Source organism: Streptococcus sp. HMSC066F10 (genome assembly GCF_001813805.1).
GTDB lineage: Bacteria > Bacillota > Bacilli > Lactobacillales > Streptococcaceae > Streptococcus > Streptococcus vaginalis.
Genome location: NZ_KV813983.1, coordinates 1 through 115,343, shown reverse-complemented (window position 1 = coordinate 115,343; position 115,343 = coordinate 1). Strand labels below are relative to the sequence as shown.

General features: G+C 40.8%; 116 protein-coding genes, 6 pseudogenes and 2 other annotated features (1 of these 124 running past the window's edge). Of the genes and pseudogenes, 30 read left to right on the top strand and 92 right to left on the bottom strand.

Features of this window, described 5'->3' with window-relative positions; translation table 11 throughout:
* Positions 1–310, bottom strand: partial view of a hypothetical protein gene (locus tag HMPREF2933_RS05875; protein WP_024051783.1) — the 5' portion only. 131 nt of this gene lie to the left of the window's left edge; the window shows 310 of its 441 coding nt (coding positions 1–310); the start codon lies at positions 308–310; its stop codon lies beyond the left edge, outside the window.
* 172 nt (positions 311–482) lie between these two features.
* On the opposite strand from HMPREF2933_RS05875, the gene HMPREF2933_RS05870 reads away from it, so the two are divergent.
* On the top strand, positions 483–740 hold the full coding sequence (locus HMPREF2933_RS05870; protein WP_024051784.1) for a metal-sensitive transcriptional regulator: 258 nt from the start codon (positions 483–485) through the stop codon (positions 738–740).
* 533 nt (positions 741–1,273) lie between these two features.
* Positions 1,274–1,762 carry a prolyl-tRNA synthetase associated domain-containing protein gene (locus HMPREF2933_RS05865; protein WP_024051785.1) on the top strand — a complete coding sequence of 163 codons (489 nt, stop codon included), beginning with the start codon at positions 1,274–1,276 and terminating at the stop codon, positions 1,760–1,762.
* Between the two features lie 135 nt (positions 1,763–1,897).
* Here HMPREF2933_RS05865 and HMPREF2933_RS05860 read toward each other — a convergent pair.
* From HMPREF2933_RS05860 to HMPREF2933_RS05805, 12 genes and pseudogenes are all read right to left on the bottom strand, one after another.
* Positions 1,898–2,194, bottom strand: a pseudogene (locus tag HMPREF2933_RS05860) (rhodanese-like domain-containing protein).
* A pseudogene (locus HMPREF2933_RS05855) lies at positions 2,184–3,838 on the bottom strand (FAD-dependent oxidoreductase). The pseudogenes HMPREF2933_RS05860 and HMPREF2933_RS05855 overlap by 11 nt, the downstream one beginning before the upstream one ends.
* Positions 3,839–3,860: 22 nt before the next feature.
* Positions 3,861–4,166, bottom strand: a complete 306-nt coding sequence (locus tag HMPREF2933_RS05850) for a rhodanese-like domain-containing protein (protein WP_070241635.1) — start codon at positions 4,164–4,166, stop codon at positions 3,861–3,863.
* 192 nt (positions 4,167–4,358) lie between these two features.
* A complete protein-coding gene (locus HMPREF2933_RS09750; protein WP_083308034.1) occupies positions 4,359–8,081 on the bottom strand; it encodes a mucin-binding protein in 3,723 nt (1,240 codons plus the stop codon).
* Between the two features lie 388 nt (positions 8,082–8,469).
* Positions 8,470–8,763, bottom strand: a complete 294-nt coding sequence (gene rpmA, locus HMPREF2933_RS05840) for a 50S ribosomal protein L27 (RefSeq protein ID WP_003032879.1) — start codon at positions 8,761–8,763, stop codon at positions 8,470–8,472.
* A 17-nt stretch (positions 8,764–8,780) separates the two neighbouring features.
* Positions 8,781–9,125, bottom strand: coding sequence for a ribosomal-processing cysteine protease Prp (locus HMPREF2933_RS05835; RefSeq protein WP_003032850.1), 345 nt, complete (start codon positions 9,123–9,125; stop codon positions 8,781–8,783).
* A 16-nt stretch (positions 9,126–9,141) separates the two neighbouring features.
* Positions 9,142–9,456, bottom strand: coding sequence for a 50S ribosomal protein L21 (rplU, locus tag HMPREF2933_RS05830; RefSeq protein WP_024051792.1), 315 nt, complete (start codon positions 9,454–9,456; stop codon positions 9,142–9,144).
* Between the two features lie 34 nt (positions 9,457–9,490).
* Positions 9,491–9,562 (bottom strand) — a sequence feature (ribosomal protein L21 leader region).
* A gap of 135 nt (positions 9,563–9,697) precedes the next feature.
* Entirely contained in the window at positions 9,698–10,912 is a 1,215-nt protein-coding gene (gene thiI / locus HMPREF2933_RS05825; protein WP_024051793.1) for a tRNA uracil 4-sulfurtransferase ThiI, read from the bottom strand.
* 3 nt (positions 10,913–10,915) lie between these two features.
* Positions 10,916–12,058 carry a cysteine desulfurase family protein gene (locus HMPREF2933_RS05820; RefSeq protein WP_042753980.1) on the bottom strand — a complete coding sequence of 381 codons (1,143 nt, stop codon included), beginning with the start codon at positions 12,056–12,058 and terminating at the stop codon, positions 10,916–10,918.
* A 112-nt stretch (positions 12,059–12,170) separates the two neighbouring features.
* Complete coding sequence (locus tag HMPREF2933_RS05815) at positions 12,171–14,090, bottom strand: fructose-bisphosphatase class III (RefSeq protein WP_024051795.1); 1,920 nt, start codon at positions 14,088–14,090, stop codon at positions 12,171–12,173.
* A gap of 42 nt (positions 14,091–14,132) precedes the next feature.
* The gene (locus tag HMPREF2933_RS05810; RefSeq protein ID WP_003032860.1) at positions 14,133–14,951 is read right to left on the bottom strand and encodes a pyruvate, water dikinase regulatory protein; all 819 of its coding nucleotides are present in this window, start codon (positions 14,949–14,951) and stop codon (positions 14,133–14,135) included.
* A 13-nt stretch (positions 14,952–14,964) separates the two neighbouring features.
* Positions 14,965–15,594 (bottom strand): CBS domain-containing protein, encoded by a 630-nt coding sequence (locus HMPREF2933_RS05805; protein WP_024051796.1) that lies wholly within the window; start codon positions 15,592–15,594, stop codon positions 14,965–14,967.
* 181 nt (positions 15,595–15,775) lie between these two features.
* Here HMPREF2933_RS05805 and ppdK point away from each other — a divergent pair, with 181 nt between their 5' ends.
* Positions 15,776–18,385, top strand: a complete 2,610-nt coding sequence (gene ppdK, locus HMPREF2933_RS05800; RefSeq protein ID WP_024051797.1) for a pyruvate, phosphate dikinase — start codon at positions 15,776–15,778, stop codon at positions 18,383–18,385.
* A gap of 198 nt (positions 18,386–18,583) precedes the next feature.
* The gene (locus tag HMPREF2933_RS05795; RefSeq protein WP_003034958.1) at positions 18,584–19,012 is read left to right on the top strand and encodes a DUF6556 family protein; all 429 of its coding nucleotides are present in this window, start codon (positions 18,584–18,586) and stop codon (positions 19,010–19,012) included.
* A 243-nt stretch (positions 19,013–19,255) separates the two neighbouring features.
* Here HMPREF2933_RS05795 and HMPREF2933_RS05790 read toward each other — a convergent pair whose 3' ends face one another.
* From HMPREF2933_RS05790 to lepA, 7 genes and pseudogenes are all read right to left on the bottom strand, one after another.
* Positions 19,256–20,326 carry an ABC transporter substrate-binding protein gene (locus HMPREF2933_RS05790; RefSeq protein ID WP_024051798.1) on the bottom strand — a complete coding sequence of 357 codons (1,071 nt, stop codon included), beginning with the start codon at positions 20,324–20,326 and terminating at the stop codon, positions 19,256–19,258.
* The gene (locus HMPREF2933_RS05785) at positions 20,323–21,096 is read right to left on the bottom strand and encodes an ABC transporter permease (RefSeq protein ID WP_022525953.1); all 774 of its coding nucleotides are present in this window, start codon (positions 21,094–21,096) and stop codon (positions 20,323–20,325) included. The genes HMPREF2933_RS05790 and HMPREF2933_RS05785 overlap by 4 nt, the downstream gene beginning before the upstream one ends.
* Positions 21,093–21,899, bottom strand: a complete 807-nt coding sequence (locus HMPREF2933_RS05780) for an ABC transporter permease (RefSeq protein WP_024051800.1) — start codon at positions 21,897–21,899, stop codon at positions 21,093–21,095. Before HMPREF2933_RS05780 ends, HMPREF2933_RS05785 begins: the two co-directional genes overlap by 4 nt.
* Positions 21,880–23,037, bottom strand: a complete 1,158-nt coding sequence (locus HMPREF2933_RS05775) for an ABC transporter ATP-binding protein (RefSeq protein ID WP_024051801.1) — start codon at positions 23,035–23,037, stop codon at positions 21,880–21,882. The genes HMPREF2933_RS05780 and HMPREF2933_RS05775 overlap by 20 nt, the downstream gene beginning before the upstream one ends.
* A gap of 97 nt (positions 23,038–23,134) precedes the next feature.
* On the bottom strand, positions 23,135–24,037 hold the full coding sequence (gene murB, locus HMPREF2933_RS05770) for a UDP-N-acetylmuramate dehydrogenase (RefSeq protein WP_024051802.1): 903 nt from the start codon (positions 24,035–24,037) through the stop codon (positions 23,135–23,137).
* A gap of 247 nt (positions 24,038–24,284) precedes the next feature.
* A pseudogene (locus HMPREF2933_RS05765) lies at positions 24,285–24,914 on the bottom strand (hypothetical protein).
* 109 nt (positions 24,915–25,023) lie between these two features.
* Positions 25,024–26,847 (bottom strand): translation elongation factor 4, encoded by a 1,824-nt coding sequence (gene lepA / locus HMPREF2933_RS05760; protein ID WP_024051804.1) that lies wholly within the window; start codon positions 26,845–26,847, stop codon positions 25,024–25,026.
* A 136-nt stretch (positions 26,848–26,983) separates the two neighbouring features.
* Here lepA and HMPREF2933_RS05755 point away from each other — a divergent pair, with 136 nt between their 5' ends.
* Positions 26,984–27,799 (top strand): Cof-type HAD-IIB family hydrolase, encoded by an 816-nt coding sequence (locus tag HMPREF2933_RS05755; RefSeq protein WP_024051805.1) that lies wholly within the window; start codon positions 26,984–26,986, stop codon positions 27,797–27,799.
* A 132-nt stretch (positions 27,800–27,931) separates the two neighbouring features.
* Positions 27,932–29,155, top strand: a complete 1,224-nt coding sequence (gene pepT, locus HMPREF2933_RS05750; protein WP_024051806.1) for a peptidase T — start codon at positions 27,932–27,934, stop codon at positions 29,153–29,155.
* 59 nt (positions 29,156–29,214) lie between these two features.
* Here pepT and HMPREF2933_RS05745 read toward each other — a convergent pair.
* Positions 29,215–29,894 (bottom strand): annotated as a pseudogene (locus tag HMPREF2933_RS05745) (YoaK family protein).
* 39 nt (positions 29,895–29,933) lie between these two features.
* Positions 29,934–30,569, bottom strand: a complete 636-nt coding sequence (udk, locus tag HMPREF2933_RS05740; RefSeq protein WP_003032866.1) for a uridine kinase — start codon at positions 30,567–30,569, stop codon at positions 29,934–29,936.
* Positions 30,570–30,673: 104 nt separating this feature from the next.
* Here udk and HMPREF2933_RS05735 point away from each other — a divergent pair, with 104 nt between their 5' ends.
* Positions 30,674–31,663: a Gfo/Idh/MocA family protein gene (locus tag HMPREF2933_RS05735; protein WP_024051809.1), complete on the top strand. Its 990-nt coding sequence runs from the start codon at positions 30,674–30,676 to the stop codon at positions 31,661–31,663.
* Positions 31,650–32,735, top strand: coding sequence for a DEAD/DEAH box helicase (locus HMPREF2933_RS05730; RefSeq protein ID WP_024051810.1), 1,086 nt, complete (start codon positions 31,650–31,652; stop codon positions 32,733–32,735). Before HMPREF2933_RS05735 ends, HMPREF2933_RS05730 begins: the two co-directional genes overlap by 14 nt.
* 52 nt (positions 32,736–32,787) lie before the next feature.
* On the opposite strand, the gene HMPREF2933_RS05725 is transcribed toward HMPREF2933_RS05730, so the two are convergent.
* The 7 genes from HMPREF2933_RS05725 to HMPREF2933_RS05695 form a co-directional block, all read right to left on the bottom strand.
* Positions 32,788–34,152, bottom strand: a complete 1,365-nt coding sequence (locus HMPREF2933_RS05725) for a polysaccharide deacetylase family protein (RefSeq protein WP_042753984.1) — start codon at positions 34,150–34,152, stop codon at positions 32,788–32,790.
* A 101-nt stretch (positions 34,153–34,253) separates the two neighbouring features.
* Entirely contained in the window at positions 34,254–34,640 is a 387-nt protein-coding gene (locus HMPREF2933_RS05720; protein ID WP_024051812.1) for a lactoylglutathione lyase, read from the bottom strand.
* Positions 34,641–34,903: 263 nt separating this feature from the next.
* Positions 34,904–35,263: a 50S ribosomal protein L20 gene (gene rplT, locus HMPREF2933_RS05715; RefSeq protein ID WP_000124834.1), complete on the bottom strand. Its 360-nt coding sequence runs from the start codon at positions 35,261–35,263 to the stop codon at positions 34,904–34,906.
* A 46-nt stretch (positions 35,264–35,309) separates the two neighbouring features.
* Positions 35,310–35,510 carry a 50S ribosomal protein L35 gene (gene rpmI, locus HMPREF2933_RS05710; RefSeq protein WP_003025048.1) on the bottom strand — a complete coding sequence of 67 codons (201 nt, stop codon included), beginning with the start codon at positions 35,508–35,510 and terminating at the stop codon, positions 35,310–35,312.
* A gap of 33 nt (positions 35,511–35,543) precedes the next feature.
* On the bottom strand, positions 35,544–36,074 hold the full coding sequence (infC, locus tag HMPREF2933_RS05705; RefSeq protein WP_003025051.1) for a translation initiation factor IF-3: 531 nt from the start codon (positions 36,072–36,074) through the stop codon (positions 35,544–35,546).
* A 15-nt stretch (positions 36,075–36,089) separates the two neighbouring features.
* Positions 36,090–36,219: a sequence feature (ribosomal protein L20 leader region), on the bottom strand.
* A gap of 26 nt (positions 36,220–36,245) precedes the next feature.
* Entirely contained in the window at positions 36,246–36,923 is a 678-nt protein-coding gene (gene cmk, locus HMPREF2933_RS05700; RefSeq protein WP_024051813.1) for a (d)CMP kinase, read from the bottom strand.
* Between the two features lie 9 nt (positions 36,924–36,932).
* A complete protein-coding gene (locus HMPREF2933_RS05695; RefSeq protein ID WP_070672615.1) occupies positions 36,933–37,382 on the bottom strand; it encodes an SAG1386/EF1546 family surface-associated protein in 450 nt (149 codons plus the stop codon).
* Between the two features lie 45 nt (positions 37,383–37,427).
* On the opposite strand from HMPREF2933_RS05695, the gene HMPREF2933_RS05690 reads away from it, so the two are divergent.
* On the top strand, positions 37,428–37,625 hold the full coding sequence (locus HMPREF2933_RS05690; protein WP_106079221.1) for a ferredoxin: 198 nt from the start codon (positions 37,428–37,430) through the stop codon (positions 37,623–37,625).
* On the opposite strand, the gene HMPREF2933_RS05685 is transcribed toward HMPREF2933_RS05690, so the two are convergent.
* The 6 genes from HMPREF2933_RS05685 to cdaA all read right to left on the bottom strand — a co-directional run bounded on the left by HMPREF2933_RS05685 (position 37,612) and on the right by cdaA (position 43,146).
* A complete protein-coding gene (locus HMPREF2933_RS05685; RefSeq protein WP_024051815.1) occupies positions 37,612–38,106 on the bottom strand; it encodes an EbsA family protein in 495 nt (164 codons plus the stop codon). The two genes, HMPREF2933_RS05690 and HMPREF2933_RS05685, sit on opposite strands and share 14 nt — an antisense overlap.
* A 215-nt stretch (positions 38,107–38,321) precedes the next feature.
* Positions 38,322–39,434, bottom strand: coding sequence for a glycerate kinase (locus HMPREF2933_RS05680; protein ID WP_024051816.1), 1,113 nt, complete (start codon positions 39,432–39,434; stop codon positions 38,322–38,324).
* 3 nt (positions 39,435–39,437) lie between these two features.
* Positions 39,438–40,088, bottom strand: a complete 651-nt coding sequence (serB, locus tag HMPREF2933_RS05675; protein WP_024051817.1) for a phosphoserine phosphatase SerB — start codon at positions 40,086–40,088, stop codon at positions 39,438–39,440.
* Positions 40,089–40,196: 108 nt separating this feature from the next.
* A complete protein-coding gene (glmM, locus tag HMPREF2933_RS05670; protein WP_022527069.1) occupies positions 40,197–41,549 on the bottom strand; it encodes a phosphoglucosamine mutase in 1,353 nt (450 codons plus the stop codon).
* 24 nt (positions 41,550–41,573) lie between these two features.
* Entirely contained in the window at positions 41,574–42,302 is a 729-nt protein-coding gene (locus HMPREF2933_RS05665) for a CdaR family protein (RefSeq protein WP_024051818.1), read from the bottom strand.
* A complete protein-coding gene (gene cdaA / locus HMPREF2933_RS05660; protein WP_024051819.1) occupies positions 42,289–43,146 on the bottom strand; it encodes a diadenylate cyclase CdaA in 858 nt (285 codons plus the stop codon). Before cdaA ends, HMPREF2933_RS05665 begins: the two co-directional genes overlap by 14 nt.
* Positions 43,147–43,252: 106 nt before the next feature.
* Between cdaA and murT the strand changes: the two genes are divergently transcribed.
* Genes murT through HMPREF2933_RS05645 form a run of 3 tightly spaced genes read left to right on the top strand, consistent with a single transcriptional unit; the run spans position 43,253 to position 45,658 of the window.
* Positions 43,253–44,596, top strand: coding sequence for a lipid II isoglutaminyl synthase subunit MurT (murT, locus tag HMPREF2933_RS05655; RefSeq protein WP_042753988.1), 1,344 nt, complete (start codon positions 43,253–43,255; stop codon positions 44,594–44,596).
* Positions 44,596–45,381: a lipid II isoglutaminyl synthase subunit GatD gene (gatD, locus tag HMPREF2933_RS05650; protein WP_024051821.1), complete on the top strand. Its 786-nt coding sequence runs from the start codon at positions 44,596–44,598 to the stop codon at positions 45,379–45,381. The genes murT and gatD overlap by 1 nt, the downstream gene beginning before the upstream one ends.
* Positions 45,382–45,409: 28 nt before the next feature.
* Entirely contained in the window at positions 45,410–45,658 is a 249-nt protein-coding gene (locus HMPREF2933_RS05645) for a LapA family protein (RefSeq protein WP_024051822.1), read from the top strand.
* Positions 45,659–46,022: 364 nt separating this feature from the next.
* Here the strand turns inward: HMPREF2933_RS05645 and HMPREF2933_RS05640 are convergent, their stop codons facing one another.
* The 7 genes and pseudogenes from HMPREF2933_RS05640 to HMPREF2933_RS05610 form a co-directional block, all read right to left on the bottom strand.
* On the bottom strand, positions 46,023–47,921 hold the full coding sequence (locus tag HMPREF2933_RS05640) for an ABC-F family ATP-binding cassette domain-containing protein (RefSeq protein WP_024051823.1): 1,899 nt from the start codon (positions 47,919–47,921) through the stop codon (positions 46,023–46,025).
* Between the two features lie 74 nt (positions 47,922–47,995).
* Positions 47,996–48,361, bottom strand: a pseudogene (locus HMPREF2933_RS05635) (hypothetical protein).
* 1 nt (position 48,362) lies between these two features.
* Positions 48,363–49,066: pseudogene (locus tag HMPREF2933_RS05630) on the bottom strand (matrixin family metalloprotease).
* Between the two features lie 144 nt (positions 49,067–49,210).
* A complete protein-coding gene (locus HMPREF2933_RS05625) occupies positions 49,211–50,002 on the bottom strand; it encodes an alpha/beta hydrolase (RefSeq protein ID WP_024051828.1) in 792 nt (263 codons plus the stop codon).
* Between the two features lie 96 nt (positions 50,003–50,098).
* Positions 50,099–51,760, bottom strand: a complete 1,662-nt coding sequence (locus HMPREF2933_RS05620) for a ribonuclease J (RefSeq protein WP_024051829.1) — start codon at positions 51,758–51,760, stop codon at positions 50,099–50,101.
* Positions 51,761–52,458: 698 nt separating this feature from the next.
* Positions 52,459–53,745 carry a peptidase U32 family protein gene (locus HMPREF2933_RS05615; protein WP_024051830.1) on the bottom strand — a complete coding sequence of 429 codons (1,287 nt, stop codon included), beginning with the start codon at positions 53,743–53,745 and terminating at the stop codon, positions 52,459–52,461.
* 130 nt (positions 53,746–53,875) lie between these two features.
* A complete protein-coding gene (locus HMPREF2933_RS05610) occupies positions 53,876–54,805 on the bottom strand; it encodes a peptidase U32 family protein (protein ID WP_024051831.1) in 930 nt (309 codons plus the stop codon).
* A 138-nt stretch (positions 54,806–54,943) separates the two neighbouring features.
* Here HMPREF2933_RS05610 and HMPREF2933_RS05605 point away from each other — a divergent pair, with 138 nt between their 5' ends.
* Positions 54,944–55,237, top strand: a complete 294-nt coding sequence (locus HMPREF2933_RS05605) for a DUF3270 domain-containing protein (RefSeq protein ID WP_003032701.1) — start codon at positions 54,944–54,946, stop codon at positions 55,235–55,237.
* Between the two features lie 104 nt (positions 55,238–55,341).
* Here HMPREF2933_RS05605 and HMPREF2933_RS05600 read toward each other — a convergent pair whose 3' ends face one another.
* The 8 genes from HMPREF2933_RS05600 to HMPREF2933_RS05565 all read right to left on the bottom strand — a co-directional run bounded on the left by HMPREF2933_RS05600 (position 55,342) and on the right by HMPREF2933_RS05565 (position 61,560).
* Positions 55,342–55,812 carry a YtxH domain-containing protein gene (locus tag HMPREF2933_RS05600; RefSeq protein ID WP_024051832.1) on the bottom strand — a complete coding sequence of 157 codons (471 nt, stop codon included), beginning with the start codon at positions 55,810–55,812 and terminating at the stop codon, positions 55,342–55,344.
* A 15-nt stretch (positions 55,813–55,827) separates the two neighbouring features.
* Positions 55,828–56,211 carry a DUF948 domain-containing protein gene (locus HMPREF2933_RS05595; protein ID WP_024051833.1) on the bottom strand — a complete coding sequence of 128 codons (384 nt, stop codon included), beginning with the start codon at positions 56,209–56,211 and terminating at the stop codon, positions 55,828–55,830.
* Positions 56,212–56,229: 18 nt separating this feature from the next.
* A complete protein-coding gene (gene lgt, locus HMPREF2933_RS05590) occupies positions 56,230–57,003 on the bottom strand; it encodes a prolipoprotein diacylglyceryl transferase (protein ID WP_024051834.1) in 774 nt (257 codons plus the stop codon).
* On the bottom strand, positions 56,996–57,928 hold the full coding sequence (hprK, locus tag HMPREF2933_RS05585; RefSeq protein ID WP_024051835.1) for an HPr(Ser) kinase/phosphatase: 933 nt from the start codon (positions 57,926–57,928) through the stop codon (positions 56,996–56,998). The genes lgt and hprK overlap by 8 nt, the downstream gene beginning before the upstream one ends.
* 117 nt (positions 57,929–58,045) lie before the next feature.
* Positions 58,046–58,567 (bottom strand): NUDIX hydrolase, encoded by a 522-nt coding sequence (locus HMPREF2933_RS05580; protein WP_070241633.1) that lies wholly within the window; start codon positions 58,565–58,567, stop codon positions 58,046–58,048.
* A gap of 50 nt (positions 58,568–58,617) precedes the next feature.
* Positions 58,618–58,890, bottom strand: a complete 273-nt coding sequence (locus tag HMPREF2933_RS05575; protein ID WP_070654286.1) for a PspC domain-containing protein — start codon at positions 58,888–58,890, stop codon at positions 58,618–58,620.
* 104 nt (positions 58,891–58,994) lie between these two features.
* On the bottom strand, positions 58,995–59,444 hold the full coding sequence (locus HMPREF2933_RS05570) for a SprT family protein (protein ID WP_024051838.1): 450 nt from the start codon (positions 59,442–59,444) through the stop codon (positions 58,995–58,997).
* Positions 59,431–61,560, bottom strand: a complete 2,130-nt coding sequence (locus HMPREF2933_RS05565; RefSeq protein ID WP_070654285.1) for a Tex family protein — start codon at positions 61,558–61,560, stop codon at positions 59,431–59,433. The genes HMPREF2933_RS05570 and HMPREF2933_RS05565 overlap by 14 nt, the downstream gene beginning before the upstream one ends.
* Positions 61,561–61,789: 229 nt before the next feature.
* On the opposite strand from HMPREF2933_RS05565, the gene HMPREF2933_RS10115 reads away from it, so the two are divergent.
* From HMPREF2933_RS10115 to zwf, 5 genes are all read left to right on the top strand, one after another.
* Positions 61,790–61,930, top strand: a complete 141-nt coding sequence (locus tag HMPREF2933_RS10115) for an SPJ_0845 family protein (protein WP_006270662.1) — start codon at positions 61,790–61,792, stop codon at positions 61,928–61,930.
* Positions 61,927–62,832: a permease gene (locus HMPREF2933_RS05560; protein ID WP_070584158.1), complete on the top strand. Its 906-nt coding sequence runs from the start codon at positions 61,927–61,929 to the stop codon at positions 62,830–62,832. The genes HMPREF2933_RS10115 and HMPREF2933_RS05560 overlap by 4 nt, the downstream gene beginning before the upstream one ends.
* Entirely contained in the window at positions 62,829–63,644 is an 816-nt protein-coding gene (locus HMPREF2933_RS05555) for a TIGR03943 family putative permease subunit (protein WP_024051841.1), read from the top strand. The genes HMPREF2933_RS05560 and HMPREF2933_RS05555 overlap by 4 nt, the downstream gene beginning before the upstream one ends.
* Before the next feature lie 114 nt (positions 63,645–63,758).
* Positions 63,759–65,123, top strand: a complete 1,365-nt coding sequence (locus HMPREF2933_RS05550; RefSeq protein ID WP_024051842.1) for an MFS transporter — start codon at positions 63,759–63,761, stop codon at positions 65,121–65,123.
* A gap of 47 nt (positions 65,124–65,170) precedes the next feature.
* Complete coding sequence (gene zwf, locus HMPREF2933_RS05545; RefSeq protein WP_024051843.1) at positions 65,171–66,658, top strand: glucose-6-phosphate dehydrogenase; 1,488 nt, start codon at positions 65,171–65,173, stop codon at positions 66,656–66,658.
* 47 nt (positions 66,659–66,705) lie between these two features.
* Here zwf and ftsY read toward each other — a convergent pair whose 3' ends face one another.
* From ftsY to HMPREF2933_RS05360, 39 genes are all read right to left on the bottom strand, one after another.
* The gene (gene ftsY / locus HMPREF2933_RS05540) at positions 66,706–68,193 is read right to left on the bottom strand and encodes a signal recognition particle-docking protein FtsY (RefSeq protein ID WP_024051844.1); all 1,488 of its coding nucleotides are present in this window, start codon (positions 68,191–68,193) and stop codon (positions 66,706–66,708) included.
* Positions 68,194–68,205: 12 nt separating this feature from the next.
* On the bottom strand, positions 68,206–69,018 hold the full coding sequence (locus HMPREF2933_RS05535; protein WP_024051845.1) for a Cof-type HAD-IIB family hydrolase: 813 nt from the start codon (positions 69,016–69,018) through the stop codon (positions 68,206–68,208).
* Positions 69,018–69,809, bottom strand: a complete 792-nt coding sequence (locus HMPREF2933_RS05530; RefSeq protein WP_042753989.1) for a Cof-type HAD-IIB family hydrolase — start codon at positions 69,807–69,809, stop codon at positions 69,018–69,020. The genes HMPREF2933_RS05535 and HMPREF2933_RS05530 overlap by 1 nt, the downstream gene beginning before the upstream one ends.
* A 119-nt stretch (positions 69,810–69,928) precedes the next feature.
* Positions 69,929–71,494 carry a recombinase family protein gene (locus HMPREF2933_RS05525; protein ID WP_017646703.1) on the bottom strand — a complete coding sequence of 522 codons (1,566 nt, stop codon included), beginning with the start codon at positions 71,492–71,494 and terminating at the stop codon, positions 69,929–69,931.
* A 2-nt stretch (positions 71,495–71,496) separates the two neighbouring features.
* Positions 71,497–72,705: a recombinase family protein gene (locus HMPREF2933_RS05520; RefSeq protein WP_017646702.1), complete on the bottom strand. Its 1,209-nt coding sequence runs from the start codon at positions 72,703–72,705 to the stop codon at positions 71,497–71,499.
* Between the two features lie 56 nt (positions 72,706–72,761).
* On the bottom strand, positions 72,762–72,923 hold the full coding sequence (locus HMPREF2933_RS10110) for an SHOCT domain-containing protein (protein WP_017643178.1): 162 nt from the start codon (positions 72,921–72,923) through the stop codon (positions 72,762–72,764).
* The gene (locus tag HMPREF2933_RS05515; protein ID WP_017646701.1) at positions 72,920–73,321 is read right to left on the bottom strand and encodes a DNA-directed RNA polymerase sigma-70 factor; all 402 of its coding nucleotides are present in this window, start codon (positions 73,319–73,321) and stop codon (positions 72,920–72,922) included. The genes HMPREF2933_RS10110 and HMPREF2933_RS05515 overlap by 4 nt, the downstream gene beginning before the upstream one ends.
* Before the next feature lie 109 nt (positions 73,322–73,430).
* Positions 73,431–74,900 carry an N-acetylmuramoyl-L-alanine amidase gene (locus HMPREF2933_RS05510; RefSeq protein ID WP_017646700.1) on the bottom strand — a complete coding sequence of 490 codons (1,470 nt, stop codon included), beginning with the start codon at positions 74,898–74,900 and terminating at the stop codon, positions 73,431–73,433.
* Between the two features lies 1 nt (position 74,901).
* Positions 74,902–75,306 (bottom strand): phage holin family protein, encoded by a 405-nt coding sequence (locus HMPREF2933_RS05505; RefSeq protein ID WP_017646699.1) that lies wholly within the window; start codon positions 75,304–75,306, stop codon positions 74,902–74,904.
* A 17-nt stretch (positions 75,307–75,323) separates the two neighbouring features.
* On the bottom strand, positions 75,324–77,180 hold the full coding sequence (locus HMPREF2933_RS05500; RefSeq protein ID WP_017646698.1) for a DUF859 family phage minor structural protein: 1,857 nt from the start codon (positions 77,178–77,180) through the stop codon (positions 75,324–75,326).
* A 12-nt stretch (positions 77,181–77,192) separates the two neighbouring features.
* A complete protein-coding gene (locus tag HMPREF2933_RS05495) occupies positions 77,193–80,108 on the bottom strand; it encodes a phage tail spike protein (protein ID WP_017646697.1) in 2,916 nt (971 codons plus the stop codon).
* Complete coding sequence (locus HMPREF2933_RS05490; RefSeq protein WP_017646696.1) at positions 80,108–80,833, bottom strand: phage tail protein; 726 nt, start codon at positions 80,831–80,833, stop codon at positions 80,108–80,110. The genes HMPREF2933_RS05495 and HMPREF2933_RS05490 overlap by 1 nt, the downstream gene beginning before the upstream one ends.
* A complete protein-coding gene (locus HMPREF2933_RS05485) occupies positions 80,830–83,949 on the bottom strand; it encodes a phage tail tape measure protein (RefSeq protein WP_017646695.1) in 3,120 nt (1,039 codons plus the stop codon). Before HMPREF2933_RS05485 ends, HMPREF2933_RS05490 begins: the two co-directional genes overlap by 4 nt.
* Positions 83,950–84,131: 182 nt before the next feature.
* Complete coding sequence (locus HMPREF2933_RS05480; protein WP_001249611.1) at positions 84,132–84,551, bottom strand: hypothetical protein; 420 nt, start codon at positions 84,549–84,551, stop codon at positions 84,132–84,134.
* 11 nt (positions 84,552–84,562) lie between these two features.
* Positions 84,563–85,132 carry a major tail protein gene (locus HMPREF2933_RS05475; protein ID WP_017646694.1) on the bottom strand — a complete coding sequence of 190 codons (570 nt, stop codon included), beginning with the start codon at positions 85,130–85,132 and terminating at the stop codon, positions 84,563–84,565.
* Between the two features lie 2 nt (positions 85,133–85,134).
* On the bottom strand, positions 85,135–85,461 hold the full coding sequence (locus HMPREF2933_RS05470) for a hypothetical protein (RefSeq protein WP_017646693.1): 327 nt from the start codon (positions 85,459–85,461) through the stop codon (positions 85,135–85,137).
* A gap of 8 nt (positions 85,462–85,469) precedes the next feature.
* Positions 85,470–85,838 carry an HK97 gp10 family phage protein gene (locus tag HMPREF2933_RS05465; protein WP_017646692.1) on the bottom strand — a complete coding sequence of 123 codons (369 nt, stop codon included), beginning with the start codon at positions 85,836–85,838 and terminating at the stop codon, positions 85,470–85,472.
* Positions 85,831–86,169 carry a head-tail adaptor protein gene (locus HMPREF2933_RS05460; protein WP_017646691.1) on the bottom strand — a complete coding sequence of 113 codons (339 nt, stop codon included), beginning with the start codon at positions 86,167–86,169 and terminating at the stop codon, positions 85,831–85,833. Before HMPREF2933_RS05460 ends, HMPREF2933_RS05465 begins: the two co-directional genes overlap by 8 nt.
* On the bottom strand, positions 86,169–86,426 hold the full coding sequence (locus HMPREF2933_RS05455) for a head-tail connector protein (protein ID WP_017646690.1): 258 nt from the start codon (positions 86,424–86,426) through the stop codon (positions 86,169–86,171). The genes HMPREF2933_RS05460 and HMPREF2933_RS05455 overlap by 1 nt, the downstream gene beginning before the upstream one ends.
* Positions 86,423–87,631 (bottom strand): phage major capsid protein, encoded by a 1,209-nt coding sequence (locus HMPREF2933_RS05450; protein WP_017646689.1) that lies wholly within the window; start codon positions 87,629–87,631, stop codon positions 86,423–86,425. Before HMPREF2933_RS05450 ends, HMPREF2933_RS05455 begins: the two co-directional genes overlap by 4 nt.
* 12 nt (positions 87,632–87,643) lie before the next feature.
* A complete protein-coding gene (locus HMPREF2933_RS05445) occupies positions 87,644–88,342 on the bottom strand; it encodes a head maturation protease, ClpP-related (protein ID WP_017646688.1) in 699 nt (232 codons plus the stop codon).
* Positions 88,335–89,630, bottom strand: a complete 1,296-nt coding sequence (locus HMPREF2933_RS05440) for a phage portal protein (protein WP_017646687.1) — start codon at positions 89,628–89,630, stop codon at positions 88,335–88,337. Before HMPREF2933_RS05440 ends, HMPREF2933_RS05445 begins: the two co-directional genes overlap by 8 nt.
* 68 nt (positions 89,631–89,698) lie before the next feature.
* The gene (locus HMPREF2933_RS05435) at positions 89,699–89,902 is read right to left on the bottom strand and encodes a hypothetical protein (protein WP_017646686.1); all 204 of its coding nucleotides are present in this window, start codon (positions 89,900–89,902) and stop codon (positions 89,699–89,701) included.
* Positions 89,903–89,971: 69 nt separating this feature from the next.
* The gene (locus HMPREF2933_RS05430) at positions 89,972–90,310 is read right to left on the bottom strand and encodes a type II toxin-antitoxin system RelE/ParE family toxin (RefSeq protein ID WP_017646685.1); all 339 of its coding nucleotides are present in this window, start codon (positions 90,308–90,310) and stop codon (positions 89,972–89,974) included.
* Positions 90,303–90,596: a type II toxin-antitoxin system RelB/ParD family antitoxin gene (locus HMPREF2933_RS05425; RefSeq protein ID WP_017646684.1), complete on the bottom strand. Its 294-nt coding sequence runs from the start codon at positions 90,594–90,596 to the stop codon at positions 90,303–90,305. The genes HMPREF2933_RS05430 and HMPREF2933_RS05425 overlap by 8 nt, the downstream gene beginning before the upstream one ends.
* Before the next feature lie 66 nt (positions 90,597–90,662).
* Positions 90,663–92,255, bottom strand: a complete 1,593-nt coding sequence (locus tag HMPREF2933_RS05420; RefSeq protein ID WP_017646683.1) for a terminase large subunit — start codon at positions 92,253–92,255, stop codon at positions 90,663–90,665.
* The gene (locus tag HMPREF2933_RS05415; protein ID WP_017646682.1) at positions 92,252–92,725 is read right to left on the bottom strand and encodes a phage terminase small subunit P27 family; all 474 of its coding nucleotides are present in this window, start codon (positions 92,723–92,725) and stop codon (positions 92,252–92,254) included. The genes HMPREF2933_RS05420 and HMPREF2933_RS05415 overlap by 4 nt, the downstream gene beginning before the upstream one ends.
* Positions 92,726–92,773: 48 nt before the next feature.
* A complete protein-coding gene (locus tag HMPREF2933_RS05410) occupies positions 92,774–93,223 on the bottom strand; it encodes a DUF4314 domain-containing protein (RefSeq protein WP_017646681.1) in 450 nt (149 codons plus the stop codon).
* 1 nt (position 93,224) lies between these two features.
* Positions 93,225–93,476 (bottom strand): Nmad4 family putative nucleotide modification protein, encoded by a 252-nt coding sequence (locus HMPREF2933_RS05405; RefSeq protein ID WP_017646680.1) that lies wholly within the window; start codon positions 93,474–93,476, stop codon positions 93,225–93,227.
* A 61-nt stretch (positions 93,477–93,537) separates the two neighbouring features.
* On the bottom strand, positions 93,538–94,818 hold the full coding sequence (locus HMPREF2933_RS05400) for a DNA cytosine methyltransferase (RefSeq protein WP_017646679.1): 1,281 nt from the start codon (positions 94,816–94,818) through the stop codon (positions 93,538–93,540).
* Positions 94,815–96,071 (bottom strand): site-specific DNA-methyltransferase, encoded by a 1,257-nt coding sequence (locus HMPREF2933_RS05395; RefSeq protein WP_017646678.1) that lies wholly within the window; start codon positions 96,069–96,071, stop codon positions 94,815–94,817. Before HMPREF2933_RS05395 ends, HMPREF2933_RS05400 begins: the two co-directional genes overlap by 4 nt.
* Positions 96,043–96,498, bottom strand: a complete 456-nt coding sequence (locus tag HMPREF2933_RS05390) for an RNA polymerase sigma factor (protein ID WP_017646677.1) — start codon at positions 96,496–96,498, stop codon at positions 96,043–96,045. Before HMPREF2933_RS05390 ends, HMPREF2933_RS05395 begins: the two co-directional genes overlap by 29 nt.
* A gap of 288 nt (positions 96,499–96,786) precedes the next feature.
* Positions 96,787–97,152 (bottom strand): HNH endonuclease, encoded by a 366-nt coding sequence (locus tag HMPREF2933_RS09745; RefSeq protein WP_017646676.1) that lies wholly within the window; start codon positions 97,150–97,152, stop codon positions 96,787–96,789.
* Between the two features lies 1 nt (position 97,153).
* Positions 97,154–98,191, bottom strand: a complete 1,038-nt coding sequence (gene metK, locus HMPREF2933_RS05385; protein WP_024051850.1) for a methionine adenosyltransferase — start codon at positions 98,189–98,191, stop codon at positions 97,154–97,156.
* Between the two features lie 47 nt (positions 98,192–98,238).
* Positions 98,239–98,421 (bottom strand): DUF6900 domain-containing protein, encoded by a 183-nt coding sequence (locus tag HMPREF2933_RS05380; RefSeq protein WP_017646674.1) that lies wholly within the window; start codon positions 98,419–98,421, stop codon positions 98,239–98,241.
* A 194-nt stretch (positions 98,422–98,615) separates the two neighbouring features.
* The gene (locus HMPREF2933_RS05375; protein WP_017646673.1) at positions 98,616–99,092 is read right to left on the bottom strand and encodes a hypothetical protein; all 477 of its coding nucleotides are present in this window, start codon (positions 99,090–99,092) and stop codon (positions 98,616–98,618) included.
* Positions 99,085–100,461 carry a DEAD/DEAH box helicase gene (locus tag HMPREF2933_RS05370; protein ID WP_017646672.1) on the bottom strand — a complete coding sequence of 459 codons (1,377 nt, stop codon included), beginning with the start codon at positions 100,459–100,461 and terminating at the stop codon, positions 99,085–99,087. Before HMPREF2933_RS05370 ends, HMPREF2933_RS05375 begins: the two co-directional genes overlap by 8 nt.
* Positions 100,442–100,723, bottom strand: a complete 282-nt coding sequence (locus HMPREF2933_RS05365; RefSeq protein ID WP_024051851.1) for a VRR-NUC domain-containing protein — start codon at positions 100,721–100,723, stop codon at positions 100,442–100,444. Before HMPREF2933_RS05365 ends, HMPREF2933_RS05370 begins: the two co-directional genes overlap by 20 nt.
* 280 nt (positions 100,724–101,003) lie before the next feature.
* Entirely contained in the window at positions 101,004–103,292 is a 2,289-nt protein-coding gene (locus HMPREF2933_RS05360; RefSeq protein WP_017646670.1) for a phage/plasmid primase, P4 family, read from the bottom strand.
* A gap of 358 nt (positions 103,293–103,650) precedes the next feature.
* Here HMPREF2933_RS05360 and HMPREF2933_RS05355 point away from each other — a divergent pair, with 358 nt between their 5' ends.
* Genes HMPREF2933_RS05355 through HMPREF2933_RS05340 form a run of 5 tightly spaced genes read left to right on the top strand, consistent with a single transcriptional unit; the run spans position 103,651 to position 107,846 of the window.
* The gene (locus HMPREF2933_RS05355) at positions 103,651–103,974 is read left to right on the top strand and encodes a hypothetical protein (protein ID WP_017646668.1); all 324 of its coding nucleotides are present in this window, start codon (positions 103,651–103,653) and stop codon (positions 103,972–103,974) included.
* The gene (locus tag HMPREF2933_RS05350; protein ID WP_017646667.1) at positions 103,967–105,088 is read left to right on the top strand and encodes a DUF2800 domain-containing protein; all 1,122 of its coding nucleotides are present in this window, start codon (positions 103,967–103,969) and stop codon (positions 105,086–105,088) included. Before HMPREF2933_RS05355 ends, HMPREF2933_RS05350 begins: the two co-directional genes overlap by 8 nt.
* Positions 105,089–105,092: 4 nt before the next feature.
* Positions 105,093–105,656: a DUF2815 family protein gene (locus tag HMPREF2933_RS05345; RefSeq protein ID WP_017646666.1), complete on the top strand. Its 564-nt coding sequence runs from the start codon at positions 105,093–105,095 to the stop codon at positions 105,654–105,656.
* A gap of 18 nt (positions 105,657–105,674) precedes the next feature.
* Complete coding sequence (locus tag HMPREF2933_RS10000) at positions 105,675–105,842, top strand: hypothetical protein (RefSeq protein ID WP_017646665.1); 168 nt, start codon at positions 105,675–105,677, stop codon at positions 105,840–105,842.
* Positions 105,843–105,890: 48 nt separating this feature from the next.
* Entirely contained in the window at positions 105,891–107,846 is a 1,956-nt protein-coding gene (locus HMPREF2933_RS05340; protein WP_017646664.1) for a DNA polymerase, read from the top strand.
* Positions 107,847–107,907: 61 nt separating this feature from the next.
* Here HMPREF2933_RS05340 and HMPREF2933_RS05335 read toward each other — a convergent pair whose 3' ends face one another.
* On the bottom strand, positions 107,908–108,450 hold the full coding sequence (locus HMPREF2933_RS05335; protein ID WP_017646663.1) for a hypothetical protein: 543 nt from the start codon (positions 108,448–108,450) through the stop codon (positions 107,908–107,910).
* 161 nt (positions 108,451–108,611) lie between these two features.
* Entirely contained in the window at positions 108,612–109,208 is a 597-nt protein-coding gene (locus HMPREF2933_RS05330; protein WP_070672612.1) for a hypothetical protein, read from the bottom strand.
* A 432-nt stretch (positions 109,209–109,640) separates the two neighbouring features.
* Between HMPREF2933_RS05330 and HMPREF2933_RS05325 the strand changes: the two genes are divergently transcribed.
* The 7 genes from HMPREF2933_RS05325 to tnpC all read left to right on the top strand — a co-directional run bounded on the left by HMPREF2933_RS05325 (position 109,641) and on the right by tnpC (position 114,928).
* Positions 109,641–110,765: an ABC-three component system protein gene (locus tag HMPREF2933_RS05325; protein WP_003047226.1), complete on the top strand. Its 1,125-nt coding sequence runs from the start codon at positions 109,641–109,643 to the stop codon at positions 110,763–110,765.
* Positions 110,765–110,989, top strand: coding sequence for an ABC-three component system middle component 7 (locus HMPREF2933_RS05320; RefSeq protein WP_001176802.1), 225 nt, complete (start codon positions 110,765–110,767; stop codon positions 110,987–110,989). The genes HMPREF2933_RS05325 and HMPREF2933_RS05320 overlap by 1 nt, the downstream gene beginning before the upstream one ends.
* Positions 110,980–112,638: a DUF2326 domain-containing protein gene (locus HMPREF2933_RS10105; protein WP_000904398.1), complete on the top strand. Its 1,659-nt coding sequence runs from the start codon at positions 110,980–110,982 to the stop codon at positions 112,636–112,638. The genes HMPREF2933_RS05320 and HMPREF2933_RS10105 overlap by 10 nt, the downstream gene beginning before the upstream one ends.
* Entirely contained in the window at positions 112,628–112,837 is a 210-nt protein-coding gene (locus tag HMPREF2933_RS05310; RefSeq protein WP_000673009.1) for a helix-turn-helix domain-containing protein, read from the top strand. Before HMPREF2933_RS10105 ends, HMPREF2933_RS05310 begins: the two co-directional genes overlap by 11 nt.
* Before the next feature lie 258 nt (positions 112,838–113,095).
* The gene (gene tnpB, locus HMPREF2933_RS05305) at positions 113,096–113,446 is read left to right on the top strand and encodes an IS66 family insertion sequence element accessory protein TnpB (protein ID WP_000154547.1); all 351 of its coding nucleotides are present in this window, start codon (positions 113,096–113,098) and stop codon (positions 113,444–113,446) included.
* Positions 113,447–113,499: 53 nt separating this feature from the next.
* Entirely contained in the window at positions 113,500–113,685 is a 186-nt protein-coding gene (locus tag HMPREF2933_RS05300; protein ID WP_000391861.1) for an IS66 family transposase, read from the top strand.
* The gene (gene tnpC / locus HMPREF2933_RS05295) at positions 113,657–114,928 is read left to right on the top strand and encodes an IS66 family transposase (RefSeq protein ID WP_071659975.1); all 1,272 of its coding nucleotides are present in this window, start codon (positions 113,657–113,659) and stop codon (positions 114,926–114,928) included. Before HMPREF2933_RS05300 ends, tnpC begins: the two co-directional genes overlap by 29 nt.
* A 280-nt stretch (positions 114,929–115,208) precedes the next feature.
* On the opposite strand, the gene HMPREF2933_RS09990 is transcribed toward tnpC, so the two are convergent.
* Positions 115,209–115,343: LPXTG cell wall anchor domain-containing protein (locus HMPREF2933_RS09990; RefSeq protein WP_142350152.1), on the bottom strand; the 135-nt coding region annotated here is incomplete at its 5' end.

Sequence of the window (115,343 nt, the reverse complement as noted above, 5' to 3'; positions counted from 1 at the left end):
TTTTTAAAAATATTTGTAAATCTTCTTTTGCCGCAAAAATTTTATAAGACAGCCTTCCCTTGCTATTTTCTATTTCATAAATACCGCATGGCTTTTTCATCGTATAATCAGCGGTTCGCAAGTATAGCTTTGAGATTTCTAAGGATTTAAACGGAAAATGCCACCTTTGCAATCCTCTCTTTGGGTCTTTTTCAATGCAGATACACCGCCCACATGTTCCGCAAATATACTGCCTGTGGTGTTGCAAACAATCCAAAGGATTCAGTAAAGGCGTTCTTCTACTTTCCCTAGAATAACATTCTTGACACATGTTTCCCTCCTGTTACTGACCGACATAGACGGCTTCTATCATGGTGAACATCCAAGTTTGACACAAACCATTCACATCATACCTCCCCATTATATCATAAAGAAAGAGCGAGAACTTTGACAAAGAGGTCTATTCAAGATATAATGTAAAAAAATAAACAGAGGACAAGGACATGGCAAATTCAAAGCTTATTACGCGGCTGAAACGCTCTGAAGGACAACTGCGCGGCATTCAAAAAATGATAGGAGAAGAGCGTGACTGTTCGGACATTATCACCCAATTAACCGCTGTGCGCTCTAGTGTCGAGCGGGTCATTGAGTTGATGATTACCGAAAATCTCACCGAATGTCTCGACCACCCTTTAGACGATCCCGAAGCTCAAAAAGAGCGACTAGAAAAAGCCGTCCAATACCTTATCAAACGAAAATAACCTCAGCAGGCGACGAAAACTGCTGAGGTTTGTTTATTTACGGTACACAATATAATAGATGATTCCAACTATTACTTTTTTAGAAAAATAGAACTGCACAATGGGCAAAAGCAGCTCTTAAAGGAGTGGTCGCCCAGCGGACAAAGTGAACCTGTTTCTAGGCAAGTCGTCAGCCCGGCGGACAGAGCAAACTTGTTTCTAAGCAAACCATCCGCTCGGCGGACGGAGTGAACTTATTTCTAGGCAAGTCGTCAGCCCGACGGACAGAGCAAACTTGTTTCTAGGCAAGCTGTCAGCCCGGCGGACGGAGTGAACTTATTTCTAGGACAGATTATCGACCCGGTCGACGAGGTGAACTGCTTTTAGGACAGACTAGCGACCCGGTCGACGGAGTGGACTGCTTTTGGGACAGACTAGCGACCCAGTCGACGGAATGAACTGCTTTTGGGGGCAGGTTGCCAACCATTGAAAGAAAAGTCCTCCTCAATATGGTATAATAAGAGTAATAAAACAAATCAAAGGAGGCAAGTAAAATGGACTTATACGCAAAAGTAGAAGAAACCTTAAACAAGTTAAACATTCCATTTGAAATCGTGGAACACGAACCGGCACTTACGACCGAGCAGGCAGACAGCTTTATCGAAGGCATTGAAGGCGTCCGCACCAAAACGATGTTTCTCACTAACAAGAAGAAAACCGCCTACTACTTGCTCATTATGGACGACAAAAAACGCTTGGACATGGACTTGTTTAAAGAACTGGTAAAAGCCAATAGAATCCGCATGGCATCCGCTGACAGTCTGTTTGAAAAAATGATGTTGCCAGCAGGTGTTGTTTCTCCATTTGGATTGTTAAACAATGCCGACAAAGACATTCAAGTTTATTTTGACAAAGAAATCATGTCGGAAAAACGAATGAGTTTTCACCCCAATACCAATGAAAAAACACTCTTTTTAGACACAACGGACTTACTCAAATTCCTAGAAGCTATTGGTTATGATCCACATATTATTGAGTTATAGGTTGGACAAAAACTCAATTTCTAGTCAAAATGAAGCAATGAACAAGAAAAAGCTTAAAATCAACGTTTTTGATAACTTGATTTTAAGCTTTTTACTATTTTTGAAAGGTTTTTATTCAGTTTATTTTCTCTTTCCTTATTCCACCTCGCCATGCCAGAAATTCATGCCCCCAGCTACATTGGTTACATCAAATCCTTGCGCACTTAAAAACTGACACGCAGCCGCAGAACGTGCACCAGATTAACAGATGACATAGTATTTCTCCTGCTGGCTCAGTTGTTTGTAGCCCGTCTCAAAAGTGCTTAATGGCAGATTTTGTACTGTCGGAACGTGCCCTGACACGAACTCATAAACCTCTCGCACATCAATAATGGACAGCTTTTCTGCTTGGTATTTCTTATAAAATTCAGACATAGTGATATTAATTTCCATATTCTACTCCCTCTGGTTTCACCATTTTATACAAGGCAAAAGCGCCGTCTAGGTTCTTAACAGAAAATCCTGCTTGTTTAAGAATGCGCTCGGCAATATAGCTGCGAAGTCCACTATGACAGCTCACGATGTAGTCCTGCGACTTGTCTAGCTCTCCTAAACGCTCACGCAATTCATTTAAAGGAATGTGAACCGTATCCACTTTCAAACGACCTTGTTGAAGCTCACTGGCCGTCCGCACATCTAGGAACTTCTTACCAGCAGCTAGTTCATCTTCCAATTCATACCACTGGATATTGTCGCTCAAACCTTCTACTAAGTTTAAGGCTGCATATCCCAGCATATTGACCGGATCTTTAGCAGAGCCAAACGGTGGCGCATAGGTAATTCCAACTCTGGCAAGTCAAAAATGGTTAGATTACCTTTGATAGCCGTTGCCAAAATATCAATCCGCTTATCAACGCCTTTTTTCCCAACACCTTGTGCACCATAAATTTTGCCACTTGTTGGCTCAAAGAGGAGTTTCAAGGTCACATCAGTCGCACCCGGATAGTAGCCAGCATGATCCTTACCACTGACATGAATAACTTGATAAGGCAGGCCATTCATACGAAGAATGCGCTCGCTCAACCCTGTCGAAGCAGCCGTCATGTCAAATGCCCGAACGATAGCTGTACCAATGCTACCTTTATTCTTGCAAGCTACCCCAGCAATCACGTCCGCCACTTGGCGACCTTGACGATTGGCAAGCGAAGCCAATGAAATCAGCGCGTCTTCTCCTGTAATCTCTTGCTTAACCACAATCGCATCACCGACTGCATAAATATCAGGTTGATTGGTTTCGTAACGCTCATTGACTAAGATACCGCCACGCAGTCCCAGTTCAATACCTGCCGCCTGTGCCAAAGCATTCTCCGGTTGCACCCCGACAGATAAAATGGTCACATCAGAAACAATTTTTTGCCCATTCTCCAGTACAATGACCTTTCCCTTGTCCTCAAACCGCGTAGCAGACTGAGAAGTAATTACTTGAATACCGTTTTTCAACAATTCAGCTTGAACAAAAGCAGCCATTTCTTCATCAAGCGGTGGCAAAACATGCGGTGCTTTTTCAACAATCGTCACCTTCAAACCGCGCCTCCGAAGATTTTCTGCCATTTCAAGACCAATGAATCCGGCCCCAATCACCACAGCTTCTTTTGGCTGTTTCTCCAAAGCTAACATAATCTCATCTAGGTCAGGAACATTACGCAAAGTATAGGTGTTTTCGGCTGTTTCCAAACCGTCAATCGGAGGCACAAAAGGCTTTGCTCCCGGAGACAAAATCAGCCTGTCGTAACTCTCTGTAAACTCTTTTCCATCATGCCGAACCGTCACTGTATGTTGATCTGGTGAGATAGCCGTCACTTCATGAAAAGGACGAACATCTAGATGAAAGCGTGCCTTTAAACTCTCAGGCGTTTGCACTAACAAATCTTCCCGATTAGCAATTTCTCCAGAAACATAGTAAGGCAGACCACAGTTCGCAAAGGAAACGAATGGTCCCTTTTCAAAAATAATAATCTCAGCGTCTTCTTTTAGCCGTCTTAAACGCGTCGCTGCAGACATTCCACCTGCAACTCCACCAACAATGATAATTTTCATTCAACTTCCTCCTTTATCACTTTTAAACAACTTTTCCGGTCCAAGCACTCATACCGCCTTGAACAATGACAACATCGTAGCCTTTTTTCTTTAGCTTTTTGGCTGCCATTTTGCTCCGCACATCGGAATGGCAAATGACATACAGTGTTTCATTTGTTGCTAGCGTGTATCTTGCGATTTCATTGAGTGGGACATTCTTTGCGCCTTTGATATGACCACGCCGATATTCAGACGGTGTTCGTACATCTAGCAGTTGAATCTTCTCTTTTAATTTTTGTTCCAATTCACTTGTAGAAATACTATCTATTTTCGTAAATAAGTGAAACATAAGCACCTCCGTTTATACCCTTGCGGGGTATATTAAACCATGAAGCTTTTTCTTTTGTCAAGAATCTTGTTTCAATATTTTTATAAAAAAAGAAGCCCCACAAATCAACCACATTAGGTTGCTTGTGAAGCTTATCCTTTCTATCGAATGATTCAACCTTTAGATCACTTTTATATGTTTACAAAAGGTTCATCAATCCTCTTTTTTACAACGACCAACTAAACCCAAAGCTGATAAAAGTAAACCGATACCTGTCAGCATTGTAAAAGTTGAACCATCTTGTACATCACCTGTGCTTGGCAAAAACTTTTCTTTCGCTGGAGCTAGTTTGGTCGGAGGTGTTTGTACAACCGTCAAAGTTGGAGGTGCTGGTTTGTCCGAGACTGACGGAACTACTGGAGGTGTTGGCTTGTCTGGAGTCACTGGATTCGCAGTGTAATGCACATCTTTGACAATGTTTTCTTGAGTAACGGCTTCTGATGGAACCGTCTCAATGTCAACACTGTAGCCCGGAATCACTGGTGATGGCACAGCATCATAGTTGGCTTTATCGCTTGTCCAAGCTGTGGCAGAAACTTCTGTGCCTGTGATTTTATCTTTGGTTACTGTACGAGTCCAAGTCGCTGTTTGCACCTTGTCTTCTGGTGTCTGGTCACCGGCACCGTGGTAACGAACAGTCAAGTTTACATCCTTGCTTTCTTGGATATCAGTGATACCATGCTTCAAGTGAACAACTACATTTTGATCGTGGCTACTGTCAAGGTCAAACTTAGCTGGAAGCTGGTCTTTCGAAACCAATTCATAACCTTGAGCTAGATAAGCATTCACCATTAAATCATATTTTTCTCGGGCACTAGCTGAAAGAGGAGTATCAGAGCCTCCGCTGGTAAGTACTTCCTTATCTTTCAGCGTTTTTTGAGCAGTGTCGTCAATGATGGTATAGGTTACTTTTTGCTTATCTGCTTTATAGGTAACCGTTTCTTCAATATCTGCGCTATCTCCCGTAATCTGTTCAACGGCTGCTACAGTTGCCTTATCTGGTGTATAACCATCAACCTTTGGAGAAACTACCTCTGGGAAGGTTCTGGTAGACGGGATCCAAGAATACTTACGGACAATCTTATTAGTCACCAGATCCTTTTTGATAAGCCGGACAAAGTCCAGAATCTGAACCGTCGTATCCGCTGCCTCTGTGTTATCTTCGTAAACATACTTGATGGTCTCATAGACAGTCCTTCTGTCTTCAACTAAATCCATCTTATGACGTAGATGAACTTCAAAGGTTTGAAGATTTTCATTATAGGTTACACCAGTTGCTGGATAACCATCTGAAACGAGTTCATAATTTCGATCAGTATACGTCTTAATGGTTTCAGCTGTTCGATAAGGATCAGTCCGCCCATAACGTCCATTCAGATTCTTCGTTTCAAGCGTTTCTCCTGTTGTGTCATCGATATAAGTTACCTTTGCACTAGCTGGATTAGCTTTGTAAACAACTGTCTTTTCGATATTGTAACTGTTAGCCGTAATATTGTCAACTGCTGGAACCTCCGCCAAATCTGGAGTGTAACCTTTGATTGTTGGTGATGTTACGGCCACAAAACTTGTTCCATTTTCCGCTGTCCAATCACCAGTTGTAACATTTGTAACAAGGTCAGTTGTTGCTGTTCTAGTGAAATCTAATGTAGCAACATAGGTTGGTTTTGCTTCTGTACCATTTTCATAGACATATCTGATAGTCTCTTTGACAGTTCTCTTTTGAGTTTCAGTTTTTGTCTTATGTTTTAAATGAACCTCAAATGTTTGAAGTTTATCATTATATTTTACACCTGTTGGTGGATACTCATCTTTAACCAGTTCATAATTTTGATCTGTATACTTTTTAATAGTTTCGGTTGTTCTATATGAATCAGTAGTGTTGTAGTCGCCAGTCAATTCTTTTGTTTCAAGAACTTTATTTCCATCAGTATCATCAATATACGTTACTTTTGCATTAGATTTATTTACAGCGTATACATAGTAAAAATCTTGATCGTTATTTTCAAAAGCTATGGACTGACTAGTAGTAAGCTGTTTTCCTGATATTGAAGTAATAGGATTCTGTGTCGTTACAAGAGTATATCCTGCAATCGTTTTCGGAGTAGCCTTATAATCTGGTGATTTAGGAACACTCCCCCCTGCTGGGAAACCAAATTGATAATCTTGTGTTTCTATTTCTTTACCTGTAGTATCTACATAGTGTATTGTAATCTTTTTTTGACCTTCTGCACGTGCATTTGATGGAGTTGTTGCGGCAGAAATCGTTTCTTCTTTAAGCTTAGTTACATTACCATTGTCATCAACGTTATAACTATAACTTCTTGACTCATTCGTTATAGTATTCTTAATTGAGGAATCTGCAAAAGTAATTCGTGTTGAATGTCCAGTTCCTTGAATGACACTAGCATCCTTTAAAATAGCACTAACTTTTTTATTGACTTCTTCTGTTCTGTTGATTTCCTGATACTTATCTCCCATTTGAGCATAATCATCAGTTGGCCAAATTTCATGATAGGTAGTTGCACCCTCACCTATCATTTTCCCTAAATTGATGGCAACTGTATAAGTTCCATCTCCATTATCAATAACAACTGAAGAATTTTTGCCTGCTTGCTTTAATGCTTTAAGAAGAGTATCATTTGTTGAATTTGCAGGTAGATCTATTAACTTATTATCTGGATCTGACTTTATACTAATAGAGCTAGGAGTATCTCCTTTAACAAGATACTTCCCATCTTCGCTAATAGCTAAGGTAGAAGTATATCTTTTCGGATCAGGTTTGATACTAATAATTTTCGATCCATTATCTGGTTTTATACGGTAAATAGAAATGATATCTCCTTGAGGAATCCCTGTTTGTCCAGGATTTTTGCCATCGCTAGATAATAGATTATTATAATAGTTAGCATCACCAGTTGAAGTACCTAATTTTATTGAATCAGCTTTATCACTACTAGCGCTATTATAAACTGCAAAAGGAGCCTGTGCTTTTTCAAACGTCCTAGGCTGAGGTTTAAACGTAAATGTATTCCCATTTATTTCTAAAACAATATTTTCATAACTTGATTTTGCTGTAAATTTTCCAATAGTTGCTGCTTTTTGAGTAATTTCAACAATTTTTTGTCCTTCAAATTGATTATTTAAAGTAATCACATAAGCAAGATTATTTGGATCAGAATGTTCAAATTTAATTGTTCCAACACCGTTTATTGGTTCCTCTGTTCCTGAACCAAGATTAGAGTAGTACGCTCTATAAGCATTGTTTACCAATTTAACTGGAATGCGAATCTTTGTACCAGCCTTTAGAGTCCCATCTTGAGTCAGAGTAAATTTCATATGAATTTGCTCAAATGCTATTTCTTGATTGGATAAAGTTTTTTCATCCCCAGAACTCATAGTTGTTCCATCTTTTGTTGTAACAGTCACTTTGAAATCTGAAATCTGAGAAAGAGCTTCTGTCACACTTCTGCGACTGCGAGCTGCTCTTGTTTGAGGTGCTGTATTCGTTTCTTCTGTCTTCGGAGTTGTTTCTGATTGAGACGGAGTTGGAGATGGTTTAGAAGATTCTTCTTCCGTTGATGAGCTATTGCTGCTTGATGGAGATGAATCTTCTGATAACGTGCTTTCTGTACTTGAGCTTTGAAGTCCTGAAACAGATTGAGCCGCATCCATTATTTCATTTTCTGATACTGAAGAAGCATCTTCTGATATTGGAGTTGGAACAACAGCTTTTTCAGTTTCCGTTTTCTCTGATGAATCTGAAACACTAGTAACTTGACTGTTCATACTACTCTGCTCATCAGCTTGAACCGTCTGACTTCCTCCCACAATTCCATACATTGCTAAAGTGGCTATCGCAACGGAAACAAGACCCACGCTTTTCTTCCGTAAAGAAAATTTATCACGTTTTCCATTATAAAGTTTAAAACTTTTAACTTAGTATATTCCTTCCATAGTAAAATATCTATATAATTTTTATCTGATGGGTAAAGTTGAGAATAAAAAACCATTACCCATTCCTAAAAATTGAATAAACCTACAATATATATTATACTTTGATAACTGTAATTATTCAACTAATATGATACTAAAATACATAAAAAACACATGTGAAATGTACTTAAAATAAAGATAGCTGCAAAATTGTTTACAGCTATCTTATAATGAGATGAAGATTGTTCGTTTTATCTACATTTCTTTTGTTGTTTTCAAATTATCATTTCCAAAAGAAAGACCCGTACCATGAGGTAGGGACTTTCAATTCTTATTTCGCAATTGGGTAAACAGAAACTTGTTTTTTATCGCGACCTTTGCGTTCAAAGCGTACAACGCCTTCAACTTTTGCAAACAAAGTGTCATCTCCACCGCGTCCAACGTTGACACCTGGATAGATGTGAGTACCGCGTTGACGGTAAAGAATAGATCCACCAGTTACAGTTTGTCCGTCAGCTGCTTTAGCTCCAAGACGTTTTGCTTGTGAATCACGTCCGTTAGATGTAGAACCTCCACCTTTTTTATGAGCGAAAAGTTGCAGGTTCGCAAGATTCATTTTCAACATAATGTTTTTCCTCCGTGTTAGTTTTCTGTGATAACTCTTGTCTGGACGAACTCAGCTGAGTCCTCCGATAAGTTTGCCATACCCAAGAAGAATGATTCAAAGAAAAGTTGAGTCATTTCTCTTTGGTGAGATGGAATATCTGTAGGAATCTCTACCCGTAAGAATCCACCTTCTTCTTCGTTTAATTCTAAGATTGGTTCATAGCCTGCGAATTTTTCAATCGAATTGATGAAATTTATGGCAAGCGTAGAAACCGACGCACACACGACATCAAAGCCGTATTCGCCACTTTCGGCGTGTCCAGTAATTTCTGCACTCCTCAGCTCACCATCCTCGGCTCGTTCAAAGACTGCTTGTATCATGTGCTCTCCTTAAAAATTAAGCGTTGATTGCATTGATGACAACCTTAGTATATGGTTGACGGTGACCTTGTTTACGATGGCTACCTTTTTTAGGTTTGTACTTGTAAGTAACAACTTTCTTTTGTTTTCCTTGTTTTTCAACAGTTCCAACAACAGTAGCTCCAGAAACAAGCGGAGTTCCGACAATAGTGTTTTCACCACCAACAAGAACAACTTCGTCAAATGTTACATCTTGACCAGCTTCAACGTCTAATTTTTCAACGTAAATTGCTTGACCAACTTCAACTTTAACTTGTTTGCCGCCAGTTTTAATGATTGCGTATGTGCTCATTATGCACCTCCTATGAATTTTACGGGTTTCCCCTAATTTTGTGAAGACTCGCCTAGCATCGTGGGACGAACCACTTATGACGATGTTCGAGCGGTTGCACAGGCTGTGCATAGTCAACTCTCTAAGTATAGCATTTCTAGAATTATTTGACAAGTATTTTTTATCAAAAGACTAACTCAGTAGCTTTTAGTAATTTTTAATAATTTCCCAGAATAACTTCCAATCTCAAAATCCGTTCTTATTACAACAATCCCTCAATCATTTCATCCACCTCGTCTGTTTCTGCTTCTGGTGTAATTTCAGTAATGATGATACCAGCAACAGCACGTTCCACTAAAGCATCTACATCCATACGTGCTTCGTATTGCTCTGCATTTTTTATCTTTGGATTGGTTTTCGGACGATCTGGGGCAAAAATGGTACAGCAATCTTCAAAGGGCTGAATTGAGATATTAAAGGTATCAATCTTTTCAGCAATGTCAATGATTTCCAGCTTATCCATGGTCACAACTGGGCGAATAATGGGAGTGTTGGTGACAGCATTAATCGCTTGCATACTCTCTAGCGTTTGGCTAGCAACTTGACCAAGACTTTCTCCGTTGATGATAACGAGCCCACCACGTTCTTCACGAATGCGATCTGTAATGCGCATCATAAAGCGTCGAGTTAGGGTCATCAGATAAGCTTCTGGTGCTTTTGCTTTAATTTCTTCTTGAATTTCCGTGAATGGCACTTCAATAAATTGAATACTGCCACCAAATTTGGTTAATTTGCGCGTCAAATCTTGCGCCTTTTTGAGAGCACCGGGACTTGTATAAGGGGGGCTAGCAAAATGCACCGCTTCAATATCCACCCCGCGTTTTAGAGCTAGATAGCCTGCAACGGGTGAATCAATCCCACCCGACAACATCAGCATGCCTTTTCCAGATGTTCCGACAGGAAGACCACCTGCTCCACGAATCGTTTCATAGGACAGATAGGCTGCTTCTTCGCGGATTTCTACTTGCAGTGTAATATCTGGCGCTTTCATCTTGACTTGAACATGTGGAATCGCATCAAAGACCGCATTCCCCAAGGCCTGGTTCAATTCACGACTATCCAATTCAAAATTGTGGTCACTGCGTTTGCTGGCAATCTTGAAAGTCATCCCCTCTTTATAAATTTCTTTCATAATTGTCTGCACCGCTTCAACCAAAGAAGGAACTGATTTTTCAATCTTATAAGACGGAGAGAAATTTTGAATCCCAAAAATTTGTTTAAGCGATTCTGCAACAGGTTGATAGTCCGTTCCGTGAAGATAGACATGTGCACGATCTCGGTCTGCTTTCACATGCACATCTGGGTAAACAGAGAGGACTGCTTGCATATTGCGTTTCAATTTGTTAATAAAACGCATGCGATTTTTTCCTTTGGTTGAAAGCTCGCCGTAACGAACCATAATTTCTGAATATTGCATTGTTTACCTTACTTTTCTAGTTTTTTCATAAATGAGTTTAAACGTTGTCAGGAATTGCTCAATCTGACTCATGTCATTATCGGCATCCAGACTAATTCGCACAGCCGTTTGAGCTAGGGATTTTTCAACACCCATAGCTATTAATGTTCCAGCTGGTTTGCCAGCTTTAGAGGAACAAGCACTCGTAGTAGATATATAAATGTCATACTCTTCAAAAGCATGAACCACTACTTCACCTCGTACGCCTTTAATTCCAAAAGTCAGGATATGGGGCGCAAACTCATCTATTCCTGAAAAAATCGTCACATCAGGGTATTTCGCTAGCTCTTCTAGGATAATCTCTTTCATTTTTGCGGTTCGTGTGGTGAAAGTTTCCAAATTTTCCATAGATATGCGCAAGGCTTTTGCAGTTGCTGCAATACCCGCCAAATTTTCAGTCGTAGAACGCTTGTCTGATTCTTGACCGCCACCATTCAACAGCGGACTGATTTTCTTACCAGACTTGATATAGACAAAACCAACACCCCGTAAGCCATGAAATTTATGACTGGAAAATGTTGCAAAGTCTACGCGATCAGTTAAATAATTTTCCGTTGGAATCTTGGCCATGGCTTGAACCGCATCCACATGAAAAGAAATAGTTGGCTTGTCCGCTAAAAGTTCTGAAATAGCTGCAATTGGTTGAACAGAGCCGATTTCATTGTTGACCGCCATAACTGAAATTAAAGTCGTATCCGATCGGATAAGGGTAGCTAATTTTTCAACATCTACAAAACCTTTTTTATCAACAGGCGCAAAGTCCACTTCAAAGCCTTGCTGCATCAGCCAGAGAGCGGATTCTTTCACTGCTGGATGCTCAATAGCAGACACAATGATATGCTTGCCATAACGCGCTTTTTCAAAAGCCACACCCTTGATAACCCAATTATCGCCTTCCGTCCCGCCAGACGTAAAGAAAATCTCTTGAGAGGATTTACCGAGAAGCTCCGCAATTTGCCTGCGAGATGCATCTAACAAGCGGGTCGCCTGATTGCCCAAACTGTGGAGACTAGAAGGATTTCCCCAAATTTTAGAAGCAACTTCTGTATAGCTAGCCAAAGCCTCTGGGTAAGGCTTGGTTGTTGCTGAATTGTCAAAATAAATCATCTTAAACCTCTCCATTTCAATACTCCTATTGTAACACGAAAAAGAAATGGGGACAACAGCAAAACTTGAAATGAAAAGGCCCTCCAAGTTTTGGCTTGGAGAGCCGTAAAGGTTAATCATAAAATTCATGCAAGAGAGCAGATAGTTCCTGTTGTTGTTCGATGAGGCTTTGCCCGATTGTCGTTGATTTTATCAAAGTTCGCTCACGGACATGCTCAATCACTTTCTTCAAGGATGAGAGATCCACAGCCTTCTCAATCATTTTTTGCACATTTTGAAAAGGTTGGTGTGTGACAATTTGAAAACCATATGAATTATTGAGCAAGGAATAACCAGCAATACCCGTTTTCTTTTGATAGGCTTCACACAACCCACCGTCAATGACAAATAGCATGCCTTCTCCTCGGATTGGAGATTCGCCTTTCAATGTTTTTACAGGTGTATGCCCATTTACAATCCTAGAATCTTCAGAAAAGAGACCGAATTCTTCCAAAATCAACTTGCAAATCTTAGCAGAATTCCGATAGGAGAAATAGGGATTTTCCTTTTCAACGTGCGTTTCCTTATCCTCAATAAAATAACGTTCTAGGGTGGTCATCTTGTCCTTGCCAAACAAGGGAGATAGTTTTCCATTCCAACAGTACCAGATAAGATCCGTTGAGAAATCGTTCTGAATTTCTGGATTTTTAGAACTTTCCCGAATATGGTATTCAAAAAAGTCGAGCAATTCTTTACCAGCATAGCGGATTTCATTGATCTGTAAGGGTTGAAATTCTCCTGACGCTTCTAGAGGAATACAGCCATGAAATAGGAGATGATTATTATAAATCTTATACATGGAGCCCTTCTTCATCAGAAAAGAGATGTGGTTCTTGAGCTGAAGAGAATGTTGGAAAGAATCCAGCAAGCTAGCAACCACTTCTTCTTCCTCGGCTATCAGCTGATCTGGATGTTGAGGATTGATTGTTTGAAAGCAAGTATTAGCTAAAAAATACTTCTTTTCTCCAACTAGAATACTTTCTTCCCAATAATCAATCTTATCAAGAGTAAGATGTTGAGCCATATCAAACTCCTGTCGCCTTTTAATCAGTTGATTTTCCAATTTAAACTGAATGATTGCTAGTGCTTGGTGAACCTTTTCCAGCTGGAGGATTTCTTTAGGAGAATAGCTATCGCTTCTTTTTCCTAATTTTGGTTTGAACTTTGCATTTTCCGAATAAGTCTTTTCAGCAAAGAGGACGAGTGGTCTTAGATTAAGACCATAAGCTCGCTCAATATCGTAAAGATACCCGTACCTAGCAGCTATTCGTAAGAGAATGAGTAGACATTCTTTTGAGCCGAAGAAAGCCCCCATCCAGATAATGTCGTGGTTACCCCACTGAATATCAACAGAATGATAAGCTATGATTTCATTCATTACTTTATCTGCGGCTGCCCCACGGTCAAAAATATCACCAACTATGTGAAGATGATCAATGATTAACTGCCGAATGACCTTTGCTAATGCCGAAATAAACTGACTTGCCTCGCCTAGATCAATCAAATAGTTCTGAATCGTTTCAAAATAAATATTGCTATCCGGCAGATTGCGATCTGTATAGAGCAATTCTTCAATCACATAAGCATATTGTGGTGGCAACGCCTTTCTCACTTTGGAACGAGTGTATTTTGCTGCCACAAAAGTTAGCAAAGTCAACAAGTTTTGAATAATTTCTCCATACCAACTCTTGTCTTTCAAAGGATAAAGAAAACCATCACTCAAAACTTCCTGAGGGTAAGCAATTAACAAGGTCAGCTTGTCTTTTTCCGATTTTGATAAATCCTCTCTAAAGCAGTCATTGATTTTTTCATTCAGATTCCCCGCACAGGTTCTTAAGATGTAGTCAAAAGCCTCAAACTCACCGTGAATATCGCTAAGATACAATTCTGTCCCTTTTGGCAAATTTAAAATAGCTTCCAGATTGATTAACTCTGTAATGACTTTTTGCTTGGAATCAAACTCTTTTAATAAAATTCGTTTGTATTGTTCCATTCGTTCACCTCGTTTAAATACAGCACCTTAGGGCTTTAATTCTTATTTTGAAGCCAGAGATTTTAAATGTTCTTCAATGATGCAAGCCGTTTCTTCAATAGATTTATCTGTCATATTGATAACATGTGCTTGATATTTTTGAAATACTTTTTTAGAATAATCCAATTCTTCATAAATTTTTTCTACATCTGTATAGCTTGTAGCTTGTGTCAAACCGAGCGCATCCAAACGGTTACTTCTTACTTTGACCAATTTATCCGGTTCACAAACCAGCCCAATCATTCTTCTTCTATCTACTTTATCCAAGATTTGCGGTAGCGGAACCTCTGGAATCAAGGGAAGATTGGACACTTTGTAACCTTTATTGGCTAAATAGATACTGAGCGGAGTCTTGGAAGTTCGAGAAACTCCTAGAATCACAAGATCTGACTCCAAAAATCCTTGCGGGTTCTTGCCATCATCATATTTAACAGCAAATTCAATAGCTGAAATTTTATTGAAATATTCCGTGTCCAAACGGTGCAGAACTCCCGGAACTTCAATCGGTTGCGTGCCTGTTTTTTCTTTGATGATTTCAAAAAATGGATTCATCAAATCCAGATAAGACAAATGATTGACTCTGCTAAATTCCCTCGCAGTTGCTGCCAAATGACTGTCTACTAAGGTACTAATCACAACTGCGTCATCTTTGATAGCGTCCTGCAAAATATCCAACAATTCAGACTCCTTATTTATAAAAGGGAAACGATAGCTATTATTAAAAATCAAATCTGGGTATTGAGCCATAACGGCTGACAGTAATTTTTGGGATGTTCCTCCCAAAGAATCAGAAATAGCGTAAATGGTAATCTCTTGTTTCATGAAAACTCCTTTTTTATCTATTCACTTCTGCATTTCTAGCTTCTTGGATAATAAAGTCCAACAAGGCTGACTTCGTAATTGTTCCGATAATATGACCTTCATTTTGCTCCTCCACAACAGGCAAGGAATCAATGGCAAAATCCTGCAAAAGTGCCGCAGCTTCAAGGATATTCAAATCTTTATGGCAGGTTTTTATATGCGGCATTCTGGTCATGCAAACGGCTACCGGTGTCACATCAATATTGGCATTGAGCGCTGCTCTTAACAAATCCTTTCGCGACAAAATACCTAGTAGCTGCTTTTTTTCATCTATCACATAGAGAACATCTGCATCATACATAAATAAAGTAATAATGGCATCTTGAATAAACGAATCGTGCGCCACCAATACTGGTGATGTCATGACATCTTCAACTTTCTTCTGAAAAGTATCAAAGAAAAAGAGCATTTCCAAATCCGAACCAGCATAAGTGTAGCCAACTTTCGGACTTGCTTTTAAAATCCCTACTAAGGTTAGAAAGGATAAATCTGAGCGCAAAGTTGCCCTAGACACATCTAACAGTTCTGAGATTTTTTCACCGCTAATCGGTTGATCTTTCTTTACAATCTCAACGATCTCTTTTTGTCGTTTTGTTAATTTCAACTGTTACTCCTTTTAAAAACTTCAATCTTTAATAATCATCATTATGTGTCATATTATAACAAATAGATTCTGATTGTCAATGATTTATGACTGATTCTTTTCTGTTGACAAACATATATGATGTATATTACAATGTATTTGTCTTTTATTATGACATATATTTAATAAATTGGAGGCAAAAATGGATAAATGGATTTATTCTTTTGAAGAAGGACGCGCTGAAGACAAGGCACTACTAGGTGGTAAGGGTGCCAATTTGGCAGAAATGACCCATTTGGAGCTGCCTGTACCTGAGGGATTCACAATTACAACTCAAAGTTGTCTACGTTATTTAGAAACTCCTTCCTTTTTCGAATCTATTTTAAAAGAGGAAGTTTTGAAAGCGATTACTAAACTAGAAACCAAAACAAATAAATTTTTCATGGGGAATGAACCCTCACTACTACTGGTTTCTGTCCGTAGCGGAGCTAAAATTTCTATGCCTGGTATGATGGACACGATTCTCAATCTTGGACTAAATGACTTGCGTGTTCAGACTTTAGCAGATGCGACAAATGCCAATTTCGCTTACAATTGTTATCGGCGTTTATTGCAGATGTTTGCTGATGTCGTTTACGGCATCCCCAAAGAAGAATTCGACCAATGTTTAGAAAAAACCGAAAAACAATTGAATAAGAAGGTCAATGACTTTTCAAAAGAAGAACACCAATCACTTATTCAACAATATAAAGAAGTCTATCAGGAACACTATCAAAATTTCCCACAAAGCCCTAAAGAGCAACTTTACGCTGCTATCAAAGCGGTATTCAAATCATGGAACAACCCACGCGCTAAAGTTTACCGCGAATTGAACCAAATTCCACATGATTTAGGTACGGCCGTCAATGTTCAGAGTATGGTGTTTGGCAATAGCGATCAAAAAAGTGGCACAGGCGTTGTTTTCACCAGAAATCCTGCTACTGGTGAACCTCATCTGTTTGGGGAATTTCTCCTCAATGCCCAAGGAGAAGATGTCGTAGCTGGTATTCGGACTCCAGAACCGATTGACTCTCTTAAACGAATCTTACCACAGGCCTATGAAGATTTTTGCAACTACGCCAAGATTCTTGAAAAACACTACAAAGATATGCAGGATATTGAATTTACCATTGAAAAAGAAAAGCTTTATATTCTGCAAACGCGAAACGGAAAACGGACGGCTAAAGCAAGCTTAAAAATTGCTTTGGATTTAGTGAACGAAAAAATGATTTCAAAGCAAGAAGCTCTCCTACGAGTCAGTCCTTCTACCATTGACCAACTGATTCACCCTGTTTTTGAAGAAAAAGCTTTAACATCAGCTCATCACTTAACTCAGGGACTTCCTGCTAGTCCAGGTGCCGCAACAGGAGAAATTGTCTTTACTGCCGAGAGCGCCAAAGAATTTCATGCACTTGGAAAGAAAGTGATTTTGGTTCGCCAAGAAACTTCTCCCGAAGACATTGAAGGAATGGTAGTTAGTCAAGCAATCGTGACCAGTCACGGTGGCATGACTTCTCATGCAGCTGTTGTAGCTCGTGGCATGGGCACTTGTTGTGTCGCAGGATGCGGAGAATTATCTATCAATGAAGACGGAAAAACACTTGTATGCGGTAAGGTAACCTTAAAAGAGGGAGACATCCTTTCTGTAGACGGCACTTCCGGCAAACTCTACATTGGAAGCATTCCAACCACTATGATTGATAATAATGACGAATTACAGATGTTCCTTTCTTGGGCAGATGAAATTGCACAGCTAACCGTTCGAGCGAATGCTGAAACCATTCAAGATTTGAAAACAGCTGTTCAATTTGGTGCCAAGGGAATTGGTCTGGCTCGTACAGAGCACATGTTCTTTGGTGAGGAACGGATTTTAGAAATGCGCAGATTGATTTTATCAACGAATGAAATCGAAACTAAGTCTGCTTTAATGACACTTTTAGCTTTCCAAGAAGAAGATTTCTATCAGATGTATCAAACCATTCAAGATAAACCGATGATTGTCCGTTTACTAGATCCGCCTATGCACGAATTTTTGCCAAAAACACAACAGGAAATTGAGCAATTATCCGGGAAATTGCAAGTACCTCTTGATACACTAACGCGGAAAATCACTTCTCTACAAGAAACGAATCCAATGCTGGGACATCGTGGTTGCCGCTTGGGAATTACACAGCCTGAAATTTATAAAATGCAGGTAGAAGCCGTTTTTAATAGCGCTATAAGACTAGCAAAAGAAGGCATGGTCATTAAACCAGAAATCATGATTCCTTTAATCGCAGAAAAGGCAGAGTTGGTTTCAATCAAAACATCTCTTTGTCAGCATATTGATAACATTTTCAAAAAACATCACATGCAGCCATTCCCTTATGAAATCGGTACAATGATTGAACTGCCACGCGCTTGTTTCATCGCAGATCAATTAGCCGAGGAAGCAGACTTCTTTAGTTTTGGTACCAATGATTTGACGCAAATGACCTATGGTTTTTCTCGTGATGATATTGGAAAATTTATCCAGCATTACAAAGAGGGAGAAATCATGTCATTTGATCCATTCCAAACCATTGACCGAGCTGGAGTGGGCGAGCTCATGAAAATAGCTATTTCTAAAGCTCATCAAGTGAAGCCAGAACTTCCAATTGGCATTTGTGGTGAAGTCGGAGGAGATCCAGCTTCTATTCCTTTCTTCCAAGAGATTGGCATTACTTATGTTTCTTGCTCACCTTATCGCGTTCCTGCTGCACGATTAGCTGTTGCGCAAGCACATCTTTTCTAGTTCCTTCCTTATGAGTGAATCAGCTCTTTCTATCTGCTAACAGGACAGACAAGGATGGAGCTGATTTTTTGTAAAAGGTAATTTTTTCAATCAATTTTCAATTGCTTTACATGGAATTTTCAACATTTTGAATTTTTTTAAGACAATTTTAAATAAAGAGGGTATAATGGAGATGAGAAAGGAGATTAGCAACTCACAATGGAAAATTATTCTCGAAAAAACAAAACTTCAAATACAAAAGAAGAAAAAACGCCTACTCGTCATCATATCAAAAAAGGACTTTCTGCTTTTCAGAAGACCCTTGCTACGATTGGGAGTATTCTTGGGATTATCACTGCAACAATTACAATCTTGACTTTCATGAACAATAATAAATCTGATACCAAGACAAAAAGTAGCCAGACGACACAAACAACTATTATCAAAGAAATTCAGAAAGAAACAACAACAGACGGGGCTAAATCTAGCGACACAACAGCTGCAAGTCAAGGCGAGACAGAAACGAGTAGCGCTAGTTCTGACACCACGCAGTCTAGTAATACATCAAGCGACACTAGCTCTAGCCAGACAAGCAGCACAACGACTGACAACGACACAAATACAACTACTTCAAGCTCTAGCAATTAAAAAAGCGGAAGCGAGACAACCAATCAGACCAAGGTCTAGGAGTTGCTCAACTTCCGTTATTTTTTATATTTAATTTTATACTCTCAATGAAAATCAAAAAGTCTGAATAAGATTCACTGCGTGAATCCTGTCCTACAACTCCAACTGGCTTCCAGAAGGTTTTTGATGGAAACCTCAGTTTCTCTATCCGCAGACTTTAACAGTCCGGTGGCTAACAAGGCTCGAAACAATTTTCACGGAGCATTATTTCCGATACATTTTCACTTGAAGATACAAGTCATTATAAATTCCCAACCACTTAGCGCCGAGTTGTTGATAGACCTCTAAGTGCTTCATTGTTTCTTCATCTGGGTAAAAGGCTTTGTCCTCTTGAATTTCTTTTGGCAACATCGCCTTAGCAGGCATGTTAGGTGTTGAGTAACCAACATACAAAGCATTTTTATAGGCATTTTCAGGTCTTAACATAAAGTTAATAAATTGATAAGCAGCTTTTTTATTTTTGACCGTTTTAGGAATGACAATATTATCAAACCAAAGATTGCTGGCTTCTGTTGGGACAACATAGCGAAGCTTGTCATTCTTTTCCAACATTTGCCGTGCTTCACCTGAAAAACTAACGCCAATCGCCGCATTGTTTTGAATCATATAGCCTTTCATTTCGTCTGCTACAATTGCTTTGATATTTGGTGTCAACGTATAAAGCTTATCAACTGCTTCTTGTAATTGCTTAGTATTTTTAGAATTGAGGCTATAACCTAAAGCATTTAACCCAACACCCATTACCTCGCGCGCTCCATCAATCATCATGATAGAGTTTTTATATTCAGGTCGCCACAAATCACTCCAATGCTTAGGAGCTGTTTTGACTAATTCTGTGTTGTAGACAATGCCTAGCGTTCCCCAAAAGTAAGGAATAGAGTATTGATTTTTAGGATCAAATGATTGATTTAAGAACCGTTTGCCAATATTTTCTAGTCCTTTAATCTGAGAATGATCCAACTTTTCTAGTAAGTGTTCCGACATCATTTTAGAAATCATGTATTCACTAGGAATGGCAATATCGTAAGTTGTCCCGCCTTGCTTAATCTTGGTGTACATGGATTCGTTGGAATCAAAAGTTTCATATTGGACTTGGACGCCCGTTTCCTTGGTGAACTTCGTCAGCAACTCTGGATCAATATAGTCTCCCCAATTGTAGATGACCAATTTGTCACCAGAGCCACTTTTTGTCCGACTTTCAATGTGATAACTCACTCCCCAGAGAACAAGGATAATGGCAACAATGCCCATTAAAAATGAATAGAGCTTTTTCATACCGCATCCTCCTTCTCACGAGAAATAAAGTAATAGCCAATCACTAAAAGAATACTAAACAGAAATACCAAAGCAGAAAGAGCATTGATTTCTAGCGAAATTCCTTGCCGAGCCCGCGAGTAAATTTCAACAGACAAGGTTGAGAAGCCATTTCCTGTCACAAAGAAAGTCACTGCAAAATCATCCAAGGAATAGGTAAAAGCCATAAAATACCCTGCAATAATGGCTGGTGTCAAATAGGGCAACATGATTTCTTTTAACATCTGAACTTGGCTTGCCCCTAAATCATAGGCTGCCTTAATCATGTCATCATTCATCTCTTTTAGCCGTGGCAATATCATCAAGACGACGATAGGAATTGAAAAGGCAATATGACTCGCCAGAACAGATAGAAAACCTAATTGAAATTTGATAGTTGTAAAAAGAATTAAGAAACTAGCCCCAATCATGACATCTGGCGCTACCATAAGGATATTATTAACCGATAAAAAGGCATCTTGGTATTTCTTTTTGGCTTGATAAATATAAATGGCACCAAACGTTCCGATTGCTGTTGCAATCAAAGAAGATAGAAAAGCTAGAAAAAAAGTTTGTGCCAAAATGAGCATCAGGCGAGTATCACTGAACATATTTTGAAAATGCGTCAGACTAAAGCCTGTAAACTTGCTCATATCATCGCCAGCATTAAACGCATAGCCAATCAAATAAAAAATCGGCAAATAAAGAATTAAGAAGACGACTGTTAAATAAATACTAGCAGTTTTTTTCATCGTTCTCCCCTTTCTTTCGTTGCCCACATGATAACGAGCATGGCTACAATCAAGACAACACCAATGGTTGAGCCCATGCCCCAATTTTGTGTAGTCAGAAAGTGCTGCTCAATGGCTGTACCTAGCGTAATAACGCGATTGCCACCGATCAAACGCGTCAGCATAAAAAGACTGAGACTGGGAATAAAGACAGACTGCACACCACTTCTCACGCCATTCATAGATAAAGGAAAAACGACACGACGGAAGGTTTCCCAACGATTGGCACCAAGGTCATAGCTAGCATTGATCAGATTTTGATCCATATCCTCTAAAACATTAAAAATCGGCAATATCATAAAGGGCAGCTCAATATAGCTGGCTACAAAAATAAAAGAGAAATCTGTAAACAGGATTTGTTGAGCACCTATCCCAATAAAACTTAAAAATTGATTGACAGAGCCATTTTGTCCGAAAATCCCAATAAAAGCATAAGCTTTGAGAAGCAGATTGACCCAGGTCGGCAAGATGATGAGCATCAACCAAAGCTGTCTGTGCTTTAGTTGCGTCAATAAAAATGCAGTTGGGTAACTGATTACTAAAGTGACAACTGTGATAATCCCCGCATATAAAACAGAGTTCAAACTCATTTTGAGATAAGTCAGATTTTGCGAAGTGAAGTAAGTCTTGTAGTTTTCAAGGGTGAAATGACCTTCGATATTGAAAAACGACTGCCAAACAATCATGGCAACAGGCGCCAATACAAATAATAAAATCCAAAGAATATAAGGAGCAACAAAAAGATTAGAGGTTGTTTTCTTCATCGCGCTCCTCCTCAATGGCATTGATTAAGCCAGCTTCTTGCTCTTCCATTTCCACATATTCTTCAATTCGAGCATCGAACTCTTCCTCTGTTTCATTAAGCCGCATGATATGAATGTCTTCTGGTTCAAAGTTCAGCCCAATCTCTTCTCCGACAATGGCCTTGCGAGTCGAATGAATCATCCACTCATTGCCCAATTCATCATAAGCGATAATCTCATAATGCACGCCACGGAAAAGCTGCGTATCAACCTTAACTTGCAGTTTTCCTTCTTCCGGAAGTGTAATCCGCAAATCTTCTGGACGAATGACGACTTCCACCTGCTCATTAGGACGCATTCCTCCGTCAACGGCTTCAAATCGTTTGCCATTAAATTCAACCAAATAGTCTTCAATCATCTTTCCAGGAAGAATATTGGATTCCCCGATAAACGTTGCTACAAAGTGATTGATAGGTTCATCATATATATCAACAGGTGTCCCTGACTGCACAATCTCCCCGTCATTCATCACAAAAATCCAGTCGCTCATGGCCAGTGCTTCTTCTTGGTCATGGGTGACAAAGACAAAAGTAATCCCTAGACGCTGCTGTAATTCCCGCAATTCATACTGCATGTCTGTTCGCAACTTCAAATCCAGTGCAGATAAAGGCTCATCTAGCAAAACGACACGCGGTTCATTGACAATAGCACGCGCAATAGCAACCCGTTGGCGTTGTCCACCGGACAATTTACGAATAGAGCGTTTCTCAAAACCATCCAAACGCACCATTTTCAGGACTTCTGCAACCCGTCGCTCTATTTCTTGTTTTTCAACTTTACGCAAACGCAACGGAAATGCCACATTTTCAAAAACAGTCATGTGCGGAAAAAGGGCATAGGACTGAAACACCGTATGCACATCACGTTTGTTGGTCGGAATATCGTTGATTCGGACGCCGTCAAGAAAAACATCACCGCTGGACGCATCCAACAAGCCAGCGATGATATTTAGAATGGTTGATTTTCCTGATCCAGAAGCACCTAAAAGAGTGTAAAACTTCCCTTCTTCTAATTCAAAATTGATGTCTTTTAAGACGACTGTATTATTATCCTCAAAAACTTTTGATACGTTTTTAAATTCAATGATTGGTTTGTTCAATTGCCATAAATTCCTTCTTTTTCATAGATTGACAGATTAAAGTCTTGTCCTGACTGATTTTTTTAGAGAATAATATGAATGTTGCCGCTAGAGACACTCATTTCTCGCCAATAATGCGGACTTCTCTTTCCAAAGTCACACCAGAATGAACTTTCACTGTCTCAATCACATGTGCAATCAAATTTTCATAATCTGCTGCAGTTCCATTATCAACATTGACCATAAAACCTGCATGTTTTGTCGAAACTTCTACCCCACCAATGCGGTACCCTTTTAAATTTGCTTCACTAATCAATTGCCCTGCGAAATGCCCCACCGGACGTTTAAAAACAGAGCCACAAGAAGGATACTCTAAAGGCTGCTTCAATTGACGAAGGTGGGTCAAACGTTCCATTTCTTGACGAATCACACGGTGCATACCTGGTGCTAAGGCAAAATTGGCAGAAATCACCACATCACCTGTCTGTTGAACATATGAACGGCGATAACCAAATTTCATATCTTGTGCACTGATATTTTTGATTTCTCCATCACGTGTCAGCACCTTACAAGAAAGTAAAATATGAGCAATTTCGCCACCATAAGCACCAGCATTCATAAAGACAGCTCCGCCAATGCTCCCTGGAATCCCGCAAGCAAACTCAAAACCTGTTAAGCTATGATGAAGTGCAATGTGTGTCGTTTCGATGAGATTAGCACCTGCTTCTGCTTCAATGGTGTAGCCATCCACTGCAACACCATTTAATTTATCAAACATAATCACAAAACCACGAATACCACCATCACGAACGATGATATTGCTAGCATTTCCTAGTACCATCCAAGGAATCTGCTCCCGATTAGCAAATTTCACCACTCGTGCCAATTCATAACGATTTCGCGGAAAAACCAGATAATCGGCAGCTCCACCTACTTTTGTATAAGTGTATTGTTTCAAAGGTTCATCAAAACGGATATCAATTCCGTTCAATTCTGATTTTAACATTTCTAAAGTTGACATTTTTTCTCTCTCTTAAACAAAATTCAATCTATTATACCAAATTTAGCAAATATTTACGATAGAATAAAGAAAAATATTTCCCTTACGAATCCGAAAAATGCTTGTACGTCCTTATTCGTGATTTTTATGAGCTATGAAAAAAGAGCGGGGAAGCTGTTATTGCATAGAAACCAACTTCTTCTCACTCTTTTCAATTTAAGTTTGAATATCACATTCTCTCAGTTCTTAAAGGTTTCTTTTAAACTTTCTATTTACGTAAACTCCATGTCTTTTCAATATAAGGAGGAAGCTTTATTAGGGTTTCTCGATTGCCTTCAAGTGCAATAAGATAAACTTTCTCGTCCTTTTTGAAAATTCAACTAACCAGATACTGCCCTGATTTCATGATGATATTTACTTGATAGGCTTCGTTACCTGCAACCGCTCCTTTTGAGCCACAAACTCTATTTACATTTTTATTGTTTTGCCAATTATAATAAATACGATTGGCAATTGTCTGAGCTGTAAACTCTTCTCTTTCTTGAATCTTAGCTTTTTCTTTCGTGTAAGCATTCATAGTTACAATATTGTAGCCAGAACCATCCGTATATTGAATACTGTCGCCACCATCAACATCCCTAAATTTCAACCAATTTTTTGGAATGTCAATATAGCCATAATCATCTGAGCCTACACGTTGCATTTCTTCCATCTTCACATCTTTTTTCATAACATTTGATGAACTTGAGCTACTGCTTTCTTTTGCAGATACTTTACTTGACGAAGATGACTGTTGTGATGATTTTGGTTTATTCCCTCCGCTTGAACTACATGCCTCTAGTGTAAAGATAAGGAGTACTGCTAAAAATAAAATCAGCCAGCTCTTTTTCTTCTTCATAACCAATTCCTTCTATATTTTTATTTCAGCATATTTATTTGAAGTTCACAACTATTTTACGGCACAAGAAAAGCGAGCATTCCACTCTCTTTATAGCTTTGGTACAATATCACTCATCATCCATGCTGAGGACGCTGAGGAACGCTTCTTGTGGCACTTCAACAGATCCGATGGCTTTCATCCGCTTCTTACCAGCCTTTTGTTTTTCCAAGAGCTTACGTTTACGGGAAACATCTCCACCATAACATTTTGCCAAGACATTCTTGCGCAAAGCTTTAATATCTGTCCGTGCCACAATTTTCTGACCAATTGCTGCCTGAATCGGCACTTCAAATTGCTGACGCGGAATAATTTTCTTTAATTTTTCAACAATCAATTTTCCGCGTTCATAGGCAAATTCCTTGTGAACAATGAAGCTAAGAGCATCTACTTTGTCACCATTAAGGAGAATATCCATTTTAACGAGACTCGACTTGCGGTATTCTGAGATTTCATAGTCAAAGCTAGCATAACCACGAGTTGAGGATTTTAGTTTGTCAAAGAAATCAAAGACAATTTCTGCCAACGGGATTTGGTAGATGACATTGACTCGATTTTCATCGATATAGTCCATAGTCACAAAGTCACCGCGTTTACGCTGAGCCAATTCCATTACCGCTCCGACAAATTCCTGCGGCACCATAATCTGTGCTTTGACATAAGGCTCTTCAATGGAATCAATCTTGGTCGGTTCTGGAAATTCGCTCGGATTGGAAACATCAAGGGATTCGCCGTCTGTCATATTAACCTTGTAGATAACCGACGGTGCCGTCATAATCAGATCAATATTAAACTCACGCTCCAAACGCTCCTGAATGACGTCCATGTGCAACAAGCCCAAGAAGCCACAGCGGAAGCCAAAACCTAAAGCTTGAGAAGTTTCGGGCTCAAATTGAAGACTAGCATCATTAAGCTGAAGTTTTTCCAAAGCTTCCCGCAAATCATTATATTTATTGGACTCAATCGGATAAAGTCCAGCAAAAACCATCGGGTTCATCTGCTTGTAGCCATGAAGTGGTTCATCTGCTGGATTGTCCACTAAGGTCACCGTATCGCCAACCCGAGTATCTTGAACGGTCTTGATCGAAGCTGCGATATAACCAACATCACCTGTTGCGAGGAAATCTCGTCCAACAGCTTTTGGAGTAAAAATACCAACTTCAGTCACATCAAAGGTCTTGCCATTGCTCATGAGCTGAATGGTATCACCTGGCTTCACAACTCCGTCCATCACGCGTACTTGCAGAATAACTCCACGATAAGCATCATAAACCGAGTCAAAAATAAGGGCTTTGAGTGGAGCGGTCACATCTCCTGTCGGCGCAGGAACTTTCTCCACGATTTGCTCTAGAATCTCTTCAATCCCGATACCAGCTTTAGCCGAAGCCAACACAGCTTCGCTTGCGTCCAAACCAATGACATCTTCAATCTCAGTCCGTACTCGCTCTGGATCAGCAGCAGGCAAGTCAATTTTATTGATAACCGGCAAAATTTCTAAATCATTATCCAAGGCGAGGTAGACATTGGCTAAAGTTTGTGCTTCAATGCCTTGTGCTGCATCAACCACCAAAACAGCTCCTTCACAAGCTGCCAAAGAACGAGAGACCTCATAAGTAAAGTCCACATGCCCTGGTGTGTCAATCAAGTGGAAAATATAAGTTTCGCCGTCCTTAGCAGTATAGTTGAGTTCAATCGCATTGAGCTTAATGGTAATGCCCCGCTCCCGCTCCAAATCCATGCTATCCAAAAGCTGAGCCTGCATTTCTCGACTCGAAACCGTATCCGTTGCTTCCAAGATTCTGTCTGCCAAAGTTGATTTACCGTGATCAATATGCGCGATAATGGAGAAATTTCGAATTTTCTCCTGCCGCTTTTTTAATTCATCTAAGTTCATTTTTCTCATCCTTTTCGGGTATTCTATTTATTATAACATAAGAAAGGTGACTTTTACCAGTCTTGAAAAAGCATTCTATATCCCGTTTCATTTGTGCTATAATAGAAATAAATATATTTACAGAAACGAGAATGCTATGATTAAACTAATCGCATTAGATATGGACGGTACGCTTTTAAATAGTCAAAAAGAAATTCCCAAGGCACATATTCAAGCAATTCATCAAGCTGTCGAACATGGAGTAAAGCTGGTTCTTTGTACAGGTCGCCCTCTAGTCGGAGTGAAACCTTATTATGAACAATTAGGACTGAGTGGAGATAATGAATATGTCATTATCAATAACGGCTGCTCCACTCATCAAACAAAGGATTGGAAGCTTGTTGCTTGGAAAGAGTTGAGTGTGGAAGACATTCTTTACTTGGATAAAATTTCCAAGCAAACTCCTGTCCAATTGACTCTTTTTGATGAAGAACGTTATTTAGTAGTAGACGAAAAGCCAAGTGAGTTAGTCACTTATGACGCTAGCCTTGTTTTTACAACCCCCACAGAAATCAGCCTCAAAGAAGCTATCAGTGGCAAGAATATCATGTTTCAAGCTATGTTTCTAGCACAGCCTGATGAGTTAGATACCTTTGAAAAGCAATTTGCAAGCCAGATTTGCCAGCATTTCAGTGGCGTTCGTTCCCAACCAGTCATTTACGAAGCCATGCCCAAAGGCACTACTAAAGCGACTGCTCTTAGGGAATTAGCTCAACGATTAGATATCAAGCCCCAAGAAATTATGGCACTTGGTGACGCCAATAATGACATCGAAATGTTAGAGTTTGCAGGTTTTGGTGTAGCTATGGGAAATTCTAGCGACTATGTCAAAAAACTCGCTGATTACGTTACAGATAGCAATGATGAAAACGGTGTTGCCACAGCTATTGAAAAACTCATTTTAAATAACTAATAGGATGAATCATGAGATTCTTTTCAAGTTCATGATTTTTATTGAGAATATTGTCATTCTTTCACTATTTGTAAATAGCCTTCCCTCTCAAAATATGATACACTAATTACATCTATGCAAAAAGGAGAACTTATGAACTACCCTACTCTTTTAGAACGTTTTTTGACTTATGTAAAAGTAAATACGCGCTCAGACGAGACCTCCGCTACTACTCCCAGCACCCAGAGTCAGGTGGACTTTGCGACTAATATCCTTATCCCTGAGATGAAGCGGGTCGGCTTGGAAAATGTCTACTACTTACCAAATGGCTACGCTATCGGTACTCTTCCTGCAAATGACTCAAGTTTCACACACAAGATTGGTCTCATTTCCCACATGGACACCGCAGATTTCAACGCAGAAGGTGTCAATGCACAAATTATTGAAAATTATGATGGTGAAGTGATTCCGCTTGGGCAGTCTGGTTTTAATCTTGACCCTGCTGATTTTGCTAGTTTGAAAAAATACAAAGGACAAACCTTGATTACAACCGATGGAACGACTCTTCTTGGATCTGATGATAAATCAGGTATTGCTGAAATTATGACAGCAATTGAATATCTAGCAGCTCATCCTGACATCAAACACTGCGAAATTCGAGTTGGCTTTGGTCCAGATGAAGAAATCGGTATCGGAGCTGACAAGTTTGATGCGGCAGATTTCGATGTGGATTTTGCTTATACGATTGACGGTGGACCGCTCGGAGAACTTCAATTTGAAACCTTTAGCGCAGCCGCAGCTGACATTACTTTCCAAGGACGCAATGTCCACCCAGGCACTGCCAAAGGACAAATGATTAACGCTCTGCAATTAGCCATTGACTTTCATAATCAATTGCCAGAAGGTGCTCGACCAGAGCTGACAGACGGCTACGAGGGCTTCTACCACCTTATGAATGTAGAAGGAACTGTCGAAGAAGCAAAAGCAAGTTATATCATTCGTGACTTCGACACAGCAACTTTTGAGCAACGCAAAGAACTGATGCGCTCTATTGCCGATAAGATGAATGCAACGCTTGGAGGCGAACGTGTTCAGTTAGAGCTTAAAGATCAATACTACAATATGCGCCAAGTCATTGAAAAAGACATGACACCTATCAATATTGCAAAGGCTGTTATGGAAAAATTGGACATCAAACCGATTATCGAACCTATTCGTGGCGGAACAGACGGCTCAAAGATTTCCTTTATGGGCATTCCGACACCAAATATCTTTGCTGGTGGTGAAAATATGCATGGACGCTTTGAATATGTCAGTCTGCAAACAATGGAACACGCCGTTGATACTATTATTGGTATCGTTTCTTACAAAGACTAACATTCCATAACTCTATCAAAAAATTGCAACTCTCATCAAAGCTGAGTTGCAATTTTAATTTATCTTCTGCGAATGTATTGCACCATTCTAAAAGTTAAAAATGCTAGTAAAATAATAGCTACGAGCCAGATTGTTTTCAACAAATAAAATTGTATCAAATAAGTGGAAACAATCGCTCCTGTCACAAAACTTCCTAATAAAGCAACGAAGAAAATGCCTTCTGCTAAGCAAGTTTTTTCTTTTGTCCGCACATAAGTACCAAAAGCTACCATTGTTTTTTTGATATTGCCTTTCATAAAAGAATTATTGTAGACAATGCCGTCCACTTCACCAAAAGCTGTTGCCACCAACCCCATACAAAAACCAATCGGCGGAACAATGAAAAGATTAGACACGGTTGCTGGTAGAAATCCTGTAAGCCCACAAAACAAAATCAGTGGAGAATGCTGGATAAGCGCCATAAAGAATTTTCAAAGTTATTTTTGAAAATAGTTAGCACAAAAATGCCTAGCATAAAAGCCAGCATCGTTGCCAACTTCACTTCTATTTCCCTTGTCTCATGATGAATCAATTCAACTGACAAGAAAACAACATTTCCTGTTTGGCCCGCAACCAATATCCCGCCTCTTTCAATAAATGTATAAGCATCAATAAATCCCGCACAAAAAGTCAGCAGACAGGCAAAAAATTTCGAGCGCGAATGAAACTCTCTTTTTCTTTTTACATTATTTATCATCATCACCTAAAAAGTCTAGCACTCCCTCACTAGACTTCCTTTCTATTGCTCTCTTGCTTCTTGCAAGATTTTTTCAATTTTCGTTGTAATCAAATCAATCGCCACTGTATTAGAAGCTCCTTCTGGAATAATCACATCCGCATAGCGCTTGGTAGGCTCAATAAATTGATGATACATGGGTTTTACCACACCTAAATATTGCTCAATGACACTATCTAAACTACGTCCACGCTCATCCATATCTCGCTTAATCCTGCGAATGATCCGAACATCATCATCTGTATCCACAAAAATCTTAATGTCCATTAAATCACGTAAGCGTTTGTCCTCTAAAACCATAATTCCTTCTACAATAAAGACATCCTGTGGGTCTTGACGATACGTTTTATCACTGCGTGTATGAGCTGTATAGTCATACGTCGGAATATCTACCGGACGTCCTGCCAATAATTCCTTGATTTGCGCAATCATCAAATCTGTATCAAAAGCAAAAGGATGGTCATAGTTGGTCTTGATTCGTTCTTCAAATGTCAAATGAGATTGGTCCTTATAATAAGAATCATGCTCAATCATAGCAATCTTTTCATTTGGAAAATTTGATAGAATAGCTCTCGAAACACTGGTTTTTCCACCACCAGATCCACCAGTCACGCCAATAATAATCGGTCTATTTTGCATTATTCACTCCATTTTTTCTCATCTTATCTATTTTACAACAAATCATGATATAATGAAAGAGGTAAATCAAAATAAATGACAAGATAAAAAATAAGGAGAAAACGATGTTAAAACTCGGAACGATTGGAACTGGAGACATTGTTCACCAATTTGTCAAGGCTGCTCATGCTACAAAAGAGTACCAATTGACTACGGTGTATTCACGGACGATACAAGCTGCTCAAGCATTTGCCAGTCATTATGAAAATGTAGATTGCTACACAGATATGGCTGATTTTTTAACTAGTGATGTAGACATTATTTATATTGCAAGCCCCAACTCTCTGCATTTCCCACAAGCAAAAGCTGCTATTTTAGCAGGCAAACATGTGATTGTGGAAAAGCCTGCTGTCTCACGCCCAGAAGAATGGGCTGAATTGGTAGCATTAGCTCAAGAACAACATGTGTACATTTTTGAAGCGGCTCGAAACTATCATGAGCAATCATTTGACGTCATTTCAGAGTTTCTCAAAAACAAAACCATTCTTGGAGCGCATTTCACCTATGCGAAGTATTCTTCCAAAATGCCAGCTCTGTTAGCTGGACAAAAGCCAAACGTCTTTTCGGCGAAATTTTCAGGCGGTGCTCTAATGGACTTAGGCATTTATCCTGTCTATACAGCCATACGACTTTTTGGAGCACCAGAAAATGCCTGTTACACCGCTCAGCAGTTACCAAATACTGTTGATCTAAATGGAGTAGGAAGCTTAATCTATCCAGAATTTCAAGTAACTATCCAAACCGGAAAAAATATCAATAGTTTTTTCCCTGCTGAAATTTATACAACAGACGGTACACTGACCTTAAATTCGATTGAATTCATTACTTCGGCTGTTTTTCAAGATTTAAATAAAGAGAAAAAGACTCTTGAAATTGTGCGCTCTTCTCACACCATGGCAGAAGAAGCCAAACGATTCGCTCAAGTATTGAGCGGTGAGATAAAACAAGAAATTTACCAAAACTGGCTAGACGCTGCTGCTGCCGTGCATAAAACTCTGTTTAGCATGCGGCAAGATGCTGGTATTAGATTTGAGGCTGATCATGACAACAACTAATTTCCCTCAAAGTTGGCAAGACCAACTTACCAAACTTGGCTTTGAGTATTTAACTCCCATTCAAGAACAACTCTTTCAACCTATTACAGAGGGTGAAAATGTCCTTGGAATAAGCCCTACCGGAACTGGAAAAACACTTGCCTATCTTTTTCCTAGTCTTCTAAAACTAAAGCCTAAGAAATCCCAGCAATTACTTATCTTGGCTCCCAATACTGAGCTAGCTGGACAAATTTTCGACGTCACCAAAACATGGGCTGAACTACTTGGCTTAACAGCTCAGCTCTTTCTATCTGGCTCCAGCCAAAAACGACAAATTGAACGGTTAAAAAAAGGCCCTGAAATTCTCATCGGGACGCCAGGACGCATTTTTGAACTCATCAAACTAAGAAAAATCAAAATGATGAATGTTGATACAATCATTCTGGATGAATTTGATCAATTGCTTAGTGATTCACAATATCACTTTGTTGACAAAATTATTCACTATGTACCTCGTGAACATCAATTGATTTATATGAGTGCTACTGCTAAATTTGAGCAGGATAAAATTGTTGAAAATACAATCCAAATCAAAACAGAAAATCAACAACTTGATAATATTCGTCATTTTTATATGCAAGTTAAACAGCGCGACAAAGTTGAATATTTGCGAAAGCTCGCTTATGTCTCAGAATTTCGTGCGCTTATCTTTTTCAATGCCCTCTCAGACTTAGGAAATGCTGAGGAAAAACTACAATATCGTCACATTCAAGCTGTGTCTCTGGCAAGTGATGTCAATGTCAAATTCCGCAAAGTCATCTTGGGGCAATTTAAAAACGACGAACTTACACTCTTACTTGCTACTGACTTGGTAGCTAGAGGAATTGACATTGATTCTCTCGAATGTGTCATCAACTATGACCTGCCTCGCGATTTTGAAACCTATACCCACCGCGCCGGACGAACCGGTCGTATGGGCAAAGAGGGCTATGTCATTACATTCATCAGCCACCCAGAAGAATTAAAAACACTAAAAAAATATGCCCACGTTCAAGAAATTATCTTAAAAAATCGTGAACTCTATGTGAAATAAAAAGAGTATAGAAAAAGGATAGGAAGTAACCATTTCTATCCTTTTTTTCTATCTAATTTGCACCGTAATACAGCCGATGTCCTTCCAATTGATGATTCAGAAGTTCACTAACTGTAACCAAAGTGTACCCATTCTTTTGCAAATATTCAATCACACTCGGCAAGGCATTAATGGTTGTTTGATGAATATCATGCATTAAAATGATTGATCCTGGACAAGTCTGCTTTTTCACTTGCTCCATGATAGACCCAGTATTGCGATTTTTCCAATCCAAGCTATCCACATTCCACATGATAAAAGACATATCAACAGCATTTCGGATTGCATCATTGCTAGCTCCATAGGGTGGACGCATCATTTTTGGACTCTCTCCGATAACAGCCCGAAGTGCTGCTTGTGTATCCTCAATCTGTTTTTTTGCTTGCTCAAGAGCAAGAGTTGGTAATTGTGGATGACTCCAACTATGATTGCCAATCTCATGCCCCTCATCATGAACACGTTTGACAAGTTGCTCATTTCCAGCTACATTTTTCCCCAACATGAAAAAAGTTCCTTTGACATGGTATTTGGCTAAAATATCCAAAGCCTGCGGTGTCGTTGCTGCATTGGGACCATCGTCAAACGTCAAAGCTACTAATTTTTGCTGTTTTTTAGCTTGATAGGACTGATAAGCTGCCAAATCCTCTCCCTTTAAATAATGCTCATCAATTACCTCATATAAGGCTGGTAAGGCGATTTCCACCTTTGAAACTCGCTCATTGTTTTTATAAAATAGATTGAGTTTTCCTTTTTCATAACTGAATGTCCATTGGGAGATATCTCTTGTTTGAAATGCTTGTAGAATCTTCTGTCCTTCTGTTTTATGGAGAGCGGTGATTTTCTGCTGCATTTCTTCTAGCAATAACTTTTTGGCTTGCTCAACATTTTTAAAAAGTCGATTTAAGCTAAACAATTTATTGTCAGACGACATGTAAAGCGAGTCCAAAACCTCTTCTCTAGCCTTTCCAACTTTCGTAGTTAACACTGGATAAGAGATTCGCTTGATGTCAACTTGCTTTACTCCAGAAAAATTTGTCTCTGTAAAATGACTCACATAAAAAATAAGGTTATCGTATTGCGATACTTGACTTTGTTTATCTGAAAATTTCTGAATATCGGCATTGATTTTCTCTTTAATAACACCAATATCTTGCTTGCTCTCTGTTAATGGATAGTAAGACGTAATGAGCTGACTTCCTACACGTCCTGTCTGCTTTCGTACTGAACCATAATGATATTTTGTATCTGTCCTTTTCAGAACTTGTGAAATTTGTCGATTTAATTTTCTTTCTTGTAGCAATTTTCTAATCCGAAAACTCCCAAAAATAATAATCATTAAAAAAGCGACATTTAGGACAATGAGAAGTATTTTTTTCACTACACTACCTTTCTACCTCGTCTCTTTCGTTTAAAAAAGACTTTACCTACTAAAAAAGGCTAAAATAATTTCAAGCCTTTCATTTTCAATTATTTACAAACTTATAAAGTTTTTTCTTGAATCACTTCAACTTTATAACCATCCGGATCCTTAATAAAGTAATAATTCGGCTTTGTTCCAGGAAGTCCATTTTGCTGTGTAACCTCATATCCTTTAGCAGTGTGTTCAGCGTGAAGCTGTAGCAAATCAGCCGTACTCAAAGCCACATGAGCAAAACCATCGCCAATCACATAAGGTCCGTGTCCATAATTATAAGTTAATTCCAACTCATAATCATCACCTTCAAGTCCCAAATAAACAATTGTAAATTGATGTTCTGGGAAGTCCTTGCGCCGTAATTCTTTAAATTCAAATGCATCTGCATAAAATGCAATAGATTTTTCTAGATCTTCCACTCGCAAGCACGTATGCAACATTTTAGAAGCCATAGCATCCTCCTTTGCTTTTTTCCATTATATCCTAAATCACGAATTTTCTCCAGTTTTAGCTAAAAAAATAAGGAGTGAGATAGCATTTAGTTCCATCCCACTCCTGTAAAGTTGCTGAGTTTGAAAAACGAACAGTCTTGAGACTTGTTTCGCAAATTCTATCTTGCAACTTCAAAGCTATACTTTGAACAATCAACCACTGCATCGTTATTTTATGACACAGTATGATTTAAGGCTGAAAACATTCTCCCAGCCTATTTTCATTATTTACCTAATTTTGCTTTAGCTGCATCTGCAAGAGCTGTGAAAGCTGCTGCATCGTTGACAGCCAAGTCAGCCAGCATTTTACGGTTTACTTCAATTTCAGCCAATTTCAAACCGTGCATCAATTGTGAGTATGACAAACCATTCATACGAGCTGCCGCATTGATACGTGTAATCCACAATTTGCGGAAATCACGTTTCTTTTGACGACGGTCACGGTATGCATAGTAGTAAGAATTCATTACTTGTTCTTTTGCAGTACGGAACAAGATATGTTTTGCACCATAGTAACCTTTAGCTAATTTTAAAATACGTTTACGACGTTTGCGTGATACAACGCCACCTTTAACACGTGCCATTTATATTTCCTCCAATATTTCCTAGAATAATCTGCTACAAAATCTCTTATTTAAGACCTGTCAGCATTGCTTTGATACGTTTGAAATCTCCTGAATGCACCATTGCTGCTTTACGAAGATGACGACGTTGTTTTTTAGTTTTTCCGTGGAAACGGTGAGAAGTGTAAGCACGGAAACGTTTCAAGCCACCAGAACCTGTACGTTTGAAACGTTTAGCTGATGCGCGGTGTGTTTTTTGTTTTGGCATGATATTTTTCTCCTTTTTCTAACTTCTGACAGATTACTTTTTGTCAGGGATTGGTGCTAATTGCATGAACATTTGACGTCCATCCATTTTAGCTCTTTGTTCAATAATCGCAATGTCTTGCGTTGCTTGAGCAAAGTCGGCTAATACTTTAGCTCCGATTTCTTTGTGAGTAATCATCCGCCCTTTAAAGCGAATAGAAACCTTCACTTTATTTCCTTTTTCAAGGAACTTGCGTGCGTTGCGAAGTTTTGTATCAAAATCACCTTTGTCAATCGTTGGACTGAGACGAACTTCTTTCACGGTAACAACACTTTGCTTTTTGCGTTGTTCTTTTTGTTTTTTCTGATACTCAAATTTGAACTTTCCGTAGTCCATAATTTTCGCAACAGGCGGTTTAGCTTGTGGTTGAATTAGAACAAGGTCCACATTTGCATCGTCAGCAATTGCTTGTGCTTCGCTAAGTGGTTTAATGCCCAATTGCTCACCATCAAGACCGATCAAACGAACTTCACGCACACGAATTTCATCATTGATGAATAAGTCTTGTTTTGCTATGGTTTTCACCTCTTTTTTATTTTTAGAGAAAAACAAGAGCGGACTTGCTAACGCAAGCCCGCACTACATGATAGTATTTCATCTCTGAAACTTAATCCGTAGAGCCAGACAACGTTAGTCGCAAGGCGAGAAGCTCTCACTTCTGCTTTTCTCAACTTTTATATAATATCAAGTTTCAGATTATTTGTCAAGGATTTTTTTAGCTTTTTCTTCGATAAAAGCCACAACTTCAGCAATTCCGATACCCGTTGTATCAAAATGAATGGCATCAACTGCTGGTTTTAAAGGAGAAACCGCTCGGTGACTGTCTTTATAGTCCCGCTCTGCAATTTCTTTTTTCAAAGTTTCCAAGTCCGTCGGAATGCCTTTTTCAAGATTTTCTTTATAACGGCGCTCAGCTCTTTCGTCAACTGAGGCTACGAGAAAAATTTTTAATTCCGCATGAGGTAGCACAACCGTTCCAATGTCACGGCCGTCCATGACAATACCACCTTGAGATGCAATTTCTCGCTGTAAATCCACCAACTTTTCTCGTACTTCTGGAATTGCAGATACCCAAGAGACATTGTTGGTCACTTCGTTTTCACGAATCGGATGCGTCACATCTACATCTCCCACAAAAACAAGCTGCTCCCCATTTTTATCACGCCCAAAACTAACTGGATAAGTGTCTAATAATGCGACAATTTCAGACCACTTTTCTGCAGATAAATCATTTTGTAAAGCTAAGTACGTCGCCGCACGATACATAGCGCCTGTATCCAAGTAAGTGTAGTCGAAATCTTTCGCAATAATCTTAGCAACCGTTGACTTTCCGCTTGAAGCCGGACCATCAATGGCAATTTGAATTTGTTTCATTCTACACTCCTATCGAATTTTCACCACATCACCTAGATTGGCATACCAAGCGCCTGTTGTCATATGAGAAGGATTCAAACGCTCCAATTCAGCAATCGAAATCCCTGCACGCGCAGCAATGGCCGCCTCACCTTCTCCAGCTTGAACAGTAAGCGTTCCTTCAGATGATTGCGTTTGACTGCTATCACTTGTTGCCTTAGAAGACTCTGGAACGCTAGAACTTTCACTTGGTTTGCTGGTAGCCTTAGTATTATAAAAGCCCTGTGTTGCTGCTTTTTTGCTGCTTCCGCCAGTTGATAAATAAATCATCATACCTACAATGGTAATCACCATGATGAAAAAAATAACCGCTAAAATTGTCAACACACGATTGGCCGCTACATCGCTCGTTTTTTTACTTCTCGTCAATTCTTTTTCTCCCTTGTCGTAAATATCTTCTTCCCATGGATCCTTTGCCATGACTTCCTCCTTGTATTTTTTCCAAATTCCGATTACAATATGAGTATGAAAGTGACACTCATTCCTGAACGATGCATTGCCTGCGGGCTTTGCCAAACCTATTCTGAACTATTTGATTATCATGACAATGGCATTGTTAAATTTCATCAAGACGATGAACTTCTGGAAAAAGAAATTCCTGAAACACCTGATGTTATTGAAGCTATCAAAAACTGTCCTACAAAAGCTCTTAAGAAAGAGTAGTTTTTTTAGGATGAGCATAATAGGTTTCAAAATAGTCTACGTGGGTGAAGTTGTCCATTAGTTCAACTTCACCTTTAAAATGATCATTCAAAGCCAAAGCATTTACAAAATACTTCTTAGGCCACTTACGCATACAAAACGTACGGCCTTTTTCTTTGCCATCAAATAAAAGAGTAATAGAAGTTTTTGTCACTTCTACTTTACGAATTGTTGAAATTTCAATCTTCGAAGGTGTAAATGGATTTGCCGTAGTAATTCTTAAAATCCCGTTGTCATATATCGCAAAATATCTATGTACACCAATCCCCAATAATACCATGAACAAAAAGAAAGAGAAAAGAACTAAAAATGGAACTTCTGAACTCTCAAATAAAAATGCAAAACCTATAAAAATCGGAATGACCGATAAAGACCAATAAATGATTAGAAGAGAAAGATCTGGTTGCCAATGATAGCGCAACTGACCAAATATCTTTATCATGTCTACACCCCCTCTTATATAGTTTATCATAAAAAAAAGAAAAATGGGAGTGAGATTGGACAACAAAAGAAAAAATTAAGGAAGTGAAAGAATACTAGCTCTAATCCCTTATTAAATTAGTCGAAAATGGCAGATGTGATAGAGATAATCGCCTCAACGAAAATGAAAATAGGTCAAATTCCACTTTCTCAAGATTCAGCCGATAGAGTTAAATCTTATATTTTCATTTTTAATAGATTTCCAATATTTTGAGCTGTTCGGATGAGATTTTCTTCTGCCTTGGCTAAAGTAATAGCTAGAGGTTCGACTTGAGAAATGATTGGAAAAGCAGCTTGAATGTTTTCTGCCGGAAAATAAGGTAAGTCATCGCTTAAACTACCACAAATAGCAATAACGGGGACATTCCTTGGTGTTCTTCTTGCCACTCCAATCGGAGCTTTGCCTGCCAGACTTTGCTGATCCATTCGTCCTTCACCCACGATGACTAAATCAACCTTTTTGACACGATTATCAAAATCAAGCAAGTTAAGACAAGTGTCAATTCCTGAAACGATTTTTCCATGCGCAAATGTCACCAGACCAGCCGCCATTCCTCCTCCGGCACCTGCACCAGCCAGTGAAAAGATTGTTGGATTAGCTTGTTTATAAAAGGTTGCCATTGCCTGATCCACTTGAGAAAATAGCAGAGCGGGCAAACCTTTTTGTCCTCCAAAGACGTATGTGGCGCCGTTTTCACCACAGAGAGGATTCGTGACATCTGTCAAAATCTGAATGTCCAGATTTTCCAAAATTGCAGGAACATTATCAGCTGAAATGCGAGCCACACGGTCTAAAGAGATACCCTTTGCTTGAAGCAGGTGATTGTCTTTATCAAAAAATTCATAACCCAGTCCAGCTGCCATTCCAATTCCACCATCATTGGTAGCTGAGCCCCCTACACCAATATAAATCTGCCGCACACCTTCCTTGGCTAGATACAAAATTAACTCTCCTAATCCTCTGGTATCAAGAGTCAAAGGGTTTCTTTTTTCTGATGAGATACTCGCCAACCCAATCAAGTCAGCCATTTCAAAGAGAGCCACATCGCCTTTACGAGCATATTTCATCGAAACAGGTTCTCCGAAAGGCCCAGTTACGATGTGAGTATAAGTGTCTAACTGCAAGGCTGCAGTTAGAGCTGCCATTGTTCCCTCACCACCATCTCCAATGGGTAGCAAGTCAAATGTTGCTTCAGGGAGTGCCTTGGAAAAACCTGCTTTTATAGCCTCTGCAACACTTTGGGCTGATAAACTTTCTTTAAAAGAATCCGGTACAATTAAAATATGCATGGCTTAGTCCTCACTTTCTATCTCTTCCAAAAGTTTTATGACCTGATACAAGTCCGTTTGATTGATTTGATACGGCGCTTGTTCTCTCACAAAAGGCTTGGCATTAAAAGCAATCCCGATTCCTGCCGTCAATATCATCGGTAGGTCATTGGCACCGTCTCCTACAGCAATGGTTTGAGCAAGAGTCAAATTATTTTCCCCCGCCCATTGTCTTAGTATTGCTTTTTTGACTTCTTTTGTGACAATTGTTCCTAAAACTTTGCCGGTTAGCTTACCATCTTTCACTTCTAAACGATTAGCTTTTACATAATCTACGTTCAATTTCGTGGCTAATTCGTCTACCATTTCATGAAATCCGCCTGATACAATGCCAACCTTGTATCCACGCTGATGCATTTCCTCTATCAACTCTTGAGCACCTTTGCTAAAATGAATTTTCTTAGAAACTCGTTTAAAAATTGTTTCAGGAAGTCCTTTGAGCAAAGTCACACGTTCTATCAGAGCCGTTTCAAAATCATATTCCCCTTGCATAGCCCGTTCTGTAATAGCTGCGACTTGCTCACCAACTCCTGCTGCAGCACCTAGCAAATCGATTCCTTCTTCTCTAATCAAGGTACTGTCTACATCCAGTACCAATAATCCTCTTGTTTTCACATCATCACCTCATATATTGCTTGTATTATATAAAAAATTGATTGACAAAACAAGTTGCAATAGAAAGAAAAAAGCCTCGTTTGCCGTACAAACAAGAGCTTCTTTACTTTATTCAATACCAATTTCAGCGCGCACAATATCTGCAATTGTATCAACGTAATAGTCTACTTCTTCGTGGCTTGGTGCTTCTGCCATGACCCGTAAAAGTGGTTCTGTTCCGCTTGGACGAACAAGAATACGACCATTGCCAGCCATTTCCGCTTCCATTTTTTCAATCACCGCTTTAATAGCAGGTACTTCCATGGCCTTGTGCTTCATGCTGTTTTCAACACGGATATTGACCAATTTTTGTGGATAAATCGTTACTTCTGACGCTAATTCAGACAAAGGTTTACCTGTTTCTTTCATCACTTTTGTCAATTGAACGGCTGTCAGCTGACCGTCACCCGTCGTATTATAATCCATGATGATTACGTGACCAGATTGCTCACCGCCCAAATTGTAACCAGATTTGCGCATTTCTTCTACAACATAGCGGTCACCAACAGCTGTAATCACCTTGTTAATGCCTTCACGATCCAAAGCTTTATGGAAACCAAGATTTGACATAACAGTTGTTACAATTGTATTTTGAGCAAGCAAACCTTTTTCAGAGAGGTATTTCCCAATGATATACATGATTTTATCGCCATCGACAATCTCACCGTTCTCATCAACTGCAATCAAGCGATCGCTATCGCCGTCAAATGCCAGACCAAGTGCTGAACCTGATTCACGGACTGTTTCTTGCAATTTTTCAGGATGTGTAGAGCCAACATTCAAGTTGATATTTAGCCCATCTGGATTTTCCCCGATGACCGTCAATCTAGCTCCCAAATCCGCAAATACCTGACGAGCACTGGTTGAAGCAGCACCATTTGCTGTATCAAGAGCAACTTTCATTCCGTCTAAATCAAGACCAGTAGATACGAGATATTGTTGATATTTGCGCAATCCTTCTGGATAATCCATAAGAGTTCCTAAACCTTCCGCACTTGGACGCGGTAAATCGTCTTCTTTGGCATCAAGAAGAGCTTCAATTTCCAATTCACGCTCATCGTCCAATTTATAGCCATCGCCACCAAAGAATTTAATACCGTTGTCAAGTGCTGGATTGTGGCTAGCTGAAATCATGACACCAGCACTTGCTCTCTCAGATTTCACCAGATAAGCAACGCCTGGTGTAGCAATAACTCCGAGCTTATAAACACGAATCCCAACAGACAGAAGTCCAGCTACTAAAGCACTTTCCAGCATTTCTCCTGAAATACGTGTGTCACGTCCTACAAAGACACGGGGTACATCTTTCTCATGCTGGCTTAATACATAACCACCAAAACGCCCTAATTTAAAAGCTAACTCTGGTGTTAACTCCACATTTGCTTCTCCACGAACTCCGTCCGTTCCGAAATATTTTCCCATTTTTATAAAATCCTTTCAATACTTTTATTTGGATGAGCTCGTAGAACTCGAAGACGAACTTGATGATTTAACAGTAATTTTTATGGTTGTCTCATAAGGAGTAATCACACTTGGCAAAACTGTGCCATTTGCATCAACTGCTTGTAGTGGGGAATTTCCTGAATAGTTAGCGGATATTTTTTCACTAGTTGGCACTACCGCTTCTACATGATCGACCTTAGCCAGCGTATCTTCGTCACTTGTAACAGTTACCTTACTGTCACCAACCGTCACGCGATCAACCATCAACCCATCTGCTAACTGGGCTGAACTGATAGTTGTTTTCACTTCAACTGTCTTGCTTGCTTTCTTGCCAACTTTCACTGTAATCTTAGCTGGTGTGACAGTCGCAGTTAACCCACTTGGTAAATTTTTAATTGCTAAAGGTACTTCTCTCATTCCTTCTGTAGATTTTGTCAAATCTGCCACAACCTTGAATTTTCGTGTACTTTCTTGCATTTCACTAGCAAGAGTCACACGATTAGAACCAGTTAACACCACTGATACTTCAGATGAAAAACCACTAATAAAATACTTTTCACTATCGTATTTAATGTCAATTGGAACACTAGGCAAGGTATTAGTGTACGTTTCAGACGTAGTTTGTCTAGCACTTGAATTATTTTGATAATTTGTCGTTGTTGCATAAATAAATAAAACAGCAGCAAAAAAAATGGAAGAAACGATATACCAAATCTGTTTACGATTTTTCATGTTTCCGACCTCCTAGCACACGATTTCTAAATGGTGATTTTGGTTGTTCATCTGAAATCAGCACTTTCCGCAATTCTGCTTCAAATTCTTCTAAGGTCAAATCGTGTTTGAAAACTCCATTATGTGTAATTGAAATCCCTCCCGTTTCCTCCGACACTACAAAAGTAAGAGCGTCTGACACTTCTGAAAGACCGATTGCTGCACGATGACGCGTTCCAAATTCCTTAGAAATCCCTGTGTTTTCTGTGAGCGGAAGATAAGCGCAAGAAACGGCTATTTTATTGTCTCTTACAATGACAGCTCCGTCATGTAGCGGTGTATTAGGAATGAAGATATTGATTAACAACTCACCTGATACATCGGCATCTAAAGGAATCCCTGTTGCAATGTATTCTTGCAAGGTTCTGCTACCTTGGATAGCAACGAGAGCCCCAATTTTCCGCGGACTCATATAATCCACTGCTTTGACAAATGCCTGCACCATTCTTTCTTCTGAGCTAATGGGTGCTGTCGAAAACAAATTGGTAGCACGCCCCAGCCTTTCCAGACCTGTACGAATCTCAGGTGTAAAAATCACAACAGCCGCAATAACTCCATAGGTAATGACTTGATTGATTAACCAAGAAACCGTTGTTAAACCAATTGCATTGGCAAGAATCTGAGCCAGTACAAAAATTAAAACCCCTCGAACGAGAATCATAATCTTAGTGCCAGCGATTGCTTTTGTAAAATAAAATAAAATCCAAGCAACTAGTGCAATATCGATAATATTGATGACAATACTCCAAGGACTAGAAAATAAACTAGACCAATATTGGAGATTGGACAATTGCTGAAAATTCATTTCCAGTGTCCTCTCTTTCTCAACCTAAAAACATTCTTAATTATTATATCACTTTTCAAGATATTTTTCTGTAACCTTCTTTACTTTTTATGATAAAATATTTCTTATGAAGATAAATACTATGTTGGGCACTCTTGCAGGGAAATCCTCCCATTTTGTTTTAAGCAAACTGGGACGTGGTTCAACTCTGCCTGGAAAACTTGCCCTGAAATTTGACAACGACATTTTAAATACACTAGCACGTGATTACGAAGTAGTGGTGATTACAGGGACAAACGGGAAAACCTTGACTACTGCTCTGACAGTTGGAATCCTCAAAGACGCTTTTGACGAAGTAGTGACCAATCCCAGCGGAGCCAATATGATTAGCGGCATTACAACCACTTTCCTAACCGCAAAAAAAGGAAAATCTGGCAAGAATATCGCTGTACTGGAAATTGATGAAGCTAGCCTCTCACGCATTTGCGACTACATTAAACCGAGCCTTTTCGTCTTTACCAATATTTTCCGCGACCAAATGGATCGTTACGGAGAAATTTACACGACCTACCAAATGATTTTGGATGCTGCTCAAAAGGTTCCTACGGCAACCGTCTTGCTAAATGGAGACAGTCCGCTGTTTAACTCTGTTACTCTCAAAAATCCGGTTCAATATTATGGTTTTGATACAGAAAAAGGAGAGCCAAAACTAGCTCATTACAATACGGAGGGTATTCTCTGTCCTAAATGTCAGCACATTCTAAAATACAAGCTCAACACTTATGCCAATCTAGGTGATTATATTTGTGAGCACTGTGGCTTTAGGCGCCCTGAATTAGACTACAAACTAACCCAATTGACCAGTCTTCGTCACAACAGTTCGGATTTTGTCATTGACGGTCAAAGCTATCACATCAATATCGGTGGTCTCTACAATATCTACAACGCTTTAGCTGCCGTTTCCGTTGCTCAATTCTTTGAAGTTGAGCCGACTACTATCAAGACTGGTTTTGACAAGAGCAGAGCTGTTTTCGGACGTCAGGAAACTTTCAAGATTGGCGACAAGGAGTGTACGCTAGTTCTCATTAAAAATCCTGTTGGAGCCACGCAAGCTCTAGAAATGATTAAACTAGCTCCTTATCCATTTAGCTTGTCAGTTCTGCTCAATGCTAATTATGCGGATGGTATCGATACGAGCTGGATCTGGGATGCAGATTTTGAGCAGATTTTAAACATGGATATCCCGCATATGATTGCTGGCGGGGTTCGTCATTCTGAGATTGCCCGACGCTTGCGGGTGACTGGCTATAATGCTGAACAAATCAGTGAAGTAGCTGATTTAAGCCAGGTCTTTGAAAAAATTAAAAACCAAGAAACCAAGCATGCCTATATCCTAGCTACTTACACCGCCATGCTAGAGTTTCGCGAATTGCTGGCTTCTCATCAAGTCGTCAGAAAGGAGATGAACTAATGGTTTATACATCACTAACTTCTCCTGAAAATCGGGATTATACTTATTATTTAAAAATTGCCCATCTCTATGGCAATCTCATGAATACCTATGGTGATAATGGTAATATTCTCATGCTCAAATATGTAGCTGAAAAGCTAGGCGCTCGCGTTCAGATTGATATTGTATCACTTGAAGATGAGTTTGATAAAGATTACTATGATTTGGCGTTTTTCGGCGGAGGGCAAGACTACGAGCAAACCATTGTGGCACGAGATCTGCCTGCAAAAAAAGATAGCTTGGAGGAATTTATCAATCATAACGGCGTAGTGCTAGCTATTTGTGGTGGCTTTCAGCTTCTAGGTCAATACTACATTGAAGCTTCTGGTCGGCGGATTGAGGGACTTGGAATTATGGGACATTATACTCTCAATCAAAAAAATAACCGCTACATCGGCGACATCAAGATTCATAACGATGAATTTGACGAAACCTATTATGGTTTTGAAAATCACCAAGGACGGACATTCCTATCTGAAGACGAAAAACCGCTCGGCAGAATTATTTATGGGAATGGAAACAACAAGGAAGACCAAAGCGAAGGCGTGCACTACAAGAATGTCTTTGGCTCTTACTTCCACGGTCCTATCCTATCCCGCAATGCCAATCTAGCTTACCGCCTAGTGACAACCGCCCTGAAGAATAAATATGGCCAAGATACTCCACTCGCCAACTACGAGGACATTCTAGCTCAAGAAGTCCCAGAAGAATACGGAGACGTCAAGAGCAAGGCAGAGTTTGAATAGAGATATAAAATACAAAAGGAGACTAATGATGAAAGAAAGAATGAACTACATTTTACTGTTGCTCGCAATCCTCCTAACCGCTGGATTGTCCTTAGCTAATATGCAAAGCGTCACCGTCAATTTTATTCTCTTTCGCTTTAAAATTCCACTGATTTTCTTAATTTTACTCTCTGTCTTACTTGGAGCTATCACTACTATCCTCATTAGTATGCCGAAGAATTTCTCTCTCAGAAATGAATTAGCCAAAGCAAAAAAAGAACTCAAAAATAAAAACTAGGCTGGAAATCCAGCCTGGTTTTTTAAAGTTCGGATTTTACTTTCGGATACGTCTTTTTTTATCAAAATCTTCTTGTCCAAAAATCGGACGACATTATTTTTTCAAAAAAGCTTTGTCCGAAACGAGAATATTCGGAATTTGCTCCAAAAACTTCCTTCCGAAAACTGGACAAAGCCATTTTACCCTAAAACTCCTCGTCCAAAATGTAAAAAATGGCAAATTACTTAAAAGTCACCTCATCCTTCATGAAGGATGAGGTTTTTTGCTCAAAAAACTCTCATTCCCATTTTAAACGTTCGGTATTTACTCTTGGGGAGGAATTTCTCCGTCTCGAACAAACTTTCTTGACTTAAAAATAGCTCGCTCACACCTGTTCTGCCACTTCTTCCCACTCTGTCATGGCAGCTTCCTGTCGTTCAGTCAGCTGGTCTAGCTTTTGCTGAAGCTCCATGAGTTCGCTTGCGTCATTGGTTGCCTGCATAGCTGTTGTCAACTCGGTAGTTTGCATCTCCAGCTCTTCGATTTCAGCTTCTAACTGCTCCAAACGGCGAGCTAATTTCCGAGCTTCTTTCTGTGTTTCTTTCTGGAGTTGATAGTTGGTGACTGGCTGAGACTGAGCGGGCTCTGCCGCAGTAGCTTTCTCCTCTCTCAAAGCTTCCAGCTCTGCTTTTTTCTCCAGATAATAGTCATAATCGCCCAGATAAAGAGTAGATCCAGTATCAGAAAGCTCGATAATCTGCGTGGCAACCCGGTTGATAAAGTAGCGATCATGGCTGACAAAGAGCAAAGTACCGTCAAAGTCAATCAAGGCATTCTCCAGCACCTCTTTGCTATCAATATCTAGGTGGTTGGTTGGCTCGTCCAGCACCAGAAAATTCTTGTTTTCCATAGACAACTTAGCCAGTAAAAGCCGCGCTCGTTCCCCACCTGACAGCATACTGACAGACTTTTTGACATCATCACCTGAAAAGAGGAAAGCGCCCAGACAATTGCGGATTTCCACTTCTGGTATTAGTTTAAAATCATTCCAAAGCTCGTCCAAGACTGAATTGCTCGGTGTCAATCGGCTTTGGGTCTGGTCATAGTAGCCCAGCTCCACATTTGCTCCCAGATGCTCCTGACCACGGATAAAAGGAATTTGTCCCACAATGGACTTGATAAGAGTTGTTTTGCCAATACCATTTGGTCCGACAATAGCTACTGCGTTAAATTTACGAATATCCAGATTGATAGGCTCGGCCAACACTTGATGATCATAACCGATAGCCGCATCTTCCAGCGTCAGAACGACATTTCCAGAAGGTTTAGCTGAGCGAAAGGTCATATTAGCAGAACGGTTGCCTCTGTCTGGCTTGTCAAGACACTCCATTTTTTCCAGCTGTTTGCGTCTGGATTGAGCGCGTTTGGTTGTAGATGCCCGAACCAGATTGCGATTGACAAAATCCTCCAAAGCAGCAATTTCCTTCTGCTGCTTTTCATAATTCTTGGCCTCTGTCAAGAGCTTCTGCTCCTTTTGCTGAACAAAACTAGAGTAATTTCCCACATAGAGATCCAACGAATGCTGGGTCAAGTCCAGCGTCACAGTGGCTACCTTGTCTAGGAAATAACGGTCGTGACTGACGATGATGAGAGCTCCACTGTAGTTGCTCAAGTAGTTCTCTAGCCAAGCAATCGTCTCTATATCCAAGTGGTTAGTAGGCTCATCCAGTACCAATAAATCTGGCTTTTCCAACAGCATTTTCGCTAGAGCCAGCCGAGTATTCTGCCCGCCCGAAAGCTCTTCTATCTTCATTTGCCACATGGACTCATCAAACTTGAAACCATTGAGAATGGCACGAATATCTGCTTCATAGGTAAATCCGCCTGCCTGGCGGAAATTCTCTGACAAGCGGTCATAATCTGTCATCAGTTTTTCCAGATCCGTCCCAGTCAAATCCCCCATAGACAGCTCCATCTGTCGTAATCGCTGCTCCTGCTGACGTAAATCATCAAAAACATGCAGCATCTCGTCATAGATGGTATTCTCCGACTCAAAGCGGCTGTCCTGAGCCAGATAGGACAGGGAAAGATCTCGTTTTTTATTGATTTGACCAGAAGTAGGCTCTTCCTCACCCACTAAAATCTTGAGCAGGGTTGACTTCCCAGCTCCATTTTTCCCGACTAAGGCAATTCTATCTCGTTCATCCACTTGCAGGTTGATATTATCAAAAAGAACCTCCCCTGCAAAAGAGCGTTCAATCTTATTTGCTTGTAAAATAATCATAACCCTATTATAGCAGATTCCTATCCCAACGGCTATCTTAGAAAACAAAAATACGGTTCATTTTTACCGCATTTTCATTTAAAACTATTTAAAATTTCTTGATTTTGCATCACAAGGTAAACACCTAATAGAATAATCAAAGCAAAAAGCCCTAATTTGATGATTCCTTTTACAAAACGAATGACCCAAAGAATCATCATCGAACCAATCAGCCACATCACGGCTGAATGATTGAAAAATCCTTGAACAGCTTGACTGCTTTGACCAAAGAAATTCTGAATGGGTGTCGGAACATGTTCTTGTCATGCAGCTGTCACACCGATACGAACGGCAATATCAGAACCACTTTGCCAAAGCCAGGCAAAAATGCTGGAATTAAAGACAAACAAGAAAACTTGCTCTGGGAAACGTCTGATGATTTTAAACATATTTCTTATCATTTTATGCTTGATACAACTCCTTTACTGCTTGAACATCTACTGCTTGAATACCATAAAACGATCCAGCGGACTGCATGACGGATTTTTCTTCATTGTGCTCCAATCCAATCGCATGTCCCAGTTCATGCTCTGCTGTGTTTACGATTCGCTCATAAGAGTAGCCATATTGACTATTCAATAGATAATAACGATTTAGTCGAACCGTTACATTTGTGAAGCGTTTTGTCAATAAATTAGTTTGTGATTCTGCCTCACCTGCCGCACTCACCGTACCATCATTCATCTCTGTGCCACAATATTGGCTTGACTTTTATCATTTACAATCTGAAAAGTAAAAGCACCTGTCTGATTCCAAGTACGAATGGCTTCCTGATAAGCTGAGCGAAATATCTCATCTTGTGTATCAATATAAACCGTAGCACTCGCTTTATCCCAGCGTGCACCAGAAGTTTGGTGAACATGATTGTCCGATAGCTGTTTGGTCAGGTCTTTTACATTTTGTCCAAGGCCTAGTTGACTATCTTGACCACTTACATATCGATAAATTTGACTGACATCTTACTGAAGTGTTGTCGAAAAATTGCTTTTAGAAGGACTCATGATATACAAGATTCCCACTAAAAAGAGTGCTGTTAATGCAACTGTGTAAACCAATCGCCAGAGCAATCGAAATAACCCAGAAATCAATCGAAATAGAAATCTCATACTCTCCTCCTAATCTAAAATATAAAGAGTAAGTATAATGAGATTCGCTTAAAAAATTCTTAAAATGGGTGCTTGTAAAAGAAATAACAAATCACTGATAGGAAAATGTAATTTCCTATCAAAAAGGGCATCTCTCAAGCAACTTTAGGACAAGCGCTCTTCTACTTCAAAATCAATCGGCAGCCATTTCAGGAATTCCTCTAATTGTTTTTCCCAGTAATACCACTCGTGCTTTCCCAGATTATGATGATAGGTGATATCTAAGCTACATTCGCGCAATTGTTTAACAGCTACTTCATTTGCTTGATAGAGAAAATCTTGCTCCCCACACCAAGCGTAAAATTTAGTCTTTTTATCTGACTTCTTTGCCATTGTCGTCAAAAAATGTCGCTTAACATCAGCTGCTTTCAAATCGCCAAACACACCTTGCCAATAGTTAAGCGTTCCGCCTGGAAGTTCCTCTATATCCACATCATCCAAACCGAGCCCAATAGCACCTGAAAATGACCCTGCATAAGAGAATCGATCTGTCGTCAAGGCTATTTTATAAGCTCCATAACCTCCCATCGACAGGCCTGCAATAAATGTTTTCTCCCGTTTCCGACTCATATTGGGGAAGAATCGCTGCATAACCTCAGGCAATTCTTTTGCTATGGCATCATAATAATTCAACCCATAAGCAGTGTTGGTGTACCAAGCAAGATCTGTTGATGGCATAATGACAATTAAATTTGTATGGCGCAGTAAACGCTCAATATTCGTCCGTTTTCGCCACGAATTTTCATTGCCTCCCATACCGTGCAAAAGGTAAAGAACGGGAATATCCGTATCTACTACCTGACTGGGAGCTACTGTATCCGCATCGGGATAGATGACATTGACACGACGCTCCATTTCTAGTACTGCTGAATGATATTCGATTTCAAAAAATGCCATTTTGTCTCCTTTTCATATAAATGTAAGAAAGGGGTTGGAACAAATGTCCTGACCCCACTATTTTGTCACTATATAAAATGTGCTAATTTAACCTGCTTAACGCACTTCCATTACAACGGGTAAAATCGCTGGACGACGTTTAGTTTGCTCAAAGAGGTATTTCGCAAGATTATCACGTACAGCTCCTTTCAGTTCACCCCAGTCAAAGTTATCTTTTGCAAGATAATCTTCCACTGTTTTATTGATTAAGTCAGAACTTTCACGCAAAATATCACGGCTTTTCTTGACATAAACAAATCCACGCGTATGAACCTTGGCTTTGGAAATAATCTTCTTGTCACGACGGTTTACTGTAATGGCGACGATAAAGATACCGTCTTCAGACAGAACTTTACGGTCACGAAGAACGATATTTCCGACATCACCAATCGCATTTCCATCAATCATGACATCACCAGAAGATACCGCACCAGAAGGTACAAAATCACCCTTTTCATATTCCATAATGCTACCACGTTTTGGAATAAAAATGTTCTCTGGCAACATACCAATTGCCATTGCAGCTTTAGCATGTGCTGCCAATTCACGATATTCTCCTTGAATTGGGAACAAGAATTTCGGCTGCAAGAGGTTTAACATCAATTGCAAATCGCGCTCATTTCCATGTCCAGACACTCGTAAATCTTGCGTAATTAGTTTGACAACACCACCTGCTTGGTAAATCATGTTTTCTACACGCGCCACCAAAGCTTCTTTTGCGATAGACGGTGTTGTAACAATATAAACCAAATCGCCTTCTTTGATTTCTACATAACGGTGACGACCAATAGACATCTTGCGCAAGCCATTTATTGGTTCACCCATACGCCCAGTTTCCAAAATAATCAATTCATAATCTTCAAACTTGGACATTTCTTTAGGTTTAATCAACAGACGTTCATCCACAAGTGATAATTTCTTCAAGCGAATAGCCGTCCGAACGATATTTTCAATGTCAAACCCCGTCAACACAACACGACGACCTGTCCTAGCAGCAGCTTCAAAAACCTGTTGAATACGAGAAAGATTGCTTGCAACCGCCGCAACAATCACGCGCCCTTCCCAATCACCAATCGTATTGCTAATTTCTTTTGCAACTTCGCTCTCACTTGCCACTTGAATCGTACTATCCGCATTTGCAGAATCACTAAGAAGAGCTAGAACGCCTTCACGACCAATTTCCGCCAAGCGAGCAAAATCTGTTGCATAAGACTGACTAGCCGTTTGGTCGAACTTGAAATCACCTGTGTAAACAATATTGCCTTCAGACGTTTTCAAAACAATCCCTAAACTCTCTGGAATAGAGTGCGTTGTTTTAAAGAAAGATACAACCGTACCACCAAAATCAATCTCTGTGTCTTCATCAATCACATGAAAATCATTGAACTTTTTGACCGTATCATTTCCTTTGACAAATAACTTAGCCAACTCAATCGTCAATTCTGAGCCAAATACAGGAACTTTCGTTTCAGCAAGTAAATAAGGCAAGGCACCAATTGCATCTGCATGCCCGTGTGTCAAAAAGACCCCTGCAATACGGTCCTTATTTTCAAACAAATAGTCCATATTTGGAATAACAAAATCCACACCAAGCTGTTCATTTTCTGGATATTTTAATCCGACATCCAGGACGAAAATAGATTCATCCACTTCAGCGATGTAAAGATTTTTTCCATTTTCACGTACACCGCCCAAAGCAATCAATTTAATATTGCTCATTGATTCTCCTTTTCAAATTTTTCTTACTAACGGTCCTTGGAATCCCAAGTCGAATTACAGTTTTGCAAATCTTTTGCATATCCAATTTATTATACTACTTTTCATGATTTTTTTCAAAGAACAGAGCATACAAAAAACTCCTAGTTACTGTTTACCTACAGAAAGCTAGGAGCCGTCTCTATTTGCTAATAAGTGATAGATAGACTTTCAGAAAGTAATTATCTGAAAAGAGATTCTTATGATGTTTCCATCGTTATTTTATTAAAGAATGATTTTCTTGTCCACAATATATCAAAAACAAGTTTTTTCATCTAAAACAATAGCGGTTTTATACCAAAGCGTGAAAATCATTAAAAAGCTTCTACCGACTGCATCAAATAACATTCTTATTTATTCTTACTTTGCGTTCTTTATACGCGATGCAATTCTACAAACCACTACATGACATCTTCAGAAATATTTATCAAATACCTCCAATTAAGAAAAACAATTAGCAAATAGAAACTAATACATCATAAACGATTTAAAATATGAACGTTCCGATACCCATTGGAATCAGCCCTTTCTTATCTTTCTTTAATTATATTGTACACCTTCTTTTTTAAAAAAGCAAGCGTTTACATCCAAATTTTTAAAATATTTTTTGCAAATGAAAAGAGGCAGAATTAACCATTCAAACCTCTTCTCAATGTAGATTTTTATGCTCGTACTGTGACACTTGTGCCGTCTTCTTTATAAAGATTTATCAAACCTTCTTTACGACTGCGTACCATATCACCTGGATAAACCGGATATGGCAAGGAAATCGTCAATAGTTCCATCGGATTTGGAGCCCGATCAATTTTATTTCCATCTGAATCATATAAATCTGTAATGACTGCATCAAAATGACGGAAACCAGGACCATAAAACTCAACTGGGTCGCCCTCATTGATGACATTTCGTTGCCGAATAGTCGCTGTTTGCGTATCAGGGTCATAAGCCACCACTTCTGCCACAAATTTATATTGCGGAATTTTGCGGCGTGCTCCAAAAAGCTGCTCATTTTCAGTTGGTGTATGATAGTAAAATCCCGTTGCCAACTCACGTTGCGCAACTTTCCACATTTCATCTACTAAATCTTGCTTGATTGCTTCAAACTTTTCAGGACTTTCAAGATAAGCATCTACTGCCGCCTTGTAACAATTTGAAACAGTAGATACATAGTGAATAGACTTCATGCGCCCTTCAATTTTCAAGCTGTCTACTCCATTTTCAATCATATCTGGAATATGGTCAATCATGGACATATCCACAGCCGACATAGAAAATTCTTCTGGAATTTCGCCTTTTAAGCTCTTGCGCTCTTGTCCAAAGGGCATATCGTAGAGATCATATTTCCAGCGGCAAGATTGAGAGCAGCCCCCACGATTGGCATCCCGCATGCTCATATGATTAGATAAAGTACAGCGCCCTGAGTAAGAAATGCACATAGCACCATGAACAAAAGCTTCAATCTCCACATCGGTGTGTTTGCGGATTTCTGCTAGTTCTTCCATAGAAACCTCACGCGCCAAAACGACACGTGTCAACCCCAAATCTTTCCAAAATTCTAAGGTTTCATAGTTTGTTGCGCTAGCTTGTGTTGACAAGTGTACTTCCAAACCTGGCGCTTCTGTACAAGCAATGGCAATCAATGCTGGGTCAGATACGATAACGGCAGAAATGCCAATATCTCGCAAAGTGCGGAACCATTCCCCAGCTCCTTCTTCATTTCCTTCGTGGGTTACCATGTTCGCAGCCACATAGACTTTTGCGCCATGTTCACGAGCAAATTGAACGCCCTCTTCCATTTCTTCAAACGTAAAATTTCCAGCACGACTGCGCAAACCATAGGCTTGTCCGCCAATGTAGACAGCATCCGCTCCATAGCGAATGGCGACTTTTAATTTTTCCAACGTTCCAGCAGGCGCCAGAACTTCTGGTCTTTTCAAAGTTTTTGTCATATTCTCGCTCTTTTCCATATTCTAATACTTAGCCTTTTTATTTTATAGCAAAAAAGGCTTGAAAGCAAACTAAAGGTAGCAGATTGTGAATGTTAAACAAGCAGTCACAACTCGCGACCACCTGTATTCCTTATTTCACCTGGTCTGGATCATATTCATAAAATCCAGTATCCAAGAAACGATTTTGGGGATGCAATTGATGAATCTGCTCATCCAAAAGGAAAGCCTGATCATGTGTAAATTGATTGGTCTCAATCAGCTCACGCGCTTGCACAAAGAGTTTGGCAATTTCAACAAAATTGTGTCCTGGCGTATAAATCCCTTCTAATTTCCAATGTGTAAAGCCATGTTCTACCAACTCTCCAAGTTTCGTCATCATATCCAAATCATTATTTGCAAAAATATGCGTCCCATGATTGTCCTCAAAAATAGAATAATGGCTATCTGGGTCACTCGGCTCTGCAAGGAATAAATCACGCTCACGACTCTTTTCGTCATCAATATGAGTGAAATTATAATAATTTTGCAAAAGCGGACGCTTAGAGTGATGAATGACGCTAGCACCATAAACCAAAATCTCAACAGGAATTTCTAACACTTCCTGCATTTTAAACAATTCTGCCGATGGAATTTCCCGTGCTAAAACAGCCTCAGAAGCGCCAGCTTTTTGCCCCCAGAAGTTCACTTGACGACTGCTAGCAACCATAGTCGAGGCATCATAAATCGTCTTAAACGGATAACCATCGCGTTTTAACACATAAAAGACACCGGCATCTCCCACAGTAATATAATCCGCCTGAATATCCACTAAAAAATCAAGAAATGGCTTGATTTTATTCATCATTTCCTGATGTATCAAAGCATTGACAGCAACTGTCAACTTTTTGTCCGCCTCATGTACAAGGGCTGCAATCTGCCGCAATTCATCATAAGAAAAAGTATGGGGTAACCGAAGACCATACTCCTTTTCACCTACATAAATGCGATCTACGCCTGCTTCTAAAAGCTCTTTTACTTGTTCAACGCTCTCAGCTGTCGCTGTAATGATAATCTTTTTCATAGCAAAATTATAACATATTTTTGATTTCTCTTCTATTTTTTAATTTGAAAAGCATTTTTAGCCTTTTTGTAACCGTTATGTAATATTTATCTAATTAAAATCATGATAAAATAAGAGAGTACTGTAAGGAGAGAGAACATGACTGCAAGAAAATATCAGCCCTATCAAGAGGACTACACCTATCCAGAATTAGAACAAGAACAATATCCCCTTTATCAAGATTACATTCCTGAAGCAAAAACGAATCCAAATCTGAAAGAATTACTATTTTTCGTGAATATTGCTACATTTTGTATCTTGACAGCTTTGTTTAGCTTTTTATTCTTGTCTATTAAAATAAACACTTTCTTAGCTTTTGCTTTAGCAATTGGTGTTAGTTTAGTTTGCATTAAAATGCAGCAAGCATTTATTCGTCAGAAAAGAAATAAATAGTTTTGAAATTAAAGCGCCTTGCAAACAGGCACTATTTTTGTCGTGAATTGTTGTGATTCGTTGTGATGTAAAATCGATGTTAAAAAGTTAAAAAAATTGAGGTGCTAGTCCTCAATTTTTTTGTCTTCATTTTCCGATTCTTGGTTTTCTTCTGTCAAATCAATGACAATATCCTCGGAAGTAGGCTCATTTTCTGATGATTCAGGAGCAGATTTTTTAAATTCTTCTGGTGAAATCCCTTCTGACTCCATTTTTTCTTTCCATTCTTGAAATTTCTCTTGTGAGAAGTCAACTACTTGTTTCGTTGCTTCTTTCACAGAGTCAAGAATTGTTTCACCTATAATTTCTCCGCTCTCAACCTTTTCTTTGGCTTGGTTGACTGCTTCTGCAGCTTGATTAGAGAAATGATTGGCTTTTTGTACTACTTGATCTTTAAAATCATCTGGATTTTCTTTGACGTCATTCATAAAATCAGAAACCTTAGCTGTCACTTCTTTTCCTTTTTTACTTGTGAGAAATACCGCTGCAGCCGCACCAGAGATTGTTCCTAAAAGGATAGATGAAAATTTACCCATAATAAACCTTCTTTCTTATTTTTTAAATAGTTTTGTAATCATCCGTAAGGCCGATAAAGTTGCACCAGCTTTCACTCCATTTTTACCTGCTGTAGCAGCTTTTTTACTCAAATGACGAGCAGAATCATTTAAATCTGAAACTGACTCTGACAAATCTGCAACTGCAGTGAAAAGTGGATCAATTGTTGTCATTTTCCCGTTAATATCATCTGCTAAAACATTCACTTTCGTTAACAATTCATTGGTTTGATAGAGTGTCACATTGACATCTGTCGTCAACACCTGAATTGTTTTTTCTGTTTCGTCAACGACATTTGAGATTTTCCTAACCAAAAAAATCGTATAAACAATCAAAGCAATCAAAGCGAGGGCAACTAGACTATAAGCAATTTCAAGCATTTTTCTTCTCCTAACTTTTTAATAATAAGGGGTATCTTTTTTTCTGCGTTGGTAAATGACGAGAATGATTCCTGCAACCACTAGAACAGCAGACAACCATTGCGACACACGCAAGCCCGCAAACATGAGACTATCTGTTCGCATACCTTCAATCACCATGCGACCTATTCCATACCAAATAAGATAAAATCCAGTCATTTCCCCACGTTTGAGGAAATTTTTCTTTCTTCTCGCAACCATCACTAAAGCAAATCCTAACAAATTCCAAACCGACTCATAAAGAAAAGTTGGTTGTCGGTAATGACCATCAATGTACATTTGGTTGCGCATAAAACTTGGTAAGTAATTTAGACTTTTAACAACCGCTCCGTAAGCCTCTTGATTGAAGAAATTTCCCCAGCGTCCAATACTTTGGGCAATCATCACTCCTGGAACCGCAATATCTAAAAAGTCTAGCGTATTGATAAGCTTTCTTTGTGAGAAAAAATAAAAGACAATCGCTCCGGTGATTAAACCGCCATAGATAGCAATTCCTCCGTGCCAAATGGCAAAAATCTCAGCAGAATTTTTAGCATAATAGCCCCAATCAAAAATGACATAATAAATGCGAGCTCCAACGATTGCTAAGGGAAACGCAATGAGGATAAAATCAAGAATGTCATCTGGAATGATTTTCTTTCGCGGCGCTTCACGCATAGCCAGATAAACAGCTAAAACTAAACCTGTTACAATACAAATCGCATACCAGCGAATACTTAGAGGTCCTATTTTAAATGCAATTGGATTAATCATGAGACACCTCATTCTCACTAATGAGATTGGTCAAGCGTTCCTCAAAAGTCTTCGTGGCATCAAAGCCCATCTCTTTAGCACGGTAATTCATCGCTGCTGCTTCAATCACCACCGAAATGTTGCGACCCGTTTTCACAGGAATACGAATCCTTGGAATGGACACACCTGATACTTCAAACTCTTCACCATTATTTCCCAAACGGTCAAATGTTTTATTGACATCATAATTTTCCAGATAAACAGCCAATTGAACCTGTGATGAATCCTTGACAGCACTAGCTCCATAAAGGCTCATGACATCAATAATCCCAACACCGCGTATTTCAAGTAAATGGCGCAAAATTTCCGCTGGCTCGCCCCAGAGAGTCATTTCATCTTTTGCGTAGATATCTACGCGGTCATCCGCAACTAAACGATGTCCCCGTTTCACCAGTTCTAAACCAGTTTCGCTTTTTCCGATTCCACTATCTCCTTGAATCAAGACACCCATTCCGTAAATATCCATTAAAACCCCATGAATACTGGTTCGCTCAGCCAAACGCGAATCCAAATAACTTGAAATCTCACCGGATAAACGACTCGTTGGGGTGTGACTGCTGAGAACAACAATTTCATTTTCCTTTGCAGCCTTTAACATCTCATCAGGAATTTTCAAATCACGCGCCACAATCATAACTGTATCGTGTTCAAACATTTTCCGTAAAACCTGATAGCGATTATGTGACGTCATCTTCATCAAGTAAGACCATTCTTTCATGCCCATTAGCTGGATACGCTCTGGGGTGTAATAGTCAAAATAACCTGTCATTTCAAGTCCTGGGCGGGAAATATCAGAGGTCGTAATTTCTCTTTCCAACATTTTCTCGTCGCCATAAACCACATTTAACCTGACTTTTTTTAATAGATCTTTGATCTTTACAGTCATATTCTTCCCCTTTGATAGTTTCTTTTTCTATTATAGCAAATTTTGAGATTAAAGGAGAGTTTCATCCTTGATTTTGCAAAGAAAATGGATGCAACCATATATAATATATAGCATTTACTACTTCTCTGACTGGAGCATTTTTTCTACAATTTGTTTTTGATTTTGAAATAAAGGATAACGATTCATAAAATATCGGAGTTCACTAGGTTTCAGCCAGATGTGACCATCCGTTTCACCCTCTTGATATTTCACATCTTTTTCTGTAACGGTTGCCTCATAAAAATCAAAATGACAGTGATCTTTAGGTGAAGTCGTCTGCTCAATCAGTTGTATTTCTCTAGGAATTAGCCCAGTTTCTTCCCGCAATTCACGATAGGCTGCGGTCATGCTATCTTCACCAGCCAACACACTTCCTCCTGCACCAAACTCATAATAATTAGGATGAATTTCTTTTTCTGGACTGCGGTGCATCAGGAGAAATTCCCCATCTAGATGGCGAACGAAGACATTGACACAAAGGTGATACTGCCCTTCCGCAATTGGTTGACCTCTCTTTAGAAAATCTCCTTGTCGCTCTCTTTGCTCATCATATGCATCCCAATATTCCATTTCTTCTCCTCCTAAAATAAAGGAGTTCATTGTCCGAACTCCTTTCTAGCATATTTAACCAAACGCTTGCTCCATCACACTCACCAAAACCAACTATCTTCTTCTTTGATAGCTTCTGCTTCTTTGCGCTTACGAGGTCCTGTTCCATACATTTCTTCTTCTACATCTTCCTTGTAAGGCATTACAGATGATAAGATGATGTAAATGATAATACCTAATCCGAAATTAGAGACAGTAAATAAAACGAATAGAAAGCGAACAAGCCCTACATCTAGACCAAATTTATCAGATAAACCTGCTAACACTCCCGATACAGCTCTATTTCGACGTAATTTATAAAATGTTGTTTTCATCATCATTTAGCCTCTTTCATTGATACTGAATCTAGTGTAACACATTTCAGTCATCATGCCATCCGTCCTTAGGCGGATTTCTGATTGTTTCGTCAAAATAATCATTAAGACTGCAATTGTCTGACAAAAATGAGCTTCCCTTGGCAACGTCCGCAGCAATACCGCTCAGTATTGATTCGTCTTTTTCTATGATATTGTGCACGACAATGCAAGCATTGATAAACAAGCGTTTTTGAAGTTGATTGGCTTGATAAAGTAGGGGCATAGCGCAAACCGTCCACGGCTTTCAATAATTGCTTGAAATCTCGATCCTTATGTCGATAACCTTTCTTTTCAAAGTAAAGATGATAATGGCACAACTCATGCCGCACAATTTTTCGGAAGGTTTCTAAACCAAACTGTTCATAGATTCTAGGATTAAAATCAAGATGACCATCCTTTGGAAAAAAGCGTCCACCTGTTGAGCGAAGACGCTTATTCCAAGAAGCCATATGTCGAAATTCTTTGCCAAAATCTTCCAAAGAGACTTGTCTGACATAGTTAGTTAGATTCACGCGGTGCCACCAAGGAAAGATTGACCTTTTCTCTTTCTATATCCAGCTTATCCACCCACACGGTTACCAAATCACCAACAGAAACTACTTGGCTTGGATGTTTGACATAGCTGTTGCTGAGCTTAGAAATGTGAATCAAGCCGTCTTCGTGAATGCCAATATCGACAAAAGCACCAAAGTCAACAACATTGCGGACAACGCCTTCTAACTTTTGCCCAATTTGTAAATCCTTCATATCAAGGACATCTTGACGCAGAACCGGTGCATCAAATGAATCACGCATATCACGACCTGGCTTGAGCAAGTCTGCAATGATATCCTTGAGGGTAGCTTCTCCCAAGTTCAAATCTGCAGCAACTTTTTTGACATCTAAAGACTGCAATTTTTCTTGAGCGGCTTGATCTAAGTCCGTAATTGCAAGCGTTTGGAACAATTTCTCAACAGCTGGATAACTCTCTGGGTGAACACCTGTATTATCCAAAACATTATCACTTTCGGGAATTCGTAAGAACCCTGCCGCCTGTTCAAATGCTTTAGCACCCAGACGAGGAACTTTTTTGATGGCATCGCGCGAGCGAATCATGCCTTCTTCTTCACGATATTTGACAATATTTTCAGAAATCGTTTTGTTTAACCCTGCCACATGCGATAGAAGAGATGGGCTTGCGGTATTGATATTAACGCCGACTTGGTTAACAACGGTATCTACGACAAAATCCAAGCTTTCAGATAATTTCTTCTGGCTCACATCATGTTGGTATTGACCGACACCGATTGATTTTGGGTCAATTTTAACTAGCTCTGCAAGAGGGTCTTGCAGTCGACGTGCGATAGAGATAGCCGAACGTTTCTCAACGGTCAAATCAGGGAACTCATGCCGTGCCAATTCGCTAGCAGAATAAACAGACGCACCGCTTTCATTGACAATAACATAGCTGACGTTTGGATGAGTTTTCAATACTTCAGCGACAAATGCTTCACTTTCACGACTAGCTGTTCCATTCCCAATAGCAATGATTTCAACACCAAATTGGTCAATCAAGTCTGACAAATCTTGCTTAGAAGCTTCAATTTGCGCTGCTTTTGCCGGTGGAACAGGATAGATAACCTGAGTTGTCAGCATTTTTCCAGTTGCATCTACGACTGCTAATTTTGCTCCTGTCCGAAAAGCTGGGTCAAATCCTAGTACCACGCGTCCTTTGAGTGGCGCAATCAAGAGCAGATTTCGCAGATTATCTGAAAAGAGCTGAATGGCTCCGTCTTCTGCAGTCTCGGTCAATTCTGCCCTAATCCGACGTTCCATAGCTGGAATGATTTTCTTTTTCACAGCTTGCTGGATTGCTTCATGAATGTAGTCATTTTTGACCTTAAAGCGCACTTCAAAGAAGCGGATAATCTTATCTACATTATTCTCAAAACTAACTTTGAGAACACCTAGCTTTTCACCACGATTCAGTGCTAAGGTGCGATACCCCTGCATATCCGCGATTTTTTCGGAAAAGTCATAATAGATTTGAAACACTTGCTTTTCGTCCAAATCTTGATCTTTTAAAGTTGAAACAATGCTTGAATTTGTCAGCATTTCATGATAAGTCCAAGCACGCAGTTGTACATCTTCTGAAACGGCTTCCACTAAAATATCTACAGCTCCAGCTAGAGCTGCTTCTGCCGTCGGAAATGTTTCGTTAGTTAAGGCAGTTGCTTCCTCTTGAAGAGTGGCAGCATTTTGTAATATGAGTCGTGCCAAAGGAAAAAGTCCTGCTTCACGTGCAATCGTAGCTTTTGTCCGACGTTTTTCTTTGTAAGGAAGATAAAGTTCTTCCACATCAGCCAACTTTTCAGCTGCTTCAATGGCCGCACGCAATTTGTCCGTCAGCTTTCCTTGTTCTTCAATCTTTGCCAGCACCGTTGCCTTACGCTCTCTGAGGTTCGTCAGACTTTTATCCAAATCAAGAATAGCCTTAATCTCTACCTCATCCAAATTACCTGTCATTTCTTTCCGATAACGAGCGATAAACGGAATCGTGTTGCCCTCTGCTGTCAGTTCCAATACTTTTTCAATTTGCTTCTGACTAATCTTTAAACTTTGCGATAGTTCGATAATATTTGTTTCCATAAAAAATATTATATCATACCTTTTCCAGTCGTCCAAATCCAATTACTACTTCATTCTTGGTTTATGGCTATTTTACTTTATCAAAAAATTTTTTTCCTTATACACATAGTTTCTTCATTATACCACATTCCTCTCCTTCTTTCACAAGCTAATCTTTATTCTGCTGACTTTATTTCACCAGAATTTTCAAAATGATAGTATAATAGTTAAAAAGGAAAAGGAGGCTGTTATGGCTATTAAATTTACGCGTTCAGATGATTTAGATAAAATGTTTGAAGAATTTGCAACGTTACCTAAAATCGAAAAAATAGAATTTCCTGATGAAAAAGAAAAAAAGATTAAAAAAGAACAAAAGGCTAAAAAGTTATGAGTTTTTTTAATCAACTACCACCTAGCGTTTTGCAAGCTGGTGCGATTTTCCTCTCCATTATTATTGAAGCACTACCTTTTGTGCTAATTGGGAGTATTATTTCAGGTTTTATAGAGGTTTATATCACACCAGACAAAGTTTATCGCTATCTGCCTAAAAATAAATGGTGTCGAATTTTCTTTGGTACTTTTATTGGCTTCATTTTCCCTTCTTGCGAATGTGGAATTGTCCCTATTATCAATCGCTTTTTGGAAAAGAAAGTACCGAGTTACACAGCTGTACCTTTTATGGTGACAGCGCCGGTTATCAATCCCATTGTTCTTTTTGCGACTTACTCTGCTTTCGGGAATTCCTTTAAAATGGCTTTGCTCAGAGCTCTTGGCTCTATTGTTGTAGCAATTATTCTAGGAATTTTCTTTGGCTTTCTCAACACAGCAACTATTCAAAAAGAGAATCGAGTCATTCAGCATGAACACGACTTCTCCCATTTAAGTCAGCCAAAGAAAGTATTTCAAGTGTTTGTGCAGTCTATTGACGAATTTTTTGATACAGGTCGTTACTTAGTCTTTGGTTGTCTCTTTGCCAGTCTAGTGCAAGTCTACGTGCCTACACGCATCCTGACTTCCATTAGTGCAACACCGCTTATGGCTATTTTGCTATTGATGCTGCTTGCATTTCTTCTCTCACTTTGCAGTGAAGCAGATGCCTTTATCGGCAGTTCGCTCATTTCTAGCTTTGGTTTAGCGCCAGTTCTGGCTTTTCTCGTCATTGGACCAATGCTAGATGTGAAAAATATCCTCATGATGAAAAATTACCTCAAAGGACGATTCATCTGGCAATTCATTGGAATTGTTAGTTTAGTTGTTGTCATTTACTCTTGGCTTGTGGGGGTGGTGCTATGATTCGTTTTCTAATTTTAGCTGGTTACTTTGAAACCACCATGTATTTGCAACTTTCTGGCAAGCTCAATCAATACATCAATATGCATTTTTCTTATTTGGCATATATTTCCATGATACTTTCTTTTGTGCTAGCTATTGTGCAGCTCATCGTCTGGATGAAAAAAATGAAAGTACACAGCCATTTGACGAGCCACTCAGCAAAATTTGCTAGCATTGCTTTTCTTGTTGTACCACTTATCGTTGCTCTCTTCTTTCCAACGGTCAATTTGGACTCTACAACCGTTTCTGCTAAGGGCTACCATTTTCCTCTAGCTGATGGTAGTTCAAAGAGCATTCAGGCTGATGAAGGTACTACCAATCAATACCTGAAGCCTGATACCAGTACCTATTTTACTAAAAGTGCTTACGAGAAGGAAATGCGGGCAGCTGCAAAAAAATATCTGAAAAAAGATGTCATCTCCGTTACGACGGAAAATTATATGGAAGTCATGGAAGTCCTCTATGATTATCCAGATGAATTTGCAGGGAAACGGTTAGAATTTACTGGCTTTGTCTACAACGACCCAAGTGATAAAAACAGCCAGTTTCTTTTCCGTTTCGGTATTATCCACTGTATCGCAGATTCAGGGGTTTATGGACTTCTGACAACTGGTAATACAGAGCATTTTGAAAATAATACTTGGATAAGAGCGAGTGGAAAAATCACTATTCGCTACCATAAGCAACTAGGACAAAGCTTGCCAACGCTTGAAGTGGATAGTTTCAAGAAAGTTGAAAAACCCAGCAATCCTTATGTTTACCGCGTATTTTAAACCACATTAAATAAGCAAAAGAAGACCTGATAAGTATTTCTCTAGGTCTCCTATTATGCTCTTTTATAAGTAATTATGATAAAATAAGAGAAATTTATATTTTTAGGAGGTATTATGTCACATCCAAACCAACCCGTTTCAAGGAAAACCTTGCTCTCTATTCTCGCTACAGCACTCATTGCTTTTGCTGGAATTCTATCTGAAACCAGTATGAATGTCACCTTTCCGCACCTTATGAAAGTTTTTCATACAGACCTTGGCACATTGCAATGGATTACAACAGGTTATCTGCTAGTTGTCGCTATCACGATTACACTTGGAGCCACTCTAGCACACAATTGGTCTGAGCGTAAAATTCTATTCACCAGTCTAGCTATGTTTACGCTGGGTAATGGCGTTGCGATGATTGCCCCTAATTTTGCCCTACTTATGTTAGGACGCATTCTGCAAGGAGCATCCACAGGAATTGCTACCCCTCTCATGTTTAACCTTATCGTGGAACGAATCCCACGCAGCCAAATCGGATTTTACATGGGACTGTCTGGACTCGTTATAAGCCTAGCTCCTGCGATTGGTCCCACTTATGGCGGCTTTATGATTGGCTTGTTTGACTGGCACATGATTTACACACTCATCATGCCCGTTCCGATTATCTCCTTCATATTAGGATTTTTATTTTTAGAAAATACCCCCAATAAACAAAAACGTCCTTTTGAGTGGATTTCTTTCTTGCTTCTTACACTTTCACTGACTTTTTCTATCATGATGATTTCTAGCTTAGAAGAAGGTAGCTTTAATTGGACTTTTGTCATCATCTTTTTATTATCACTTGTCCTTTTCGTTTGGCGAAGTTTAACGGTAGTGCATCCTTTTTTAGATATTCGTATTTTGAAAAATCCAGTTATTTTACTAGGAATTATTCCTTTCTTTCTCTACCAATTTTCAAATTTATCAGCCAATTTTCTGATTCCTAATTTCTTAGTTTTAGTAAAACACGAGGCTACTTCTGCCGCTGGCTTTGCATTGCTTCCTGGAACAATGTTAGGAGCTTTTTCGGCACCTTTCTTTGGAAAATTATATGACACCAAGGGACCCAAACTTTCTCTATATGGTGGGAATCTCCTCTTTTTCTTAGCCGTTTTCGTTTTTGCATTCTTTACAAAAGCCTTAACATTACCGCTCATCATCCTTTTTTATATTTTCTTTACGATTGGGCGCAATCTGGCTTTCAACAACACGATGGCCTTATCTGTTTCACAAATTAGTCGTGAGAAGTCGCCAGATGCCACAGCACTTTTTCAAATGGCTCAAACATTTGCTGGAGCTTTAGGAACGGCGATTGCTGCTATCATGGTCAATCAAGCTCCTGATACTACGACAGGTGTGCATCTTGTCTTTCTACTCCTTTTCTTCCTCGTTATCCTTATTTTTTATCTCTTTTACTCTTTATTTCGAGCTATCAAAAATCAGAAATTTTAATCAATTTATGGTAAAATAAATAAAATATTAGAAAATGGGTGTTCAAAATGTCTTCAAAAGTGATTATTACAATTTTTGGTGCCAGTGGAGATTTGGCAAAAAGAAAACTCTATCCTTCTCTTTTTAGATTGTATAAATCTGGCAATCTGTCTAAGCATTTTGCCGTTATCGGTACAGCTCGCAGACCTTGGAGCAAGGAATATTTTGAATCTGTCGTGGTCGAGTCTATCACAGAACTTGCAGACAGCCCTGAACAAGCGCAAGAATTTGCTAGCCATTTCTATTATCAAAGTCACGATGTCCAAGATACCGAGCATTATATTGAATTGAGAAAACTACAAAATCATCTCAATGAGCACTATCAAGCAGAACACAATAAACTTTTCTTCCTATCTATGGCTCCTCAGTTTTTTGGTACGATTGCCAAACATCTCAAATCAGAACAAATTGTGGACGGGAAGGGATTTGAACGCTTAATTGTAGAAAAACCTTTTGGCACAGACCTAGCTTCTGCTAGCAAACTGAACAACGATTTGTTGGCAACATTTGACGAAGAGCAGATTTTCCGGATTGACCATTATCTCGGCAAAGAAATGATTCAAAGTATTTTTGCCATTCGCTTTGCCAATCTTCTTTTTGAAAATGTCTGGAATCGTGATTATATTGACAATGTACAGATTACCTTTGCTGAAAAGTTAGGTGTGGAAGAACGTGGTGGTTATTACGACCATTCAGGTGCACTGCGCGATATGGTGCAAAATCACACACTTCAACTCCTGTCTTTGCTTGCTATGGACAAACCCAAAACTTTTACCAAAGATGATATTCGTGCTGAAAAAATTAAGGCTTTCAAGCACTTACACAAGCCGTCCGATAATGATTTGAAAAAGCTCTTCATTCGTGGTCAATACACTTCTGGCAAAGTGGACGGGAAAAAGTACATTTCCTATCGTAGTGAACCAAATGTTGCCCCAGAATCTACCACAGAAACCTTTGCTTCTGGTGCATTCTTTGTAGATAGTGACCGATTTCGCGGGGTGCCATTTTTCTTCCGTACTGGAAAACGTCTCACTGCCAAAGGAACCCATGTCAACATTGTCTTCAAGCAAATGGAATCCATTTTCGGCTCCTCGCTTCAACCAAATGTGCTGACGATTTACATTCAACCAACTGAAGGATTTTCTCTTAGTATGAATGGCAAAGAACTGGGCGAGCAATTTAACTTAGCTCCATTGACACTTGATTATCGTACAGATGCAACAGCTTCTGGTGCGTCACCAGAACCTTATGAGAAGCTCATCTACGATGTACTAAACAATGACTCAACCAATTTTAGCCACTGGGACGAAGTTCGCTCTAGTTGGGAATTGATTGACCGTATTGAAGCCTTGTGGGCAAATAACGAAGTTCCCCTTCATCATTACAAATCAGGTACTATGGGACCCGAAGCCAGCTTTGAACTCCTTAACCAATTTGAAGCTGATTGGAACTGGCGTCCAGATGAAGCCTATCGCAAAGAAGGACGATTGGGGTAAAGTAAATATATACAAAAGACTTGCAATTCATTTGCAAGTCTTTTTTCTTATACCAAGCCCTCTAAGAGCCCTTTCATAAAGTTTTCAGAGTTAAATACTCCAATATCGTCAATTTTTTCTCCGAATCCAATCAGTTTAACTGGAATATCCAGCTCTTGACGGATTGCAAGAACAACACCACCACGCGCTGTTCCATCAATTTTCGTCAAGACAATTCCTGTTACTGGCGTAATTTTTGAAAATTCCTTAGCTTGAACAAGGGCGTTTTGACCAGTTGATGCATCCAGTGCCAAGAACGTTTCATGTGGCGAAGCTGGATCTACCCGTTTGATAATCCGTCCAATTTTTTCCAACTCTGCCATTAGGTTATCTTTGTTTTGCAAGCGTCCGGCCGTATCAATCATTAGAATATCCACATTTTCAGCCTTTGCACGCTCCATACCGTCATAAACAACGCTAGCTGGATCACTCTTTTCTGGACCTGTCACAACCGGAACATCTACTCGACGTCCCCATTCCACCAACTGAGCAACAGCTCCTGCACGGAAAGTATCTGCTGCAACTAACATGACTTTCTTGCCAGCCTGCTTATATTTATAAGCCAATTTCCCAATCGAAGTGGTTTTCCCAACTCCGTTTACACCCACAAAAAGCATGACTGTCAAACCGTCTTGTAAATTGATTTTTTCGTTAAATTGACCATCTTTCTCATAGATGTCTACTAACTTTTCAATGATGACCCGACGAAGGACATCTGGCTTTTTGGCATTTTCAAGGCGAGCTTCTTGGCGTAAGGCTTCTGTCAGATTAGAAGCGACTTGCACTCCCACGTCACTCGTAATCAAGAGTTCTTCTAACTCTTCAAAAAACTCCTCATCTACCGAGCGAAAATTAGCAAAGAAAGCATTAAGCCGCGCTCCAAAACCTGTCCGTGTCTTCTTGAGACTGCGGTCATACTTTTCCTGAACCGTTTCTTCTTGAATAAATGAACTTGCTTCAATTGGTTCGCTAATAGTCTTCTCTACCGTAGTTGACTCTGCTGAGCTTGACCATGCGTTCGCTTCGTTCAGCTGCCTCATATTTTCTTGTTCTGCCTGCTGTCTTCTAGCTTCTGCTAAACGTGACTGTAAATCTGTGGCAGCTGGATGAGTCGTATATTGCGAAAAAGCTGCTGTCTCGTCAGGTTGTGGAGTTCCCATTTCATTCTGCAATGTATGATTTTCTGGAGCTTGCGAATCATTTTCAGCTGACTCTGCATCTGCCACTATATCAGCCAACCTTGGCTCCATTTCTTCTACTTTTTCTTGAATGGTTTCAAGACGTGCCTCATCCTCAGCAAAACGTTCTTTCAATTCTGTTTGGAATGTTTGTTCATCTAGATTCTCAGATTGCGTATTCTCTACAGGAGCTGTTTCTACTTTTTCTAGATTCTTGCCTTGATCATCCTCTGATACTATTTCTACAGCTTCTTCAGGAATATTTTCAACTGGTTTTTCTTCTTTTTGGCGACCAAAAAGGCGATCAAATAAACCCATTAAATCCCTCCTTTATTTCAGTGCATATTTTTCTATAGCCCAAGCAACAGCATCTTCGTCATTCGTCATCGGCGTCACTACATTGGCGACTTCTTTGACTGCTGCTACTGCATTTTGCATAGCTACACCAAGCCCTGCCCATTTTATCATAGACAGGTCATTTGCTTCATCTCCGCAAGTCATGACTTGACTTTGTTCAATTCCTAAATGAGCAATCAATTTTTCTAAGCCATTTGCTTTATGGACATTCTTCGGAGACCATTCTAACAGCATATCGCGCGACTTAAAAATTTCATATTTGTCAAATAAATCGGACGAAAGTTGAGCGATGCCACGATCAAGCGGATCTGGTGCATAAGCTGTTACACATTTATTATAAGTCTGTTGGCTAGATAAGTCTGCAAATGAAACCGACTCAAATGTTAAAGCAGGATTGCAAGTTTGGTAAAGCGATTCATGGTCTGACTGGATTTGGTAGACAGTTCCTTCGCAAATCGCATCTAGTGGCAAGCCTAACTTTTCTGTTTCCTCAAAAATGCGAGCCACATCGTCATAGGCAAAAACTGTTTTATCAAGAATTTCACCTGTATTGCGTTGCACCAAACCACCATTAAAAGTAACGGTGTATTCGTCCTCTTGATTGGCTACGCCCAGTTCGTTTAAGAAAAGCTCCATTGCTTTTAGAGGGCGACCGGTCGTCAAAACAATCTTAATTCCCTGCTCTTGAGCGGCTTTAAGCGCCGCTAAATTTCGAGCAGAAATTTTTTTCTCAGAAGTCAGTAAAGTCCCATCTAAATCTAGGGCAATCAATTTTATCTCTGCCATTATAAGCCCTCCATATACGTCATAACTGAATGCGCCGCATGATGCCCAATGACCTCTTTGGCTACTTCCAAAATCTCTGGACGAGCATTTTCAGGGGCAATGGGATAACCTGCTACTTGCATCATGTGTAGATCATTCAAATTGTCACCAAATGTCATGACCTGATCCATTTCAAGATTTAATTTCTTCGCCAATTCGACAATGGCAACGCCCTTGTCTACATAGTCTAGGACAATATCAATTGACTTATAACCTGTCGTCATAGCTTTGACACCGGGAACGTGTTCATTGACCCAGGCCTCACCAACAGCTACTGTTTCTTCAGAAAAATTGGTTGTAAATTTGAAAATTTCATCTGTAATATCCTCCAAGCGAGCTACTTTTTGGATATTTTCATTATAATGCGTACTAAAAGCTAAATAAGCTGGATCAACCGTTTCTAAAACATAGCAGCCCTTTTTACCTGTTAGAAGCAATTCACTGGTATTGATGAAAGGAGATGTCTTCAATTTCTCAAAAGCTGACAGATAAAAATCTTTGGACATGGTTGCTTCATAGAGATCTTCTCCGTGAAATTTTACCAGACTGCCATTTTCAGCAATAAAAATTATCTCATCTCGCACATCCTCAAATAGCTTTTCTAATGACAGCAAACTGCGTCCACTGGCTACTGCAAAATAGATGCCCTTTTCTTTAAAACGGAGCAACAACTGCTTCAGTCGAACCATATCAAACTGCCCTTTGTCATCTAAAAAGGTGCCGTCCATATCTGTTGCTATCAATTTAATCATACAATCTAACCATTTCCCTTTCAAGGGGGTGCAAAACCCAAGTGGATTGTGCAACTCACATTCTACTACAACTTCTCTCATTATACCATAGAAACCTCAAAATTGACACGCCTAATCTGCTATAAATCAATCCGTAAGCCATTTTTAAAGGTTAGGAAAATTTTCTTGTCTTCTTTGATATCCAATCGCTCAACGCTGGTCTGCCAGAGTTCTTGGTTGAAGTCTGTGATGAGGTCATCCTGCTCTTTAAAATTTTGGATAAAACCATCAAGACTGAGCTGCTTACTTTTCTGCTCTTCCAAGACTGACCTAGTTTCCTGCAACTCTTTCTGTTTTTCTTGATAGGCTGTTACCAAGGTATTGTACTGTTCTTGGTAGAGGTCTTGATTCTGAGCTTTCCTTGCATTCCTATCGACCAAGTCCTCGATGTCTTGTCGTATGGTTTCAAGATGATGCTCCAAGTCATCAAGCCTAGCTTCAAGTGACGAAGTGTCTTTTGCCATGTCAATCAAGAGTTCCGTATTAGCGATAATCTCATCTCGGTTACTGAGGAGTTGATTGATAGCTGATAGGAACCAACCTTTAATCTCTTCCTCCGTCACATGAGGTGTCTGACATTTATGCTCACCCTTGTACTTGGCATTGCACTGGTAGATAGTGCGTTTGTACTTGCTGGTAGAGTGCCACACCTTACTGCCAAAAGCTGACCCACAATCACCGCAGAATAGTCGTCCTGTGAAAATGTTGCTGGTTTGCCGTTTCCTTTCCAGCTTATCCAATTCAACCTGAACCAAATCAAAGACTTCACGTTTGATAATGGCTTCATGGTTGTTCTCCACATAATACTGTGGAAGTTCCCCTTCATTGAGTTTAGTGCTTTTTGTCAAGAAGTCCGTTGTAAAACTTTTCTGAAGGAGGGCATCCCCTTTGTATTTTTCATTCCGAAGCATACGCTTGACCGTGCCATAGCTCCACTGCCTTTTCCCTTGTGGCGTTGGAATCCCTTGGGCAGTCAACTCTCTTGCAATTTTGTTGGGGTTGTTTCCCAATAAAACTTGATGAAAAATATACCTAACGATTTTAGCTTCTTCGTGGTCAATTTCAAAACCACCCGTGTCACTTTTCTTGAAGCCTAGAACTTGGCTGTAGGAAAAGGTCACTTGCCCTTCAGCCAACTGGCGTCGTCTACCCCAAGTCACGTTTTCTGAAATGGAACGGCTCTCTTCTTGGGCAAGACTCGACATGATGGTAATCAGAAGCTCCCCTTTGGAATCAAAGGTCCAAATGTTCTCCTTTTCAAAATAGATTTCAACGCCTGCTTCCTTGAGCTTGCGAACCGTTGAGAGGGAGTCTACCGTGTTTCTGGCAAATCTACTGACTGACTTGGTTAAAATAAGGTCTATCTTTCCGTCAAGGGCATCTTCCACCATTTCTTGAAAGCCAAGTCTCTTTTTGGTGTTTGTTCCAGAAATCCCTTCATCGGAATACATCTTGACAAATTCCCAATCCGAGCGACTGTTGATGTAGTCTGTGTAGTATGTCATCTGTGCTTCATAAGAAGTTGTTTGGTCTTCATGGTCAGTTGACACCCTGGCATAGCCTGCCACTCGTCGTTTGGTAAATCTGGGAAGTTCAACCTTATGGGTGACTTGTTTGGCTGGTTCTATCGTGATAACTTTTTTCATGTCTACCGTCCTTTCTGAATGATGACGTGTTTTTCTTCTCCATTTCTATAGATCGCTTTAGCTTCATTGGTCACGCTATTAAAAGAAATATGGTGAATGTCTTCTGTATTTATGCTCTCACCAAAAGCTTGAAAGAGCTGTTCTTCTGTAACGGTACGTCCTAAACAAGTCTCAACACCTTTGGCATCTCTTGTCCTGCAATAATACCTCACTCGCTTTTCCTGATTAAATTTGGTCTCCAAAGTCAGAACCATGTCTAAACCGCAGTGCTCACAATACACTTTGCCTTGTAACTTTGCTAGGGCATCATGCTTTGAGACTCTCCTCCTAGCACGACGCTTTTTCTCTTGATTGACCAGTTGGAAATACTCCGGTGTCACAATAGCTTCATGGGCATTCTCAACGATATACTTCGCCATCTGCCCATCATTTAGAATGGAGCGACTGCCAAATTGATCTCGAAAGGTCTTCTGTAAAATCAGTCGTCCACAGTAGGCTTCTTGATCAAACATGTTATAGATGACTCGTTTAGTGAAGCGATTCCCTAGCCTTGTTCGCTCACCCCTATCATCAAGCCTTTTAGCTATTTTAGGGGCTGAAAGTCCTTCCATATACCATTCGAAGACCTGCCTGACAATAGAGGCTTCATGGGGTTCAATCACATACTCGTCGCCATTCCACCGATAGCCAAAGATGTCTTGAGGAATATAAGGTTTCCCTTCTTCAAAGCGTTTCTTCACTCGCCATCTGATGTTTTGACTGATAGACTGTGATTCTTCTTGAGCCATGGAGGCAAGCAGGGTTAAAAGCAACTCCCCTTCAGCGGTTAGGGTGTCAATCTTCTCCTTTTCAAAGCGAACACTGATACCAAGTCGCTTCAGCTCACGAACAGTTTCCAAAAGCTCCACCGTATTTCGCCCAAAGCGTGAAATAGACTTGGTTAAGATAAGGTCAATCTTACCCTTACGACAATCTTCAAGTAACTGTTGAAAGTCTCGTCTATAAGCTTGACTGCGACCACTAATGGCTGAATCGCTGTAAACTCCCACATAGTCCCATTCAGGATTTGCCTGTATCAATTGGCTGTAGTGGCTGACTTGATTGGATAAGGACTGGAGTAAACTCGTATGCGAAACCCTAGTGTATGCGGCCACCTTTAACCTTTTAATGGCAGTTACCTTCTGGGCTTGTATCGTTTTGATTTGTTTCATTGATACATCTCCTTTCGCTATTATATATCACTCTAAAGCCCTTATTTATCAAGTCTTTAGGCCACTAATTGGCTCATAAAAGGCTCATATTTTTCGAGCATTTTTGCCTTAAATTCTTGGAAGATGGCTTCAGAAATCAGACCCTGGGACAGGAGCTGCTTTGCCTGTGCCATAGTCAGTTGGTAGGTAAGTTCTTGTTGAAAGTCTTGTTCTGTCATTTCTTGTCTCCAAATCTAGCAGTCACATAGCACTTACGACTACAATATTTTCTCTTAGGATTAGCGTAGGAGGTAAACTCACCCCCACAAGCCAAACAGACATGCTCGGTATAGGCCTGTCGATTGACTTCCTCCAAATGGCTGTTCCACCATGTTTGACGGCAGGGTGTTCCACAAAAGCGTTTCTTTTTCTTACCGTCTATATGCGTCAAAACACGACCACAAGCATGACAATAATCTGGTAAAAGCTCATCTGTTTTCTCACCAGCCTCAATCACCTCACGACGACAAAATGACTTTATGGTGTTAGACGATAGACTGAGCTTTACGCCAATGGCTTTATAACCAAGTCCATGTTCTCGTAAATAACGAATAGCTGCTTTTTGTTCTGGGGTCATGACTTTCCTCCTTCTACCTACTAGGGGAAGATGGTGAGGATTTAGTCCAACTTTTGAAGAAAAAAAGCAAAAAGAAAAAGCCTAATGTCTCCACCAGGCTTAAAATCTTTTATCCTAATCTGAACCAACCGATAACTTTTCCAAGTTTGACGGTGCCAGTCGCATCATAAAGTGAGCCATCTGCCATCCAGACACGCTTCACTCGACGGGTAATACCGCCACCACCAATTTCCAGTTGGTCATTGATACCGTTCTTGTTGTGGTCAGAGTAGCCATCGACATTCTGCTCAACCCCATCAATGCTTGTACCATCTGAATCTGTGATACAAATGCCGATGTGACCATAAGGATGACTGTCTGTCTTAATAACATAGAAGTCACCAGCTTTAGGGTTAACGCCCCAAGCGTCCTTAATGACTGTAAAGCCGTTAGCTTTCGCCTTGGTTAAACAATCGATGGCATTGGTGTATGCCATGTCCTTGTCGGTCAACTCCTGCACAATCTTATCCACCAGACTGACGCATTGTCCACCATAAGGGTTGGTAGGAACAGTCACTTTCTGACCAACTTTAGACAGTGCTGAAGCAACCGCGCGTTGGGCAAGACTTGTTGCTACTGCTTTGATGGAACTCGTCGCCTTATGGACTTTCAAGGTTTGACCAATCTTTAAGACATCGGTTTTCTTCAAACCATTCAAGGCTAAAAGACCATCAACCGTTGTCCCAGATTTTCGTGCAATTCGCCAATAGCTATCTCCCTTTTGAGCCGTATAGGTCTGTTCTGAATGACCAAGGCTGGTTCCTTCCACATCCTGTTCCAGTACCCAAGATGTAATCCCTTCAAGTAAGTAGGCTCTCTTACTACGAGATTGGTTTACGGCTTTGACTTGGAGGATTTTGTAGGTGCGACCTTTGACCCAACTTGCCATCGCTTGACCCGTTTGGTAATGAGTCGCATGACCAAGCACACGAACACTATCCCCAACGTGATAAACAGGGCTGGTAGAAGCATGGGGCTGTCCTCCTTGCTTACTGGGGGTGGCAGAGACAACTGTCTTCACCTCCTCTTGGGTAATAGCAGAGACGAGACCTTTGGCCAGTTCTTCCTTCTTATTTTCAAAGATAGTCATGTCCTCTTCGTTATCAATAAAGGCAATCTCCACCAAGCGGTAAGTGTACCCACGGTTCTTAGCTTCGTTGGCATTATAGAGCCAATCCACTTTCTTAATCCCACGGTTTTGGAAATGACGGCTAAGGACAGATAGAATAGCCAAATCCTCCTTATCAGCCGTCAAAGAAGATTGAATGAGGACTTCCGTTCCTCGTGCAGTGCCATTAAAGGCATTGAAATGAAGCTCGGTAACAGAGTCATAGCCCTTACCAAGGATTGCCAGTGACTTATAATCATAAACATTTTGGTCTGTGATATAATCGATGTTTTTGCCGCTGTACTTGGACATGAGTCTAGCCAACTCACGAACCTTTCCGGCTTCTGTGATGCCACGTTTACTATTCACTGCTCCTGGATCATAGGTAGTGCGTCCTTGCCCATGTCCACAAATCACTAGATGTTTTCCCATGTTAGTCTCCTTCTTTTTCGTTGAATTGTTTTAAGAGTGCTTGCAGTTTCTCAGGGATAGGTAAACCAATCCGCACCGCATTTTCCAAAATACTCAAGCCTTCATTACTCAAGTAAAAGAAAATCACCATGGTGCGAATCGCTCCACCCTGCTTGATGATTTCAGTATCAATGAGGTGTCCCACAGATACCAAAAAGAGAATGGCTATCTTTTTGAAGATACCCTTAAATCCAATATTGCTAGCAAGCCTTTTCTCAACTGCTGCTGCCATAAGACCTGTGATGTAATCGATGGCAATAAAAATCATCAAAGCGAAGAAAAAGCCATCAACTTCTCCAAAAATCGAACCGATAAGCCCTCCAATCGCTGAGAAGAGAACTTTGTTTGTTGCCAGTAATTCTTTCATAATGACACTTTCCTTTCTTATGCTGTCCTACGCCAACGGTAAACCGTGACGTAAGGTTGTAAGTTGTTGTGTGGCTTGTTGCCACCAGTATTTCCTGTGTTATTCCCTTGAGGGTAAAGACTAGAGTTCCCATCTGAAGAGTAGTCTCGTCGAATAGCCTGATTGCCATTATTGGCAGATACATACTGAGCGTGCGAGTGAGACGGCATTTCATCAACCGTCAAGGTATGTGTTTTACTACCGCCTGATTTATTAACGCTCTTAAACTCACTTTCATTCTCAGATACGCCAACTAAGACCCTGCCATTGCCAAACCTCTCCCAAGTCCCACCCATAATGGTAGCTGGACTGGTACTTGACGTCGACTCGTAAATCACACCGACTGGGTAAAAGATATCAAGAAGTTTCTTATTCTTCATATAAATCTCACCGTCAAAATAAGCAGGTAAACTCCCATCCACATCAAGTACCCCTCTTGTCCACGCTTTGCCTATCCCCATACCAGATGGACTTAAGCCGTAGACGACCTTCTCTGGACCAACGGTAAATTCAAAGGTCGTGGCATAAAAGAGGTCTGCGAGCTTTCCAATAATGTTGTAGGATTTTGTCGTATCGTAGGTACCCCCTAAAATAGCTTGGAAATCCGTCTTTGTGTGTTCCGTGGTTGACGTCCAGTTGGCCGCACCACCAGCGTTTGTGACCTTCTGGCCACTTGCCAAATCAACCACTTCCCATGTCAAGGTTGCCTTATTCTTTTGAACACTATTGATGGTTAGAGGGGCAATCTTAAGCTTTCGTGTGACCGTCACCTGATTCATACTAGAACCGGCACGAACTGCTGAAAATGAAAAGATAGGTTTGAAATACTCTAATAGGGTTATCTCCACTTCTTTTCGAGCACTTTGTCGCCCTCTCGAATCAGTCACATAGGCAGAGACCTTAGCGCGACCAATCCAGTTGATACCTCCCAAAAGACCGTTATTACTCGTTACCACATTAGGCAGTTGAACCCACTGATTATTCTCAAATTTAAAGACCTCTGCACGATAACCCGTTGAAGGAATGATCGATCCGTAAACACCCGCTCCTTGATTAAAAGTCACTTTAGGGTTAGACACTAACTGGGCAAAACTTGTACTAGTTAAAATCGTTTTTGCAGTGGCATGGGATTCTGAAACAGAAATACTACCCAAGGTTGGAACAACTGACGTCGGTAGGTTGAGGGTAATGGGAATTGTCATAGAACCTATTGTCTTATCACCATAGATAGTAGCTAGCGTTAAATGACCGTTACCTGAGGTGTTATTTGGAATTTGAGTTGCTAATTGCGATATTGATGGCGTCCAAGTTACAGAGGTCGCAATGCCTGTTCCAATGGTGCCACTTAGAGATCCAAAATGCCATGTGATATTATGGGTAAAATCACTACTAGCGCGCTTAATCGTAATGGTTACGACTTTCCCCATCATATTCCCAGAAACTGTAGCACTCGATGACCGTGGAATATCACTTAAACGTAGCGTTTGTGAACCTGTATTCAAGGTGCCAGGCGACCAGCCACCAGACCCAGTGAAGGTCGCTGAAAAACTGATGGTTTTTGACCCATTCGAATCATGTGACACAGTGATGGTCTTATCAATCAAGTGAAGAGAACTATGAGCAGTATACATATCTGGTCGCCCTGACCAAGAAAGCGTCTGGCCATTGATAGACACACTTGCCCTACAGTCATACATCCCAAAGGTCGTATAACCATTCTTTAGCCAAAGTTGGACTCGGACAGTAGATGTATTATTAGCCGTTGAAGTTCCTGTTTCTTCCACTCGTAAAAGTAGGGTATAGCCCCTATCATTATTTGAACCATAATCTGCCATAGGATCTCCTTTCTACTTGGCATCAATAAAACGACAAACTAGATGCTTGGCATTATGCCTTGCGGCTTCTAGTCGGTAATAACCAACCTGTAAGGTCTCCACAAAAACCCCATGATGAATTTTAATGACACCAGCTGTAACCGTCATGACGGCATTACCAGCTGACTTAATCATCATCCCTTGTGAGGTTAATTCGATATATTCAGAGTTATCCTTCTTACCAATAATCACCCCATTATCACCAGCTCTCAGATAAGTATTGACAAAGTTAAGCAATAGACTGTTGGCTTTAAGATCGGCTTCAATCGCTGCGATACGAGCTGTATTATCAATAAAGTCTTGATTAAATTGCGCAAGGACAGCTTCATTATTCTTCTCAAACTCTTTATAAGACTTGAGCCAATCAGCTACTTCTTTTGCCAAAGCTCTCGCTTCAAGGTCCACTCGGAGAGATTCTGTCTTTTCAGTTAGAAGGTCTAATTGCTGCTTCATAAACCCGTTGTCAGCTTTGGTATCAATCTGAGCGATAAGATCATTCAAAGAAGGCCCAGGCGCTGAAGCAACGTTGCCATCTTCCAATTGAACATTTCTAAGATAAACCACATCTCCTACTGACCACGAACCTGACTTTAAGTAAAAGATATAAGAATAGTACTGATAACTACTTACTTTCCATGAAGAAACAAACCTTTGCCAATCTGTTGTTACTTCGTAAGCTTTCGTTCCACCGAGTTCACAACCCATATTGAGTGTGACAGATTTTGAACACTTAATATCAATTGAAAAAGTCATAGTCGCACCAATTCGACTCCTTAAATCATAGAAGTTCCGATGAAATCCAGCTGTACCTGCTTTGGTACAGGTCATCTTTACAGTCACGCCACTAACAGAACTCGTATCCTCAACCACCTCCTTCTTCCACTCAGAGGTTACTGATGAAAAGGTCACAGCCTTCATGGCGTAATCGTCAATGTAATTACGACCTCCCAGTTCCGTTCCCTCAAAAAAGGAAGACCAGGTATAGTCACTAGGATTGGTTGAAGGCGTAGCACTCTCCCTATTGACAGCTAGTCCGAGGTAGCGTTTGCCAGTTGAGACGGCAGAAATCCCATCTCCCTTGTCACTATCTGCGTACATGCGCCAAGTGTATAGGGTCTTTCCATCCTTACCAGCCTTTCCATCCACACCCTTATCCCCATAAACTCCGATGACAATTGGCGTTGTTACCGTTGTTGAGCCATTAGTAAACGTGGTTTTTTCATAGTTCCACAGATACTTAAGCGTTGAGGTGAGTGAGGGAATAGTTTTGCTCCAACCAGAGCTTGTTGTGGTAATACCAGTCTTTTGTGCAGAGACTAAGTAGTACTGCTCCCTTAATTGAATGCCCACCCCATCTGCTCCGGCGTCCCCCTTTGGTCCAGGGGTTAAAGAGATAGTTTTAAGATCAACTTTTGTCGCTAGGCTGTCCCCTCTCACCTTTAGGAGTGGCGTATCAATTGAAAGACTCCCATCCCTATCCAAACTAAAGACTGGGGTGTGCTGGCCAGGAATAACAACCTTGTCTGCTTCAATTTCTAGGCTCTTCACATACTCTGATAGAATCTGTTGAGAGACAAGCCTTGTCATCCATGCTGAACTAGAGACGGTCAACTCATCAATCGTAGCTTTTTGGAGTGCTGCGACTCGTGCTTCAAGGGCATCCGTTGCCAGATAATCAAGGGCAGCTTTCTTCCCAGAACGCTCACCTTCTGCTTTGGCCTTAGCGATACCATCTTCAACTTCTGTTTGAAGACGCTCAAAGTGCCTATCAAAGACCTTCTTAAAATTAGCTCGCTCCTTAGACGCACGGTGTTCTGTAGCCGACTGATTGACATCAAGAATGGTCTTAGCCGCACTGGTTAGCGAATTGTTTCCTGATGATCCAGAGGTTGTAAAGCTAACCTCATCATCAAAGGTCACCAAAAGATACACTTCTTCTAGAGCATCAAAGGTATAACTAACTGCCTTTTTCTTAACATCTACCTTGTGCTTTTGACTTTTAAGAGTGACTGTATCTCCCAGATGGACTTCTTGACCATCAAGCTGATAAGCTTCAACGGTTATCTGTCTAGAGATGCTATCGATGTGCTCATGCGTGAACTTAGCCATCGCCCATTGGCGCAATTCTTCCTCTGTCTGAAGCGTGTTATTCTCATACCGTGCTTCGTGGACATAAGGGTATTGGTTAATGAGGGGACTTTCCACAACGACAGAAAGAACGGTATCCTCATCACTACCTTCTATCTGAAAGGTTGAGGTCGCATAGATGCGCGTAATGACCTTCTCAGAATCACCCTTATCCTCAAAAGCTTTCAGATTGTGATGGCTTGTGAGAATAACTCCCTTATCGTTGCCACGGTGTTTCTTAACTATCAGCTGAAAGTTATCACGAACGAGCTCACCTTCCCAGGTTCCAAGGATGGAATGTTTACCATCCATTAGAGCTTGATAAAGTGTCAAGTCTTCGTCAGACACATAGGTATGACGCTCCGTCACATCACTGTCAAAGCTAAAAAGTCCTAAATCAGATGGACAAACCTCAACCATCCTCATAAGGGCTGATTGGCAGGTGGTATTAGTCGCAGAAAAGGGCTTAATTTGACGTTTCATCACATCATCAGAAATGTGAGAGCACTCAAGCTCTACCCTATCGTCTTGAATTTTTGCCTGCTTAACACGAAAGAGCTGATTCCCCAAATCAGGAGTTGGACACAAAATCAACTCGTCTGCTCTAAGGGTTTCATGAACACCTGAATCCGTAATGGGGTAAGTTAATCGTAGCTGAAAGATACCATTTAGCTCCTCTTCGACCGTTGCACTCACCGTTTCAAATAATGGCTGACCATTCCATTTCGCTGTCTTTGTTTGACCATCAAGAAGGTAAAGCATCACACCCACCCCCAATTCGTCTCAAAGGTAAGCGATAGTATCCCACTGCCTAAAATCACTCCGACAGATTGTGTTGGATGACTAGCATCAATCGTGATGAAGTCCCCAGACCACTTGACAGCTTTCCCTGATAGGGTCTTAAAACTAGGACGGTCTGGGTGATTCACCATAACAAGAGGCTCTGTAAATTTCTCAATGCGAATCACTTGGTCCCCTACTGTAAACGAAGTCTCTGATACGGATTGACCAGTTATGGTAATGCTAGGAAAGGCAAGGGCAGATCCTTGTGTTTTTAACACACCATTGGCACTCAAAACTTGCCTATCCACACTCTTAAAAAAGCGAGTGGGGTGACAGATAAAGGTCACATCAATCACATACACATCATGGTCATCCTGCTTGATGTCAAAGCTATCCGTTCGGTAACACCAGAGCCTGGTGAGCTTAAGGCGTTCACTTTCTAGCCAAAACCCTTCCTGCATGAGATAAGCCGAGAACTCATTGACCCCTTTCTCACTCGCACCAATCAGATACAAGCGATAAGGTTTCTCAATCACTTCACGATGCTTATTGGTTTGAACAATCGCCCCACTCAATCCACGATGGTCTAGGAGTTGCGTTTTAGACCGTGGCACTTGAATGCTCGGTCTATCTTCCACAAGAACTTTAAAAAGAAAAGACGAGGTTCCTTTTCCATTCAGTACCAATTCATTATGTTTAATCACACTGTTCCTCCTCTCAGTAAGGCTTGTCGATTCATTTCATCAGCTAATCGACCAGCCACATAATCGGCTAGTTTTTTCATATCCGCTTCTTCACGAATCACAACATCCGTGATATTGACTGTTATGCTTGTTCCCTTGTTAGGCATGGTGGCTGCGATGCTGCGTCCGATACTGCCAAGAGTTTGGTTATTAAGAGGTAGAACTGCTTCACGTCCTGCCTCTCCTCCAACCATCAAGCTATCCCCTGTCATACCAAATGCCGTTGGCTTAGTCAGAATTCCACCCTTGGCGTACCACTGAATGGAAATCTTAGGTAAGCCACCTTTTAACCAATCAAGGGGATTGGCAGAACCTGACACACTAAAGTGCGGAAGAGGAATATGCGGCCACTTAATCTTGAAATTAAAGAGATTCTTAATGGCATTGATGGCTGAAGAAACCGCATTTTTTGCCCCATTGATAGCAATTGTAATGGTCGATTTGACCCCATTCCAGACAGAGGACACTGTGTTTGAAATACCATTTAGGACACCTGAGATAGTAGCCTTCATTCCGTTCCAAACGGAAGATACCGTTGAGCCAATACTAGATAGAATGGAACTAATCGTGGACTCAATGCCATTCCAGACATTACTAACAACACCCTTGATACTATTGAGTAAGTTTGTCATGGTGCCTTTGATACCATTCCAGGAATTGGAAATGAACTGCGCAATGGCATTTAGAACAATCGAAATCAGTGACTTGATGGCTTCCCAAACTGTAGAGACGACCTGCTTGATGGTTTCCCAGGCACCTGACCAATCACCCGTGATAATCTGCATAACTGCCTTGATAATACCTAAGACAACATTGATGGCTGTTTCAACGACCACTTTAATGATGTCCCAAGCTGTCGTGATAATCAGTTTGATATTCTCCCAACTGGCTTGAAGGTAAGGTCCAAGAATGGTCATGATGGTTTGAATGACTGTTGAAATAGCTGTCCACACGGTATTTGCGGCATTAAGGATTAGCTGTTGGTTCTCTGTCCACCAAGTAGTCAAGGTTCCCCATATCGACATAACAAAGCTTGATATCTGTTGGATAATGACAGATAAAAAGGCATAGATGGCATTCCAGATTTCTGTCACAGCTGTCCGAAAGCCTTCGTGATGTTGCCAAAGTTGTTGAATCCCAACAACCAGTAAGGCAATAGCGGCAATAACACCAAGAATAATCCCTACGATTGGAGCTGCTGCAGTTACCACCCCCATAATGGTTGTCCCCATAGCCATAGTGGCCGCTTGCAGGGCAATGAAAATCGGTAAGACTAAACCAAGAGCTGCGACCAAACTTCCGACGATGACAATAAACTGCTTGACTGGCTCTGATAGCCCAGAAAACCATGTGGCAACAGCTTGAAGTAAACTCGCTAATATTTCCAAGATAGGAGCTAGGGTTGCGGCAATAGCGTCTCCTATTTCAGCCATCGCTAACTTCGCCGTGTTTTGAGCGGTTGTAAACTGATCAATAGGATCAAGCGTCCCCTCATAAGTTTGCGTTACAATCCCAGCTGCCTTATCAGCTGTTCCTGCTAAATCTTCAAAAGACAAAGCACCACGCTTGATGGCATCAACCATACGAGGAGCTGCTTTACTTCCGAAGATTTCTGAGGCAAGAGAAAGAGCCTCTGTTTCACTGGTTGAAGTTTTGATTTGCTCAATGGTTCCAGCAAGTCCATCTTGAAGCGTAAGCCCATCGCCCGCATACTTAACAGCTGCCTTTGAGAGTGACGAGAGTGCTGCAGAAGAATCAACCCCTGCTTTTTCAAACTGTCCCATCAAGGTGACGCCCTCATCAAAGGAAAGGCCAAGGGCTTTGATTTGTGGTGCTCCCACTACTGCCTTGTCCATCAACTCTTGGACACCAACACCTGTTGCTTGGCTGGTATAAGTAACCGTGTCTAAAACACTTGATAAATCAGTCGCTTCAAGTCCATAGGCTTCAATCGCTTGTTTGGCTGAAAGGGCAGAGCTCGTCACATCACTCCCATTGATCTCTGAGAACTGAATCAACTGGGTAGAGGCTGATTTAAGAGCATCTCCTGTTAACCCAAATTGCGTATTCAACTCCCCTACGGCACTTCCTGCCGTATTAAAATCCGTTGGTAGTTCAGTGGCTAGGGTTTTAGCGATGTCTGTCATCTCTTCAAGGGCAGAACCAGTCGCTCCAGTTTTTGTGACAATGATATCCATACCCTCATCAACTTCAAGAAATGCGTCAAGCGATTGTTGACCGAAGTCAATCAATTTCTGTGACAACTCTCCCAGTTGGTCGCCAAACTCCATGAGAAGGTCAGCCTTTAAGAGGCTGTTTGTCTCTTCCAAAGAAGCCTTGGAACTCGCAGAGCTAGAGGCCAACTCCTCCATCTCATTTTGGAGATTGTTGTAAGCGGTCTTTGTCTCATTAAGAGTTTTCTCAAGCTTGTTAGCTTCAATTGAATTCTCCCCATACTCGCTCTTTGTCAAAGAGAGTTGTTGTTCCAGATTATGAATCTGTTTCTCAAGGATTTCTGAATGAGAAGCGACCTTTTGTTCGGCAAGTGCTAACTTATCAGCCTCACTTGCAGTCGAACCTAAAGCCGATTCTTGTAGCTTAAAGGAACTATTGAGTTTTTCGCTTTCTGACACCAACTGTGCCTGCTCATTTTGGAGACGATTGAGCTTGGACTGATTGGTTTCAACCTGCGCTCCGTTTTCTGAGAGAGCTCTGTTAACACTTTCTAGCTTTGATTCATAGCCCTTTAAGACTGTTTGAGTACTCTCCACCTCACGTTGGAAGGCACGGTATTGGTCTGCACCGATGTTACCGGCCTTGAACTGAGCCTCGACTTGGGCTTGAGCTTGACGAAGTGTGGCGAGTTTTTCTTTAGTTGTTTCAACTTGTTTGGCTAAGACTTCCTGCTTTTGGGTCAAAAGAGTGACATTGCCAGTATCAAACTTAAGAGCCTTGTCAATCTGACGCAGTTCTTTGGTGGCTTCAGAAGCCTGTTTGTTCACACCCTTTAAGGCATTTTGTAAGGGCTGGGTGTCGCCACCGATTTCAATGGTGATCCCCTTAATGTTTCCTGCCATCGTCACTCCTCCTCCCTACTAGAAATTGTCAAAGTCTGCTTGGGTAGCTTTGCGAACACCAGTCTCATCTCGGCTTCTTAGCTCCACATAATCCGTCTGATAATCCAGTGCCATGCCAATTGAGATGTGCTTTAAGTCATCAATGGAAAGGCCAGTCTCCTTACAACAAGAGAGGTAACTCTCTACCGTGAAGATTTCCTCGCTCGCTGTTTCGGAAGTTTCTGCTTTTTTCTGGTTGTCATCCCTTGGTTAAGCATGGACATCAAGACTGGCCCAACTTCCTGAAGGGGAAATTCCTCCATCGACATAAAGAAATCCTCGAATGGTTTGATTCGAGGATTGGCTGACTTGGCAAAGACCCAAAAGAGACGGTGGAAAAAGGTCATGTCGAAATCAGACAAGATAGATAGGTCAATCTGACTAGCCTTTAACTCTTCCCCCTCTTCCAATTGCTCAAGCTGTGTCATGATGGATTCCGCACTTAACATGTTAAAGAGATCCTGGAAATAATCTTTTCCAAATTGTTCCTTATAAGCAATTGGGGTGTAGGCATTCGTAGCCAAGGGATAGGTTTTCCCAGCAATGGTGATGTTTTGTCGCATGTTCTCCTCCTTTAAGCAGCTGGTTCAAAGACAGACTTAAACCAGTTCTCACGAATCTCATCACTTGTTTCTTCAGTCGTTCTGCGGCGAACAATCTTATCAAGTGGGCGTGGACTTGCCGTAAAGGTCAACTCTACCTCATTGATATCAGACCCAGACTTGGTTTTAGAGCCTACAGTTGGGCGTGAAGCGTAACAGTAATAAAGCACATGAAGCGTCTCTTTCTTGTCCCCTTCAAATCGGAACATGAGAGCGAAGTTCTTTTTCTTGCTGCTGGCAATCTCTGAAATGGTATTGGTGGTCACATCAAGTTGCTCGCCCAAAACACGAGTCAGAAACTCCTGAGACAAGAGGGCAACTTTGAGTGTTCCCTCATAGCCGTCATTGGATTCAGAGGTGTAAAAGTTGATGTTGTCTGCCTTGTAAGAACCCTTGTCTCCAGTTGGTTCAAGGGTTAGTTCTGCAGCACCACGAAGGCGCTCGACAGTACCATAAGTCAAAGCACCGGCAGCTCCCTCACTGGTGACTTCTGCCCAGTGGACATCTTGTAGGCCAAAGGTGACCTTGTTTTTTTCTGCCATGGTTATCCTCCTAATAGTGTGATGGAATAAATGGTTTGGTAGAGTTTCTCACTAGTGATGTAAGTCTCTACCTTGTCAAAATAAAGACGGTGGGCATCAAGAACTGATTCCACCGTCTTTTCTGTTGCTAAATCTTTCTTTGTCGTGTAAAGCTCAATCTGGACGTTGAGCCTTTTGTGATAAGTCCAGTTATCGGCCCCAAGATTATCTGAATCAGTGACCAGATAAACCATAAAGGGCGGACTGGGGCTGTGCCCTTCCTCAAAATGGTGATAGGCTACTGGGAGTTTGGTTGCTTTCAAGACACGGAAAAGCTCTTCAAATCTCATAGACCACCTCACAGTTTCTGTCGCAATTTGTCTTCAAACGACTGAATTGCCTTTTTCTCGACAGGAGCGATGTGCTTTCGCCCTTCAACCCGACCACCATTTTGTTTGGCATGCCCATCTTCAAGCAGATGAGTTAGCCCAGGCGTTCGGTTATGAATGGTTTTAGTCAGATCGGTATTGGTGTCAGTCGTTGTCTTACTCGTCCACCCTTTAGCATATTTCCCTCGTCGTTTTGGGGAAGTAACCTTTAAGGTATCAACGGCATCGTCTGTCACTTCCTCAACCACCTCACGCATGACATCTGTGGTCTCTTTGGCATAAGTCGTCAGCTCCTTTTCTATGACAGAAGCTAAATCATCAAGTCCAATCTTAGTCATAAAGCTCCTCCTTAGTCGTAACGATATAAATCAAGCTCCGTGGCACCGTATCACCATCAATAGACTCTATGGCATAAAATTGCCCACGAAAGAAAATCCGAGTCGTTAAAGAATTAAGGACAAGAACCTTCTTGTCATAACGCAAGGTAAACTGCACCTTGTTATGAATCAGTTTTGTCGCACTCCCATCACTTTCAGTTAAAGCTAGTGGACGACAAGAACACCAACGCATAAAGAGGTCATCCCAAATGGCCGACTCGTTTCCGATGTCGTCCTGCTTGAGTCGCTTTTCTTGAAAGACCAACTGTTCTCTTAGAGGCGCAATCTTCATCAGAACACATCCTTTCTATCTGCCAAAAGCAAATGATAGAGGGTTTCCTTCAACTCCTTGTGATTGGCTTCTTCACGGTGTTCATAAAGATAGGCAACCCCATAGAGGATTGCCGTCTTTAGAACTTCTGAAGTGGATGTCTCACGAAGGATATCTTCACAGAGTTGGCGGCTAGTTGTCATCAACTGCTCGATTAGATAGTCCTCCTCGCCATTTTCCACTTTCAGATAGAGCTTGACTTCTTCTAACGTCATCATGCCGTTTTACCTTTGATGGTCAAAGTCTTCACCGCTTCTGGTAGAACGAGTTTCCCATCCACACGCTGGCTGGCAAGAAAACCAATCTGACCATTGTTAGCGTAAAGCTCATTGAGACGCTTGAAGGTACGCCCTTGACGGTCCGCAATCCAGTAGTAAGAGAAATCACCAAATGCAATAGCTTTGTTTCCTGCTTCTGGAAGTGGCGCAAAAGTTGACGTGTAGTAAGGACGGTTGAGAATCAAATCAGGTTGACCAGCCTGTGTGGACGGTTGCCAGATGTAGTTTCCGTTATTGTCCTTGAGCTTACGGATTGCTTTAACCGTAGTATCGTGGAGAATCCAGACTGCATTCTTACGGTAAGGAGCAGGAAGCGAGTGGTAAAGCTCAATCATGTCATCAAAGGTGATGTCTTTGGTTGCGGTCGTTGGTCCTTCTACGTCTGCTTGAGTAAAGATACCTGTTGGTTTTTTTGAACCATCACCCACCAAGAATGATTTTTCTTCTTCTGTACCGATGCGGCGTGCAAACTCAGAAGTCATGTAAGACTCAAGGTCAAAGACAGAGTCATTGAGCAATTCTTCAGAGATACGGATTGCTGTCCCAATCTTATGTGAATCAAGAGTCACTTGACCAAAAGTCTCATCCGTCTCTGGATAGAGCCCATTCTCGTCCATCCAAGAGGCAGACCCGTGACCCGTAACAACTGGAATCTTACGCTCACCACTAGAGGTTTTGATAACAGTTGCCAGGCTACGGAAAAAGTTTTCTTCTTGGAGACCCTGAATCAACTTTTTCTCGTATTCATCAGGGACAAGGTGTCCGCCTTCTGTGTCTTCACCGACACGAAGAACATCCTTCACGTCATAGAAGTTACGCTTACGAACACTGGTCCAGAAAGTCTGGGTGTAGATGTCTGATGCCACACCTTTCTTTTCATCTTCTTTTTGGTTATCGACAATGACTGTTGGCTGCGTCGTTAGAGCTTGTGAGGTAGGTTGCGCCAGTTCAAGGTCAATCTTTTCTTGGCGCTCCAAGCGAGCAATTTCCTTATTGTAGAGCTCGATTTTAGATTCCATCTCCTCATAGCGTTTGGAATCTTCATCCGATACCAAGCCGTCTTCAGAGCGAACAGTATCCAGAAAGGCTTTCGCTTGAGCCCAAGCAGCGTTACGTTTTTCTTTCAATTCAAGTAGTTTAGACATAGGTATTCTCCTTTATTTCAATAGGTTCAATCGTTTTTCCAACTGATTGAAAGGGATTGTTTTCTGTGGTTTAGGCGGTTGAAGGCTCGCTTGCAGTTTCACCACCAAATCATGAGCAGCAGTCACTCTACTAAAGGTATAGCTATTTTGATGATCCTGCTCAGGTGTCTCCTCTTTCTCAAAGAGCACTTTATCCGCAAAACCAAGCTCCACAGCTTTCTTGGCATTGAACCAAGATTCCGAATCCATAAGATGAGAAATCTTGGTTCTGGAAAGTCCAGTTCTAAGCTCATAGGCATTGATAATGGACTCCTTAATTTCGCCAAGCATCTCAATGACCTTGGCCATATCTTTCGCTTCACCTTGCGCAAACGTCCAAGGGTTATGAATCATCATCATGGCAACTGGACTCATGGAAACTGTTGTCCCTGCCATGGCGATGACACTGGCAGCACTGGCGGCTAGACCATCAATGATGACATGGACATCGCCCTGATAATCCATAAGCATGTTATAGATTTGAGCGGCCGCAAATACATCACCCCCTGGACTGTTTATCCAGAGGGTGATGTCGCCTGTTCCTGCTAACAAATCATTCTTAAAGAGCTGCGGGGTGACTTCATCCCCAAACCAAGTCTCGTCCGCAATCTGTCCCTCAATCCGAAGGGTGCGGACTTCTCCTTCGTCAGTAAAATTCCAAAATTTACGCATCTTCTTCCTCCTCTGGTGGGCCTTCAGCTGGTTCCGTTTCTGTCGGTTGCTTCATGAAACCACCAGCATCTTTTAATTTGGTCATGTTTCCGTTAATCAAGTAGAGGTTTCCGCCTTCTTCATCAGAGAGCAAGTTCAAGTCTTCTAACTCACGAATGTCATTAGTCGAAAGCCAGCCATTTTGCCGTGCGATGGCATAGCCATTCATACGACTTTGGTAGTCTCCACGAAGCAAACCGTCTACATTAAACTTGATAAGATAACGCTTCTTTTCTTCAGGTAAAAAAAGAGACCTCTTGAAGGCCTGCTCTAACCGAACTACCCAAGGGTCTAAAGTATATTTCACAAATTCAAGTGACTGCTGTTCGATATTTGAAAAAGACGACTTCTCCAAATCCCCAACCATATGGGGTGGAATGCGGTAAAGCCGTGCAATTTCGTTAATCTGAAACTTCCGTGTCTGTAGAAACTGGGCTTCTTCTGGTGGAATACCGACTTGGGTATACTTCATCCCTTCTTCAAGAACTGCCACCTTATGGGCGTTGGTCGCCCCATTATAGACAGCATTCCATGAATCACGAACTCGTTTAGGATCTTTCAAAATCCCTGGGTGTTCTAAGACACCACCTGGGTTAGCACCATTTTTAAAGAAGGCTGCCCCATAATTTTCGGTCGCTAGTGTCATCCCAATCGCATTTTTTGCCATGGCAATCGGTGAGTAACCAATCAAGCCATCAAAGCCAAGACCAGGCACATGAAGAATATCCTCCTGCTTCAATAGGACTGTCCCTTTATCTTTGAAGTTAGGATTCTCTTCGGTTTGCCTTTGGTATTTGTAGTAGAGTTTCCCACTATCATCACGGTGGACAGACATCTTATCTGGCAAAAGCGGATAGAGACTAATCACTCGTCCAGCCTTATCCCTGATAATCTGTACATAAGCATTTCCCCATATTAACAAGTGACTCATAATCGTCTCTCGAAAGACAAAGGATGACATCTCAGGATTGGGCTCATCATGGAGCAGAAAGTAAAGTGGATGATCCATCTTTCTCTCCTTACCATTGGTTGTGCGTCCGTAAACATGTAGAGGGAGACTTGCGATAGCTTCTGCCAAAATACGCACACAAGCATAAACTGCCGTCGTCTGCATGGCCTTAAATTCATCCACATTCTCCCCACTGGTTGTGCGACCAAAGAGGTAAGAAAAGTCCTGTCCCTCATAGCTATTTCGAGCTACAGGCTCAGCCCTTGCCCTTTTTAGTCCTAGTACATCAAGTAATCCCATAATCCCTCCTTATTTTGGGTACGAAAAAAGCACCTCCGCATTTGGAGATGCTTCATGCTATATTCTTTTTAGCTTTCCAAAATAGTCTCAATCAAATCTCGAATTGACGTCACCGAAGAGTGATGTTCGATATCTTTTTCTTCAAGTGAATAAGCATAAACACCAGTCTCGTCTGACCAATAGGCCACAGCATCATTCTCTGAAAATTCCCCTGCAGAAACTTTATCTCTTAACTCGGCTACGATTTTCTCTTGAATTTCTTTAATCGTCATATTAAAACCTCACTTCTTAATAGTTCTATTTTGACTCTAAATCCTAACTTTCGGTCAAAAAATCAATGGCTATTTATTAAATAATTTAGCCCAATTTTGCTTTGAATTCATAATACGAGCAACGTTGACGGTGTGTTGCTCTATAAAATAAAAAGCAATATGGTTTTCGATAGGCATATAGCGATAGATTTTACCATCATCAGTCAATTGACCATAACCACGACTTGATACCAAAGGACAGGCCTCAGGAAAAGTTTCTAAGGTTTCAAGAGCAGATAATATTAAATCAATCTTCCCATCTGCAGATTGCTGGCTATAAAAGTTCACTAAGATATAGTCATGGATATCCCTCAAGTCTTGCTTTGCATGGTCTGCAAGAAGAACATGGTAACGTTTGTGATTAGTCAAGGCCAAATTCCTTTCTGACATCAGAGAGCGCAGTCACCTTGCCCTCCATGATATCTTGATGCCCAAGTAAAATCTCCTTTTTTAAATCTTCAAAGGCGATTTGATACTGTGATTCTGTTAAATCGCTAGAAACGAATTCTTTTGCATCGACTGCCCCTGTTGCAATTTTACGGAGAGCCGCATTGAAAACATCAGAAAGCGTTAACTTTTCATCTGCTAGAATTGCTTTGGTTTGTTGGTAAAAGGCAGAATCTGCTCTAAAATTGACTGGTTGAGTATTTGCCATAATAAAGACCTCTTTTGTAAAGATGATTTGTATTTACATTTTATCAAACTTCTCTTTATACTTCAACTAAAAACTCAATATCCCTCGCTCATCATAGACACTAGTTTCATCACCTTGGTGGCGAATACAACGGTCAAGTCCCATGATAAGTGACACAATACCGTCAATCTTCTCGACTGACTTTTCCTTGTCTGGCTTGATGTTACCAGCAGGGTCTTGTCGCATGACTACATTCTGTCCCATCCATTTAAGAACAGGATGACCACCGTGTTGGATTTTCCCTTCCATCATGAGTTTGTAGAGTTCCTTGGACGGTGGGCTCATATCCTTATAGCCCTGTCCAAAAGGCACCATGGTTAAGCCCATTCCTTCAAGGTTCTGCACCATCTGGGTCGCATTCCAACGGTCATAAGCAATCTCCTTGATGTGGTAGGTTTCAGAGAGTTGTTCAATAAAGGCTTCGATAAAACCATAGTGAACAACGTTCCCTTCGGTTGTCTTGATATAGCTCTGCCTTTCCCAAACGTCATAAAGGACATGGTCACGACGACATCTTAGTTCCAAGGTGTCCTCTGGTAACCAAAAGAATGGCAAGATGATGTAGTTCTCCTCGCTATGTCGTGGTGGGAAAACCAAAACAAAGGCTGTAATGTCAGATGTGCTTGATAAGTCAAGCCCTGCGTAACAGTCACGACCTTTAAGAGCTTCATAATCTATCGGGGCATTACCTTTGGCATAGACATGTTCAGGAATCCAAGCCACGCTAGAACTCGTCCACATGTTGAGTCGGAGTTGCTTAAAGACATTCTCCTCTGCTGGGTTATCAAGAGCCTGTTGATAGGCTTCACGAACACGGTCAATCCCAATGGTGTGCCCAAGGGACGGATTGGCTTTTAGCCAGTTGGCTTCGTCATTCCAATCATCTTCATCAGAAAGGCCATAAACCACTGGATAAAAGGACGTGTCCTGCTTTCGACCTTTAAGGATATCGAGAGCCTTGGTGTGGAGTTCATAACAGATGGAGTTTTTATCTGTCCCAGCTGTTGTGATGATGAAAAAGAGAGGTTGTTCCCTGGCATCACCAGAACCTTTGGTCAAGACATCATAGAGATGACGATTGGGTTGGGCATGAATTTCATCAAAGACAAGACCTGACACGTTAAGACCGTGTTTTGTCCCTGTCTCAGCTGAAAGGACTTGGTAAAATCCAGCATTGGAATAATTCACTATCCTCTTTGTCGCCCCCATAATCTTGGAGCGTTTCTCAAGCGGTCGGCTCATGAGAACCATTTGTTTGGCAACGTCAAATACAATGGAAGCTTGGTTGCGGTCACAAGCCGCTCCATACACTTCCGCACTGGCTTCATTGTCAGCATACAAAAGATAAAGGGCAATAGCTGCGGCAAGTTCAGACTTACCGTTTTTCTTCGGAATCTCGATGTAGGCTGTCAGAAACTGACGATTACCATCTTCCTTAACAATCCCAAAGAGGTCACGAACAATCTGTTCCTGCCACGGCAACAAATCAAACTTCTTCCCTGCCCACTTCCCCTTGGTGTGGGCAAGGTTGTTGATAAAGGTAACTGCCCTATCTGCCTTTGCCTTGTCGTAGTGGGAAGTCGGAAGCATAAAAGGACTCGGTTCATAGTGATAAGTCATAGAATACCTCCTAACAAATCCTCCATCTCATCACCAGTACCAACCTCCGCATCCATAGTCGCCAAGCGATTACGAGCTGATGGTGTCAAACCAAACTGCTCACAGAACTTGAGCATGATTTTCAGGTTGGTTTGACTGATAGATACCTGTGGCACTTGTTGGAGATAACCATTTGGTGTTTTGATGATGGACCCATGTTTGGAGAGAAACTCTTCGGCTTCCTTCCAACGTGCATAGGCTTGGCAATAGCCTGCGAAGGCTGTCATATCCATCTCCGTTAATATCCCCATTTGTTCGAGGATTTTTCCCATCCGTTTCCATTCCTTCTTGGCATCATCTTCCAGCCACTGTGGGCAACGTGGGGCTTTCTGTTTGGGCTTAACCTCGTTAATCGGTAGAGGTCGTTTCCCTGAGTTTCCTTCAAGTATTTTCAAATTGGTAGGCTTTGGTTTTCGCCCTCTAACTGCCACGGTCTCACCTCCTTTTTGGCACAAAAAAAGGCTTCAAACAGAAACCTTTTAGTTCTTAACAACACTTTCAATCTCCTCACGAGATAACTTAACACTCGGTTCTAAGTTATGGTAATGTCGTTCATCTTCAAACACATCAATCTCAACTCTAGCGGTCGGACTAGTCATTAAGCTAATAACCTCATCATGCGATAAGGGAACGGCTTTCTCACCACTATCAAAAACGTATCCATTGTACCCCTGTCTCAGATAGTTGTAGAGACTTTGAATAAAGCCGTCACGGTCAGGCTCAACCTTGACCACACTATCAATACCGTACAATATGTTTAAGCTCTGTCCATTATCCCAAGAGACAAGGAGAGAACCAATGTCATCTACATCAAGCACCGTGCCAAGCATCCCCACTGGAACTGGGCGAGGGTCGTCCATCTGGACTAACCTCACCCTTGTCCCTTCTGGGTAGGTTGACTTGATTCGGTTTAGAATCTTGTCGTTCATCTTATGCTCCTAATGTTTCAAATGCCCATTTGACTGCGTGACCTTGGTCTTGAAAGGTTTCTTCTGAGGTTTTCTCAAGGTTAAGGTCTGCCTCCATGCGATTGGTGTACTCGCTAAGGCTCTCGTATTTGTAAATCTCAGCCACAATGCCTTTGTAAGTTGGTGTGGCAACAATCACCCAATCCTTGTAAGGAAGGATGCTTGCGGTTGCTGGATAATGGCTGTAAAGTTTTTCAAGTGTTGTGGTTGTCATGGTTTTGTTCTCCTCTTCTTTTGTTGGTTACATATTACCTCTAAAGAGGACTTATATCCAGTCATTTCTGCTTATTATTTGCAGATTTATTGGCTTCTAAAATAGCTTTCCCAATGGCATAAACCACGGTTACTGTCACGCCATTGCCAGCCTGTTTGTAGAGCTGGGCATCAGAGTTAACAGCCTGAGCCTTGTCAAACAAGTCATCTGAAAACCCTTGGAGTCTGAAACACTCTCGTGGGGTCAAACGTCTGATTTTCACCACTCGACCCTTCCAAACCACGGCACCCATCTGACCACCACAAGAGAGGTTGTGTGCGATGCCCTTCCCTACTCTGGCTCGTCTCGTCTGTGAGCCTGGATAGGAAAGGTCAACAGAGTCGCCAACCTCTGCGACTTGGTAGTCCTGCTTTGTCCCATTTCTGACCTTGATGCCTTCAAGGACACCGTGACGGTCTTGAGAAGTCAGAGTAAACATAGGCTCATCCTGTTCCTTTAGCCGTCTACCATTTTGGCGTTTAGTGATTCTATCTGGGGTCAGAATGGGCTGAACCTCAAGAACACCAGAGTTCATTGCTGTTCTTTTTGTAGCTCCTGCCGTATAACGAGCGGTTATACACCGTGCTTCTTCAGTTAGTTTTGGCTCGGTCAAAGACTGGTCAATCAGATAAAGACCTGTCTTAGCTCCTAGTCCTCCCCCCTCACCAACAAGGGTTGTGGCAATGCCACTTGGGTCGTAGACTCGATAGCTTTGCATGCCACCTACAAGTTGCTTAAGATAGCTACCGCCTTCTCCGCTGAGAGGTAGTACTTGTCGTCGACCTCGACTTCTAAGATGTCCGAGAGTGTAGATACGTTCTCGGTTTTGGGGAACTCCGTAGTCTTTTGAGTTGAACACTTGCCATTCAAGGTCGTACCCTGCTTCATCCAAGATAGAGAGATAGTCGAGATAATCTCGTCCCCCGCCACTTGATAGAAGTCCCTTAACATTTTCAAGGAGAACCCATTCGGGTTTATCTTCTTCCTTTTGGCTTTGGATGAGGTCAACAAATGTAAAAAAGAGTCCACTTCGCTCACCGTATAGGCCGGCTCGCTTTCCTGCGATAGACACATTTTGACAAGGGCTTCCCGCAGTCCATAAATCTGCTTTTGGAAGTCGTGTGGGGTCAATGCTTGTGATGTCGTCATGAAACCATTCTCCTTCTGTATCGTACATTGCTTCATAGGATTTCCGTGCAAACTTATCCTTCTCACAATACCCAAGACAGGTCATACCTGCCAATTCCAACCCACGACGAAAGCCACCCACTCCTGCAAAGAAATCAAGAAAGGTTAGAGTCATAGGTCATCCTCCATATGTGCTTTAGCTTCGTCATAAGATAAGGTCTGACCATTTCGAAGGACTGTCACATCGGAATTAGCAGTCGACTCCATGTAGCGTTTGACAATGACATCCACAAACTTTTCATCAAGCTCTATGCCGTAACAGATTCGACCAGTTTGGTCAGCTGCCATGAGGGTTGAGCCTGAACCAAGAAATGGGTCAAGAACTAACGTTCCTCGCATGGATGAGTTTTGGATAGGATATGCCATGAGATGAATCGGCTTCATGGTTGGATGGTCTTTACTAGACTTAGGTCGGTCATATTCCCAGATAGTTGTTTGCTTACGGTCACTGAACCACTGGTGTTTTCCCTTTTGTTTCCAACCAAAGAGACAGGGTTCGTGTTGCCATTGGTAGGGACTGCGTCCGAGAACCAGTGAGTTCTTCTTCCAAATACAACAACCGCTCAGATAGAAACCAGCATCCTTGAAAGCCTTACGGAAGTTAAGCCCTTCCGTGTCCGCATGGAAAACATAGATTGAAGCATCAGCTTCCATGTGGCTTTCAACCTGAGTAAACATGTCATAGAGGAATTGATAGAAGTCCCCGTCCGACATATTATCGTTGAGGATTTTTCCAGCCGTCTCTTCCACGTTCACGTTATAAGGCGGGTCCGTCACAACAAGATTGGCTTTTTTATCACCAAGTAGCTGGTCATAAGTTTCTGCCTTGGTTGAATCACCACAAATCACTCGGTGTTTTCCAAGTTGCCAGATGTCTCCACGTCTTGCGACAGTTGGTTTCTTCAGCTCCTCTTCCACGTCAAAGTCATCTTCAGTCAAGTCCTTGTCGTGGACGTTGGAGAGAATGTCATCAATCTCTGGTGGTTCAAAACCAGTCAAGTCAAGGTTGAAGTCAGACTCTTGCAAATCCAAAAGCAAGTCAGCTAGAAGCTGGTCATCCCATTGACCAGTGATTTTATTGAGGGCAATATTCAGTGCCTTTTCGTCTTCCTTGGAAAGAGAAACAATGACGCACTTGGCCGTTTCATACTTGAGGTCTTTCAATACCGTCAAGCGTTGGTGACCACCAATGACTGTCAAATCCTCGTTGACAATGATTGGGTCAACGTAGCCAAACTTGAGTAGGCTTTGTTTAATCTTTTCGTACTCCTTATCACCCTTTTTCAGTTTCTTTCGAGGGTTATAAGAAGCTGGTTTTAAGTCACTCAGGGGAAGTTCCTTAATCTCCATCTTGGGTTGCGTTGTCATTAGATACTCCTTTTCTAAATCGGTATTCCACGTAACAAGGGTGTCCGCAGAACTTCCTTTTTGGATTGGCATAAGATAAAAAAAACTCACCACAGTTTTGGCAAGTCAATTCATCGTATGCAGTTTTGGTTTTATCGTGTTGGCTTTGATGGTTTCGCCACCAAATCGCTCGGCAGCTATTTGAGCAGAACTTTTTAGGTCTGCCTTGGACAGCATGGTGTAATTTTTTCATGCAGTTCTTACAATAAGGACGTTCTCCTTCATCAAGCTGATACTTGACGAACTGACCCACTCCTTTTAACTCTGGGTGTCTGCGGCAATATTGCTTCACCGAACCAAGAGACAGATTTAACATTTGAGCAATGGCACCATAGCCAAATCCATCTCGCCTAAGCTTCCAAATGCCTCGCCGCTGATTATCGTTCATTTGTTTTCCTCCAAGAACTAAAAATGGTTATTTTCTCTATTTTTCACTTAGTTACCCCTTCAAAAACAGGCTAAAACAGACACTAGCAAACGATACTTACCCTGCTAGAAAGATTGACACCATAATGGTTCAATGCACTTTTTAGCTGTTTTCGGTATGCCCCTAACAAATTTTGCGAAAATGCACGTTTGAGGGGGCGTCGGTCTTTGTGGGACAAGGGTTTAGAGATTTATACCCCCCTACCCCAAATGATGGAAAAAGGGATACTTTTGTAACGAAACTCTAAATTTAAAACCGATAAGTATATTCCACATATCGGTCAGTCGTCTTAGTCTTTCGGTCATGACAAGATTTACAGAGAGCTTGCCAGTTGGATTGGTTCCAAAAGAGGTCTTGGTCTCCTCGGTGGGGAGTGACGTGGTCAACCACCGTTGCCTTGGTTAGTCGTCCTTTCCTTTGACAGTAAACACAAAGAGGATGGAGCTTTAAGTAACGAAGCCGTGCCTTGTTCCAGCGAGAGTTGTAACCTTTGGCTTTGGTTGACTTGGCATCAAGGGTATGGTTAGCTTTGTGGTCATCGCAGTACTTGTTTCCATAGGTCACAAGGTTAGGACAACCATGCTGCTTGCAAGGGGTGCTTGGTCGGCGTGGCATCTTACTGCTCCCAAGGAAGATAAGGCTTGGTGAAATGCCCAAGGCAAGTGGTCTTGGTGTAGTCCACATCCAAGAGGTTCAGCTCCTTGATAATCCCTTGTGGGGTAAGATCATAGCGTTCACGAACCACTCCTACTAGTTGTTCAAGAAGATAATCACTTGTCCCAAAGGTGTTCACATAAACACCTACAGGCTCCGCAACCCCAATAGCATAAGCTAACTGGACTTCACAGCGTTTGGCATACCCTTCACGGACAAAGTCCTTTGCAATCTTCCGTGCCATGTAGGCGGCTGAACGGTCGACCTTAGAGGGATCCTTACCAGAAAAAGCTCCACCACCGTGGTGGGCAAAACCACCGTAGGTATCTGCCACAATCTTACGACCAGTCACACCAGCATCTGCGTAAGAGCCACCGAGAACAAAGCATCCTGTTGGGTTAACCAAAACCCTAAAGTCAAGGTTCTGACGGTAGCGTTGAGCAACCGACATCATGGTTTGAGTAACAATGCGTTTCACGGATGCAAGGTCAACCTCCTCATCATGTTGGATAGAGACAAGGAAGGTCTCTATACGTTTGTTTTCGTAGTCATAAGTGACTTGAGCCTTGGCATCTTTACCCAAGGCAGGATGACCAAGGTTCATCAGCTTCTCAAGCACCCGAGTCGCAAGTACATAAGGTAGCGGCAAGAACTCAGGTGTTTCATCGGTCGCATAACCAAACATAATGCCTTGATCACCAGCACCTCCCTTGTTCACACCTTGAGCAATGTCTGGACTTTGAACACCGAGAAGGTTCGTCACCATGATATCCTCCATGCCGTAAGGTTCAAGAACTTTTTTGACAATGCCTTCGAGGTTGAAAAAGTGCTTGGTTGAGACTTCTCCTGCCACAACTACTTGATTATCCTTAATCAGCGTCTCAACTGCCACACGACTATTCTTATCATGCTTGAGACATTCTGTCACAACAGCATCTGAGATTTGGTCACAGAGTTTGTCTGGGTGTCCGCTTGAAACTTGTTCACTGGTATAAATCATGTTTTCCTCCATGCAAAAAGCCCAACCCTTTTGGGCTAGGCTTTGGTTTATTTTACTGATTGTTGACCTGCTTCGTAGGCTCTCTCGAGTGCCCTTTTAATTCCCCAAACCGAAACATCGTAGAAATCAAGGTTGTCACTCATGCGAGTTTCTAAAGTTTCAACCAAAAGTTCTTCTTGAGCAATCGCTGTTAAAAGGGTGTTGAGTTTTTCTTGTTGGCATTTTGTCATTTTGACGACCTCCTCTTGTTTTTGTAGCGTTATATTACCGTACAAGCGAAGGTATATCCAGTCATTACTGGGAGATTTTTATCTTTTTTGACACTTACAATTCTACCACAATTTTTTACAAAGGGAGGTCAATGTTAGGTCACATTTAGTGCAAGGGGAGGTTACTGTTAGGTCAGGGGGAGTGCAAGGGAAGGTTATTTTTCTAAAGAATAACCCATCTTCAGATAAACTCCCCTAACATGATCCAATACCTTACGACGCCAATTTCTAACCGTACTACGGCTAATGTGAAACTCCCTCATCAAACTATCCCAATTACACTCCGGCTTTAACATTTCTTGTGCAAACTCAGCTAGGTCATCCTTAAGAAATCGAATAGCTATCTCAAAATTATCAAGGTCATTTGCCAGTCGTATATATCGTTGAGTCAAATCTGCTAAGAGCTCTTCATTTTCCTGAATCATCTTGTCACGAAAACTTAGGGCTATCACCTCTGAACGTAGATTTGTCGGAGTAGAGGTGACTTTAGGTTCATCCGACCGTTCGAAGACAAGTGACCCAATCACTTCATTCTCAGTCACAGGCTTAAAATTCTCCAAGCGATACTTCAACATTTCCAAGTCCCCCTTGAGTTCATTATAATGCGTTAGGATATATTCCGCTTTATCCATCCGTTCCTCCTACTTGTGCTTTCACAGCTTCAATCAGCCGTGATTGTTGGGCATCTTTGTTTTCCAGTGCTTTGAGGATTTCCTCGTCAATAGTGCCTTCCGTTACAATGTGCTGTATGACCACAGTCTCTGCTTGTTGCCCTTGTCGCCATAGACGGGCGTTAGTTTGTTGGTAGAGTTCCAAAGACCAAGTGAGACCGAACCAAACCAAATGATGGCCGCCCTTTTGTAAGTTAAGTCCATGACCAGCACTTGCAGGATGTAGAAGTCCAACTCTGATATTACCCTTATTCCACTCACGGATGTCCTGCTCAGTTTTAAGGACTGTGCCCTGAACCTTGAGCTTTGCCAAGCGTTCCTCAATACGCTGAAGGTCATGCTTGAACCAATAAGCAACAAGAACTGGCTCACCGTTTGCTGCTTCGATAATATCTTCCAGAGTATCGAGCTTCTGGTCATGTAGGCTCACTACTTGATGGTCGTCAGAGTAGACAGCACCATTGGCCATCTGCACCAGCTTGTTTGACAGACTAGCCGCATTGGCAGCTGTCACCTCACCATCTTCCAAATCCGAAAGCACATAGTCTTTCTTGAATCGCTTATAGTTGTCCGTTTCTTTGTCAGTGAGATGAACCACCTTCTTGGTCGAAATCAACTCAGGCATATCCAAATAATCCATGGCTTTCATGGAAATGGTAATGTCGTCAATCTTGTCATAGATTTGGCACTCCGCATAGTCCATTGGGATATACTCGTAGACAATATTGCCGTTCCTACGTCCCTCGTCAAAGTATCGACTGCGGTATTCTCCAATGAAACGTCCCAAACGCTCACCACTATCAATGACCTTAAACTCCGCAAACAAATCCATAAGCCCATTTGAACTAGGTGTTCCTGTCAATCCCACGACACGCTTCATGTAGGGGCGCATAGCCATGAAGGCCTTGAAACGTTTGGACTGCCATGACTTGAAAGACGAGAGCTCATCAATAACTACCATGTCCCACTTGAAGTAGGGACTACATTGTTGCACCAACCAAGGGAGAATTTCACGGTTGACGATGTAGATATCCGCATCTTGCTCCAGGGCAGCTCTTCTCTGTTTTGGTGTTCCAACAATCTTAGCATAACGGAGGTGTCTCAGCTCCTCCCACTGCTCTATTTCATCACTCCATACGGTGTTTGCAACACGAAGAGGTGCGATAACCAGTACCTTTGAGACTTCGTAGCGATCAAACATCAGCTCGTTGATAGCTGATAAGGTCGTAGCAGTTTTTCCCATCCCCATGTCTAAGATGACCGCCGCATAAGGGGTTCTTATGATGAAGTCCTTGGTGACTTCTTGATAGTCATGTAAACTCAATTTCATCTAGCACTTCTCCAATCTTCTCAACACTGTCCAGCACATGAACTTTGAAGCCTAATCGCTCAAATAGTCTGTGCCTTGTCACTTGTAGTAAACGTGGCTTTCCACCAGGAGCTTTCACCTCCACCATGCCAAACTTACCCTTGGGTAAAAACACCAACCTATCTGGTACACCGCCAAAAGAAGGTGACACCCACTTAGGACAAATTCCACCACGCTTTTTCACTTCACTTACTAACTTCTGTTCAACAACTTTTTCTCGCATAACAAATCCTTTCGTCAAATTGACGTGTGGAGGTATAGTACAGTCATTTCTAAAACTCCCCTTATAGGCTTTTTTATAGTAAGTTTTACTTAAAGGATAGTTTTAGAAAAGACCATAATAGACCTACACAAAATCAAATCATGTTAGTCGTGCTAGTCCTTTTGACTAATCTGTTCTAGTGAGTAGAACTCATAAATTCTTGTCATCAGGTCAATGACTAGCACATCTAAAATCCCTCTCCATCTCCCTTGTGGAAGTAGGACATGGAAAATGATGGTCACTAGTCTAGGAAATCATAGTCATCATCAACCAATTTCAAACCTAGAATAAGGTTTCCTTTATTGGTACGTTTGCGTCTAAATCCTGTCTGATCCAGGGCAGAGTAAAAATCTGTCGTGCTGCGCGTGTACTCCATATTTTTGGTACAGTAGGCACGGTACTGACTGTAGAGTTCTCCAGATTTTTCTGTAAACTGATCACCAACTTCGCAACAGTCACTAAGGAAGTGCCCTAACCAATCATTGGCTTCTCTGTAGGCTTTGACGGAATTTGAAACAGCAGATGGCACACTTGTCTTGAAGTTTGCCTTGATGGCTTTTTCTGCCCCTTCAATAATCCAAGACATAATGGCTGGTGCTGCATGGTCGTACAAATAATCCGCAAAGTTCTTGATATCAGAGCGACCAGTGATTTTGGCGTTAAAAGGAATAACCACCAAACGTCGCCAAGTCCCATCATCGTTCGCTCCCACTTTAGGCAGATGGTTGGTATAAAGAACCAGCGTATGTGATGGCACAAAGTGGAAGGGATCCTTGTACTTTTTCTCTGCTTGGATTTCATCTGTAGAGGTAATCTGCTTAACAACGGCTGTATTAAGTCGCATTCCTTCAGCCATCTCAGAAGCAATCACGAGACGCTTTCCTTTAAGCTCCGCAAGTTCAGGACTGACGTTTCGCTTGTTAGACATGGTTAAGGCATCCGCCGATAATTTCCCAGAATAGCTTCCTAGTACACGAGCAATGGTGTTCCAAAAGGTAGACTTACCGTTTGCACCGCCACCATAGGCAATAATCATGTGTTCCTGATAAACCTTACCAATCGCTGCCATCCCAATGATTTCTTGAACATAGTCAATCAACTCTTGGTCGTTACAGAAAAAGGTAGCCAAGGTTTCCCGCCACAAGTCCTGGCCTTTGTCACTAGGAGAGACAGCTGTCATTTTAGTAATGTAGTCTTCAGGATTATGTTCTTGCTGTCCTTTTGTTCCTTGTCGCAAATCATAGGTAGCCTCAGGAGTGTTGAGCAACATGTCATCACTATCCAACTCTGATAATTCAACCGTAAGCATAGGCTTTGCGGTATTATAGACAGCCATTAAATTCTTATAGTCACGGTGTTTCATGACAAATTTATGGAACTCTTTTGCCGCAAGATAGGCTTTAAGATATTTCAACTGTAGAGAGGTCTCAACCGCATTTTCTAGACGTTTACCTCCTGCCTTGATGGTCATTTCATCAATACCTGAAGATTGAAGCTGTTTCTCTGTTGTTTCTAAAAAGGTATTTGCTTCCGCAAGTTGGTCATCGGTAAAGTGTACAACTGCCCCTAGTGCCAGCTGCTTATTCTCACGCCAGTGTGTTCCATCGTAGAAAAGATAGTCTGTCGCATTGGTGTAGGCTAGTTTATCTGCATATTCTCTAGCAAGAACCCCAGCTTCACCAACATCTGAATAGTCATCAGGTTTTAGTGATTCCCTTTGAAACTCTTCTGGTGACTTATAATCTTTGGAGTTTTTGATGGTTTTGTTATAGAAGCGAACAGCACTGCCCCAAATAGTGTCAAGCTCTGCTTTCTCAAGAGGAGGAACACATTTGAGTGCCTGTTCATCAAAACCGTCTCGTGCTTCTTTCGTTACACCTAAACGCTTAAGAATTTTCGCCGCAAAAACTGACATAGTTGAGTTGCGACTACCTTCAGTGATTGGACCTGTTGTTGGCTGATAGAAGTCTGCATCAAAGTCCTCTTCATCATCTTGAGCAACCATGTCATCCAGTAAATCCTCATCAATGGTCAACCAAGAATCATGCCACAAGACTTGTGCGTTAGGATTTCCAAAGAAGAAACGAGCCGCATCTTTGGCATTAGTGTCAAAGATGCCATAGCGATTTACAAGTTCTTCTTTCAGTAAGGCATAGGTGTCCTTATCTGTGATTTCATTGATTTGGAAGTAGATATGGAATTTGGGTCTGGCAGCCTTATCCCCTTTTTGAACCAAATGGTTACGACTGGTCACTAAAGCAAAGTTGTAATCCGCAAAGATATCTTTAAGTAGCTCTTCCGTTACCCATTCATCAGAGTTGTCCGTATGGTCATTATCAATATCCATGACCAATACATCTGATTTGATGAAGTTGGCATTGGAACGAGTATTATTGGTAAACAAGCCAGCCACATGGTCAAAGAGTGCGACCTTTTGTAGAGTTGTTTTGTCTGAGATCATTACTTGATGAGGATAGACCGTTGTCGTTTGAATACCTGTCTGTCCTGAATGAGATAAGGTAAATTGCATAAATCATAGCCTCCATTTTGGAAAAATAATCTGTGAAGGTTTCACTTCCTACCTACTAGGGGAAGAATGAAGGCGTTTAGTCCAAAAAGTTTCAAAAAAATTTTTTCTTCTATAAATAACTATTGAGCGACCTTCCATCGATCAATTTTTTTATATTTTTTTAAATCTGTTTAGACTAAAACGCAAAAAAGTCCCCCTAGTAGGTGTAAGGGCGAGATAACCCAAACAAACCTAAAGGAGGACTTTCTATGGAAAACACCATAAACCGTCAAGAACAAGAAGACTTGACAGACACTCTCATCGCCATCAGCGTTATCGCTAGGCTCTTAGCTCGTAAGTTACAAAAGGAGGAATCGAAATGAGTCAACATAAACAACTACTTGAACTAATTACAGAGATGGAAGGCACAGCTAAATACTACCTACGCTTGGTAGATGAGTTCAAGAAACTTCTCTCTACTGAGGAAGAGACAGACACAATTTCTGAAGAGCCAAAACCTAAACCACAAAAGGAACTCAAGTTGGAAGATGTTCGTGCCGTCCTTGCGACCAAAGCCAAAGATGGCTACAAGAATGAGGTGCGTGCTCTCCTCAATAAATATGGAGCTGAATCATTATCTGCTTTAGCCACTGAGCACTACGCAGCTGTTCTTGAAGAAGCTGGAGGAATTGGCAATGACTAATCACGCAGTACTCTCTGCTTCTGCTTCTCATCGCTGGCTCAACTGCCCACCTTCTGTACGACTTACCGAAGATATGCCAGATGTGACCTCAGAGTTTGCCCTTGAAGGAACAGACGCTCACGAGCTATGCGCTTATCTTGTTGAGAAGGCATTGGGTAGGAAGGTGCGTGATCCAACTAAGGACTTATCCTTCTACAATGAAGAAATGCAAACCTGTGCCGAGGAATATCGCAACTACGTCATGGAGCAAGTTGAGAAAGCTAAAGGCTATTCTCGTGACCCAACAGTTCTGGTTGAGCAACGACTGGACTTCTCTAAATGGGTCCCTGAAGGCTTTGGAACAGGCGACTGTCTGATTGTGGCTGATGGACTGCTTCAAGTGATCGACTACAAACACGGACTTGGCGTTTTAGTTGATGCAGACCACAACCCACAGATGATGTGCTACGCTCTAGGTGCTCTTGAGATGTTTGATGACCTCTATGATTTTGATAAGGTCACCATGACCATCTTTCAACCGCGAAAAAACAACATCTCTACCTTTGAAATTGATAAGACTGAACTACTTGAGTGGGCAGAAACAGAACTCTCACCCAAAGCTGAACTGGCCTTTAAAGGAGAGGGAGAGATGACCTCTGGTAAACACTGCCAGTTCTGCAAGCTCAAGAATGTCTGTCGCAAACGTGCAGAGGATAACTTGGCACTCGCCAAGATGGAATTTGCAGACCCTGCTACTCTAGACTATGAGGATATTGCAGAGATTTTGCCTAAACTGGACTTGCTGGTTTCGTGGGCAAATGATGTCAAAGCCTATGCTTTGAAAGAAGCAACTGAAGGACACAATATTCCAGGCTACAAACTTGTAGAAGGACGTTCGGTTCGTAAGTTTTCAGACGAAGCTGCTGTCAGTCAAGCTGTGATGGAGGCTGGCTTTGACCCTTACGAAAAGAAACTCCTGACCATCACTGCCATGAGCAAACTCCTTGGCAAGAAAACCTTCAATGACCTACTTGGTGGTCTGATTGTCAAACCAAGTGGTAAACCAACACTCGTTCCTCTTGATGATAGTCGTCAAGAGATGAACCTAGCTAAAAATGAATTCAAAGAGGTATAAAAGAATGTCAACTAAAGTACAAACAACAAAAGTGATTACTGGTAAAAACACACGCTTCAGCTACTTGAATGCCAATGAACCAAAATCCATTAACGGAAGCACACCGAAGTACAGCGTCTCCCTCATCATTCCAAAAGATGATATTGAGACTGTCAACAAAATCAAAGCAGCCATTGAGCTTGCCTACAAGGAAGGTGAGGCAAAACTCAAAGGCAATGGGAAAACAGTACCAGCACTTTCTATCCTTAAAACACCACTCCGTGATGGTGACCTCGAGCGTCCTGATGATGACGCTTATCGCAATGCCTACTTCGTCAATGCCAATTCACCACACAAGCCAGGGGTCGTTGACGGGAATCGTCAAGAGATTATCGACACCTCAGAACTCTACTCCGGTATCTACGGACGTGCCTCTATCTCCTTCTATGCCTTTAACTCTAATGGCAACAAGGGTATCGCCTGCGGTTTGAATAACTTGCAAAAACTTCGTGACGGAGAACCACTCGGTGGACGTACTCGTGCAGAAGATGACTTTGCGACTGATGACGATGATGATTTCTTGAACTAATAGAGGAGGATATTACTTATGGACATTTACACAATTTTACTTTGCATAATTCTTGGTATTTACGTCTTTCTTGGACTCTATCTCAACTACATGACCATCCGTGACGATATTCGTCGTGAGAAAGAGCGAAAAGCTGAAAAGAAACGTCAAGACAACAACACAACTCCGCTACATCGTAGCCGTTAATACTTCTGGTGGCAGCACTCCTGCCACCTTTTTATGAAAGGACAAACTATGCCAATTAAAGAACTATCGATTGACTTAGAGACCTACTGCGAAGTGGATTTGAGAAAGTCTGGTGTCTATCGCTACGCTGAAGATGATTCCTTTGAAATTCTTCTTCTAGCTGTCTCAGTTGATAACGAACCAGTAACCGTTTATGACTTAACAAAGGAAGAACTTCCTGATGAAATCCTACAAGCATTGGTAGATGACACCATCATCAAGTGGGCATTTAATGCCAGCTTTGAACGCATCTGTCTGTCTAACTGGCTCAAGAAACATCACCCAGAATTACTATCCGAAGGTTTCCTATCTCCAAACTCATGGCGATGCAGTATGGTTTGGTCAGCATATCTTGGCCTACCACTCTCACTTGAAGGAGTCGGAACTGTCCTCAAGCTAAAAGAACAGAAACTTAAAGAAGGTGGAGACTTAATCCGCTACTTCTGTCTCCCCTGTAAACCGACCAAGGTCAATGGTGGACGAACACGAAACTTTCCCAGTCACTCACCTGATAAATGGTCTGCTTTTATCGATTACAACCAGCGTGATGTTGAGGTGGAATTGGCCATCAAAGAGAAACTCCGTAACTACCCTGTTCCAGTCTTTGTTTGGGAGGAATACCATCAAGACCAAATCATCAACGACCGTGGGATTGGTATTGATGTGGACTTTGTCAATGCAGCTATTGCCATTGACGGGGAAAGTAAGACTAAAATCCAAGAAGAATTGAGAAAACTAACTAGACTTGATAATCCCAACTCCGTTCTTCAGATGATTGGTTGGTTAAGAGAACACGGAGTGACCACTGATTCCCTCGATAAGAAATCTGTAAAAAAACTCCTCAAAACTGTCGATGAGAAAACTGCACAAGTTCTCAAACTTCGGCAGCAAGCAGCCAAATCCAGCGTCTCCAAATACCAAGCAATGATGAACTGTGTCTGTAAAGATGGACGTGCTAGAGGAATGTTCCAATTCTATGGAGCAAACCGTACTGGGCGCTGGGCTGGTCGTTTGGTTCAGTTGCAAAACCTTCCACAGAACCATCTTCCTGACCTTGAGGAAGCTAGAAAACTTTTCAAAACTGGTGACCTAGAAGCTACTGAGCTACTTTATAACACGCAGTATACTTTATCTCAACTTATCCGAACTGCATTTGTCCCAAGCGATAGAAAAAAATTCATCGTCTGTGATTTCTCTGCCATCGAGGCGCGTGTTCTGTCTCATCTTGCAGGAGAGACATGGCGAAGCAGGGTCTTTGAAAAAGGAAAAGACATCTACTGCATGTCTGCGTCACAGATGTTCGGAGTACCCGTTGAGAAACATGGGCAAAACGCTGACCTGCGTCAAAAAGGGAAGATTGCGGAGTTGGCTTGTGGATATGGCGGAGCAGTTGGTGCTCTTAAAGCAATGGGCGCCATTGATATGGGACTTGAGGAACAAGAACTCCAACCACTAGTGGATTCTTGGCGACAAGCCAATCCCAGCATCGTCCTTTTTTGGTGGGATGTGGATAGGGCTGTGAAAACTGCCGTCAAAGAACAAATCCAAACCGAAACTCACGGCATTCAGTTCGAAGTCAGAAATGGGATGTTATTTATCACTCTCCCTTCTGGTCGAAAACTTGCCTACGTCAAACCCAAGATGGGTGAGAACCAATTTGGTGGAGAGTCTGTTACCTATGAAGGTACAGGAACTGCTAAACATTGGGAGCGACTTGAAAGCTATGGACCAAAGTTTGTCGAGAACATTGTCCAGGCCATTAGCCGTGATATTCTTGCCTACTCGATGAGACAACTTAGTGAGTTCAAGATTGTCGGTCATGTCCATGATGAAGTCATCATTGAGTGTGATCAAGACCAAGACCTTGAAGAAATTTCAACCTTGATGGGGATTGCACCAGACTGGATGTCTGACATTAACCTCCGAGCTGATGGTTATGAATGTTCCTTTTATCAGAAGGACTAGACACACAAAAAAACGGTTCACTACTAATTCAGGTAGTGAACCATTTTATATGTGATAAAAACTATTTCCTTAATTGATTGATGAAATCTTCCTTGGAAATTGCTATACCCAATTCATCATGAAAGTTGCGTAGAGTGCTAAATCGGTATGGGTTCAATGTCCTAAAAGTGACAGTTTCTCCCTTTTCAATCTTTGAACAAATCTCAATATACTTATTTACGTAATTCTTAACTCGTGAGAAAATACGATTTGAATTTCTTAGATAAAAAATCTTCTCATTTGGATTTTTAAAGTGATATATTCTTGAATTGTCAATATATTTTTCCTCGATAATCGTCAACTTACTGAAATCTAAAGCCTTCAGACAAATTCTTCCATCGTGACGTCTATAGGTTGTGTAAGGGAATAAATGACTTGCATTCCTAAGATGCTCAGGAAGACCGGAGCGAAGCGGAATTGCAATCAGTTGATTATTGATATCAAGAACCATAACACCATGTCCACGCGCATTATCTTCTTGAAACTCATCCAAATATTGGTAAGTATCGAAATAGTCTTGAGTTATTAGATGAAAATACAGACTATTCTTATTGATTTTTGACATAAACTAAACCTCTATCATACGAAAAAAGGGTCTTTCTTTTTAGAGTCGCGACCCTTACGACTACATCAACTTTAGAGTATTTTCTTTTTAGAGTCGGTATTACTCTCCGACTACTTCTACTTAAATTATACCAAAAACATCGCTAGTGTCAAATATAAACACTATTTCGGATTGAATTTCTTCAATAAAGCCGCAACCAAAGCACGAGCCTTTGGCAAGCGATAGAAACCTGTAGAACGTTTAACCCCAATCCTAGCAAATACATCTTCAATACTCTCATCAAACTCTTTAGCGAGTAAGCCCAAAGTGATATCATACAAATCCTTGTCTGCTTGCCTTACTTTCTCAAGTAAATCTTGCAGCATTTCTGCAAACATAAATTCTTCCAATTCTTCAGTAGAACTGTAAAGAGTAGATTTATCCATATCAATCCAGGCTTCATATGAGATAATCTCTTCAATATTCTTTGACTTACGTGTACGGAACTCATTCAAAAAGTTTTCAACGGCATCTTTATAGATACGTTCCGTTTTAGCATATTCTTCAGGAAAGACTGGGATAAAAGCAACCAGTACATAAACATTCAGCTGTTTAGCTGGCCTCCAAGACCGAAGGGTCTCTCTTTTGAGACGCATATCCTCAATAACTTGTTGGTTCTCAACCAACATAGGAGCTAGCATCTGCCCCTCTAAAAGTCCGACTTCTAGGGAGCATTCTTGTTTTTGACATTCGTTATAAATATTGTCCTTGTTTGTCATGTTTTCCACTTTCTGTCTTAAGCAGAGAAACGTGACAAGACAAAGAACTATTAAAAAGATTTTCTGACCACATCAGCAATTCCTCTGCTAATTCATGGTCAACTGACTTTACAAGTTGAACTGCACACCTAATTTGTACCCTTAAAGTCACGGTAAATCAGTTTCACTCATTTACAAAGTATCATCATTAGGCAACAACCATCTCAAATTACCTATTAGCGCTATTCGATAATCGAGATTTTTTACATTCGCAAAACTTTTTATGCGTTCGCAAATATATTTTTGAACATCGCAATCCTGTCATGATATAATAAACTTAATCATTAACGATTACTTTGTTCGACTCTATTGTATTAAATGAGATTTTGAATTCGGGGACAGATTAGTACAATACGGTACAGCTTGGTACAAAAATGAAAAGGAGATAATCACTTGGATTTTCCCACTTATTTTAGAATACTGAAAAAATATCTTGGAGATGGCGCGACTATCCCAGAGTTTTTTCGAGAACTCATTGAAATGATTACTGATGATGACGCCGAAGATATCATTAGTGCTTCTGGTATTACATCTGACAAAGCAGATAGTACGCTTATCTCTTATACAAAGCCCAAAAGAGGCTTCACCAAGAAGATGGCAAATCAATTGCTCTACCGGGTCAATTCAGCTAATATGACGGAGTCTATTGAAAGTAGGCCAGATGAAACTATTCAGTTACTAGCTAATGAATTTAATACTTATTATCCTGATATTACTGCTGAAAATGCCTCGCAAAGAATTCCAGAAATTTTCGTTGACTTCATTAGAGAGAAAGCTGGGATGGGAATATCAACCACAGCTCAAAAAGCTACATTTATTAACCAGTCGAATCAACTCAAAAAACAATATGGACAATTCTTACTGACGGAAGCAAATAACTGTTGTGCATTCCCAGGCTGTGATAGACCACTCATTTTAACAAGAGGTGGTTTAGCATCGGAAAACTATGAGGTTTCAACCATTGAAAAAGATAAGGACGCTGAACCACTGAATCTGATAGCCCTCTGCCCAGATTGTTTTTTAACCTATCAAGCAGAAAGTCGCAAAAAAATTGTAACAGCTCTAAAAAATGTTAAAAAGATTCTAGTCTCTGCACATAACAGCCAACAATCGATTTCTGATATGAAGTTAGATAGTGGAATTGTCTCAGTTTTGACTAGTCTCAATAAACTAAAATTTGATGAATATGATATCTCCTATGACCCGAAGCAATTGACTGATAAGATATCACCTGAGAACAATCGTACGCTTTATCAATTGGTTAAGAACCAAGTTATTGATAACTACTTAACCATTCAAAAAATCATTATAAATTTAGATAAACAAGGAAGAATCGATTACGAGGATATCCAATATCAAATGCGATCGATGTACAAAAAGTTAAAGGCTGCCAAGCATGGTAATCTTGAGATTTTCAATACTATTTCGGAAAAACTCCATAAAGCTACACTACAGGACATCTACTTCTGCCAGATGATTGTCTCTTACTTTATCCAAAAATGCGAGGTACTTGAATAATGCAATTACCAAATAAACTTTATTCCTATCAAAAAAGCACCCTAGCCTATTTACCTAGAGTGCTACATGAAATTAAAATGGGGAACTCAAATGTGAAAGATATCTTTCATACTATCTCAGAAGAGTTGGAGGATCCGACAGATTTCTTATCCATCATGGATTGCTTATATACATTAAACGCCATTGAAATGACCAATGAAGGAGAGGTAACATTATGCTTATAGAAATGTGGTCGCCAGTCTTTAAAAAGGATGGACAAACTCGGGAACCGATTCAATTTCACCCTGGATTAAACGTTATCATGGGTATGGACTTAGCTAATAATTCTATCGGCAAATCCTCTTCTTTATTAGCAATTGACTTCATATTCGGAGGTAATAGCTATCTAAAATCAATTGCGGTTAAGAAATTAGGTGATCATCCTATCTACTTCTGCTTTCAATTTGAGAAAAAGTTTTATTTTTCAAGAGATACAGCCAATCCTGATATCATTATAGTGTGTGACAAGAACTACTCTCCAACTGGTGAAATAATGGACCTTGGAACGTTTCTTAACAAACTTAAGAAACGATATCATTTGGAATCCTCCGATTTATCATTCCGATTAGCTATGAGTGGTTTCTTTAGAATTGCAGGGAAAAATAATCAAAATACCGATTTCCCGTTACAAGTTTATGCAAGCCAAAAATCTTCCGAATCCATTACAACCCTTATCCAACTATTTAATTTGTATGATAACATTGCACGATACAAAGAAAGACTTAAGGATAAGAGTGACCAGTTAACAACGTTTCGCAATGCTCGAAAATATGAATTTATCTCCAACTTAGTTGGTGGTAAAAAGCAATTCGAGCTCAACGTCTCAGAAATTAAAAGATTGGAATATGGCTTATCACACCTTCAAGATACTTATCAAGACAACATTTGTTCGGATGACATTGAGAAACATCAGCAAAAACTCCAGCTTAGAAATACTAAGTTGGAGCTAGAAAGTATTCTCCGTGATAAACAAAGACGTCTTAAGCTATTAGATATCAGTATCGAATTTGGTTTATATCCTACTGAATCTGACTTAACAGAGCTTCAGCAATACTTCCCTGATACTAATCTCAAGAAATTATATGAAGTTGAGACCTACCACAAAAAATTGGCAACTATTTTAGATTCCGAATTCTCAACCGAACGTGAATCCCTAGTAGGTGAGATTGACGAATTAGAGAGTCAATTAGTAACTCTAAACCAAGAACTTCAAGAACTAGGAAGCATCCCAAATCTTTCAACTGAGTTCTTAGAAAACTACTCTAAACTAACAGCAACGATCAATGCACTCAAAGAGCAAAACGAAGCCTATCTGAAAGAGTCTGCTTTATCAAAAGAAAAGTCAGAAGCAGACTCTGACTTGAAGCGTAGCACCGAAGATATACTAATAGAGTTAGAAGGAAAAATCAATGCTAAAATGCGAGAGTTCAATAATATTCTGTATCCAGATATTCGCAAAGCCCCTCAAATCAATCTCAAAGCTCATAACAGCTACTCCTTCTACACCCCAGATGATGATGGTACAGGAACTAAGTTCAAAGGGATGATTTTATTTGACCTAACCATGCTCTATCTCACTAACCTGCCAGCACTGGCACACGACTCATTACTCTTGAGTAATATTAGCTACCAAGCAACCGAAGCTCTGTTGAAGCTATATGACCAATCAAAATCACTAAATAAGCAGGTGTTTTTAGCTTTCGATAAAGCAAGCTCATACTCTCCAGAAGCTAATCAACTCTTATTAGAAAATACTGTATTGCGACTCTCTAGTAACGGAAATGAACTCTACGGTATTTCATGGAATAAAGGAGAAAACTCAGATGAAGTTTAGCTACAATAAATTATGGAAACTTCTCATTGATAAAGATTGGACAAAAACAAAGCTTAGACAAGAAGCTGGGATTAGTTCTTCCACGATCGCAAAATTAGGAAAAGGGGAAAATATCACTACTGATATTTTATTGAAAATTTGTATTACACTTGATTGTAAGATTGAAGATATAGTAGAAATTATAGATAATGATGATTAATTGTAAGCGCCCAATAACAAGGTACCTATCCTCTCTTCCAGTAATTCTGCTATACTGTAGAAAATAAGAATACTGGGGGATATCTGAATGACCAAACAACCTATTGTTCCTTTGGAACAACTACCCATTTCTCGAAAATTTGAGAAAAAGCGAAGAATGCTCTTATCTTTCGTTGTAAAGTGAGAGAGCTTGATCTCTCTTTTTACTCCCCTATCTCATCTGAACAAGCTATCGCTATCTTGGATAAGGTATTGTCCTATGACCATTAACTTAAGTGATTTAGGCCAGGTCTATCTGGTTTGTGGAAAAACAGATATGAGACAGGGCATTGATTCGCTCGCTTATCTTGTTAAAAGTCAATTTGACCTAGATCCCTTCTCAGGTCAGGTATTCCTCTTTTGTGGGGGGCGGAAGGATCGCTTTAAAGCTCTTTATTGGGATGGTCAAGGATTCTGGCTCCTCTACAAGCGTTTTGAAAAAGGAAAACTCACTTGGCCAAACAATGAGTATGACGTTAAGGCTCTGACTTCTGAACAATTAAACTGGCTAATGAAAGGATTTTTCATCACTCCTAACATAAACTGTACAAAAAGTCGTGATTTCTATTGAAATCATGGCTTTTCTTTAGGTATAATATAGAAAACATTAGGAGGAGATCATTTATGGAAGAATTACTTAAAATCATTAAACAGCAGTCTAATGAGATTGCTCTCCTTCGTGAACAAGTCGTTTATCTGACACAAAAAATTTATGGCAAATCATCTGAGAAAACGATTCAAATTAATGGGCAACTCAGTCTTTTTGAAGAAGAACAATTAACTGAAGAAAAAGCGGACTTACCCAGGTGAACTTGAAACCATTACCTATCAGCGTAAGAAGGCTAAAGGAAAACGTCAAACCATTCTGAACCAATTTAAAGCCGAAGAAAGACATTATCACCTAACAGAATGTGCTTGTCCAGATTGTCATGGGGCTCTCAAAGAAATTGGTGCAACCGTTCAGCGTCAAGAACTGGTCTTTATTCCAGCACAGCTGAAGAGAGTTGACCATATCCAGCATGCCTACAAATGTCTGGCTTGTAGTGAGAAGACTCTCAGTGATAAAATTATCAAAGCTCCCGTACCTAAAGCACCACTAGCACATAGTCTAGGGTCTGCTTCAATCATTGCTCATACGATTCATCAGAAGTTTCATCTTAAAGTACCGAATTATCGTCAGGAAGAAGATTGGACTAAACTTGGTTTGCCTATAACACGCAAAGAAATCGCTAACTGGCATATTAAGGCAAGTCAGTATTATTTTGAACCACTTTATGAGCTTTTACACCAGAAATTACTAGAACAGCCCGTCCTTCATGCGGATGAAACCAGCTATCGCGTTTTAGAAAGCGATAGCCAGCTAACTTACTATTGGACCTTCTTATCTGGTAAGGATGAGAAAGAAGTAATCACTCTTTATCATCACGATAAGCGTCGTAGTGGGCTAGTTGCCCAAGAATTTCTAGGTGATTACGCTGGTTATGTTCATTGCGATATGCATGGGGCTTATCGTCAATTGGAGACTGCCAAGGCAGATAAGAGTTCTCTGGTGTTCAAAGGGCTGTGCTATTGTGATAAGATGTTTGCCTTAGAGGAGTCATGGGCTGATTTATCTTTACAAGATCGCCTGATGAAACGCCAAGATGAGTTAGAACCTTTGATGGCAGAGTTCTTTGACTGGTGTCGCAGGCAGGCTGTTCTTCCAGGCTCTAAGTTGGGACGTGCCATTGACTATAGCCTTAAGTATGAAGAAACGTTTAGAACTGTACTTAAAGATGGTAGTCTCGTCTTATCCAATAATATGGCGGAACGTGCGATCAAGTCTTTGGTTATGAGACGTAAAAATTGGCTCTTTTCACAAAGCTTTGAGGGTGCTAAATCAAGTGCTATCATTATGTCTCTATTGGCAACAGCTAAACGACATCACTTGGATAGCGAAAAATATATAGGTTACCTACTAGAGAATCTTCCGAATGAGGAGATATTCGCCAAAAAGGAAGTTCTAGAGGCTTATTTGCCATGGGCAGAGAAGGTACAACAAAATTGTAGATAACAAAATCTTCCAGAGTCAGTGAACTTTGGAAGATTTTAATATACCTTGTTATTGGGCGCTTACGTTATGACTGCTAAACAAATTCAAGAACTCCAAAAACGAAATGCTCTTACAAAATCAAAAGTCTATCTAGATTATACATCTAGATAGACTTTCCAAGCATGATGCTTGAACATATTGAATACTCTATTTAGGTTGGAGAGAGATAATTAAACATAGATCATTCACACCGTAAAACGGAGAAAAGTTTAATGACATTTCAGGTCATAGGTCAAAAGATTTAATCCTCTTTTTTCTTAGAACCATACATAAGAGTGCTTATTAACAAAACAATTATTCCAAACAACGATAGATGAGTATTGATCTCGCCAGTAGAAGGAAGTTCAACAACACCATCTGCTTCAACTTCAGCTTT

Coding starts and splice junctions, on each gene's coding strand:
- HMPREF2933_RS05340 (WP_017646664.1), top strand. CDS start 105,891: ATGCCAATTAAAGAACTATCGATTGACTTAGAGACCTACTGCGAAGTG.
- HMPREF2933_RS05380 (WP_017646674.1), bottom strand. CDS start 98,421: ATGACAAAATGCCAACAAGAAAAACTCAACACCCTTTTAACAGCGATT.
- HMPREF2933_RS05755 (WP_024051805.1), top strand. CDS start 26,984: ATGATTAAACTAATCGCATTAGATATGGACGGTACGCTTTTAAATAGT.
- HMPREF2933_RS05500 (WP_017646698.1), bottom strand. CDS start 77,180: ATGGCAGATTATGGTTCAAATAATGATAGGGGCTATACCCTACTTTTA.
- HMPREF2933_RS05695 (WP_070672615.1), bottom strand. CDS start 37,382: ATGGCAAAGGATCCATGGGAAGAAGATATTTACGACAAGGGAGAAAAA.
- HMPREF2933_RS05350 (WP_017646667.1), top strand. CDS start 103,967: ATGACTAATCACGCAGTACTCTCTGCTTCTGCTTCTCATCGCTGGCTC.
- HMPREF2933_RS05580 (WP_070241633.1), bottom strand. CDS start 58,567: ATGAACTCCTTTATTTTAGGAGGAGAAGAAATGGAATATTGGGATGCA.
- thiI (WP_024051793.1), bottom strand. CDS start 10,912: ATGCAATATTCAGAAATTATGGTTCGTTACGGCGAGCTTTCAACCAAA.
- HMPREF2933_RS10115 (WP_006270662.1), top strand. CDS start 61,790: ATGGCTATTAAATTTACGCGTTCAGATGATTTAGATAAAATGTTTGAA.
- HMPREF2933_RS05835 (WP_003032850.1), bottom strand. CDS start 9,125: ATGATACAAGCAGTCTTTGAACGAGCCGAGGATGGTGAGCTGAGGAGT.
- HMPREF2933_RS05560 (WP_070584158.1), top strand. CDS start 61,927: ATGAGTTTTTTTAATCAACTACCACCTAGCGTTTTGCAAGCTGGTGCG.
- rplU (WP_024051792.1), bottom strand. CDS start 9,456: ATGAGCACATACGCAATCATTAAAACTGGCGGCAAACAAGTTAAAGTT.
- HMPREF2933_RS05370 (WP_017646672.1), bottom strand. CDS start 100,461: ATGAAATTGAGTTTACATGACTATCAAGAAGTCACCAAGGACTTCATC.
- HMPREF2933_RS05780 (WP_024051800.1), bottom strand. CDS start 21,899: ATGAAGAAAACAACCTCTAATCTTTTTGTTGCTCCTTATATTCTTTGG.
- HMPREF2933_RS05515 (WP_017646701.1), bottom strand. CDS start 73,321: ATGACCCCAGAACAAAAAGCAGCTATTCGTTATTTACGAGAACATGGA.
- HMPREF2933_RS05565 (WP_070654285.1), bottom strand. CDS start 61,560: ATGGAAACAAATATTATCGAACTATCGCAAAGTTTAAAGATTAGTCAG.
- HMPREF2933_RS05680 (WP_024051816.1), bottom strand. CDS start 39,434: ATGCATATTTTAATTGTACCGGATTCTTTTAAAGAAAGTTTATCAGCC.
- HMPREF2933_RS05300 (WP_000391861.1), top strand. CDS start 113,500: ATGGAAGAATTACTTAAAATCATTAAACAGCAGTCTAATGAGATTGCT.
- rplT (WP_000124834.1), bottom strand. CDS start 35,263: ATGGCACGTGTTAAAGGTGGCGTTGTATCACGCAAACGTCGTAAACGT.
- HMPREF2933_RS05390 (WP_017646677.1), bottom strand. CDS start 96,498: ATGAACGATAATCAGCGGCGAGGCATTTGGAAGCTTAGGCGAGATGGA.
- glmM (WP_022527069.1), bottom strand. CDS start 41,549: ATGGGAAAATATTTCGGAACGGACGGAGTTCGTGGAGAAGCAAATGTG.
- pepT (WP_024051806.1), top strand. CDS start 27,932: ATGAACTACCCTACTCTTTTAGAACGTTTTTTGACTTATGTAAAAGTA.
- HMPREF2933_RS05600 (WP_024051832.1), bottom strand. CDS start 55,812: ATGGGTAAATTTTCATCTATCCTTTTAGGAACAATCTCTGGTGCGGCT.
- ftsY (WP_024051844.1), bottom strand. CDS start 68,193: ATGGGTTTATTTGATCGCCTTTTTGGTCGCCAAAAAGAAGAAAAACCA.
- HMPREF2933_RS05425 (WP_017646684.1), bottom strand. CDS start 90,596: ATGGCAAATACTCAACCAGTCAATTTTAGAGCAGATTCTGCCTTTTAC.
- HMPREF2933_RS05450 (WP_017646689.1), bottom strand. CDS start 87,631: ATGTCTAAACTACTTGAATTGAAAGAAAAACGTAACGCTGCTTGGGCT.
- HMPREF2933_RS05335 (WP_017646663.1), bottom strand. CDS start 108,450: ATGTCAAAAATCAATAAGAATAGTCTGTATTTTCATCTAATAACTCAA.
- HMPREF2933_RS05320 (WP_001176802.1), top strand. CDS start 110,765: ATGCAATTACCAAATAAACTTTATTCCTATCAAAAAAGCACCCTAGCC.
- HMPREF2933_RS09745 (WP_017646676.1), bottom strand. CDS start 97,152: ATGCCACGCCGACCAAGCACCCCTTGCAAGCAGCATGGTTGTCCTAAC.
- HMPREF2933_RS05850 (WP_070241635.1), bottom strand. CDS start 4,166: ATGTTTCACTTATTTACGAAAATAGATAGTATTTCTACAAGTGAATTG.
- HMPREF2933_RS05595 (WP_024051833.1), bottom strand. CDS start 56,211: ATGCTTGAAATTGCTTATAGTCTAGTTGCCCTCGCTTTGATTGCTTTG.
- HMPREF2933_RS05505 (WP_017646699.1), bottom strand. CDS start 75,306: ATGAAAGAATTACTGGCAACAAACAAAGTTCTCTTCTCAGCGATTGGA.
- HMPREF2933_RS05405 (WP_017646680.1), bottom strand. CDS start 93,476: ATGACAACCACAACACTTGAAAAACTTTACAGCCATTATCCAGCAACC.
- gatD (WP_024051821.1), top strand. CDS start 44,596: ATGGTTTATACATCACTAACTTCTCCTGAAAATCGGGATTATACTTAT.
- HMPREF2933_RS05445 (WP_017646688.1), bottom strand. CDS start 88,342: ATGCGTAAATTTTGGAATTTTACTGACGAAGGAGAAGTCCGCACCCTT.
- HMPREF2933_RS05790 (WP_024051798.1), bottom strand. CDS start 20,326: ATGAAAAAGCTCTATTCATTTTTAATGGGCATTGTTGCCATTATCCTT.
- HMPREF2933_RS05815 (WP_024051795.1), bottom strand. CDS start 14,090: ATGGAACAATACAAACGAATTTTATTAAAAGAGTTTGATTCCAAGCAA.
- HMPREF2933_RS05455 (WP_017646690.1), bottom strand. CDS start 86,426: ATGATGACGTTAGAAGAAGTCAAGCTCTATCTGAAAGTGGAAAATGGC.
- udk (WP_003032866.1), bottom strand. CDS start 30,569: ATGCAAAATAGACCGATTATTATTGGCGTGACTGGTGGATCTGGTGGT.
- HMPREF2933_RS05460 (WP_017646691.1), bottom strand. CDS start 86,169: ATGAAGATTGCGCCTCTAAGAGAACAGTTGGTCTTTCAAGAAAAGCGA.
- HMPREF2933_RS05310 (WP_000673009.1), top strand. CDS start 112,628: ATGAAGTTTAGCTACAATAAATTATGGAAACTTCTCATTGATAAAGAT.
- HMPREF2933_RS05575 (WP_070654286.1), bottom strand. CDS start 58,890: ATGAAAACAACATTTTATAAATTACGTCGAAATAGAGCTGTATCGGGA.
- HMPREF2933_RS05375 (WP_017646673.1), bottom strand. CDS start 99,092: ATGGATAAAGCGGAATATATCCTAACGCATTATAATGAACTCAAGGGG.
- HMPREF2933_RS05610 (WP_024051831.1), bottom strand. CDS start 54,805: ATGAAAAAGATTATCATTACAGCGACAGCTGAGAGCGTTGAACAAGTA.
- ppdK (WP_024051797.1), top strand. CDS start 15,776: ATGGATAAATGGATTTATTCTTTTGAAGAAGGACGCGCTGAAGACAAG.
- HMPREF2933_RS05420 (WP_017646683.1), bottom strand. CDS start 92,255: ATGACTTATCACTATGAACCGAGTCCTTTTATGCTTCCGACTTCCCAC.
- HMPREF2933_RS05685 (WP_024051815.1), bottom strand. CDS start 38,106: ATGATAAAGATATTTGGTCAGTTGCGCTATCATTGGCAACCAGATCTT.
- HMPREF2933_RS05605 (WP_003032701.1), top strand. CDS start 54,944: ATGACTGCAAGAAAATATCAGCCCTATCAAGAGGACTACACCTATCCA.
- HMPREF2933_RS05475 (WP_017646694.1), bottom strand. CDS start 85,132: ATGGCAGAAAAAAACAAGGTCACCTTTGGCCTACAAGATGTCCACTGG.
- HMPREF2933_RS05410 (WP_017646681.1), bottom strand. CDS start 93,223: ATGAACGACAAGATTCTAAACCGAATCAAGTCAACCTACCCAGAAGGG.
- HMPREF2933_RS10000 (WP_017646665.1), top strand. CDS start 105,675: ATGGACATTTACACAATTTTACTTTGCATAATTCTTGGTATTTACGTC.
- HMPREF2933_RS05355 (WP_017646668.1), top strand. CDS start 103,651: ATGAGTCAACATAAACAACTACTTGAACTAATTACAGAGATGGAAGGC.
- HMPREF2933_RS05785 (WP_022525953.1), bottom strand. CDS start 21,096: ATGAAAAAAACTGCTAGTATTTATTTAACAGTCGTCTTCTTAATTCTT.
- tnpB (WP_000154547.1), top strand. CDS start 113,096: ATGACCATTAACTTAAGTGATTTAGGCCAGGTCTATCTGGTTTGTGGA.
- HMPREF2933_RS05485 (WP_017646695.1), bottom strand. CDS start 83,949: ATGGCAGGAAACATTAAGGGGATCACCATTGAAATCGGTGGCGACACC.
- rpmI (WP_003025048.1), bottom strand. CDS start 35,510: ATGCCAAAACAAAAAACACACCGCGCATCAGCTAAACGTTTCAAACGT.
- zwf (WP_024051843.1), top strand. CDS start 65,171: ATGTCTTCAAAAGTGATTATTACAATTTTTGGTGCCAGTGGAGATTTG.
- HMPREF2933_RS05465 (WP_017646692.1), bottom strand. CDS start 85,838: ATGACTAAGATTGGACTTGATGATTTAGCTTCTGTCATAGAAAAGGAG.
- HMPREF2933_RS05530 (WP_042753989.1), bottom strand. CDS start 69,809: ATGATTAAATTGATAGCAACAGATATGGACGGCACCTTTTTAGATGAC.
- lgt (WP_024051834.1), bottom strand. CDS start 57,003: ATGATTAATCCAATTGCATTTAAAATAGGACCTCTAAGTATTCGCTGG.
- HMPREF2933_RS05645 (WP_024051822.1), top strand. CDS start 45,410: ATGAAAGAAAGAATGAACTACATTTTACTGTTGCTCGCAATCCTCCTA.
- HMPREF2933_RS05865 (WP_024051785.1), top strand. CDS start 1,274: ATGGACTTATACGCAAAAGTAGAAGAAACCTTAAACAAGTTAAACATT.
- HMPREF2933_RS05730 (WP_024051810.1), top strand. CDS start 31,650: ATGACAACAACTAATTTCCCTCAAAGTTGGCAAGACCAACTTACCAAA.
- HMPREF2933_RS05470 (WP_017646693.1), bottom strand. CDS start 85,461: ATGAGATTTGAAGAGCTTTTCCGTGTCTTGAAAGCAACCAAACTCCCA.
- HMPREF2933_RS05510 (WP_017646700.1), bottom strand. CDS start 74,900: ATGGGAAAACATCTAGTGATTTGTGGACATGGGCAAGGACGCACTACC.
- HMPREF2933_RS05625 (WP_024051828.1), bottom strand. CDS start 50,002: ATGGCATTTTTTGAAATCGAATATCATTCAGCAGTACTAGAAATGGAG.
- hprK (WP_024051835.1), bottom strand. CDS start 57,928: ATGACTGTAAAGATCAAAGATCTATTAAAAAAAGTCAGGTTAAATGTG.
- HMPREF2933_RS05810 (WP_003032860.1), bottom strand. CDS start 14,951: ATGAAACAAGAGATTACCATTTACGCTATTTCTGATTCTTTGGGAGGA.
- HMPREF2933_RS05440 (WP_017646687.1), bottom strand. CDS start 89,630: ATGGGATTACTTGATGTACTAGGACTAAAAAGGGCAAGGGCTGAGCCT.
- HMPREF2933_RS05535 (WP_024051845.1), bottom strand. CDS start 69,018: ATGGCAGAGATAAAATTGATTGCCCTAGATTTAGATGGGACTTTACTG.
- rpmA (WP_003032879.1), bottom strand. CDS start 8,763: ATGTTGAAAATGAATCTTGCGAACCTGCAACTTTTCGCTCATAAAAAA.
- HMPREF2933_RS05615 (WP_024051830.1), bottom strand. CDS start 53,745: ATGACAAAAACTTTGAAAAGACCAGAAGTTCTGGCGCCTGCTGGAACG.
- HMPREF2933_RS10105 (WP_000904398.1), top strand. CDS start 110,980: ATGCTTATAGAAATGTGGTCGCCAGTCTTTAAAAAGGATGGACAAACT.
- murB (WP_024051802.1), bottom strand. CDS start 24,037: ATGTCAACTTTAGAAATGTTAAAATCAGAATTGAACGGAATTGATATC.
- HMPREF2933_RS05520 (WP_017646702.1), bottom strand. CDS start 72,705: ATGAAACAAATCAAAACGATACAAGCCCAGAAGGTAACTGCCATTAAA.
- HMPREF2933_RS05330 (WP_070672612.1), bottom strand. CDS start 109,208: ATGACAAACAAGGACAATATTTATAACGAATGTCAAAAACAAGAATGC.
- cdaA (WP_024051819.1), bottom strand. CDS start 43,146: ATGAATTTTCAGCAATTGTCCAATCTCCAATATTGGTCTAGTTTATTT.
- HMPREF2933_RS05620 (WP_024051829.1), bottom strand. CDS start 51,760: ATGAGCAATATTAAATTGATTGCTTTGGGCGGTGTACGTGAAAATGGA.
- HMPREF2933_RS05400 (WP_017646679.1), bottom strand. CDS start 94,818: ATGACTCTAACCTTTCTTGATTTCTTTGCAGGAGTGGGTGGCTTTCGT.
- cmk (WP_024051813.1), bottom strand. CDS start 36,923: ATGAAACAAATTCAAATTGCCATTGATGGTCCGGCTTCAAGCGGAAAG.
- HMPREF2933_RS05665 (WP_024051818.1), bottom strand. CDS start 42,302: ATGAAAAATCGTAAACAGATTTGGTATATCGTTTCTTCCATTTTTTTT.
- HMPREF2933_RS05480 (WP_001249611.1), bottom strand. CDS start 84,551: ATGCGACAAAACATCACCATTGCTGGGAAAACCTATCCCTTGGCTACG.
- lepA (WP_024051804.1), bottom strand. CDS start 26,847: ATGAACTTAGATGAATTAAAAAAGCGGCAGGAGAAAATTCGAAATTTC.
- HMPREF2933_RS05395 (WP_017646678.1), bottom strand. CDS start 96,071: ATGACAACGCAACCCAAGATGGAGATTAAGGAACTTCCCCTGAGTGAC.
- HMPREF2933_RS05550 (WP_024051842.1), top strand. CDS start 63,759: ATGTCACATCCAAACCAACCCGTTTCAAGGAAAACCTTGCTCTCTATT.
- HMPREF2933_RS05735 (WP_024051809.1), top strand. CDS start 30,674: ATGTTAAAACTCGGAACGATTGGAACTGGAGACATTGTTCACCAATTT.
- HMPREF2933_RS05435 (WP_017646686.1), bottom strand. CDS start 89,902: ATGACGATTAAAGAAATTCAAGAGAAAATCGTAGCCGAGTTAAGAGAT.
- HMPREF2933_RS05795 (WP_003034958.1), top strand. CDS start 18,584: ATGGAAAATTATTCTCGAAAAAACAAAACTTCAAATACAAAAGAAGAA.
- HMPREF2933_RS05360 (WP_017646670.1), bottom strand. CDS start 103,292: ATGCAATTTACCTTATCTCATTCAGGACAGACAGGTATTCAAACGACA.
- murT (WP_042753988.1), top strand. CDS start 43,253: ATGAAGATAAATACTATGTTGGGCACTCTTGCAGGGAAATCCTCCCAT.
- HMPREF2933_RS05640 (WP_024051823.1), bottom strand. CDS start 47,921: ATGATTATTTTACAAGCAAATAAGATTGAACGCTCTTTTGCAGGGGAG.
- HMPREF2933_RS05720 (WP_024051812.1), bottom strand. CDS start 34,640: ATGGCTTCTAAAATGTTGCATACGTGCTTGCGAGTGGAAGATCTAGAA.
- metK (WP_024051850.1), bottom strand. CDS start 98,191: ATGATTTATACCAGTGAACAAGTTTCAAGCGGACACCCAGACAAACTC.
- HMPREF2933_RS05870 (WP_024051784.1), top strand. CDS start 483: ATGGCAAATTCAAAGCTTATTACGCGGCTGAAACGCTCTGAAGGACAA.
- HMPREF2933_RS05690 (WP_106079221.1), top strand. CDS start 37,428: ATGAAAGTGACACTCATTCCTGAACGATGCATTGCCTGCGGGCTTTGC.
- HMPREF2933_RS05345 (WP_017646666.1), top strand. CDS start 105,093: ATGTCAACTAAAGTACAAACAACAAAAGTGATTACTGGTAAAAACACA.
- HMPREF2933_RS05525 (WP_017646703.1), bottom strand. CDS start 71,494: ATGAAAAAAGTTATCACGATAGAACCAGCCAAACAAGTCACCCATAAG.
- HMPREF2933_RS05820 (WP_042753980.1), bottom strand. CDS start 12,058: ATGATTTATTTTGACAATTCAGCAACAACCAAGCCTTACCCAGAGGCT.
- HMPREF2933_RS10110 (WP_017643178.1), bottom strand. CDS start 72,923: ATGACAGAACAAGACTTTCAACAAGAACTTACCTACCAACTGACTATG.
- HMPREF2933_RS05495 (WP_017646697.1), bottom strand. CDS start 80,108: ATGCTTTACCTTCTTGATGGTCAAACAAAGACAGCGAAATGGAATGGT.
- HMPREF2933_RS05555 (WP_024051841.1), top strand. CDS start 62,829: ATGATTCGTTTTCTAATTTTAGCTGGTTACTTTGAAACCACCATGTAT.
- HMPREF2933_RS05365 (WP_024051851.1), bottom strand. CDS start 100,723: ATGCGAGAAAAAGTTGTTGAACAGAAGTTAGTAAGTGAAGTGAAAAAG.